Raw genomic sequence first — 114,830 nt, forward strand, 5'->3', positions numbered from 1 at the left:
CTTCAGCATCAGGAAGAGCGGACTTGGATTTGGTGATGGATGTCCAAGATGGGGCTAGTTCAGCATTGAGCTTGATGAAACTCTGTTGATCACCTGGCACATCATCTTCAGCGTAAATAGCATTGACAGGGCACTCTGGTACGCATACCGCGCAGTCGATACACTCATCGGGATCAATCACCAAAAAGTTAGGACCCTCACGGAAGCAGTCGACTGGGCAAACGTCAACGCAATCGGTATATTTGCAGCGGATGCAAGATTCGGTAACAACGTAAGTCATGATATTTGATCTAAAGAGCCTCTGATTTGAGGCTGCCGGGTTGTAAAAACTCAATTTTAGCCGAAATAGCTCGATTTATATGAGGTAAAGTTCCCCCTATGAATACACAGACAAATACCCCAACTAGCTCTCAAAAGCCCAAAATATTGGTCGCTAGGGCGATTTTCCCTGAAGCCCTGGCTAAGCTGGAAGAATCCTTTGAGGTTCAATCCAATCAGGCAGACCAGATTTTGACTCCTGCCCAGTTGCAAGATGCGCTGTCCAAGGTATCGGCGGCCCTGGTGACTGGCAGTGAGCGTATTGATGCTAATGCTTTAGCGCATGCCAAAAATTTAAAAATTGTTGCCAATATTTCAGTGGGCTATAACAACTTTGATGTTCCAGCAATTACTGCTGCTGGTGCAATGGCCACCAATACTCCAGATGTTCTGACGGATACAACGGCTGATTTTGGTTTTGCACTATTGATGGCTACGGCTAGGCGCATCACCGAATCTGAACACTGGATCCGCGCAGGCAAATGGGATAAGTGGTCGATCGTCAACAACCCATTAGGAATGGATTTGCATCACAGTACTGTTGGCATCATTGGTATGGGGCGCATTGGTCAAGGAATTGCAAAGCGTGCCCTTGGTTTTGGTATGAAAGTGATTTATCACAATCGTAGTCGTCTATCCGAGGCTGATGAAAAGGCATGTGGCGCAAGTTACGTCTCCAAAGAAGAATTACTGAAAACGGCAGACCATGTCGTATTGGTATTGCCATATAGCGCACAAAGCCATCACACCATTGGTGCGGCAGAGTTGGCTCTCATGAAGCCCTCTGCAACCCTCATCAACATTGCCCGCGGAGGTATTGTGGATGACGCAGCCTTGGCTCAGGCTTTAAAGAATGGGCAGATTTTTGCAGCTGGACTAGACGTCTTTGAGGGTGAGCCACAAGTGCACCCTGAGTTATTGAAATTGAGTAATGTAGTGCTTGCTCCGCATATCGCTAGCGCAACCGAGAAGACACGTCGCGCCATGGTTGATTTAGCAATCGAAAATGTATATGCTGCTTTAGCTGGAAAGAAACCGCCTAGTTTAATTAACGCGAAAGCGTTTAAGGCTTAAATCAGTGCTGTAAAAATCTGTGATGAAAAAAATAAAGCCGAGAATTTCTCGGCTTTATGTTGATTGCTAGATCGAATTACTCCGCTTCAATTTCCTCTGGTAATTCGCGCAAAGCCAATTCAATCCCACCAAATTTTCCAGCTACCCAGTTGTACACCTTGCAAGCAACCCACAGCAATCCAAAGCCTAAGAGGGCGTTGAGAATTAAGGCTGAAAGCACGGTAAATCCAGGAATAGCACCATCGCGAATAAACGCTACAAATAAGGCCAGCAGTACGATCGGTACTGAGAAACAGAGATAAACCAACACGAGTGTTTTAGCGGTGTGTGTTGGGTCTAGAAAGGCGAGTTCTTTTTTAGTTAATTTCATGATGGAGCAATCTTAAAGCAGTCCATCAAAAAGCGCTATATCCACCCATTGCCCAGCGGCAATATTTCCTTGGTCATGTCCTAGGATGACAAAGCAGTTTGCTTCGCTCATGGAGCGTAAGATGCCGGCGCCTTGGCTACCTGTAAGTCTGACACTTGGACGACCGTCAGCATCATGCCCCAAGATGGCGCGCTGAAATTCAGTACGCCCTGGCTTTTTGCGAATATCTGTTGCGCAGATCGCTTGAACTAGAGGCGGTGTTGTTTGGGTGGCGCCATTGAGTTGCAAAAGGGCGCTACGGACAAATTGGTAGAAGGTCACCATCACAGCAACCGGATTTCCTGGTAAGCCAAAGAAGAGGGTTTTTTTAGCGGGTGCTTTGCCTGGAACAGCACGTAAGGTTCCAAAAGCCATGGGGCGACCGGGGCGCATAGCGATCTTCCAAAAGCCTATATCGCCTAACTCTTGCATGATTTGTTTGGTGAAGTCTGCTTCCCCAACCGAAACGCCGCCAGAAGAAATCAGGACGTCCGCCTGAGATGCGGCCTCAATAAAGGCGCTCTTGAGTGCGGCGGGATCATCTCGCACAATGCCGCAATCAATGACATCGAGATTCAGGCGATTGAGTAGACCTATAAGGCTATACCGATTACTGTCATAAATACTTCCAGCACTCAGCCTATCACCTACAGCACAGAGCTCATCGCCGGAAGAGAGTATGGCAACCTTTAACTTGCGACGCACGCGCAGGGCGGCAATTCCCAATGAAGCTGCAAGACCCAAATCCGATGGCCTTAGTAGGCGTCCAGCAGCGATCGCTGGCTTTCCTTGTTGTAGGTCTTCACCACGTAGACGACGATTCTCACCAGGCTTAAGTTGGTCTCGTTTGAAGCAAATAGTTTGCTCAGTAATGCTGGTAGTGAATTCCTGTGGGATAACAGTGTCACAGCCATGGGGCATTAAGGCGCCTGTCATGATTTTGAGGCAAGCACCCTTAGCAATCTGGCCTTCATATGGTTTGCCAGCGAGAGCGGTTCCGGTGATCTGCAAAGTGATTTCACTATTAATCGTATCCAAGCACTGAGCATCAAAGGCGTAGCCGTCCATTGCTGAGTTATCAGCAGCAGGCACGTCAATTGGGGACAGTAAATCTTCTGCGAGGATACGATTGATCGCTTGATCTAATGAGACGGTTTCAATATCACTGGAATGATTAAGCGCCTCTGACTCTTGCAGTAATTGGGCGACTAGATTAGCAATCGCCTTGCGCGCTTCATCCACATGCAATGAGGATATCAAGAGAATGGGATTATTGGGTGAGTGACTCATACCGATGCCGCTTCTAAAGACTGTAATTCTTCCGGAGTATTAACGTTAGCAAATGCTTGGGAATGATCAAAGACCACGGTACTGCTCTTGAGCTCTTTAAACCAACGATCAATTTTGAGATCCCCTTTTTTTAAGAAGGCCTCTAGAGAATTCGATAAGTTTGCGCGCATGAGGCAAAAGACCGGTTGAGGCCAGATCTTGTCATCCTGCTCTTTGCTAGAGGCGTAGACGAGTTCAAAATCGCCTCGCTCTAATTCGGCGGCTAACTTTGATCCAAGATCGCTCGGCAGTAATGGGGAGTCGCATGGAGTAGTTAGTAGGTAAGGGGTCTTACAGGCTTTGAGGCCGACTGAAAATCCCGCCAGTGGACCTGAGAAGTCGGGCGTTTCATCCATGATGACTGGGTAGCCATAGCCTGCATATTTGGTGATATTGCGATTGGCATTAATGATGATGGAATCTACTTGGTCTCGTAGTCGAGTGATAGTCGATTCAATTAAAGGCTTGTGGTGAAAAAGAATGAAGCCTTTATCAATGCCACCCATGCGTTGGGCGCGACCGCCAGCCAAGATAAGACCGGTAATGTGTTTAGGAGAAATCATTAGCCACCGATATAAGACATTTCGACCTTGCGATTACCGGTAGCCAACTTGGCAGTATTCGAACCACGAATTTCTGAATAGTGATCATCCCGCTGTGACCAAGTATTCATAACGGCATTTGCAATTTCTAAATCACTCTTACCTGAGCGCAGCAGCGTTTTGAAATCAAAGCCCTCATTGGCAAAAAGACAGAGGTACATTTGGCCATCAGTGGAGATGCGTGCACGAGTGCATTCATGACAAAACGTCTGAGTCACGCTCGAGATCACGCCAATTTCTCCAGAGCCATCTTGATAACGCCAACGTTGTGCCACTTCACCTGCGTAGTTCGCCTCAATCGCCTCTAGTGGAAAGGCTTCATGAATCCGTGCAATGACTTCTTTGGAGGGCAGGACTTCAGCCATGTTCCAGCCATTAGAGCTGCCGACATCCATGAACTCAATAAAGCGCAGAATAATTCCACTGCCTTTAAAGTGCTTTGCCATCGAGACGATCTCATGGTCGTTTGTCCCTTTTTTGACCACCATATTGACTTTAATATTGGTAAAGCCAACCTCTTGAGCTGCGACGATGCCATCTAGTACGTCAGCCACCGGAAAGTCAACGTCATTCATCTTTTTAAAGATGGCGTCATCCAAGCCATCTAGACTTACAGTAAGTCTTTGAAGGCCTGCAGCTTTGAGAGCCGAGGCCTTCTTGCGCAAGATGCTGCCATTCGTGGTGAGGGTGAGGTCCAATGGTTTGCCAGTAGAAGTGCGAATGGCTGCGAGCATTTCAATCAGTACTTCTAAATTTTTACGCAACAAGGGCTCGCCCCCCGTCAAGCGAATTTTTTCAACACCCAAGGTAGTGAAGATGGAAGTTAAGCGTGCGATTTCTTCAAAGCTCAATAATTCTTTGTGAGCGAGGTATGGATAGTGCTGATCAAATACTTCCTTTGGCATGCAATAGGTGCAGCGGAAGTTACAGCGATCGGTTACAGAGATGCGCAGATCACGCAGAGTACGTCCTCGGCGATCTTGAGTTTGTGCGTGTGGAGCTAGCAAAGTCCCGCCAATCGATGGAGTAAGGCCTTTGCCTTCATCAATGCGAATGGGGATTACTTTGGAATTTGCTTTTTCAACCATATCTTCAATTATGGCTGTGAAACGGGGTTTCTGCCAAACCGCCCAATATCCTTTTGGGATAAAAGGCGGTCTGGAGAAAAGCTGTAAGGCTTAAACCGTTTTTTCTTGGCCGCCGGTTTCAACCAAAACCATCGGACCTTCCGGCAGGGTGGCTGCTGGCTTAGGTGTTCTGCCTAAATTGTGTGAGGTAGGTTCAGCCTGAATCTGACTCTGGGCTTCTGCGTGCTTAGACGCATCAGTAGCAACCCAAATCATGCCAGCTGATTGAACCACGCTATGCAACGGGGTTTCCTCGAGAGCCTGGAAGGCAACTTTTGGAAGTTCTGGAGCAGGCTTGGAAATCACTTCAACTGAAGCCGCCGCCACTACGACTGTTGGCGCTACGGCTGATGCTGGAGTAGTAGTTTGTGCAGGACGGTTTTGGCGAGGCGCACGTTGTGGTCTTTCGCCACGCTCTTGTTTTTCAGCCGCAGGTTTTGCATTACCAAAACTATTCACAATATTCTGAATCGGCATGGAAGCGGAGGCGCCGGCCATCCCTACTGGAGGTCCGGCAAATGGGCTGGCGGATGGAGCTGCTGCTGTTGCAGTAGGAGCATCGCCATTCTCAGTACGTTCACCACGATCATTGCGGTTGCGACCACGACCACGACGGTTGCGACCACGACCACGACGCTCTTCACCATCAGCACTTGGGGCAGCATCGGTACCAGGAGCTGCTTCAGTCGCTGGGCTTACAGCAACTGGAGTAGCTTGGTTGCGATTGCCTTCTGAGCGCTCAGGCTTTGGACCATTTTGGTTGCGATTGCCGTTACGGTTATTGCGATTACCGTTGCGATTGTTATTGCCTTCAGTAGCTGTGCCTTCAGCGGCATTGGCTGCTGGACGCTCTGCACGATCACCATTGCGATCGTTACGCTCGCCACGACGATTGCGACCGCGATTGCGATCACCATTGCGTCCTTGGTTGCGACCACGATTATTACTTTGTGCGGGCTTCTCTTCCACCGCTGGTGAGGAGGAGAACAGTTTCTTAATGAAGCCAAAGAAGCCACCAGAACTCTCGGTGGTTACTTTTTCAGTGCGTGCTGGACGCGGCTGGCTGATTGGTGCTGGCTGGGTAGGTGTGATCCCTTTTACAGCAGCTTCAGGGCGTGCTTTTACATCCGCATCTTTTTTGCTAACAGTTGTATCAGTCTCCAATTCGCGAGCAGCTTCTTCAGCCATCACGTAACTGGCTTTTTGATCGTCAAGACGTGGATCGTCATGACGTAAACGCTCTAACTTGTAATGTGGAGTTTCCAAATGTTTATTTGGCACCATCAAGACATTAACTTTGAAGCGAGTTTCAATCTTGATGACTTCAGCACGTTTTTCATTTAGGAGGAATGCAGCCACTTCGACTGGTACCTGTGTATGAATCGCTGCCGTATTCTCTTTCATTGCTTCTTCTTGGATGATGCGCAGAACTTGCAATGCAGAAGATTCGGTATCGCGAATATGGCCAGTGCCGTTACAACGTGGGCAGGTTACGTGGCTACCTTCGGAAAGTGCTGGGCGCAAACGCTGGCGTGACATTTCCATCAAGCCGAATTTGGAGATCTTGCCCATTTGAACGCGCGCACGGTCATGACGCAAAGCATCGCGTAGGCGATTCTCAACATCTTTCTGAGCTTTGCTTGATTCCATATCAATGAAGTCGATCACGATCAATCCGCCCAAGTCACGTAAACGTGCTTGACGCGCAATTTCATCGGCGGCTTCTAAGTTGGTACGGGTTGCGGTCTCTTCGATATCAGAGCCGCGGGTTGCACGGGCTGAGTTGACGTCCACAGAAACCAAGGCTTCAGTGTGGTCAATCACAATTGCGCCACCAGAAGGCAGTGGTACGGTGCGTGAATATGCGGTTTCAATTTGATGCTCAATTTGGAAGCGGGAGAAGAGCGGTACATCGTCTTGATAGCGCTTCACACGTGGCAAATTGTCCGGCATCACTACCGACATAAAGGCAGCAGCTTGTTCGTAGATGTCATCGGTATCGATGAGAATCTCGCCAATATCAGGTTGGAAGTAGTCGCGAATTGCGCGAATGACTAAACTAGATTCGAGGTAGATTAATAGCGGTGCAGAGTTGCCTTTGGCAGCCTCATCAATCGCTTTCCACAGCTGCAAGAGATAACTTAAGTCCCACTGCAATTCAGTAGCATCGCGACCAATACCAGCGGTACGAGCAATGATGCTCATGCCATCCGGCACTTCCAACTGGGACATGGCTTCGCGCAGTTCTTGACGGTCTTCACCCTCAATACGGCGAGATACACCACCTCCGCGTGGGTTATTAGGCATTAATACCAAGTAACGACCAGCCAGGGAGATAAAGGAGGTGAGGGCGGCGCCTTTTTGGCCACGCTCTTCTTTTTCTACCTGAACAATGATTTCTTGACCTTCGCGCAAGGCATCCTTAATGGAAGCATTGCGGACATCAATACCTTCTTTGAAGTAGGTTCTAGCAACTTCTTTGAATGGCAAAAAGCCGTGACGCTCTTCACCGTAGTTAACAAAGCAAGCTTCCAGGGAAGGCTCGATGCGGGTAATGACACCTTTGTAGATATTGCCTTTGCGTTGTTCACGACCGGCAGCTTCGATATCGATATCAATGAGTTTTTGACCATCGACGATGGCAACTCGCAACTCTTCTTGTTGAGTTGCATTAAACAACATGCGTTTCATAACACTCTCCTATGGGGGAGGTCGTCGTTGCGCGCTGCGTTAGGGTTCAGTTTGTGCCGCCAAGAGCAAGGCCTTGAGCGGTATGTGAGTGTGGATCATGCAAATCTAGGCACTTTTTGCCTAGTTCACCCAGTTAACGGTTGGTTAAATCGGTGCCACACTTGACGATCGCCGCAGAGACCTCCTTTAGGTCATCAATGCAGGCGCGCGCCTGAAAACTGTCTTCTAATCGCGGGTCGCGGCATACGGCACACCAACCCTGCGCCTCATTACAACGGGGGAGGGGCAACCCCGGGAGTCTATTAAAGGGCGACTCCAAGCTCCACGATTCAAACCTGACTTTCAGGTTGGGATCAAGCTAATAAATTAGCTAGAGCGTTGATTATACGGCACAAGTTGCATGACAATGGGGTATTGTTGAGTCCCTTGTCATCTCCCAAAGGGGTGATAAGAGAGATAAATCATGAAATCTGACCCAGTATCCAAGCCAAAAGCAGCCAAAACCCAAACTCCGCCCGCAGTCCATTTGCAGACTATTGGCCCGGAAGAGGCTGGTCAGCGTTTGGATAACTATCTATTACGTTGGGCAAAAGGCGTCCCCAAAAGCCACGTTTACCGAATTATTCGCTCTGGCGAGGTACGGGTTAATAAAAAGCGGGCCGAGCCTACTACCCGACTGATTGAGGGGGATGTGGTGCGCGTTCCCCCAGTACGCATTGCTGAACCGGCCCAAATGGCGGCCGTCAACACAGCCCAGACCAAATCCCGTGCGCATGGATATTCCGACAAAATGCCTGTTTTGTATGAGGATGAGGCACTCTTGATCGTGGATAAGCCTGCTGGCTTGGCTGTTCACGGTGGATCCGGCATTGCCTTAGGGGTCATTGAGACCCTCCGTATTACCCGTCCTGAACTCAAATTTCTGGAATTAGTCCATCGTTTGGACCGAGATACCTCCGGAGTGTTATTGCTGGCTAAGAAACGCAGTGCTTTGGTGGAACTGCATCGGCAGATTCGGGAAGGGCAAACAGATAAACGCTATTACTTACTTGCTCATGGTGAAATTGAGCAGGGCGCGCAAGTCATGCAGCTTAAATATCCACTGCATAAATATTTACTTGCCAACGGTGAGCGGCGTGTGCGGGTTGATCCAGAGGGTTTGCCAAGCCATACGGCCTTACGCGTGACTAAAGTGATGAAGCGTGGAGATGCCGCTATTACTCAGGCTGAAGCCCAGCTTAAGACGGGACGTACCCACCAGATCCGTGTTCATCTGCAAAAGCTAGGCCATGCCATTTTGGGAGACGATAAATATGGCTTTGAAGATCTGGATAAATTAATTAAATCTAAGAGGCTCTATTTGCATGCTCACCTGGCTGGGTTTACCCATCCCCGTACTGGCGAAAAGATGCGTATTGAATCACCGCTACCATCCGAGTTTGCTGCGATGATGAATCTTTTTGAGCAGGCCAATCCAGATGCATGAAGAGAAAAAATCTGAGCGTCGTTATGACCTCATCGTTTGGGACTGGGATGGGACCATTATGGATTCCACACCCACGATCGTGCATTGCATTCAGCAGGCCTGTCGTGATTTAGGTTTCAAAGAGCCTGACGATACTTTGGCAAGTTCGGTGATTGGTTTGGGTATTCAGGATTCGCTGCGCCGAGCGGTTCCGTGGATTGAACCTATTCATTTTCAAAAGCTGACAGAACGCTTTCGTTATCACTACTTGGCAAAAGACCATGAACTCGATTTGTTCGTGGGTATTCGAGAGCTATTGGAGGAGTTACGGGCGGATAACTATCTCTTGGGTGTTGCTACTGGCAAATCTAGAGTGGGATTAGATCGCTCGCTCAAGCACCATCAAGTTGGCCATCTCTTTCATGAGACACGCACTGCCGATGAATCCTTTTCTAAGCCGCATCCTGGGATGCTGCTAGAGTTGTCAGATGTCACGCAAGTACCGACTAGACGCATGCTGATGATTGGTGATACGACGCATGATTTAGATATGGCAGCCAATGCTGGCGTAGATGCAGTAGCCGTTACTTACGGAGCCCATCCACCAGATACATTAAAGACTTCGCCATCACTAGCGCACCTCGATGATGTGCCACAGTTGGCCAAGTGGTTAACAGAAAATTTAAAGGCGTAAGCCGGTTTGTAGCAAGACAAAGGAATCAGTATGGAAAATAATCCAAACCCCAATTGGGAGCGACAAGCACTCGAGCATTTGCTCTTGGAGAATTTAAAAGAGACTCGTAAGGCGCGCCGCTGGAAAGCCGTTTTGCGCGTGTTGACCTTATTGGTGATTGTTGCCGTAGTACTTTCAGTATTTGACTTTCATCTTCCGGGGCGCGGTATGGGGGTTGAGAAACACACCGCGTTGGTCACGCTCGAGGGCGAGATCTCTTCGAGTTCCATGGCCAATGCTATGGATATCAATGCTTCACTCGTTTCGGCATTTGAGAATGAACATAGCGCAGGCGTCATCCTGCGGATTAATAGTCCTGGGGGTTCCCCAGTTCAAGCTGGGATGATGAATGATGAGATTCATCGTTTACGTAAGCTGTATCCCAATAAGCCCTTTTATGTAGTGGTGGAGGATATTTGCGCTTCCGGTGGCTACTACGTTGCTGTTGCTGCTGATCAAATTTTGGTCGATAAAGCGAGTTTGGTTGGCTCTATCGGTGTAATCATGGAAGGCTTTGGTTTTACGGGTTTGATGGATAAGCTGGGCGTGACTCGTCGCATGATTACCGCGGGCTCAAACAAAGGCATGCTCGATCCATTTAGCAAAGAAGAGCCTAAGCAGGTAGAGATGGTCAAGACCATGATTGATGAAATTCATCAGCAATTTATTGCCGTTGTGAAAGAAGGTCGTGGCTCTCGCTTAAAAGATACGCCAGATCTTTTCTCGGGGCGCATTTGGAATGGTGAGCAGGCTGTTAAGTTGGGCTTGGTGGATGGTTATGGCACTGTGGATTCTGTTGCGCGCGACATCTTTAAAGCACCAGACGTGCTCGACTACACAATGAAAGAAAATTTTGCTGAACGCGTTGCTAAACGTTTTGGTGCAGAAGCTGGCGCTGCTGCTGGTAAAGCCTTGGTGAAGGCTCCAGATCTTAAGTAAGTAAAGCTATCAAAGCGCAGTTCTTTAGGCCAACAATAGAAATATCGTTGGCCTATTTTGTAAGGAAGCGCAAGCTGCTTCATTGGGATAGCGTTTACGCCAATCGGCAATCGACAAGGTTGTGATCATTTCCGAAGGTAAGCTCAGATCAATGCCTAAGCACAGCAATGTTTGTGGTGCTAGCGCATTCATACATGCCATCAACATTGCTGTATTGCGGTAAGGCGTCTCAATCCAAATTTGGGTTTGTTGTAATTTGCGAGACTCTACTTCTAGTTGTTTGAGTTTTGCAATACGTTCTTGGTTGTCATGGGGTACATAGCCTTGGAAAGCAAAGCGTTGACCATTTAGGCCGCTTGCCATTAAGCCCAACAAAATCGAGCTAGGACCTACGAGTGGCTTGACCTGTGCGCCAAGCCGATGGGCAGCAAGCACTAATTCAGCGCCGGGATCTGCCACACCTGGCACGCCCGCTTCTGACATGAGACCCACATCCTTGCCAGCCATTAAGGGCTTTAATAGATCAGCCGGTTTTACGGCATCACCATACTTAGCATTGCGTGCGGCACCACGCCATTCACTCATTTGCATTTCTTGAATCGTGCATGCCAAAGGAGACAGACTATCTACGGACTTTAAAAATGCTCGCGCTGTCTTTGCATCTTCGACGATCCAATGCGTCAGCTTGGCGGTACAGGCAATGGTTTCACTAGGTAGCACCCATGGTAATTGCTCATGGCGTGCATCATTACCCAATGTATTAGGAACTAAGTAAAGCGTGCCAAGTTTTGCCATTGGGAAGTTCGTCCGTATCTCTTTTTTATTACAGATTTTTTGAGGGAATCGTAAACCCTGCATCACGCAGTAAGCCAGTCAAGGCAATGAGGGGTAAGCCAATCAGGGCAGTAGGATCAGCGCTCTTGATGGACTCTAGTAAGCTGATGCCCAAGCCCTCTGACTTAGCGCTACCAGCGCAATCATATGGCTCTTCCGCCAGTAAGTAGTTTTCTAAAACCTCATCTGAGAGTTTGCGAAATGTGACTTCAGTTGGCACGCTCAACGTTGTGAAGGCGTCGCCTTTCATGAGGCAGAGTGCCGTATGAAAGGTCACCGTTTGACCGCGCATGAGTTGGAGTTGTGCCAAAGCTCTTTCAAAATTCCCTGGTTTGCCAATAGCAGCTCCGCATAAATCAGCGACTTGATCAGAGCCAATCACCCAAGCATTGGGATGTTGTTTTGCTACGGCAGCCGCTTTTGCTTGTGCAAGTCGGAGCGCTAAATCCAAAGAGCTCTCGCCGGTTTGTGGTGTCTCATCCACCTTGGGAGAAACTACCTCAAACGCAATGCGCAAGCGCTCCAGTAGTTCGCGTCGATACACAGAGGTCGACCCCAAAATCAGCGGGGGATTTGAGGATGTATTGGAGAATGATTTTGTTGAAATACTCATTGCTGCTAACTTTCGTAGATGTCTTGATTTAGACTGATGTCATGAATCGTAATCAAGTTTTACCTCAAGTCCAGTTATCGGCAGACCCTAGCGCCTTGAGGCGGGTTGATTTTTGTGCCCCGCAATCCTATCGCGGCGCCGGTTTTCTCAATATCTCTGACCTTCCTCGGGTTGCCGAGGAGGCATCTACAGTGGTTGGGGGCGACGGGTTTCATTGGGAGGTTCAGACCCATTTCGAGGATTCGCCTGGCAGCGAGCCCCATCAAATCCTCAATTTAGGGCTAAAAGGCCGCATTCACCTCATTTGCCAGCGGTGTCTGCAGGATTGTGCAGTTGATTTGGCTGAAAACCGCCGTTTTGTCTTGCTTGCTACCGAAGAGGAGGCTGATGCCTATCCTCTGGAGGATGAGGAGCAGGAGCCCCTAGTAGCTAGCCAGCACTTCAACCTCCTAGAAACCATCGAGGATGAGGTTTTGCTGTCCCTACCTTTGATTCCAAAACATCCAGAGGGCTTTTGTGAGCCGCATGCCTCAGTATTTGGGGAAGAAGTGGGCGAAGAGGTCTTGGATGAGCGGGAAAATCCCTTTAACATATTGAAAAATATGAAGAAAAACTAAAAACTCAGGTCTTTTCAAGTCTGTTGTTTTGAATGTGCTTTCTCGGTAAATCAAGCATTTAGACACATTTCCATGCTAGAATGTCGCCTTGCTTAGGAGTTCAATATGGCCGTTCAACAAAACAAAAAATCACCTTCCAAACGTGGCATGCACCGTGCGCACGACTTTTTGACCGCACCTGCTACGGCTGTTGAAGCCACAACTGGTGAGGCTCATTTGCGCCACCACATTTCACCTAACGGCTACTATCGTGGTCGTAAAGTTGTTAAAACTAAAAACGACTAATTTTTTAGTCTAAACAGATAGAAGCGGCTCCAGTTCAAGCCGCTTTTTTCTTGGATAAATCACTTGCAGCAATCAATGAGTTTATGAGCGTTACTCTTGCTATTGATGCCATGGGCGGAGATCATGGGGTCGTCGTGACGGTTCCCGCTGCCTGTGATTTTTTAGAAAAACATGCTGATGTCAAGATTGCCCTCGTAGGCGATCCCGATTTGATCAAGCAAGTCTTGAGCAAATCTCCCAAGGCGCCTCTTGAGCGCATTCAAATTATTTCTGCAAGCGAAGTCGTGTTGATGGATGACCCGATTGAGGTTGCTTTGCGTCGCAAAAAAGATTCTTCGATGCGAGTTGCAATCGAGCAAGTCAAAGAGGGTGCCGCTGATGCCGTGATTTCCTCTGGTAACACGGGCGCGCTCATGGCGATTTCTCGCTACATCCTCAAAACCTTAGATGGCGTTGATCGCCCTGCCATTGCTACTGCAATCCCCAATGAATTAGGGCGCGGTACGACGATGTTGGATTTGGGTGCCAATGCAGATTGTGAGCCGATGCACTTGGTTCAATTTGCCCAAATGGCCAATGTCATGGTGCAGGTGGTTGATGGCAAACAAAACCCGTCGATTGGTCTTCTCAATATTGGTGAAGAGGTGATTAAGGGCAATGAAGTGGTGAAGCAAACCAGCGAATTGTTGCGTCAAACCCAATTAAACTTTTATGGCAACGTAGAAGGCAATGATATTTTTAAAGGCACTACTGATATTGTTGTGTGCGATGGATTTGTGGGTAACGTGGTGCTGAAGGCTAGCGAAGGTTTAGCCAAGATGATGAGTGGCATGATTCGTGAAGAATTTAATCGTTCATTGCTGACCAAGCTTATGGCAATTTGCGCTATGGTGCCATTGTTGCGTGTACGCAAACGCGTGGACCATCGTCGCTACAACGGTGCTGTATTGTTGGGTTTACGTGGTTGTGTGATTAAGAGCCATGGCTCTGCAGATCGTTTTGCATTTGGTTTTGCTTTGGATCGCGCATATGAGGCGGCCAAAAATCGCATGGTCGAACGTATTGCTGCAGCCTTTGTAGCGGAGACAAAAGAATGAGTATTTTTGCAAGAGTAGCGGGCACTGGAAGTTATCTTCCTGAGCAGCGTTTAACAAACCAAGATTTAGTTGAGCGTCTAGCCAAGACTGGTTTAGAGACCAGTGATGAGTGGATTACAACCCGAAGCGGTATTTCTGCGCGTCACTTTGCAGCTGAAAACGAATTAACCAGTGATTTGGCGGTGAAGGCTGCACAAGCTGCATTAGATAGTGCCGGCATAACGTCAGAAGATTTAGACCTCATTATTTTGGCGACTTCTACACCTGATCATTTGGGCGGCTTCCCCAGTACAGCTTGCGTTGTGCAAGATAAATTGGGCGCACACACTGCCTGTGCAGCGTTTGATGTGCAGGCGGTTTGTGCTGGCTTTACCTATGCGCTAGCAACTGCAGATGCATTTATTCGTGCAGGCTCTTATAAAAAAGTATTGGTGATTGGCGCAGAAACCTTCTCTCGCATTTTGGATTTTCAAGATCGCGGCACTTGCGTATTGTTTGGTGATGGTGCTGGCGCAGTCGTTTTAGAAGCTTCTGCCAAGCCCGGTATTTTGTCCACTGCGCTGCATGCAGATGGTAGTCAGCGCGATATTTTATGTGTGCCAGGACGCTCTGGTAATGGCGCAGTTCATGGTTCACCCTTTATGACGATGGATGGCCAAGCAGTGTTTAAGTTGGCTGTGAAGGTTTTAGAGCAGGTTGCCCATGAGGTTCTGGAAAAAGCAAATCTCAAGCCTGAGCAAATCGATTGGTTGGTGCCCCACCAAGCCAATATCCGCATCATGGAAGGCACTGCGAAAAAGATGGGCATGTCCATGGATAAAGTCATCGTGACGGTTCATGAGCATGGCAATACCTCAGCAGCATCAATTCCATTAGCCCTTGATGTCGGTGTACGCTCTGGTCAAATTCAGCGCGGTCAACATCTCTTATTAGAGGGTGTCGGTGGTGGCTTTGCGTGGGGAGCGGTTGCCCTGAAGTATTAATGCGCGTTTATCTGTATACATTCAATTTTCATTATTTAGTAAATTAATCTCATGACATTTGCATTTGTATTCCCCGGACAAGGCTCTCAATCTGTTGGCATGCTCAATTCCATTGCGCAGCGCCCTGAAGTTCGTGCAACCTTGCAAGAAGCTTCCGATGCTCTAGGTGAGGATGTTGCAAAGCTGATAGCAGAAGGACCTGCTGAAGCACTGTCCTTAACTACTAATACCCAGCCCGTAATGCTCACTGCTGCGGTTGCGTTCTATCGCGCCTGGTTGGCTGCAGGTGGTGCAACACCTAAAGTGATGGCAGGACATAGCTTGGGCGAATACTCCGCTTTGGTTGCTGCTGGTGTGATTGCATTTAAAGATGCTGTGCCATTAGTGCGGTTTCGTGCAGAAGCAATGCAGACTGCTGTGCCTGTTGGTACTGGTGGTATGGCAGCCATCCTGGGTTTAGATGACGCAATGGTGATTCAGGTCTGCGCTGAAGCGAGTGCAGTTTCTGGCGGTGTGGTTGAGGCGGTGAATTTCAATGCTCCAGGTCAAGTCGTGATTGCTGGTGCGAGTGATGCCGTTAGCAAGGCCTGTGAATTATTAAAAGCTGCTGGTGCAAAACGGGCTTTGCCTTTGCCGGTTTCTGCGCCATTCCATTCTTCTTTATTGCAGCCTGCCTCTGAAAAGCTCAAAGGCTACTTAGCCAATATTGAATTTAACGCGCCTACGATTGCAGTGATTAATAACGTGGATGTTGAAATCCTCAACGATCCTGTCGCCATTAAAGATGCTTTAGTACGCCAGGCTGCAAAACCAGTGCGTTGGCAAGAGACTATCCAGGCGATGGCTGCACAAGGCATTACACAAGTGGTGGAGTGTGGTCCAGGCAAGGTATTGGCAGGGCTTACCAAGCGCATTAACGATCAGGTAACTGGTGTGCCTGTATTTGATGAAGCTAGTCTGAATGAAATTCTAGCTAGCTTGAAGTAATCATTACATCAATTAGACAGTCAATTAATAATTAAAAGAAATACTGGAAGACATATGAACCTTGATTTAAGCGGACAAATTGCCTTAGTAACAGGCGCCTCACGCGGTATTGGCCAAGCGATTGCAGATGAGTTGGTAAAGTGCGGCGCAAAAGTCATTGGTACAGCAACTTCTGAGGATGGAGCTAAAGCCATTGATGCGCGTTTGAAGCCTTCTGGCGGTGCTGGTTTGGTATTGAATGTCACTGTGCCAAACGCTTGTGAAGACATCATTGATCAAATCGTGAAAGACTTTGGTGGCATTAATATTCTGGTAAATAACGCCGGCATTACGCGCGACAACCTAGCGATGCGGATGAAGTCCGAAGAGTGGACAGATGTGATTGATACCAATCTAAGCTCTGTTTTCCGTTTATCGCAAGCAGTGCTGCGCCCAATGATGAAAGCGCGTGGCGGCCGCATTATTAATATCACGTCGATTGTGGGGCACATGGGTAATGCTGGTCAGGCGAACTATGCCGCTGCCAAAGCTGGCGTCTCTGGCATGACACGGGCCCTAGCCCGTGAAATTGGCAGCCGCAATATCACCGTAAATTGCGTGGCACCTGGCTTTATTGATACCGATATGACGCGCGCCCTGAGCGAAGAGCAGCAAAATGCCCTAAAAGTGAACATTCCGCTGGCAAGGCTAGGTAGTCCTGAGGATGTGGCCCAGGCAGTAGCCTTTTTGGCCTCTCCAGCAGCTGGATACGTTACGGGAAACACCCTCCACGTTAATGGCGGCCTCTATTTAGCCTAACGGCAAGCAAGGATTTGGTCATTTTTTAGCGGATTTGCTAAATGCGTCCGCCAAGCTGATAAAATCCTTCCATCGTTTTTTACAACCCCTGGGGAAATTAATGGACAACATCGAACAACGCGTTAAGAAAATCGTCGCTGAGCAATTGGGCGTCGCAGAAGGAGATATCAAGAATGAATCTTCTTTCGTGAACGACCTGGGCGCTGACTCTCTTGACACTGTTGAGCTGGTTATGGCTTTGGAAGATGAATTCGGTATCGAAATTCCTGATGAGGAAGCTGAAAAGATCACCACAGTTCAGCTCGCGATCGACTTCGCTAAATCAAAAGCTCAGGGTTAATTCCCTAGCTTAGGTATTACTGTGTCAGTATCAAATGGCCGACGCCGGGTAGTAGTCACCGGCCTTGGCCTCATCTCACCTGTTGGTAATTCGGTTGATGCGGCTTGGTCTAATTTGCTCGCGGGCAAATCAGGCATTGCTACCATCACCAAGTTTGACCACACCCCGCTTAGCGTTCATTTCGCTGGAGAGGTGAAGGATTTCAATGTTGAAGAATATGTTTCTGCCAAAGAAGCGCGCCACATGGATACCTTTATCCATTACGGTATCGCTGCTGGTACGCAAGCAATTCGCGACAGTGGTTTAGAGGTTAACGAACAGAACGCTGAGCGTATTGGCGTGATGGTCGGCTCTGGCATTGGCGGCCTGCCAATGATTGAGGAGACAGGCGCTGAGCTTCTAGCTCGTGGCCCTCGTCGCATTTCTCCATTCTTCGTGCCCGGCTCAATCATTAATATGATTTCTGGTCACCTCAGCATTTTGTTTGGCCTTAAGGGTCCAAACGTAGCTGCGGTTACTGCCTGTACAACTGGTTTACACAGCATTGGTTTAGCAGCACGTTTAATTCAGTACGGTGATGCTGATGTCATGGTTGCCGGTGGTGCTGAGTCAACGATCTCTGCTTTAGGTGTTGGTGGTTTTGCTTCTGCAAGAGCGCTCTCAACACGCAATGATGATCCAGCGACTGCATCACGTCCTTGGGATAAAGACCGTGATGGTTTTGTTCTTGGCGAAGGTGCTGGTGTGGTTGTACTGGAAGAGTATGAGCACGCTAAAGCACGTGGCGCAAAAATTTATTGCGAACTGCTAGGATTTGGCATGAGCGGTGATGCGTATCACATGACTGCACCTAATATGGATGGTCCACGCCGTTGCATGGTTAATGCCATGCGCGATGCAAAGCTCAATCCAGATCAAATTCAGTATTTGAATGCTCACGGTACATCTACCCCATTGGGTGATAAGAATGAAACCGAAGCAATCAAAGCGGCTTTAGGCGATCACGCTAAGAAGGCCCTCATTAACTCGACTAAGTCGATGACTGGCCACCTCTTGGGCGGCGCAGGTGGCTTAGAGTCTGTTTTCACTATTCTGGCGCTTCATCACCAGAAATCACCTCCTACCATCAACATCTTCAATCAAGACCCTGAGTGCGACCTGGACTACTGCGCCAATACTGCACGGGATGTGAAGATCGACCATGCCGTCAAAAACAACTTTGGCTTTGGTGGTACTAACGGCACCTTGATTTTTGGTAAGCTGACCTAATATTCTCTTTATCTCCATTGTTGGTTTTCACCAAGTAGGTCATTAGCATGATGAAAAAGCAATTTATTGCGCTCCTGGCTGTTTTGAGTCTCGGGCAGACTTTCTTTGTATCTCCAGTGCTGGCGCAAAATCCTCGCGTCACGATTCCTGACTTTGCCGATTTGGTAGAGCGCGCCAGTCCAGCAGTTGTCAATATTCGCACCACTGAAAAAGTCGTTGTTCAGCAGACTCAAGGTGGGATTCCGGGTATGCCTGAAGATCAGGCCGAATTCTTCCGACGCTTTTTTGGTGTGCCCATTCCTGGCATTCCCAATGGACCAAAACCAGCGCAACCCAATTCCGGGAAACCGCAAGAGGCAGATCGTGGAGTAGGCTCTGGCTTCATCATTGAATCGAATGGTTTGATTCTGACAAACGCACACGTAGTAGAAGGTGCGACGACGATTTATGTAACCTTGACTGATAAGCGTGAGTTCAAGGCAAAGTTATTAGGTATGGATAAACGTACCGACGTGGCAGTGGTGAAAATTGAAGCACGTGATTTACCAAAGCTGCCTTTAGGTGATTCTTCTAAGGTACGTGTGGGCGAATGGGTGCTAGCGATTGGTTCACCATTTGGTTTAGAAAACACCGTAACAGCCGGTATTGTTTCTGCGAAGAGTCGTGATACAGGTGATTACTTGCCATTTATTCAAACGGACGTAGCGGTCAATCCTGGTAACTCTGGCGGCCCCTTGTTGAATACTGCTGGCCAAGCGATTGGTATCAACTCTCAAATCTTTAGTCGCTCTGGCGGCTATATGGGAATCTCATTCGCTATTCCGATTGATGAGGCGATGCGCGTGGCTGACCAGCTACGCGCTAATGGAAAAATGACCCGTGGTCGCATTGGTGTTGCCTTAGGTGAAATGACCAAAGAGGTTGCGGAGAGCTTAGGTTTAGGCAAGCCCCGTGGCGCTTATGTACGTAATGTTGAGCAAAATGGTCCGGCTGCCGCTGGCGGCATTGAGGCTGGGGATGTCATTCTCAGTTTTAATGGGCGTGAGATTAGTAAGTCGACCGACCTACCTCGTATTGTTGGTGACACTAAACCAGGTACATCCGTTCCAGTCCAAGTTTGGCGTAAGGGCGCAACTCGGGAATTAACGGTAACCGTGACGGATACTGACTCCACTCAAGCCGCAAATAAGAAGCCAGATACACCGGCTGCCAATGGCAATAGTGCCAATGTATTCGGGGTGGCAGTAGGCGATGTATCGGACGCTAAGAAAAAAGACCTCAGTATTAAGGGCGGGGTCGAAGTGACTGGTCTGGGCGATGGTCCTTTGGCACGCGCCGGGATTCGTCCGGGAGATGTGATTATTCGGGTGGGTGATACCGATATTACGGGTGTGAAGCAGTTTGAGGGCCTCATTAAAGGCCTGGATGCCAATAAGGCTGTTCCGGTCTTTGTGCGCCGTGCTGACAGCACCTTGGTAGTCCCTGTCAGGCCAAAATAAGCCCTTTTTAGGTCAAAAAATGGGGATCGGCGCCTTTTGGGCGCCACCCATTACAATCCCTTTAAGACGACTTTTTGCAGCGCATCATTGTGGTGCGTTCTGACAAGGCGTTTTTTGAGTTAACAAATAAGACGCTATGGATTTAATCCGCAATTTTTCTATCATCGCCCATATTGATCACGGCAAATCAACGCTTGCGGATCGCATTATTCAACTTTGTGGCGGTCTTTCCGATCGCGAAATGGAAGCTCAGGTTCTCGATTCAATGGACATTGAGCGTGAGCGCGGTATCACCATTAAAGCCCAAACAGCAGCGCTCAATTACAAAGCCAAAGACGGCAAGATTTACAACATCAATTTGATTGATACCCCGGGGCACGTCGACTTTTCTTATGAAGTGAGTCGCTCCTTATCTGCCTGTGAAGGTGCCTTATTGGTAGTCGATGCCAGTCAAGGGGTTGAGGCGCAAACAGTGGCGAACTGTTACATGGCTCTTGAGCTGGGCGTCGAAGCAGTCCCAGTGCTCAATAAGATCGATTTGCCACAAGCAGATCCTGAGCGCGCTAAAAAAGAAATTGAAGATGTCATTGGTATTGATGCGTCTGAAGCGGTAACTTGCTCAGCGAAAACGGGCATGGGTGTTGCGGATGTGATCGAGGAAATGATTGCTAAGGTGCCACCACCCAAAGGCAATGCAGCCGAGCCATTACAGGCTTTGATCATTGACTCCTGGTTTGATAACTACGTTGGTGTTGTCATGCTGATTCGCGTAGTCAATGGCACCTTAAAGCCAAAAGAAAAAATCACCTTAATGGCTAATGGTTCAAGCCATTTGGTTGAGCACGTTGGTGTGTTTAGTCCGAAGTCAGTAGACCGTCCGGAGTTATCCGCCGGTCAAGTAGGCTTTGTGATTGCTGGTATTAAGGAGTTGAAAGCCGCTAAGGTAGGCGACACAGTGACGCATTCTCCTGGACAGCAAGGGCGCGTTCCTGCTTCCGAGCCTTTGCCGGGTTTCAAAGAAGTAAAGCCACAAGTGTTTGCCGGTTTATATCCAGTAGAAGCGAGTGAGTACGATCAGTTACGTGAATCGCTGGAGAAACTCAAGTTAAATGACGCTTCGCTTTTGTATGAACCGGAAGTATCGCAAGCGCTCGGTTTTGGATTCCGCTGTGGATTCTTAGGTTTGCTGCATATGGAGATCGTACAAGAGCGTTTAGAGCGCCAGTACGGCATGAACTTAATTACTACTGCACCTACGGTGGTTTATCAAGTTCAACAATCCGATGGCACGATCTTGATGGTGGATAACCCGTCAAAGATGCCTGAAACCAGCAAGGTTGATACGATTCTTGAGCCAATCGTGACAGTCAATCTGTATATGCCGCAAGAGTATGTGGGTTCAGTCATTACCTTGTGTGTGGGTAAGCGTGGTATTCAGACGGGTATGAACTATCTGGGTCGCCAAGTACAGCTCACCTATGAATTGCCGATGGCAGAAATCGTGCTCGATTTCTTTGACCGCTTAAAGTCGATCTCTCGTGGCTATGCCTCCATGGATTACGAGTTCAAAGAGTATCGACCTGCTGATGTGGTCAAGGTGGATATTTTGATTAACGGTGATCGTGTGGATGCGCTTTCCGTGATTGTTCACCGGAGTAATAGTCAGCATCGTGGGCGCGAAGTGGTTGCCAAGATGCGCGGAATCATTCCGCGTCAAATGTTTGATGTAGCGATTCAGGCGGCGATTGGTAGCAATATCGTTGCTCGTGAAAACGTGAAGGCCTTGCGTAAGAACGTGTTGGCCAAGTGTTATGGCGGCGATATCTCGCGTAAACGTAAATTATTAGAGAAGCAAAAAGAAGGTAAAAAGCGCATGAAGCAAGTGGGTAACGTGGAAATTCCACAAGAAGCCTTCTTGGCTATATTGCAGGTGGAGGATTAATGAACTTCGCACTCATCCTCTTCATCCTGGTGATTGTCTCTGGCATCGCTTGGGTTGCTGACAAAATGCTTTTTGCCCCGCAGCGTCGCCTAGCAGGCATTGACCGCATGCCGCTGTGGCTGGAATACACAGCGGGATTCTTCCCAGTAATCTGTGCGGTGTTTGTATTGCGCTCATTTATTGTGGAGCCATTCAAGATTCCATCAGGATCGATGATCCCTACATTGCAAATTGGCGATTTCATTTTGGTGAACAAGTTCACTTACGGTATTCGCTTGCCAGTGATTAATCAAAAAGTTATTGATCTGGGCACGCCAAAGCGTGGTGATGTCGTGGTATTTCGTTATCCACGTGATGAGTCTGTGGATTACATCAAGCGTGTTGTAGCTCTTCCAGGTGATGTCATTACTTATGAAGATAAGCGCCTAACAATTAATGGGCAGCCTTTGCAATACAGTGGGGGCGAGCCTTATCTTGATCCAGAGAATATGCGCTATGCCAAGCGTTTTACAGAAATATTCCCGGCAGATCTTGGTGGTAATCGCCATGAGATCTTGAATGACCCTGATCGTCCTGCAACCGTATTCCCAACAGAGCGTTTTCCAGGATCTGAATTTTGCCAATATCAGCAATCGGGTTTGACTTGCAAGGTACCAGCAGGGCATTATTTTGCAATGGGCGATAACCGCGATAACAGCGCAGATTCTCGCTACTGGGGTTTTGTTCCGGACCGTAATATTGTCGGTAAAGCATTTTTTGTGTGGTTGAACCTAGGCAATCTAGGGCGCATCGGTAGCTTTGAGTAAGCGATCATGAACGCCCGCGCCGTGATTGAAACCGCACCGCTGCAAGAGCGGCTTGGCTACACATTCAAGAAGTCTGAGCTATTAAATCAAGCTCTCACTCATCGTAGTCATAGCAAGAAAAACAATGAGCGTTTAGAGTTTTTAGGTGATTCGATTCTCAATTGCGTGGTGGCTGATTTGCTCTACGAGCGTTACTCCGATTTGGATGAAGGCGACCTCTCTCGTGTACGCGCGAACTTAGTGAAACAACAGGCCCTGTATGAGATTGCTCAAACATTGTCTTTATCGGATTACCTCCGTTTAGGCGAAGGTGAGCTCAAGAGTGGGGGCTTTCGTCGCCCATCCATTTTGGCTGACACCTTAGAGGCTGTCACGGGCGCAATCTTTTTGGATGGTGGCTTTGATGCCGCAAAAGAATGTTTGCGCAAGCTCTACTCTGTCATTCTGGCGCAAGTCGATCCGAAGACGCTAGGCAAGGATGACAAGACCTTGCTACAGGAGTGTTTGCAAAGCTACCAATTGCCACTGCCAACTTATAACGTCACAGGTACAACAGGGGCCGCACATAATCAGCAATTTGAAGTGGAGTGCTTGATTCCGAGTCTGAAGGTATCCGTGAAAGGCGAGGGGGCCTCACGCCGGGCTGCTGAACAATCGGCTGCCAAGGCTGCGTTAGCAGCAGTCTTAAAGGCATTGCCTCAAGAATCTCGCAAACCCAAGAAAACTCGGTCCGCTAAGAAAAAAGCAGCAAAGAAAGAAGCAACCGAAGAGCAGTTAAATCTTAAGCTGAAGGGCTAATCGTGTTTAGATGCGGCACCATCGCCATTGTTGGGCGTCCCAATATGGGCAAATCCACACTTCTTAATGCCTTGGTTGGCCAAAAGATCAGCATTACCTCCCGTAAGGCGCAAACGACGCGCCATCGCATTCTGGGAATTCAGAATCGCGAAGAAGCACAATTTATTTTCATTGATACCCCTGGTTTCCAAACGCGTTTGATGAATACGCTTAATAAAGCGCTCAACCGCACTGTCACTACTGCCTTGCAAGATGTCAATGTTGCCTGCTTCGTAGTAGAGGCTGGCTATTTTGGTGAAGATGACAAGAAGGTATTAAAGCTACTGCCAGACAATCTTCCGGTAGTGCTGGTTCTTAATAAGTTGGATTTATTTAACAGTCGTTTTCAGACCCCGTCCGAGCGTGATCAAGCATTGCTCAATTTCATGAAGGAGATGTCAAAGCCTTGGTGTGAATTGGGTGGACATGAAGATCAAAAGAGCGAATTTGCTGAAATCGTCCCAATGAGCGCAAAAAGTCCTGGCGATATCGAGAGACTGCTAGACGTGCTCGAGGGCTACTTACCTGAGGGTGAGGCCGTCTACGATGGCGACACGATTACTGATCGCAGTGAACGCTTTTTGGCAGCTGAGATTCTGCGTGAGAAGGTATTTCGTTTTACTGGTGAAGAATTGCCCTATACCAGCACCGTAGTGATCGACCAGTTCAAGATGGATGGCAAGATGCGCCGCATTGCTGCCACGATTTTGGTTGATCGTGATAGTCATAAGGCTATGATTATTGGTCAAAAGGGTGAGCGTCTCAAAAAGATCTCTACGGATGCCCGTATTGATATGGAAAAGTTGTTTGACGGAAAAGTCTTTTTAGAGACCTGGGTCAAAGTGAAGCGTGGCTGGGCTGATGATCGCGCTGAATTGCGGGCGCAGGGACTGGAATAACTCCTCATGGCCTCGATTCGTGTTGCTGACGAACCCGCTTTTGTATTGCATAGCATTCCCTACAAAGAGACTAGCCTGATTCTGGATGTCTTTACACGGCAATACGGAAGAATGGCGCTGATTGCGAAGGGGGCTAAACGGCCACACTCTACATTGCGCCCAGTATTGCAGCGCTTCCAACCACTCTTAGTTTCTTGGAGTGGTAAATCTGAACTCCGTACATTAACTAAATCTGAATGGGTAGGCGGAATGCCCTCCTTAGTGGGTGATGCTCTGCTTTGCGGTTTTTATCTCAATGAATTGCTTGTCAAGTTTTTAGCACGGGAGGATGAGTATGAAAAACTCTACGACCGCTATGCACAAACAATCAATGCTCTTTCCAATCTGGAATTTGAATCCAAGGGACTGGAGGAGATCTTGCGTCCCTTTGAATTGTCTTTATTGCAAGAGACTGGCTATGCAGCTGCTTTGGATCGCTGCGTAGAAACCAATCAATCGCCTGATTCTGAGACTGAGTATGTGTATCAGCCAGAGCGTGGGGTTCGCCCTGCCCAAGGTGATGATCCAGGCCATTGGCCTGTGCTCACTGGTAAGTCCCTCTTGGCGATTGCGGCAGGGGATTTTTCGGATGCGCAGACTCTGTCCGAGAGCAAGCAATTAATGCGTTTTCTATTGGGATTGCATTTACAGGATCAGGTGCTAACAACCCGTCAAATTTTGATTGATTTGAAGAAAATCTAGTAATCTACTGCAATGAGCACCCATTCCGATCTCGAGCTAGGTATCAATATTGACCACGTCGCCACTTTGCGCAATGCCCGAGGTACGATTTATCCGGACCCAATAAAAGCAGCCAGATTAGCGGAAGAGGCTGGTGCCAATTTAATTACTTTGCATTTACGTGAGGATCGCCGTCATATTAAAGATGCCGATCTTCTAGCTCTGCGACCGCTCATTAAGACCCGCATGAATCTTGAATGTGCGGTTACACCAGAAATGATTGAGATTGCCTGCCAAGTAAAACCGCAGGATGTGTGTTTGGTGCCTGAGAAGCGTGAAGAGGTGACGACTGAGGGTGGCCTCGATGTTCTGGGCCATGACGAGGTGGTAAAGAGTGCTACTCAGAAGCTGCAAGCGGCTGGCATTCGGGTTTCCTTGTTTATTGATCCAGAAGAAAAACAGATTCAGGCGGCAAAGGATGTTGGCGCAACCGTAGTGGAGCTACATACCGGGCGTTATGCAGATTTATCGGGTCATGATCAACAGTCTGAGCTCGAGCGTATACGTAAAGCTGCGCAGTTTGCTAAGAGTCTTGGATTGCGGGTTAATGCTGGACATGGCTTGCATGAGGGCAATGTGATGCCGATTGCAGCTATTACTGAATTATCTGAACTCAATATTGGACACGCTATTGTGGCCGAGGCTTTGTTCAAAGGTTGGCAAAATGCCATTGAGAATATGAAGGCCTTGATGGCTCGAGGTCGTCATCAAGATCGTATTCGCCCACTTTAATTGCGAAAAAATTGATGATCATTGGCATTGGCACCGACATTCTGCAGATTGAGCGCTTACAGGCTGCTTATGATCGTACGAACGGTCGCCTCGCGGAAAAGATCCTGGGGCCAGATGAGATGTTGATTTTTAAGCACCGCCTTGCCAGAAATCACAAGCGCGGCATTGCCTTTTTAGCAACCCGCTTTGCTGCAAAAGAGGCTTTCTCAAAAGCAATTGGCCTGGGAATGAGAATGCCAATGACTTGGCGCTCACTGCAGACCTTAAATGAACCAAGCGGTAAACCCGTGACTACTTATCTAGGCGCATTAGCGCAATTTATGCAAGATCAGAACTGGGAAGCACAGGTGACAGTGAGTGATGAGCAAGATATGGCCATTGCCCATGTCATCGTTACTCAGAAATAAAAAAACCAAACTACAAAAAATAAACGCAATCGAGATAGAGGAAGAGATGAGTAAAGCCGCCATGAATCCAGGCCCAATAACTTTAGATGTAGTGGGTCAGGTGTTAAACGCAGAGGATCGCCGTCGGATCCTGCATCCTCTGACTGGCGGCGTCATTTTGTTTGGTAGAAACTTTGCCAACCGCAAACAGCTTAGCAAGCTAACCGCGGATATTAAGAAGTTACGCCCCGATGTTTTGATCTCTATTGATCATGAGGGCGGACGTGTACAGCGCGCCAAGGTTGACGGTTTTACCCATTTGCCTACCATGCGCAAACTTGGTGAGCTTTGGACTGCAAAGAATGATTCAACGCACGCGGCGGAATCCGCTGCTCTGGCAATGGCTGCGGCTACTGCCTGTGGGTATGTACTCGCTACTGAGTTGCGCGCTTGTGGTGTTGACTTCAGTTTTACACCTGTATTGGACTTGGATTTTGGTCGTAGTGGCGTCATTGGCGACCGTTCCTTTCATCGCGACCCTCAAATTGTTTTTGCTTTAGCAAAGAGCCTGAATGAAGGTTTGCGTTTAGGCGGCATGGCGAACTGTGGAAAGCACTTCCCTGGACATGGCTGGGCAGAAGCAGATTCTCATGTGGCAATACCAGTAGATGAGCGCTCCTTGGCAGAGATCCTAAATGATGATGCAAAACCTTATGAATGGTTGGATCTCAGTTTGGCATCGGTCATGCCGGCGCATGTGATTTATCCAAAAGTCGATAGCAATCCCGCTGGCTTTTCAAAGATCTGGTTGCACTCTATCTTGCGTCAAGAGCTCGGCTTTGAGGGTGTTATTTTTAGTGACGACCTCTCAATGGAGGGTGCAAGTGTTGCTGGCTCAGTGGTGAAGGGCGCTGAAATGGCGCTGGATGCAGGCTGCGATGCGGTTCTCATTTGTAATCGTCCGGATTTAGCAGATCAATTACTCGGTAAATTAAAAGTCTCTAAGGCTAAGCAGGTCGAATCCGCTACACGCCTAAACCGTCTCATGCCCCAGACACCGGGACTAACATGGGATGCCTTGCAAAAAGAGGCAGAGTATCAACATGCCAAAGGTTTATTAAAGCAGTTCCGTTTAATTGCTTGAGAATGAATAGATCTCAGTGATCTGAGGCGTAAAAAAAGCCCGGCGTACCGGGCTTTTTATTTTTGTAGCGGGCTAATTAGTTAGCGCGGCTACGGTATTCACCGGTGCGAGTATCGATTTCGATCTTATCGCCAGTGTTGCAGAATAAAGGTACTTGCAATTCATAGCCAGTGGCCAATTTTGCAGTTTTCAATACTTTTCCTGAGCTGGTGTCGCCTTTTACTGCTGGTTCTGTGTAGATGATTTCACGAACCAATGAATTTGGCATTGCTACGGAGAGTGCTTTACCTTCATAGAACACCACTTCGCATGGCATACTTTCTTCGAGGTAGTTCAATGCATCACCCATGAATTCTGCTTCAACTTCATATTGGTTGTAATCACCATCCATGAATACATACATCGGATCTGCGAAGTAAGAGTAGGTGCACTCTTTCTTATCGAGAATGACCACATCAAACTTGTCATCCGCTTTGTAAACGCCTTCGTTTGGCGCGCCGGTTAACAGGTTCTTAAATTTCATTTTCACAACGGAGGAGTTGCGGCCTGAGCGGCTATATTCGGCTTTCAAAACGACCTGGGCATCGGTGCCGATCATCACTACGTTACCAACGCGGAGTTCTTGTGCTGTTTTCATCTTGCTATTCCTGGGTGCAGAGAGATTTCTGCGGTTTTTATCAAAAACAAGATTGTAACCGCCCGCAGGCCTTTGCTGCTTGGGTTTAAGCGACGAACCGCACTAGACGGGCCGCCAAGCCCCCATCCCCTTGTTTTTCGAGCAAATGAGCGCGCCACTGCTTGGCATGTGGATTCCAGATATCAAGCTGTTTTGCCCATTCGCTTGGCATGGCCCAGGTCATTGCCGCAATCGTAGCCAGCCTCAGTTCTTGATTGGCATTTTCCAAGTACAGATCTAAAAAGGCCGCCAATTTCACTTCGTGTGCGCGATCTTCTTGAGGGTAAATATGCCAAATAAATGGTTTACCAGCCAATTGTGCACGAATAAAAGAGTCTTCTCCTCGCACGATATTGAAATCACACTGCGATAAAACCCAGTCATATTCATCTTGCGAAACAAAGGGCATCGAGAGTAGTTGAATATTTTTCGGTAATTGGATTTCTTTCTCGCCATACAGATTGAGTTGTTCTACGTGACCATGCGCAAGCAAAACATCCACATCTTCACCTAGGGCGCCTAAATCAGTCAGCCATTTACGAAGCGGTGCTCCTGGGTAACAGAAGATGCTGATACGTTTTGCACCAGGGCGCAGGTTTGCCCAAATCTCTTGAAGGTTTTGGGGAATCTGCTCTTGAACTTGATGGCCCTCCGGTGGAATAGGGTCCAGCAGCAAGCCGCCAACCTCATCTTGAAAACCCGGAAAAAAGAAATACTTTGGAATGCCGTGCGACTGAGGGGAAGCTTTTGCATGAAACTCTGTAATCCAGGGCTCCGCGCTCAGATACTCTAAATTGATGATGATGGGCTTTATCGGTGCAATGAATAAATTGGTGAGATAGCGCTCTGGTAATTCGCAGCCAAAGGCTTCAATCACCACATCGGGGGCTTGTGCTGGATGACGGGCATTGTTATAGCTTGCCTCCCAGGGTTGGATATCAATCTTGCCCTTAATACGGGGGTCAACTCCAGAAGCGAGTAAATTGAGGGTTGGCAGATCATCGCAATAAATGCGCACCTCTTGTCCGTGAAGACTTGATAAGCTTCGGGCTAGGCGCCAGCAAACACCGGCATCACCATAGTTATCGACGATTTGGCAGAAAATATCCCAACGCATGAGCAATTCGCTTTTTGAAACCCTTCAGCAGGATGTTAAACGGCTACCCGGATTGCCGGGGGTATATCGCTTCTTTGATGAAGCGGGGAACATCTTGTATGTTGGCAAAGCGCGTAACCTTAAAAAGCGTGTATCCAGTTATTTCCAAAGCAAGCAACTATCACCAAGAATAGCGCTGATGGTGGGCAAAATTGCCCGCTATGAAACAACAGTAACACGGACTGAAACTGAGGCTCTCATTCTAGAGAACAACCTCATTAAAGAGTTGGCTCCGCCATTCAATATCTTATTTAGGGACGATAAATCCTATCCCTATGTCATGTTAACGGGGCATCAATTTCCCCGTTTAGCCTCTTATCGCGGCAAAGTTGATAAACGCAATCATTACTTTGGCCCATTCCCGAATAGCTGGGCCGTACGTAATAGTGTGCAAATCTTGCAAAAAGTATTTCGTCTGAGAACTTGCGAAGACTCTGTTTTTAAGAACCGCAGCCGTCCCTGTCTCTTGCATCAAATTCACCGCTGTAGTGCCCCTTGTGTTGGGCGTTTGAGCGTTGAGCAATACGGCCAAGATGTAGCACAAGCAACACGATTCTTAGAGGGTGACCACAGTCGCGTCTTATCAGAGCTTGAAAAAGAAATGCATGTGCATAGTGATGCGATGGAATTTGAAATGGCAGCAGTATTGCGCGACCGTATCGCAGACCTTTCCAGCGTATTGCAACAACAATCCATGGACACTGTTGCCGAAGGTGAGGGTGATGTAGACATCATTGCAGTAGCACTCATGGAAGGTATGGTTTGCGTCAATCTCGCAATGGTGCGAGGAGGCCGTCACTTGGGCGACAGAGCCTATTTCCCTAAAGGATTGCGGACAAGCTCTGGCGAGCTTCCGCCCCCAGCAGAAATATTAGAAGCCTTTATTACGCAGCATTATTTAGAGGATGTGGAAGGCGGTGCTGGTGCGACAAGCAACTTGATTCCACCGGTACTGGTGCTCAATCATCCTTTGCATTCTGTCGCGGATGATCTTGCTCAAACTAGTGAAACTCCGCCAGAGGATCTACATGATTTATTGAATGCTCAAGCTGGTCGAAAAGTAAGCTTCTTGCATCAACCCCAAGGACAGCGTCGCCATTGGTTGGCGATGGCGGAGGGTAATGCCAAGATTGCTTTGACTAAGCGTTTGGTTGAAACCGGCGGTCAATTGGCGAGAGCTCGAGCCTTGGTCGATATTCTGGGGCTTGATCTTGAAGGACTGGAGCATTTGCGGATTGAGTGCTTTGATATTAGTCACACTTCAGGTGAGGCAACACAGGCTTCCTGTGTGGTTTATGCAAAAAATGCAATGCAGTCGAGTGAGTACCGTCGCTTCAATATTAACGACATTACTCCTGGTGATGACTATGCAGCGATGCGTCAAGTTTTACAAAGACGCTATGCCAATTTCCAAGAGCTGCCCCCAGAAAAAATGCCTCAAGTTATTTTGATAGATGGTGGTAAAGGTCAGGTAGAGATGGCCCGCCAAGTACTCTCTGAGTTTGGGATGGATATCAGTTTGATTGTCGGCGTTGCAAAAGGCGAGGGTCGTAAAGTGGGTTTAGAGACCTTGATTTTTGCGGATGGCCGTGAGCCTCTGGAATTGGGTATCGACAGCGCTGCCCTGTTATTGGTAGCCCAGATCCGAGATGAAGCACATCGCTTTGCCATTACTGGGATGCGCGCAAAGCGCGCCAAGGCGCGGACGGTTTCACGTTTGGAAGAGATTGAGGGTATTGGCGCCAAGCGGCGACAGAAGCTCTTGGCCCGCTTTGGGGGTCTTAAAGGCGTTGCCAATGCCAGCATCGAAGAGATTGCCAGTGTTGAGGGAGTGTCACTGACTTTGGCAGAGCAGATTTATCGTCAATTACATTAGGGCTTAAGGGGCTAATTTAGTTTATGCTTAGCGCATGCCATTCAATCTGCCCATCGCCTTAACTTGGTTGCGTGTTGCAGCAATTCCATTGCTGGTGGCAGTCTTTTATCTCCCCGGAGATTGGCTTACTCCTTTTGAGAAAAATTTCATTGCGGCACTCATCTTTACGCTTGCTGCTGTAACAGACTGGTTGGATGGATTTTTAGCGCGTCGCTTAAAACAAGAATCTGCCTTTGGCCAATTCCTTGATCCTGTAGCCGATAAATTAATTGTTGCTGCTGCCTTGCTAGTCTTACTCAATATGGATCGTGTGCAAGTGTGGGTTGCCTTAGTGATCATTGGTCGCGAAATTACGATTTCTGCATTACGCGAGTGGATGGCTTTATTGGGTGCAGGTAAAAGCGTTGCAGTACATATGGTTGGTAAGTTAAAAACCACAGCGCAGCTGGTAGCCATTCCTTTTCTGTTGCTCAATGACACACTCTTTGGATGGCTTGATTGCGCCAAAATTGGTACCTGGCTAATTTGGGTGGCTGCGTTTTTAACCCTTTGGTCGATGTTTTATTACCTCAAAAAAGCACTGCCGCAGTTGGCAGGAAAAATCGACTAAACCTTCTCAAGCTGATTCTATAAGGCTTTGGAGCCTGATTAAGGGTTCTGATTTTGGGGTTTGAAAAGGAAAAATGCTTTCTGCGCGATTGTTTGTTAAACTATCGCCCTGTTATGCGGGAATAGCTCAGCTGGTAGAGCGATACCTTGCCAAGGTATAGGTCGGGAGTTCGAACCTCCTTTCCCGCTCCAAGTTCGATGGGAAGCCCTGAAAAGCTTCCCATTTTTGATTCAGGATCTGGCGCGTTGGCCGAGTGGTTAGGCAGGAGCCTGCAAAGCTTCGTACGGGGGTTCGATTCCCTCACGCGCCTCCAGTGATTTCGCTTGACGAAATAGCTTCATCACCTAAAATACTTTCAGTATCTATACGGAAGTTTCGTCAATTCACTAAAGCGAAAAATGATCAAAATTCACTCCCTTAAAGTTAGCGCTCTTGCATTGTTTTTGTCAGCATTATTGGGCGCATGCGCTAGTTCTGGCGATTCACCAACAGGAACGCCGCAAGAAGTTCAAGAAGTGCAGACACAGCTCTTGGGCGATATGCCATTGCCTGCAGCTTCCAAGATTATTGGCTCTGATTCTTTAATCATTGGGCGCGGCGATAACTGGGTGGGTCGGGTAGTGCTATCGGGTGTACAAACCCCAACCGATATTTATGCTTTCTTTCAGTCCGAGTATCCACGTGCAGGCTGGACCACAGTTAGTGCTGTGAAATCCAAGACCAGTATTTTGGTATTCACAAAAGGTGATCGCACAGCTACAGTGGAATTAAATGAAGGTTCTCTTGCTGGGCCTAAAACAGTCATCACCATTACTTCTTCTCCAAAGAACGCCAACGTAGTGGCGCCAAGCAAACGCTGATCGTATTAGCAGCATGGCTTTTCGAAGCTGAAATAAAAAAGGCCTCCACTGGAGGCCTTTTGTTTTGCAGTGAGCGGCTTACAGACCCTCGGCCCGGATTAAGCCTACTGCCTGTCCTTCAATCGCAAAGTTTGGTTGACGACCATCCACCACAATATTTTTGAAGTCTGGATTTTCAGCTTGCAACTCAATCACCATGCCGTTTGCAGTTTTCTTTTGCTGCCAGCGCTTCACAGTGACTTCATCATCTAATCGAGCGACCACGATATCGCCGTTGCGAACTTCAGTCGTTTTTCTGACGGCCAAATAATCTCCGTCTAAGATGCCTGCATCACGCATGCTCATACCTTTTACTTTTAACAAGTAATCAGCACCCTTGCTAAATAAACTTGGATCAATCGGTACTTGTTTTTCAATATGCTCTACTGCCATGATGGGTGAGCCAGCAGCAACACGACCAATGAGTGGGAGTGTGAGTTGTTGTAGTGCGCCCGATGGCAATGACATCTGGCGATATTGATTAGTGTGATGGGTTTGATTGCGTTGCGCAATCCGAATGCCGCGTGATGTGCCTGGCGTTAATTCGATGTAACCTTTTTTTGCCAAGGCACGCAGATGTTCCTCAGCAGCATTTGCTGAAGCGAAACCAAGTTGAGTGGCGATTTCTGCGCGCGTTGGCGGCAAACCACTTTCATCGATCGCTTTAGTAATGAGTTCCAAAATCTCGCTCTGGCGAGGAGTGAGTTTAGGGAGGGCAGTCAGCTCCTCTGGGTAATCGACTGTATTTATGTCCATACTGGGATTGTATACAGCGGTATTTGATATTTCAAGCTATTTAGGGGCGATAATAGGGAATGAGCACGATTCCAAGTCTTTCTGAAAATTCTCCCCATATTTTGGTCTTGGGTATGGGCGGCACGATTGCGGGCTTGGCAGCCAGCCCCAATGAAAACCCCCTTCAATACGAGGCAGGCCAGGTAGAGGTCGATGCTTTGCTTGCCCATGTCCGCTCCGCTATTCCAACGGGAATTGCCCTAGCTACTCGGCAGCTTGCCAATATCAACAGTCGTAATCTTTCAGAGTCCTTGTTGACCCGATTGGGCGAGGAGATCAGAAAAGAGCTCGCTAATCCCTTGGTTAGGGGGGTAGTGGTCACTCACGGAACAGACGCGATTGAGGAAACCGGTATCTTTTTGCAATTGGTTTGCGGCAGATATGCACAAGATTTAGGCAAAAGAGTCATCCTTACTGGGGCGATGTTGCCAGCGAATGCCCCGCAGGCAGATGGCCCATCCAACCTGCTTGATGCCATTCGTTGGGCTTCAACCCCTGTAGACAATTGCCCTGGGGGTATTTATGCTGTGATGGATGGCAGGGGATGTATGGCAATGGACCTGTCCAAGCGCCATACCACCGCTTTAAATGCGCCGATTGCAGCCTCACCCAGTAGTTCGGTAGGCTTAATCAACCCCTCTTGGCTTTCTGGGGTGAAGGCCTTAGAGGCTGCCTGGCAAGAGGATCTACCTATTCCTAAGGGGGATGAGTGGCCTTGGGTCGAGATTCTGACTAGCCATTCCGGCGCCCGCTCAGAAACCATCAGCCATTGGCTCGACACCCGAGTTCAGGGCTTGGTGCTGGCTGGCTCTGGGATGGGTGGCTTTCATGATGAATGGCTCAAGCCGCTGGCAGGAGCTGCAAAGCGGGGCATTGCTTTGGTGAGAACCAGTCGAACTGGTGCAGGCCTGACGCTACCCAATATTCCGGAAAAAGATCTTGATGGTTGCCTAGCTTCTGGCAAGCTTTCTGCTCCCCGGGCCAGAATTGCTCTTCAGCTAGCCTTAAATGCGGAAAAACAGGCCAAATTAGCTGGTAAATCCCTGACTTGGCAGGATTTTTTTGCTAGAATAGCGGTCTTGCCTGAAGTTGGGTGAGCGCTGCAAAGCGGCAGTAAAAGTGTCTGTTAGTTGTACATACAATTTGTTACTACCTTGTCACACTGGCGCTAATTTCACAACCATCAGAAATTAGCAAGACGCCCAGGTGACTTTATCCTGAAGGAGTGTTTGATGCGTCATTATGAAATCGTCTTTATCGTCCATCCGGACCAAAGCGAGCAAGTGCCAGCGATGATCGATCGTTACAAAGCTACATTAGCAGCTGCGGGCGGCAAAATTCATCGTATTGAAGATTGGGGTCGTCGTCAGATGGCTTACATGATCGACAAGCTTGCTAAAGCCCACTACGTTTGCATGAACATTGAGTGCGACCAGAAAACTCTGGAAGAGCTCGAGCATGCGTTCAAATTTAACGATGCTGTTTTGCGTCACCTCATCATCAAGACTAAGAAAGCTGAAACAGAGCCTTCCATCATGATGAAAGAAGTGCAACGTGAAGAAGCACGCAAATCAGCTCAAGCCGACGCTCCAGTAGCGGCAGCCTAAGTTAAAAATTTGAAGAGGAATACACAGACTAGAAAACGTATCAGAGAAGCGGAGCGGCGTTGAATCATTTCACCCTCACTGCAATCTTGGTATCCAAAGACGCAATTCGATTTACACCAGCAGGAATACCGGTGATGCATGGTTTGCTAGAACATAGCGGACAAGCAAACGAGGTAGGAGTGGCAAGGAAAATCCAGATGAGCGTTGAAGCTATCGCAATTGGTCCGATACAAAAGGATTTAGAGCGAATGGATTTAGGAGCTGAGGCAGTGTTCGAGGGATTCTTAGCACCCAAGACTCTACGTAATCAAAGACTGGTTTTCCACATTACCCATATTCAATTGAAAAATTAAAGAGGAAATCATCATGGCGTTTGGAAAGAAACCCGATTTCAAAAAGAAACCAGCTCAGAACCCATTGTTCAAGCGTAAGCGTTATTGCCGTTTCACTGTTGCCGGTGTGGAACAGATCGACTACAAAGATGTAGATACATTGAAGGACTTCATTGGCGAAAACGCCAAGATCACTCCTGCTCGTTTGACTGGCACAAAAGCAAAATATCAGCGTCAATTAGACACTGCTATCAAGCGTGCTCGTTTCTTGGCTTTGTTGCCATTCTCCGATCAACATAAGAAATAATTAGGAGCCCTCAATGCAAATCATTCTTTTAGAAAAAGTAATCAACTTGGGTAACCTAGGCGACATCGTTCGCGTTAAAGACGGTTATGCTCGCAATTTCTTAATCCCACAACGCAAAGCCCGTCGTGCAACTGAAGCGGCAATCGCTGACTTTGCAACACGTCGTGCTGAGTTAGAAAAATTGGCTGCTGAGAAATTGGCTGCTGCTGAAGCAGTTGGCATCAAGCTTAAAGATTTGGTTCTCGAAATCGGTCAAAAAGCGGGTGTTGACGGTCGTTTGTTTGGCTCTGTAACTAACCACGATATTGCTGATGCGTTGAAAGCTAAAGGCTTTACGATTGAGAAGGCTTCAATCCGTATGCCTACTGGCCCATTGAAAATGGTTGGTGATCATCCTGTTGCGGTTGCTGTTCATACCGACGTAGTAGTGGATATCACTATTCGTGTAGTTGGCGAGCAAGCGTAAGTTTTAAGTCTTAGGTTCTAGGACTTCGCTAGCCTCATGGCTGAATCCCGTTCACGTTCCATTACGCTGAATCCCGGCATGTCGGGACCTGGGGATGCAGTCGTGCAGGCTTTAAAAGTACCTCCCCATTCTGTAGAAGCCGAGCAATCTTTGCTCGGCGGTCTACTGATCGATAACTCTTCTTGGGACAACCTGGGTGGAGTCTTAAACGACAAAGATTTCTATCGCCCTGAGCATGCCTTGATCTACAAGGTTATTGCACGTTTGGTTGGCGACAATCATCCTGCTGACGTCATTACTGTTCACGATGCTATTAAATCTGAGCAGGGTGGCGATCTGGTCAGTATTGATTACCTCAATTCTCTAGCGCAAAACACGCCAAGTGCAGCGAATATTAAGGGTTATGCCGATATCGTTCGCGATCGCAGTATTTTGCGTCGCTTGATTGAAGTCTCTGACAGCATTGTTAATTCTGCATTTGTGCCAGAAGGCCGAACAGTCAGAACGCTGTTGGATGAAGCAGAATCGCGCATCCTTCAGATTGGTGAAGAAGGCAGTCGTAAGGCTGACTATCTTGAGATTGAGCCACTTTTAAGAACAGTAGTAGCTCGCATTGATGAACTTTATAACCGTCAAGGCGGAAGCGATATCACTGGTATTGCAACAGGCTTTATTGATTTAGACAAACAAACCAGCGGCCTACAAAAAGGTGACTTAGTGATTGTGGCTGGTCGCCCCTCAATGGGAAAAACCGCGTTCGCATTGAATATTGCAGAGAACGTCGCGCTCGCTGAAGGTTTACCGGTTGTAGTCTTTTCGATGGAGATGTCCGGTGAGCAATTAGCAGCCCGTCTATTGGGTTCTGTTGGTCGTGTTGATCAAGGTCGTATGCGTACTGGTAAGTTGCAAGATGATGAATGGCCACGCGTTACCGACGCGATTGCGCGTTTAAGCAATACTCAAATTTTGATTGATGAGACGGGTTCTCTATCTAGTCTTGAATTACGGGCCCGTGCACGTCGTATTGCCAGAAACTTTGGCGGTACTTTAGGTTTAGTAGTGATTGACTACTTGCAGTTGATGAGTGGCTCTGGTTCTGAAAATCGTGCAACCGAGATTTCAGAAATCTCGCGCTCACTCAAGTCACTCGCAAAAGAATTGCAATGCCCAGTAGTTGCGCTCTCCCAGTTAAATCGTGGCCTTGAGCAGCGCCCAAATAAACGCCCAATCATGTCCGACTTGCGTGAATCTGGTGCTATCGAACAAGATGCTGACTTAATCATGTTCATCTATCGTGATGAGGTGTATCACCCAGACACCACTACTGATAAAGGTGTTGCGGAGATCATTATTGGTAAGCAGCGTAACGGTCCAATTGGTACTGTGCGACTTAGCTGGCAGGGCCCATACACCAAATTTGATAACTTGGCGATGGGATCAATTGGATACTCTTCTGGCGGATATGAGCCGTTCTAAACAAAGAAAAGTAAATCAAAACCAAATAAACAGAGAAATAAAAAAGCCTCGCATTGCGAGGCTTTTTTATTGAAGCGGCTAAATAAACTCTAGAAGATCAATATTATTTTCCACCTTCACATTTCTTGATAGACGCAGTTTTAGCAGCGCCATACAAAGGTTTTCCATCTTTACTGACTGCTTTAGCTTCGCAATCGTTAGGTTTTGCATCACCCATACATTTTTTAATGGAGGCATCTTTAGCGGCGCCGTACAGTGGCTTACCTTCTTTACTGACTGCTTTAGCTTCACAGGCTGCTTGATCGGCAAATGCATAAGTAGGGAGTGCAAAACTAAGTGCAATACTTAAAGTGATAACAACTTTCTTCATAGTGACTCCTTTGGGGCTTACTTCGGTTGATAGATTCACTCTAGACAAATTTGAGTCAAAAGGGAATATAGGGAAAATGCTATTAGCTGTGTGGACTTTTAATTTTGAGGTGCGATACGACGCGCTTCAGTAAATTTAGCAGCCCAATACGGGGTGGTAATGTAATCCAAGCGCACTGTACCCCCCGCGCTTGGAGCATGCACAAATCTGCCTTGGCCGACATAGATTCCTGCATGTGAATATTTTTCGCCCGTTGTATTAAAAAATACGAGATCGCCTGGCGCGGGCGGTTGGTTTTCAACACTGCGTCCCTGTGTGCTCATTTGGGCAATCGTACGGGGTAATTTAATGCCAGCCGCTTTGTTGTAAACATAAACAATCAAGCCGCTGCAATCAAAACCGCCTTTAGGGGTATTGCCGCCGAAGCGATAGGGAACATCCACTAAGCCAACGGCTGCGATAGAGATATCCTCCGTGCCAACACTGGTGTCTTGTTTAAATTGCGCTACCTTAGAAGCATTCGATTTTGTGCCCAAGGTGCTGCATCCCGAGAGCGTCAGGATTGTGCAAATAAAAATGCCGCACCCTAGGAGAGTGCGGCATGAGAGGGTTTGCTTAAAGCGCGTCAGCAGCATGATCCGCAAGACGTGAGCGCTCGCCACGCGCCAGTGTGACATGGCCACCATGACGCCAACCCTTGAAGCGGTCAACCACATAGGTGAGGCCAGAGGAGCCTTCTGTAAGGTATGGAGTATCAATCTGCGCAATATTGCCAAGACAAACAATCTTTGTTCCAGGGCCTGCACGAGTAACCAAGGTTTTCATTTGCTTTGGCGTTAAGTTTTGCGCCTCGTCGATGATCACAAACTTGCTAACAAAAGTTCTTCCGCGCATAAAGTTCATGCTCTTGACTTTGATGCGTGAGCGAATCAGTTCTTGAGTGGCAGCGCGACCCCATTCTCCGGCATCGTCATTACGCTGAAGTACTTCCAAGTTATCGTCAAAGGCGCCCATCCAAGGCTGCATTTTTTCTTCCTCTGTGCCCGGTAAAAAGCCAATGTCTTCACCTACCGGTACAGTAGCGCGGGTGATAATGATTTCGTTGTAGCGCTTGCTATCTAGGACTTGCTCCAAGCCTGCGGCGAGAGCCAGCAGGGTTTTGCCAGTACCTGCTTGGCCTAGAAGAGTCACAAAATCGACGTCCGGGTTCATCAATAGGTTCATGGCAAAATTCTGCTCACGATTGCGTGCTGTCACGCCCCAGACATTGTTTTTCTGGTGAGAAAAATCTCTGAGCGTTTGCAAAAGGGCCGTTTTGCCGTTGATTTCTCTTACGTGGGCGTAAAAGGGTGTTGAGCCATCTGGATTTTCTTGGTAGACGAATTGATTGACCAGCATACTAGGTACAGCAGGTCCAGTAACTCTGTAGAACATGGTGCCGGATTTAGAGTCTGCCCAACTTTCCATATCCTTGCCATGCTTTGGCCAAAAGTCAGCAGATAAAGCCATGACTCCGGAGTACATCAAGTCACGATCTTCTAATACTTGGTCGTTGAAATAATCTTCTGCTGGCAAGCCAAGGGCACGCGCTTTAATACGCATATTGATATCTTTGGATACCAATACTACTTCTTGACCTTTGCGAGTTTTTTGTAATTCGCTTACAACTGCCAAGATCATATTGTCACCTTTGCCTTCAGGTAGACCCTCTGGCAATGCTTGGGTAGACAACTTGGTTTGGAAGTAGAGGCGGCCTGAAACATCTTGATTGCCAAGCTTGTTTAGCGGAATGCCATCGTCTAAGGTGCCACTAGTACCGGCGATCAACTGATCCAGGGAGCGGCTGACGGTACGGGCATTGCGGGCTACTTCAGTCATCCCCTTTTTGTGATTGTCCAACTCCTCAAGAGTTGTCATCGGTAAGAAAAGGTCGTGCTCTGAAAAGCGGAATAAAGAACTTGGATCGTGCATAAGCACGTTTGTGTCCAAGACAAAAAGACTGGGAGGGCCAGTGCGAATCACGCGCTTAGGTTTTGCAGGCGCCTTGCTTTCGCTACGAACTGGACTGCGATCGGCTTTAATTTTCTCGAGGGCAACTTCGGCTGCAGATAAATCCTCCTGCGCATCGTTGGCCCAATCGGATGCTTCAACCACCACAGGTTTTGCTGGAGCGGGACGCTTCTTTAAATCAGGAGTGTCTTTGCGACTCAGTTTTACTTGATCAGCAATTTGAGTTGGGATGGGTGGCAATGGCATGCAGACTCTCCTAAAAGAAAAAACCGCCAAGCGGAGTGCGTTGACGGTTTATGACGAAACTGGTTGCAAGGTTACTGAAAAAACGACGGGGGTTGTTCCCCATACCTGCTTTGAGTTGCTCAGGTTTCTGATTCAAACGGATTGTCAGACTTTCCCGTCGTTTACGGTGCATATGAATCACTTTACCCCAAATTTTGGGGTTTGCAAGCACCTAGGTACAAATTATTAATAAAATTATTTAGCGGCTTGGGCAGCTTGTAATACTTCTGTCACATGGCCTGGAACCTTGAGGCCGCGCCATTCTTGTACGAGCTTTCCGGTTGAGTCAAAAAGGAAGGTGCTGCGCTCAATCCCGCGGACCTGTTTGCCGTACATATTTTTCATTTTGATCACGCCAAAGAGTTGGCATAACTTTTCTTCGGTATCGGCAACTAGCTCAAATGGCAGCTCTAATTTGCTACGGAAATTGTCATGTGACTTGAGGCTATCACGCGATACGCCGACTACCAAGGCATTCGCTTTTGTGAAGGCATCAATATTGTCGCGGAATTCACCAGACTCAGCAGTGCAACCTGGAGTCATATCTTTAGGATAAAAGTACAGGACTAGTTTTTTACCTTTGGCAGATGCTGGGGTAAATGTCAGACCTGATGTCGCAGGAATCGCGCATGCTGGAATGGGTTGGCCAATGGCTATTGTCATGATGATCCCTTGCTAGTTAGTTTGTCTCAGATTTTAGTTATTCTGAATAATCAAATCACCACTGCGATTGGGTATCTCACCCCATGTCAGTGGTAATACGGCTATTTTATCTAGTTGTTTTGTGGTTTTCCAGGATTCGTGTAGCTCACCCATTGTCACGAGGTCATGACCTTGGTCTAGCCATCCTGCTAATAACCGCTCAAAGGCTGGGAGAAGCTTTTGCCCCTCTAGCTCAGCATGTAAGGTAAAGACCTGGTCATTTGGATTGCTTTGAGTGATCTCGAGGAGTCTTTTGGCTGCAGCAAATTCATCTGCATTATTAATCCCAATCAACTCATCAAAAGTAGGTAATGTCGTTGGGTATTGCACGCATTTGGTCTTGCCTGAAGGAAGGGCTAGGCGATAGGGCATGAGATTGGGTTCGGCTCTGCCGTCAGATGAATATTCAATATTCCAATGATCTAATTGTTCAAAAGCGGCTTCATTCATTTGCCAGCCAGCAGCGCCATGAGTAACGGGCTCGTGACCGAAAATTTCTACGAAGCGATCCCAGGACTTTTGCATCATTGCTTTGGTCCAGGCGGGATCTTGGTGACGCACGGCATCTTGCCATGCCACATGATCCCAAGTATGGATACCAGTTTCGTGACCTGCTTGATCAATCGCACGCATTTCTGCCGCTGCTTTTTTACCGATATCTGGACCAGGAAGTAGTACGCCGTATAAAAGTGTCTTGATGCCATAGTGCTCAACGACAGAGGTGCGACTCACTTTTTTTAGAAAGCCCGGACGAAAAACCCTCTTTAATGCCCAACCAGTATGGTCGGGGCCAAGGCTAAACAGAAAGGTGGCTTTAAGACCAAAGCGTTCAAGGGTGCGCGCTAAATTGGGAACGCCTTCTTGAGTACCGCGTAAGGTATCAACATCAACCTTGAGTGCAATCTTAGCCATGAAGCCTTAGATATCGTTCGCTTATTCTTTGTCGACTAGCGAACGTGCTTTTTCAACGTCCTGACGATAGGCTTCAAAAATATTCTTGAGAGCATCTGCCATCGTAGTCGTAGGCTTCCAGCCGAGCTCGCTCATCGTGTTATCGATTGCCGGTACGCGATTTTGAACGTCTTGGTAGCCTTCGCCGTAATATGCCCCAGAAGTGGTTTCTACAATCTTCACATCGTTGGCTGTCTTGGCGTACTCCGGAATGCTACGTGCAATCTCGAGCATCTGGTTCGCCAGTTCGCGCACTGAGTGATTATTTTTTGGATTGCCAATGTTGTAGATCTTGCCATTTGCAACACCATCTTTGTTATCGATGATGCGCATCAATGCATCAATGCCGTCATCCACATAAGTGAAGGCGCGCTTCTGTGCACCACCATCCACCAGGTTGATGGGCTCACCGCGAACAATATGACCCAAGAATTGAGTCACTACGCGGGATGAACCTTCTTTTGGTGTGTAGATACTGTCTAAGCCAGGGCCGATCCAGTTAAATGGGCGGAAGAGGGTAAAGCGCAAGCCTTCCATGCCGTAACCCCAAATGACGCGATCCATCAATTGCTTTGAGCAAGCATAGATCCAGCGCGGTTTATTAATCGGGCCATAGACCATATTGGATTTGGATGGATCAAACTCACCGTCCTCGCACATGCCATAAACCTCAGAGGTTGATGGGAATACCAAGTGCTTTTTGTATTTCACGGCAGAGCGCACGATGGGAAGATTGGCTTCGAAATCGAGCTCAAATACTTTGAGTGGTTGTTGTACATAAGTTGCTGGTGTTGCAATGGCAACTAATGGCAAGATGACATCGCATTTGCGGATGTGATATTCAACCCATTCTTTATTGATGGTGATGTCACCTTCAAAGAAGTGCATACGTGGGTGATTGATGAGATCACCCAAGCGATCATTCTGCATATCCATGCCATAGACATCCCAGTCGGTTGTCTCCAAAATGCGCTTGGAAAGGTGGTGGCCGATAAAGCCGTTAACACCAAGAATGAGTACTTTTTTCATCTTTACTGCCTCGTTTTAATCTAATTTGTTATTGCTGATTAGCTAGCCGGAAACCATTCCAGTATTTCTACTGCCTGATGGTCACCGCAAATACCGAATACCCGATTATCAACCACTTGGATGCCTGGAGCCCTAAGATCAAGATTGCCTGGAAAAGGCCCTTTTAGGCTGGTCCGGGCAACAATCATCGCCTTATCTTGATGCACTGTGAAAGCGCCAGGATAGGGTGGTGCTACCGCTCTCACTAGGTTATGAACCTGCAGGGCGCTTTGATCCCAGTGAATTTGGCCATCTGAGGGCTTTCTGCCGCCAAAATAGCTGCCTTTTTGCAGCTCATTTGGCCTTCTGGGTACTTTGCCCTCCAAAAGACTTGGCAATACTTGATCTATCACTTTTACAGCGGCCTGGCTTACTTTGCCAAAAACATCGGTGGCAGTTTCATCGGGGCCAATGGAGACGGCGACTTGTCCAACAATATCGCCGGCATCCGGTTTTGCTTCCATGATGTGTAATGTGGCACCCGTTTCGGTTTCGCCATGCAATATCGCCCAATTCACGGGCGCACGCCCACGAAACTTGGGTAGAAGTGAGCCATGCATATTTAAAGCAGCAATCTTCGCGCAAGCCAAGATTTGCGCAGGAATCATGTGGCGGTAGTAAAAAGAAAATAGGTAATCTGGTGCGAGTGCTTGCAGTTTAGGAATCAAGTCCGACAGGGCATTTGCATCTGGTGTGACGTAAGGAATATTTTTTTCCACGCACAGTTTGGCGACACTACCAAACCAAACATTCTCATGCGGATCATCTTGATGCGTAACTACGAGATCAATCTGAATGCCAGCCTTGAGTAATGCTGTGAGGCAATTAACCCCTACATCGTGATATGCGAATACGACTGCGTGCAATTATTTTTTCTCTAAAACAGTTTGCACAACGTAACGCGGGCGATTGCGAATCTGCTGATAGATGCGGCCGATATATTCACCCAATAAGCCAAGCCCAAAGAGCATTACGCCTATGAGGAAGAAGGTTAGTGCGAAGAGGGTAAAGACGCCCTCTACCTCGGCACCCAGAAGGAAGCGGCGCACCAAGAGATAAACGAATAAGCTGCCAGCAGCTAGCGATAAGAGCATGCCCAGTATGGAGAATATCTGCAAAGGCATGATAGAAAATCCGGTTACCAAATCAAAGTTCAGACGAATGAGTTGATAGAGACTGTATTTAGATTCGCCTGCAAAACGCTCTTCGTGCTTCACATTAATTTCTACTGGGTTAGCAGAGAATGTGTAAGCCAGCGCAGGAATGAAAGTGTTGTTTTCATCACATTGACGAACCAAGTCCACAATGCGACGACTATAGCCACGCAACATACAACCTTGATCAGTCATTGTGATGCGAGTAATGTTTTCGCGCAAACGATTCATTGCGCGTGAGGCAAACTTTCTGAAAAAGCTATCTTGGCGATTGGCGCGAATCGTGCCAACGTAATCATGACCTTTTAATAGTTGCTCGGTTAATGCGTCAATTTCTTCTGGCGGATTTTGTAAGTCCGCATCCAAAGTGATGATGTATTCACCCTTCGCATATTCGAAACCAGCCATGATTGCCATGTGTTGGCCAAAGTTGCTATGGAATAGTACTGCGCGAGTGACATCTGGACGCAAGTCCACTTGTTTTGCAAGGATGCCAGCGGAACGGTCTTTGCTGCCATCGTTTACAAAAACGATTTCATAAGAAATATTGCGTTTGCTAGCAAGTGCATCCAAGGCTGGATAGAGGCGATCAAATAAAGCCTGGAGGCCATCTTCCTCGTTATAAACGGGAATAACTATGCTGAGCTTTGGGTTGGCAACTAAATTGGCAGTCATTCTCCAATTTTGCCTGATTCTGGGGACCTAACCCAATAAGACTAGTTTTTGCGGTGTTTTTTGAGGATTCCGACGAATCCGCTAGCTATACGGCCAATATCTTCATCGGCCATCCCTGGAAATAAGGGGAGTGTGAGGATGGATCGACCAATACGTTCTGCGATCGGAGTGTCGCTAGTTTTATAACCTTGCTCTTTGTACAAGGTAAAGCCTGTGATTGCTGGATAGTGCACGCCAGTACCAATGCCAAGATCTTTTAACTCGGTCATCACGGTTGCGCGATCACAATTGAGTTGATGTAGCGGCAGCACCACTTGGAACATATGCCAATTGCTGTCAGTAAAGTTTTCCACTGGTAGCTCGAGCTTGAGATCCATGAGTCCCGCAGCATTGAGTTCTGCGCGTATCACATCAAAGTATTGACGAGCGAGTGCAGTGCGACGGGTTTGGTATGCAGGCAGCTGCTTGAGTTGTTCTAGCCCAATCACTGCATTGACATCAGTGAGATTGTCCTTGCCACCTAATACATCGACATCCATCCCATCCATTCCCTGGCGCGTTAAACCTTGTAGGCGCAATTTTTCTGCCAGCTTGGCCTCATCTGGGTTATTCAGTACCAGACAGCCACCTTCAATCGTCGTAAGGTTTTTATTGGCCTGAAAGCTAAAGCTCACCAGGTCGCCAATACTCCCAATCTTCTGACCTTTCCAGTGCGAGCCAAATGCTTGAGCGGCATCTTCAATAACGCGTAGATTGTGTTGTTTGGCTAAAGCGTAGAGCTGATCCATATCGACCGGCAAACCAGCCAAATAGACTGGCATGATGGCGCGTGTTTTTGGCGTGATTGCAGCCACTACTTTATTGAGATCAATATTGCGCGTAATAGGATCAATATCCACAAAGATGGGTTTGGCGCCCACGCTCAAAATGACGTTAGATGTTGCCACCCAAGAAATTGGGGTGGTAATCACTTCATCACCTTCACCAATACCGGCAACTTGTAGTGCAATCTTCATGGTGGCCGTGCCATTGGCAAAGCAACGCACAGGACGCCCTCCAAAGTACTCGCTTAGGGTAGCTTCAAATTCAGCGAGCTTTGGGCCAGAGGTTACCCATCCGGAGCGCAATACTTCAGAGACGGCATCAATCGTTTCTTGATTAAAGCTAGGGCGCGTAAAAGGGATAAAGGCTGGTGTGGAGTTCGACATGATTTCCTATATTACTGTGTCACGTTTGTGATCTCTGGATGCTTCACAATGACTCTTCTAGAGTCCCGATCTACCTCTTGCATCGGTAGGTTTAGACCCTGCAAAGCCATGTATTGCTCCGGAACCATGATGGCATAGGCGCTTGGGTCTTCTTTCCAGCGAATAATGAAGGCCTCCAGGCTTGGTAGCCACAATTCTGGTTGTTGAGTCACGCCAAACTGCAATTCATCTGGGTCTTCCACCATGATCATGGTTCTACCTAGATAAAACGGCATGGTGTGATCTAGTAATCGAACAGAATAAAAGTTCACATTGCTAGGAATGCTTGCTTTAACTCGCTGTGCAAGGTCAACACCAGATACTGCGCGACCCAAGGTTTCATGGCCGGTACCAGCGATGAGTGCGCATAAGAAAAAGCCAGATGCAAAGCTCACGATACTTTGCAAACCATTGCGATGACTTTGCCATGCTGCATACGCGCTGAATGCAACGAGTGCAATAAGCGCTGCAATTACCCAATAGGTGTATTGCGCATACGCTGCAATTTCATCTGGTCTTGCTTGTTTACCAATAGCATCCAAGAAGAAAAATCCTAGACATCCCAACAATGTGAATCCAAAGGTCTGCAGTTTCCAGCTTAGGCTCAATGTATTGGTATGACCAAGTAAACGATCTAAGTGATTTCCAATTAATAAAGCGAGCGCTGGAAAAATCGGAATGATGTATCCCGGTAATTTAGATTGAGAAATGCTAAAGAAAACAAAAATGATGATGGCCCAACATGCAAGTAACCAGCCGCTTGAAAATGTAGGCCTGCGTTCGCGCCAAGCTTGTGCCATGGCGCCTGGCAGCTGAATTACCCAGGGTAGTAGACCAATCAAGAGCAGGGGTACAAAGTAGTAGATGGGACCAGTTCTGCTATGAGCAGTTTGAGTGAAGCGCTGTAAATGTTCGTGAATAAAGAAAAACTCTAAGAACTCTGGATTACGCTGCGCTACCAGCACAAACCAAGGTGCAGTAATGATGAGAAAAAGAATGCTGCCACTGAACAGACGCAGACGCGTCCAAATTTTCCAGTCCCATGCAGTCACTGAATAAGCAATAAAAACCATTGCAGGAATTGCGGCCCCAATGAGGCCTTTTGAAAGCGTTGCGAGTGCCATAAAAATCCAGCACGCCCACATCCAATTTTTACAACTGCGTTGATGCGAAGAAGTTTGTGCGAGCAATAGACTACACAAAGCGGCGACTAAAAATGCAGACAGTCCCATGTCTAGAGAATTGACGTGCGCGCTGATCACCCACATCGGACTGGAAGCTAGGACCAGTGCTGCTAACCAACCTGCGCGTGCGTTGTAAATGCGGGCGCCTGTAAAGCCAATAAAAAGGATGGTGAGAAATCCAGTGAGCGCAGTCCACAGCCTGGCTTGCCATTCACCAAGTCCAAAAACCTGAAAGGCGGCTGCGGTAGCCCAAACCTGCAAAGGCGGCTTTTCAAAATATTGATAGCCGTTGTACCGTGGGGTGACCCAATCACCGGTGACCAGCATTTCTCTGGCCATTTCAGCGTAGCGACCCTCATCGGAAGGAATTAGGTGGCGGTAATTGAGTGTGCCAAACCAAAGTAGCGCATAAATCAGCAGGAGAAGCAGAATCTTGCCTGGATGCAGGGCGGAAGACTGGCGTATTTGCCCAAATTGCATTAAATGGGCTCCACAATGAGAGCGAGTAAGACGCGCCGGCCTTCACCTACCAGGATGTTATAAGTTCGGCAGGCGGCTTGTGAGTCCATGATTTCAAAGCCAATTTTGGCTGAAATCAGGGTTTTTAGGAGTTCTGGCTTGGGAAAGCGTTGGCGACTCCCAGTGCCAATCAGGATGAGCTCTGGCTGGAGATTGACCATTTGATCAAAATGGGTGGCCGCAAGCTCTTCGAATGACTTGAGGGGCCACTCCGAGATAGCACCATCTGAACTCAATAGGACGGCATGGGTATATGGGGTCTGGTTGATTTCCACATAGCCAGGGCCATAGCCCGTGATCGTATTGGCTCCAGAATGGGGGTCAGATTGAAGCTTCAAGTGGACTCTCTGTCATAATTATGTGGATTATAGCTAGCTGTTTTTTCCTAGATTTCAAGAACTTACCTTTAATTTATTGTGAAACCCATCCTAAAGTCCCAAAAACTCAATCACGTCTGCTATGACATTCGTGGGCCAGTGCTCGAGCTTGCTCAGCGCATGGAGGAAGAGGGTCACAAAATCATTAAATTAAACATCGGAAACGTCGGGGTTTTCGGTTTTGATCCACCTGAAGAGATTCAGTTGGACATGATCCGTAACTTAAGTAACGCTTCTGCTTATTCTGACTCTAAAGGTATTTTTTCAGCTCGCAAAGCCATCATGCAATATTGCCAAGAAAAAGGCATTCAGGGTGTTGCTTTGGATGATGTGTATACCGGTAACGGTGTATCTGAACTCATCGTGCTTTCCATGAATGCACTCTTAAATGATGGTGATGAAGTCTTGGTGCCGACACCAGACTATCCGCTGTGGACTGCTGCGGTGAGTTTATCGAGCGGTACTCCAGTACATTACCTGTGTGATGAGTCAAAAGATTGGGCGCCAGATCTAAATGACTTGCGCAAAAAAATTACACCACGCACCAAAGCGATTGTGGTGATTAATCCAAACAATCCAACTGGTGCCATCTACTCTAAGGAAGTATTGTTAGAGTTGACGAAAATAGCACGCGAACATGGTTTGATTTTGTTTGCTGATGAAATCTACGACAAGATGTTGTACGACGGTGAGAAGCATATTTCTCTTGCTTCTTTGTCCAATGACGTAGTCATCATTACTTTTAACGGTCTTTCTAAGAACTACCGCTCGTGCGGCTACCGCGCAGGCTGGATGGTGGTATCTGGTGATAAAGAGATGGTCCGTGACTATATCGAAGGCCTCAATATGCTGGCCTCAATGCGTTTGTGTGCAAACGTTCCTGGACAGTACGCAATTCAAACTGCACTGGGCGGCTACCAAAGTATTAATGACTTAGTAGGCGAGGGTGGCCGCTTAGCAAAACAGCGTGACCTTGCATGGAAGCTCATTACCGATATTCCTGGTGTTACTTGTGTAAAACCAAAGTCCGCTTTGTATTTATTTCCAAAGTTAGATCCTGAGATTTATCCCATTGAAGATGATCAGCAATTTGTAGCTGATCTTTTGAAAGAGGAAAAAGTATTGTTAGTGCAAGGCTCTGGTTTTAACTGGGGCAAGCCTGACCATTTCCGCGTAGTGTTCTTACCTCATGAAGATGTGCTCAAGGAGGCGATTGGCCGCCTGGCACGTTTCCTCGAGCGTTATCGTAATAAGCATGGCCGCAAGGCTTCTTCAACCGCAGCAAAGGCATCATGAAACCGATTCAAGTAGGTCTATTAGGCATTGGCACCGTTGGTGGTGGCGTATTCACAGTTCTCGAGCGTAACCAGGATGAGATTACTCGTCGTGCTGGACGTGGCATTCGTATCAATACAGTTGCTGATCTCAATGTAGAGCGCGCTAAGGAGTTGGTTAAAGATCGTGCGCAGGTTGTGAGTGATGCCCGTGCAGTAATCAATAATCCTGAGATTGATATTGTTGTTGAGCTGATTGGTGGCTACGGTATTGCGAAAGACTTGGTTTTAGAAGCGATCGCCGCTGGTAAGCACGTAGTAACAGCCAATAAGGCATTAATTGCCGTACATGGCAACGAAATTTTCAAGGCGGCGCACGCCAAGGGCGTCATGGTTGCTTTCGAAGCTGCAGTTGCTGGTGGCATTCCGATTATTAAAGCCCTGCGTGAGGGTTTGACAGCCAATCGTATTGAATGGATTGCCGGCATCATTAACGGCACAACCAATTTTATTCTTTCAGAGATGCGCGACAAAGGTTTGGACTTTGAAACCGTCCTCAAAGAGGCGCAACGTTTAGGTTACGCAGAAGCAGATCCTACTTTTGATATTGAGGGTGTTGATGCTGCTCATAAAGCAACCATCATGAGTGCAATCGCATTTGGTATTCCAATGCAGTTTGAAAAAGCACACGTTGAAGGTATTACCAAGCTGGCTGCCATGGACATCCGTTATGCAGAACAATTGGGTTATCGCATCAAGTTACTAGGTATTGCTAAGAAAACGCCAACTGGCGTTGAGTTGCGTGTACACCCAACCTTGATTCCTTCTAAGCGTTTGATTGCCAACGTTGAAGGTGCGATGAATGCCGTGCAAGTATTTGGTGATGCAGTAGGAACTACTTTGTATTACGGTAAGGGCGCCGGCTCAGAGCCAACTGCTTCCGCAGTGATTGCAGACTTGGTTGACATCACCCGTTTGCTCAGTGCTGATGCTGAGCATCGCGTTCCGTATTTAGCCTTCCAGCCAGATGCTGTGCAAGATACCCCTGTTTTGCCAATCGGTGAGATCACTACGAGTTACTACTTGCGTATGCGCGTAGCAGATCAAGCGGGCGTATTGGCTGACATTACTAAGATTCTTGCAGCTCATGGCGTATCGATTGATGCGCTCTTGCAAAAAGAGGCTGATGAAGGTGAAAGTCAAACTGACTTAGTGGCTTTGACTCATGAAACAAAAGAGAAAAACATGCTTGCCGCAATCCAAGAGATCCAGAATCTCAAAACAGTTGCCGGTGAAGTGGTGAAGATTCGTTTAGAAAATCTGTCTTAATTTAAATCCATGCGTTACCAATCCACTCGTGGCAATAGCCCACAACAATCCTTCCTCGAAATTTTATTAGGTGGATTGGCGCCGGATGGCGGCTTATATTTGCCCGTTCAATATCCACAAGTTACCCCCGGGCAATTAGATGCTTGGCGAGGCCTTTCCTATGCTGATTTAGCTTATGAAGTGCTGAGTTTGTATTGCGACGATATTCCTGAAGCGGATTTGCGTGCGCTGTTACGCAAAACCTATACTGAACAGGTCTACTGCAATGGCCGCTCACAAGATAACGCTAAGGACATCACACCAATACATTGGTTAGGCGAAGAGCATGGCACCCGCATTGGCTTACTCAGTCTTTCAAATGGCCCAACATTGGCCTTCAAAGATATGGCGATGCAGTTACTCGGCAATCTCTTTGAATATGCACTCAAGAAGAAAGGCCAGCACCTCAATATTTTAGGAGCTACTTCTGGTGATACAGGTAGTGCCGCTGAATATGCCATGCGTGGTAAAGAGGGTGTAAAGGTGTTCATGCTCTCGCCTCGCGGCAAGATGAGTGCTTTCCAATCGGCACAGATGTATTCCTTGCAAGACCCCAATATTTTTAACTTGGCAGTAGCTGGTGTTTTTGATGATTGCCAGGATATTGTCAAGGCGGTTAGCAACGATCATGCCTTTAAAGCCCAAAACCAAATTGGTACAGTGAACTCGATTAACTGGGGTCGTGTAGTTGCTCAAGTGGTGTATTACTTCCAGGGTTACTTATTAGCGACAAAATCAAGTAAAGAGAAAGTCTCGTTCACTGTCCCCTCGGGTAACTTCGGTAATGTTTGTGCTGGCCATATTGCTCGTATGATGGGTTTACCAATTGAGCATCTCGTAGTTGCAACAAACGAAAACGATGTGTTGGATGAGTTTTTCCGTACTGGGGTATATCGCGCGCGTAAGTCTGCCGAGACATTACATACCTCGAGCCCTTCCATGGATATCTCTAAAGCGAGTAACTTTGAGCGTTTTGTATTTGACTTCATGGGTCAAGATGGCAATGCTACTGCGGCGATGTTTAAGCAAGTTGATACCACAGGCGGCTTTGACATCTCCCAGGATGCTGTCTTTAAGGATTTAGGTAAGTACGGCTTCCAATCTGGGCGAAGTACACACAATAATCGCTTGGAAACCATCCGTGATATTGATCAAAAATATGGTGTGATGATTGATACACACACAGCAGATGGGGTGAAAGTTGCCCGTGAGCATTTGCAGGCCGGTGTTCCGATGTTGGTATTAGAGACTGCACTACCTATCAAGTTTGAAGAGACGATTCAATTAGCTTTGGGCCGTCCTGCTGAATGCCCTCCAGCATTTAAAGACATCAAATCCAAGCCACAGCGTGTGGAAAATATGGATGCAGATGTCAATCAGGTCAAAGCCTTCATCACTACGCATTTAAATTAAATACAGATCGCCATGACAAAGCCACCGATGTTGACTGCGCAGCAGGCTTTAGATCATTTGCTTTCTCATGCCAAGTCGGTATCTCAAGCAGAGAGCGTGCCAGTTCAAGCGGCTTTAGGTCGTGTATTGGCGGAGGATGTTCAAAGTCTCGTTGATGTCCCGCCATTGGATAACACTGCTATGGATGGATATGCAGTACGTGTAGCTGACACAAGCATATCGAGCAGCATTCTCAAAATCGCACAGCGAATTCCTGCAGGTTCTGTTGGTGCTCAATTGGAACCAGGCACAGCTGCCAGAATTTTTACTGGCGCCCCCATTCCTGCTGGTGCTGATGCAGTTGTGATGCAAGAAGATTGCACTATTCCCGAGGGAAGTACTGATCAAGTGCAGGTAAATGTAGCGCCGGTTACTGGACAATGGATTCGTCGACGTGGCGAAGATCTTGCGGCAGGTAAGGTTGCGCTAACTTCTGGAACTTTTTTACGTCCACAAGAGCTTGGTGTTGCTGCATCTGCAGGCTTGACGCATTTATCAGTGAAGCGCCGCATCAAGGTCGCCGCATTTTTCACTGGTGATGAATTGGCTTTACCAGGAGAGCCTTTAAAACCAGGCGGAATTTACAATTCAAATCGCGATACTTTATTGGCCTGTTTGAAATCCCTGGGCTGTGATGCCACCGATTTAGGAATAGTGCCCGATCGCCTCGAGGCAACTAAGCAAGCATTGCGTCAAGCTAGCAAAGATCACGATTTGATCATCACCTCTGGCGGCGTATCGGTTGGAGAGGAGGACCACATTAAACCAGCGGTGAGCGCGGAGGGAAGGTTAGATTTGTGGCAAATTGCTATCAAGCCCGGTAAACCTTTGGCGTTTGGCGCCGTCCGTAAATCAGACAATCCTGCCGATGGCGAAGCTTGGTTTATTGGCTTGCCTGGCAATCCAGTCTCTAGCTTTGTGACATTCTTATTATTCGTTCGCCCTTTTATTTTGAAACTACAGGGTCGTGAAGAAAAATTACCACAGTCTTATTTGATGCGCGCTGATTTTGATTGGTCAAAGGCTGATCGTCGTAATGAGTTCTTGCGTGTGAAGGTGAATGCACAAGGCGGCTTAGATTTATTCCCCAATCAAAGTTCTGGCGTCTTAACCAGCGCATCTTGGGGTGATGGTTTAGTGGATTGCCCACCAAGCCAACCTATCAAGGTAGGTGACTTGGTGAAGTACATCCCTTTTGATGCATTGCTTAAATAATCGGTTTACGATTTACCTATGAAACTTGAATTACGATTCTTCGCTTCTTTGCGTGAGGCTGTAGGTAGCTCGCAAGAGACCATTGAGATACCGGCTGCGGTCAAAACGATTGCTGACTTAAGGATTCTTCTCGCGCATCGCGGCGGTTCTTGGGCTCAAGCCTTAGCCGAAGGAAAGTCCTTGCGTTGCGCGTTAAATCAAGTCATGGTCGACGCCAATACTCCATTGCAGGAGGGCGCTGAGATTGCCTTCTTTCCACCGGTGACGGGTGGCTAATATGCCGATCCGCGTACAAGAGGGCGATTTTGATGTTAGCGCTGAAATTGCAGCGCTGCGCAAAGGCGATCCACGTGTAGGTGCCGTAGTGAGCTTTTTGGGTGCTGTGCGCGACCTCAATGATGGTAGCCAAGTGAAGGGTATGACCCTGGAGCATTACCCCGGCATGACTGAAAAGGCCTTAGAAGAAATTCTGTCTCAAGCCAAGGCACGCTGGGATATCTATCAGACATTAGTCATTCATCGAATTGGCCCATTGCTGCCGGAAGATCAAATCGTATTGGTAGTAGTGACTAGCGCGCATCGCGGCGAAGCATTTTCTGCTTGTGAATTCATCATGGACTACCTGAAGACGGCAGCGCCATTCTGGAAAAAAGAAGACACCTCTGAAGGTTCTCGGTGGGTTGATGCCCGCGTTACCGATGATGCTGCAATGGCACGTTGGGAAAAGAAATAATTACCCCTGCTTTTCTTGGAAGAAGATTGGATATGAAAAAACTATTTGTCCTGCTTATGGGCGCTATCGCATTGACTGCTTTTGCTGCTACCGATAGGCCATTGGTTCAAATTGAATCTGGCAAATTGCAGGGTGTTGCTGAATACAATATGCACGCGTTTAAAAATATTCCTTATGCTGCCCCGCCTGTTGGTGCCTTGAGATGGCGTCCACCACAACCGGCCATTTCTTGGGGCGGCACGCGCGACGCTGGTCAGTTCGGCGACTCTTGTCCACAACCCTTTGTGAAGAATTTAAGTACTGGCTTGGCATTGCCAGGTAATGAGGATTGCTTAAAGCTCAATGTCTTTACGCCGCAAAAACCAGGTAAGGATCTCCCGGTGATGGTTTGGATTCATGGAGGAGGTTTGCTGGTCGATGGGGCAAGAGATGCACAGTTCACACCAATCAATTTAGTGAAAAATGGCGTGATTGTGGTGACCTTTGATTACCGCTTAGGTACATTTGGTTTCTTTGCTCCAAAAGAGTTAATCGAAGAGGCGAAAGCCAAAGGCGAGCCCGTAGGCAATTACGGCACCATGGATCAAATCGCAGTTCTCAAGTGGGTCAAAAATAATATTGCTGCCTTTGGTGGGGATCCTAATAATGTCACCATCTTTGGAGAGTCGGCAGGTGGCAGAAGTGTGACGTGGTTAATGGTATCTGATGCCGCAAGAGGTTTATTCCATAGGGCTATTGCTGAAAGCGCCCAACAAAGCCCCTTAAGAGGAATGACAGATAAGCGTCTGGGCATGGATTCTGAAACCAATATCGATGCTAAATATATGGCCGCTGTTGGCGCCAACAGTCTTGCGGAAATGCGCAGCTTGCCAACCAAAAAACTGGTATTGACTGCAGCCAATTTTGAGCAAGGTGAGTTTGGTGGGCCATTTATAGATGGCCAAATATTGAAGGGCGATCCAGTGCCTTTATTTGCTGCGGGTAAGCAAGCGAAGGTGCCGTTCATGATTGGTACCAACTCCTGGGATTCGAGCTTTTTAGTTCCTGGACAGCCTGTTGTTTTGAGTGATTTTCTAAAAAAATTACATGAAGATCCCAAAATTATTCAAATGCTGTATTCGAATGTCAAAGATCAATGCATTATGTCTTCTGACCTTATGGGTGACATGCTCTATCGTGGTAGCACAAAGCTCTTAGCCGATAGCATGAATGGTATGGCGCCTGGCTATGCCTATTACTTTGATTACCTAACGCATAATATTAGGCCCGCCTACCCAGGTGTGCCACATACGTTTGAGATTAGCTATGTTTTTGGTAGCTACGGATTGATGCCGCAGGCTCCTAAAAAAGTGGAGTCTGGTGTGGATCAATGCGCTCTGATTGAAAAAGCTACAGCTGATCTAAAGAAAAAAGGTGTTTGGTCTAAATACTGGTATCCCATCACGGATAAAAATAATCCTCAAGATCAGGCCCTATCTGAAAAAATGTCAGCTAGCTGGGCAGCCTTTGCAAAAACGGGTAACCCCAATGTTGCAGGTCAGGCAGAGTGGCCTATTTATAGTCTGAAGTCCGATGTGATGCGATATTTTTCAGATGACAAAGAAACCATCAAAGATCTACTCAAAGAGCGGGTTGATTACCAAATGCTTCATTTGCGGGAGATCTTTGCGATTGAGCGCCTGAAAGATGCTTTCTAAGGTCAAGCTATACAATTCACTAACGAATGAACAACTTCACAGACTTCCAAATGATCAAGCTAACCAAACTTTTTTCTCTTGCCTGTTTTGGGTTAATCGCTCAGTGTGCTTACGCTCAGTCGACCGTCAATCCAATGCCGAAGATTAGCGATGAGTGGCGCTTTTCTGCTTCTATTAATGCATGGGCACCAGCTACTTGGGTGACTGTGACTGACAATAAGCGTGAACTGTCCAAGTCTACGGTCAGCACTATTAATGACAACATTAGCGGCGCTGGCCCTATGGCAATGTTTGCCTTAGAGGCTCATAAGGGTAATTGGGGTCTACTGGGTGATTTGGTGTATTGGCAATCAACTGGCAGTTTTAGTGAGACACGATATTTGCGCGGCAAGGATAACGTCTTATACGGATCCCAAAATTCAACGATGAAGCAGACCATGTTTACTGCGGCCGCAACATATACCGCTTGGAACTCACCATCCCTGTATTTGGATGGCCTATTGGGAGCTCGATATATTTCATCAACCATGTCATTTACCAATAGCGCTCAACTGGATCACAACGGCAATGTAGTGACGCTGCCGGATGGTAAAAAATTGGCTGTGGGTGGTAATCCCTCATCGGTATCTCAAACGACAGACCCTGTAATTGGTTTTAAGGGCCGTGCACGCATTGCAGACAGCTCTTGGTTTATTCCTTTTTATGCGGATGCCGGCAAAGGTCCTGGCTCTAATAATGGCACTTGGCAGGCGCTCATTGGTGTGGGTGATGCATTTTCTTGGGGTGATGTGACACTGGCTTATCGCGCTATGGGTTTCCATTTAAATAGCAATACCGGCACAACGAATTACACCAATGCCGGCCCTCAGCTATCAGCGACCATTAATTTCTAGGCGTGGTTGGTGTTTAAAAAAACCACCCTGCGGGGTGGTTTTTTATTGGGGTAAAACTTTAGATTTGAAAAAATGCGAGTTTCTTCGATCTGGGAAGTTGCTTTAATTTCATCTCTGCCTTAGAGGCCTCAGATCGATCAGGGTGCTCTTGAGTGGCTAAAAGGATGACTGGTCTGCGCGATCTCGTATAGCGCGCGCCTTGCCCGGAGTTATGGGCTTCTAGGCGGTGCTCTAGGCGGTTGGTGATGCCGGCATAGTAGCTGCCATCGGAGCACTCTAGAAGATAAACAAGCCAGGTCAAAATGGGTCAAATTCCGCTTAAAAAGGGCTTCAAAAGCCTTGAAATTGGCAATATTGCCCTTATATTCTATAGATATAAATACCTGGAATACATGAGGCATAAAAAATGAGAATAGATAAATTAACTACGAAGTTTCAAGAAGCCCTGAGCGAAGCGCAAAGCATCGCCCTGGCTAAAGACAATCAATATATCGAGCCAGCGCATGTGCTGTTGGCCATGTTGCGCGATTCAGATGGCGCAGCGAAGAGCCTGCTTACCCGTGCTGGTGTGAATGTACTGGGCCTTGAAAAAGGCGTGGAGAAAGTCATTAACAACTTACCTGAAGTGCAGGGCACTAGTGGTGAGGTGCAAGTTGGCCGCGATTTAAGTAACTGGCTTAACTTATGCGAAAAGGAAGCCAATAAACGCAATGATCAATTTATTGCCGGCGAGTTGTTCTTGCTGGTGGTGGCGGATGATAAAGGCGAGCTTGGCAAGGTTGCGCGTGAGAATGGTTTAAATCGGAAATCGTTAGAGGCGGCTATTGATTTAGTGCGCGGAGGAGAGTCAGTGAATAGTGCAGATGCTGAAGGTCAACGTGAGGCCTTAAAGAAATACACCGTCGATTTAACTGAGCGTGCTCGTATGGGCAAGCTTGATCCGGTCATTGGGCGCGATGATGAGATTCGTCGCACCATTCAGATCCTGCAACGTCGCGGCAAGAACAACCCTGTGCTCATTGGTGAGCCTGGTGTGGGTAAGACTGCCATCGTAGAAGGATTGGCGCAACGTATTGTGAACGGCGAAGTGCCAGAGACTCTGAAAGACAAGCGTGTCTTGGTATTGGATATGGCCTTGTTGTTGGCGGGCGCTAAATATCGTGGTGAGTTTGAGGAGCGCCTCAAGGCTGTGCTCAGCGATGTAGCTAAAGACGAAGGCCAGACCATCATCTTCATTGACGAAATCCATACGATGGTGGGGGCTGGCAAGGGCGATGGTGCAATGGATGCCGGCAATATGCTTAAGCCTGCCCTAGCTCGTGGTGAGTTGCATTGTATTGGCGCAACGACTTTGGATGAATATCGCAAGTACATAGAAAAAGATCCTGCGCTTGAGCGTCGTTTCCAAAAAGTGATGGTAGAGGAGCCTAGTGTTGAGGCGACGATTGCTATTCTGCGTGGTTTGCAGGAGCGCTATGAGCTTCATCATGGTATTGAAATTACCGATCCAGCAATTGTTGCTGCTGCTGAGTTATCGCATCGCTATATCACCGACCGCTTTCTACCAGATAAGGCTATCGACTTAATTGACGAGGCTGGTTCACGTATTCGGATGGAGATTGACTCTAAGCCTGAAGTAATGGATAAGCTCGATCGCCGTTTAATTCAACTCAAGATTGAGCGTGAAGCGGTTAAGAAGGAAAAAGATGAGTCTTCTCAAAAACGTCTCGCGTTGATTGAGGAAGAAATTCAGCGTCTAGGCGCTGAGTACGCCGACTTAGAGGAGATTTGGAAGGCAGAGAAGGGCGCTGTATTGGGTGCCGCCAATCTCAAGGAAGAGATTGAGAAGGTAAAGGCAGAGATTTCTAAATTACAGCGCGAAGGCAAACTCGAAAAAGTAGCCGAGCTGCAATATGGAAAATTACCAGAGCTTGAGGCCAAGCTTAAATCTGCTGCTGCGGCTGAAGCGAAGGGCGGTAAAGATGGCGTTGTAAAGAACAAACTCTTACGCACTCAAGTCGGCGCTGAAGAAATTGCCGAAGTTGTTTCTCGTGCGACTGGTATTCCAGTGTCAAAAATGATGCAGGGTGAGCGCGATAAGTTGCTCAAGATGGAAGAGTTGTTGCACAAGCGCGTGGTTGGTCAAGAAGAGGCTATTCGTGCGGTATCTGATGCAATCCGTCGCTCACGCGCAGGCTTGGCTGAAGAGAATCGTCCATATGGCTCCTTTTTGTTCCTGGGGCCTACTGGTGTTGGTAAAACCGAACTTTGCAAGGCTTTGGCCGGCTTCCTCTTTGATAGCGAAGATCACCTCATTCGTATTGATATGAGTGAGTTCATGGAGAAGCATAGCGTCGCTCGTTTAATTGGCGCGCCTCCAGGCTATGTGGGGTACGAAGAGGGTGGTTATTTGACCGAGCAGGTTCGCCGTCATCCCTACAGTGTGATTTTGTTTGATGAGATTGAGAAGGCTCACCCAGATGTCTTTAACGTCCTGCTCCAAGTGCTCGATGATGGCCGCTTAACGGATGGTCAAGGTCGTACTGTCGATTTCAAAAACACAGTAATTGTCATGACCAGCAATATTGGATCGCAATTAATTCAGTCGATGGCAGATAAGAAGCAGTCTGAAATTAAGGATGCTGTCTTTGAGGAATTAAAGAATCATTTCCGTCCTGAGTTCTTGAATCGTATCGATGAGATTGTGGTCTTCCATGGTCTAGATAAAGACAATATCGCCAATATTGCGAAGATCTTGCTGAAAAACTTGTCTGATCGTCTGGCAAGGGTCGACATGCAGCTGGAGGTTAGTGATGCTGCATTGAGCAAAATTGCCGAGGTAGGTTTTGACCCCGTCTTTGGAGCAAGGCCTCTCAAGCGCGCTATTCAGCAGCATATTGAAAATCCAGTTTCCAAGATGATTCTGGAGGGCAAGTTTGGTCCTAAGGATGTCGTTCCAGTGGATGTGGACAAAAAAGGCGACTTTAGCTTTACTCGTCAAGTTCACTAATCGCAGTAGTGCAGGAATCTTCCTGCACCAGTAAACTCGGCACATGACTGTTGCGCTTAGTAGGCGTGCCAGTGATGTCCGGGTTATTGGTCTCATTAGCCTAGCTCACGGCAGCTCCCATTTTTTTCATTTGGTGCTTCCTTCCATGTTCCCATGGTTGAAGGATGCTTTTGCTTTGAGCTATGCAGAGCTTGGCCTGCTGATGTCGATTTTCTTTGTGGTCTCTTGTGTTGTGCAGGCAGCCTCTGGATTTTTGGTAGATCACATTGGAGCTCGACCTGTACTGTTTGCGGGAGTAGGGCTACTTGCGCTTGCTGCCCTGACCTATTCACAAAGTAATGGCTATGCCATGTTAATTCTGGGTGCAGTCATTGCCGGTTGTGGCAACGGTGTATTTCACCCAGTCGATTACACCCTAATTAATCACAAAGTATCCCCGCCCAATCTTCCTTATGCCTATTCAATGCATGGTGTGACAGGGTATTTAGGGTGGGCGGCCGCCCCAGCCTTCATGGTGGGTATTACACAGATCTCCGATTGGAGAATGGCTTTTCTATCGGCAACCATACTTGAGGGGCTGATTTTGCTAATCCTTTGGTTCAATAGAGGTCAATTAATTGATGACGTGAAAGAGCGTCATGCCCAAAGTCATGCTGATACTCGGTCTTCAAATACAAACCCATTTGCTTTCTTGAAGTTGGCTGCGGTTTGGTTGTGTTGGATATTCTTTTTCTTTAGCATGGCTTCCACTTCAAGCTTGCAATCATTTGCGCCCAGTGCTCTTTTTAGTATCTATGGGGTGCCAATGATTTCAGGTAGTTATTTCATTACCTTGCTAGCCTTAGGAAGTGCAGGGGGTGTATTGCTTGGTGGTTACTTGGCGGCAAAATTGCAGGCCCCCGAACGCATTGTGTCCTCTTGTCTATCAGTCACTATTTTGATGTGCCTCTTGTTGGCAACAGGAGTCATTCCAGTGGCGCTCATTCCCGTTTTGTTCTGCCTGCTGGGCTTTGGTTACGGTCTCGTAGCCCCTTCACGGGATTTGATGGTGAAGAATGCAACCCCTAAGGGTGTTGCTGGCCGCGTGTATGGGGTTGTCTACTCTGGTATTGATTTGGGTGCAGCAGTGGGCCCATTTATCTTTGGATTCTTTATGGATGCTGGTCTTCCAAAGGCATTATTTATTGGGATTGCTTTATTCCAGTTGATGATTATTCCCACCGTTTTTAAGGTCTCATCGAGTGGACAGAGCAGAGTCTAAGAGAGTGCTGCTTTAATCTTTTTGGCAAATTCAATTGCGTGCGGGTTATCGCCATGGATGCATAGAGTATCTGCCTCAATGGAAATTTCACTGCCGTCAATGGCTACTACTTTCCCAGATTGCGACATTCCCAATACTTGCTTCAGTGCATCAGCATCATCTTCAATCATTGCGCCTGCTTGACCGCGTGGTACCAAAAAACCTTCTTTGGAATATCTACGATCGGCAAATACTTCTTGCCACACCGGAATATCCAGTTCCTTGGCGGCATCCACTAAGCAGCTCCCTGCCAAGCCATACAAAATGACATCGCCACCGAGATCTTTTACTGCCTTTGCTATTCCTCTAGCGAGTTTGATGTCTTTTGCTGCCTGGTTATACAAAGCGCCATGGGGCTTAACATGATGTAGCGTGCTTCCTGCAGCCTTTACAAATGCTTGCAGAGCTCCTGCTTGATAGAGCACATAGTTATAAGCATCTTGTTCGGAGATAGCCATCTCCCTTCTACCAAATCCTACCAAATCTGGCAGGCCAGGATGCGCTCCGATATGTACTTTCTTGTGGGTTGCTAACTCCACTAATTTTTTCATACGCGCTGGATCACCAGCATGCCATCCGCAGGCAATATTGGTTGAGCTAATGTAATCTAGTAGCAGGGCATCATTCCCCATATCCCAGACTCCAAATCCTTCGCCCATATCGCTATTAATATCCATCACGCTTTTCCAGTAATGTGAATCATGGTTTGAATTGAGTTCATTGTTGATGCTTGTAACTTTAATGCCTCTGCATTGATGCGATCTGCTTCCTCTAGATCAATAAGCACGAGTTGTATTTTATTGCCAGGTTTGATTTGCGCTAGCTTAACAAGGTCTGCATGGATCACTTCTGCCAGTCTTGGGTATCCCCCGGTGGTTTGATGTTCTGCCAACATCACAATCGGCTCCTGGGATGGCGGAAATTGCACAGTACCAAAGGTAATGCCTTGAGAGGGAATGTGGGGCAAATCGTTTTTCAGTTTAAAGTCGCTTTGCAAACGCACGCCCATACGATTACTTTGGTTGCTGACAGTCCAAGTGGAGGACCAAAAGCGTTCACGATCTTTCGCTGGCAAGAAAGATAAATGGGGTCCAGCCAAACATTGAATCTGCGTTACCGAGCTGTTGGGGACAAAGGGAGATCTAATATGCCATTTTGGGAAACGCGGCAGTAGATCTGCTTGATAGAGCGATTGTAGAAACGGCGACTTCAGTGGTGCTTTTGCATCACGGAGATAAAGTGCAGCCCCTTTTTCTAAGCGCTTTGGACCAATATCAGCGCTCATGTGTGATCCGGTGCGCCCTAAAACATTCGGGAGATCGAGTCCACCTCCAATAGCGAGTACTGCTCTAAAACCAGGATTGAATGAGGAAAATTTTAGGGTGCTCCCTTTTGCTAGCCATACTGGTCGGTTACCTGGGATGCGTTTGCCATCCACAATACCTTCGCAAGTAGCACCAACCCAGGCGACACAGCTTGCTTCATGGAAAAGCAATGCAGGCCCTGTGGATGTCATTTCGATCGCTGCGGTTTCGGGTGAATTGCCAACGAGTGCATTGGCTAGATGGAGTGAGTCTAGGTCACATGCACCACCAGGGCCTACTGCCCAGTGAGATAAGTTTTCGCGAGGATCATCTTGAATGCTGCTGAGGGTGCCGGCTGCCAAAACTTCAATTCTTGCTGCACTGCTCTTAGTCTTTATGATGTGAGTAATGTCTTGTGCTGCCTGATTTTGCTCTAGCTGATGAAACTTGTCCAATGAGATCTCTTCAATCTCCATTTGATCGCCCGCCATAAACAATCCAGGTGGATTTTTTTGAATATCAAACAATGCATTTGGTGATCGCCCAATGATGTTCCAACCACCGGGAGTGGTGCGAGGATAAATGGCGGTTTGCAGTTCCGCTATCGCCACGCTCCCTTTAGGTACCGAGGGTCTAGGGGAGTTCAGTCGAGGTAAGCGCAGTTTTGGATTGAGCCCGCTAAAGTACGCAAAGCCTGGCATAAACCCAAGAATTTCTGTGGTGTAGAGACTTTCTTTATGCAGACGAATAACTTCATCAGTAGAGAGCTTGCAGATTTTTGCAATAGCCATTAAGTCTAGAGCTACCTCTGGGTGATAACACACCTGAATACGATGTTTATTATTGGCCTGTGATTTGCGATTTCTTTGTTTGAGGAACTGCTGTTCTAATTTTTCTAACTCTTCGATTGCATGCTTGCGCACAAGGCTAGGATTCTCCGAAGAGAATTTGAGTTGCACAATTAAAGAGTCGAGGCCGGGAATGATTTCACCAGCCCATGCGGGCTTATTTGCAAACAGGAGTTTGCTAATTCCATGAATTTCTCTCAAAGGGTCGGGTGATTTCGAAAAATCAGCCAAGATACTGTGATCGCCAATTGGTGTGCAATGCATCATGAAAAGATATTAAGGGTTTTCTCTAGTTTGCCCTGCGGGCGGATTTTTTGAGTTATAAAGATGCTACTCATTCAATAATTTAAAGCCTATAAATAAAGGAGACATAGTGAGCCAACAAACAGATACTAGTTTGACGGGTTTTTATAAGGTCATGAACCCCAAAGAGAAGAAAACCTTTTGGGGTTGCTTCTTAGGTTGGGCATTAGATGGCATGGATTTCATGATTTACCCTCTAGTCATTGGCACCATTATTGCAGTATGGCAGGTCGATCGGGGAATGGCTGGCCTGGCTGTGACCGGTACTCTGCTAGCTTCTGCTTTCGGCGGATGGTTTGCAGGCTACTTGGCCGATCGCATTGGTCGAGTACGTACTTTGCAGTTCACAATCCTTTGGTTTTCCTCATTCAGTTTAATTTGCGCGTTTACCCAGGACTTCAATCAACTGATGATTGCGCGCGCATTGCTTGGCTTCGGCTTTGGTGGTGAGTGGGCTGCTGGTGCGGTGTTGATGGGTGAAACCATACGCGCTGAATATCGTGGCCGTGCGGTGGGTAGTGTTCAGTCTGCCTGGGCTATCGGCTGGGGTGCTGCCGTGCTCCTGCAGGCGATTATGTTTAGCCTACTGCCTCCTGATATGGCGTGGCGCGCGATGTTCGTAGTGGGCTTCTTCCCTGCCGTGCTTTTGCTATATATTCGTCGTCACGTAGAAGAGCCAGAGATTGCTAAAGTTGCGCGTGAAAAAGTGGCAGCAGCAGGTGAGTCTCCTTCCATTTTGGAAATTTTCAAGCCAGGCTTGTTAAAGACTACTATCTGGGCTTCTCTGCTCACCATGGGTGCGCAAGGCGGCTACTATGCAATCACCACCTGGGTTCCGACCTTCCTCAAGACTGAGCGCAAATTAACCGTTGTTGGTTCTACTGGTTATTTAGCGTTTCTGATTGTTGGTAGCTTCGTGGGCTATTTAGTAGGCGCTTGGATGGCCGATCGATTTGGCCGTCGAAAGCTCTTTATCATTTTTTCAATCGGTGCAATTGCTTTGGTTCTGGCGTATACCCAGTTAGAAATCACCAATGAGATGATGATGTGGCTTGGCTTTCCTTTGGGATTCTTTGCTAGTGGTTACTTCTCTGGCATGGGCGCTTTCTTGACCGAATTATTCCCAACCCGCCTACGCGGATCTGGCCAAGGCTTTTGCTATAACTTCGGCCGTGGTATTGGCGCTTTATTCCCAGCCTTAGTTGGATACTTCTCGGCGCAGTATGGTTTGGCTATGGCGATTGCTATCTTTGCAGTCATCGCCTACGGCGTCTTCTTGATAGCCGCAATTGTTCTTCCGGAAACGCGTGGACGAGAGCTACAAGCAAACTAAGGTAAGGCTTCAATGTTAGACAAGGCAATTCCGTTTTGCCCAGGACCACCCGAACATCAGGGTGGTCCATTTCCTTTTGTGATGCCTAAGGGCGCTGTAGATACGCACGCTCATGTGATTAGTTCTGCCAGCTTAGTACCCAGCCGCTCCTACACTGCTCCTGAAGCAACGGGTGAGCAATATATCGAAATGCTCGATGAAGTAGGGATGACTTATGGTGTATTAATTCAGGTCAGTGTGAATGGTCAAGATAATGAGCCCATGCTACGCGTGTTGGATCAACATCCCAAGCGACTGCGGGGAGTAGCTGTACCCTTGCTTGGACAGCCTGATGCTTACTACCAGAACATGAAGGATCGGGGTGTCGTGGGCATTCGCGTGAACGTCATGTTCGCTGGCGGCGGCTTGGATTTATCAAACTTAGAGGAGTGTGATGCACTCGCTCGTGATTGGGGTTGGCATATCCAGTTCTTATTAGATGCTAACGATCTCCCTACCTTGATGCCGCGTATGCAAAAGATGCATTCCATATTGGTGATTGATCACATGGGGTTCTTAAAGACTGCTGTGGGTGTTCACTCTCCTGGATTTCAGGCATTAGTAGATTTAGTGCGTGAGCGCGCCTGGGTAAAAGTCTCTGGCGCTTATCGCTTGAGTGAAAAACACCCAAGCTACGATGATGTCGTTCCGTATGCAGAGGCATTGATTGAGGCAGCGCCTAATCGTTGCGTCTGGGGATCGGATTGGCCTCATGTAGCTACTTATGGGCCAATGCCTAGCATTGCACAACTGCTAGATTGTTTTGCGCTCTATGCCCCAACAGAGTCCATTCGCAAGAAAATCCTGTGCGACAACCCTCAGCGGCTATACGGTTTTTAAAATCCGGCTGAAAAACGCTGTTGTATTTCATCATATGAAATCTCATTACGCTGCGTAAAATGCAGCGCAACATCCTTGGATGGTTTTGATTTCGAAAGGTGGATAATCATTCCACATTGTAAAAATAAATACATAAGTTATTGAATTTAAATAACTAAATATTTTTATTAAATTCTTAAATTTCACTTGCTTGCTTTTTTGAACTGTCTAAACTCTTATATAAGACATAAGACTTAAATTGGTCTTAAAGGTCCTCAAATAGGAAGTACTTGTTTAACTTAGGGAGAAAAACATGGCAGATCGCAAAGCAGAAATCGCAGCACTACAAAAAGACTGGGATACCAATCCACGTTGGAAAGGTATTACTCGTGGTTACACCGCAGAGGACGTAGTACGTCTCCGTGGGTCATTGAAGATCGAGCACACTTTGGCTAAGCATGGTGCCGAGCGTCTTTGGGAATTGGTAAATAACGAAGCTTACGTAAACTGTTTAGGTGCTTTAACTGGTGGTCAAGCAATGCAGCAAGTTAAAGCTGGTATCCAAGCGATTTACCTCTCTGGTTGGCAAGTTGCTGCGGATGGCAACTCTTATGCAGCAATGTATCCAGACCAATCTTTATACCCAGTAGATTCAGTTCCAAAGATGGTTGAGCGTATTAACAACTCATTCCAACGTGCTGATGAAATTCAAACCGCTAAAGGTATTAACAAAGGTGATCCAGGCTACATCGAGTACTTTGCTCCAATCGTTGCTGATGCTGAGGCTGGTTTCGGTGGCGTGTTGAATGCATTTGAATTAAGTAAAGCATTGATCAAACAGGGCGCTGCCGGCGTTCACTTCGAAGACCAATTGTCTTCTGTTAAGAAGTGCGGTCACTTGGGTGGCAAGGTATTGTTGCCAACAACTGAGTCTGTACAAAAATTGATCTCTGCTCGTTTGGCTGCTGACGTTATGGGTGTTCCAACCATTATCTTGGCGCGTACTGATGCTGAAGCTGCCGACTTGTTGACATCTGACTACGATGAAAACGATAAGCCATTCTTGACAGGTGAGCGTACTCCAGAAGGCTTCTACAAAACACGTAAAGGCTTGGATCAAGCGATTTCACGCGGCTTGGCATATGCTGCCTACGCTGATATGGTGTGGTGTGAAACTGGTACACCTGATCTTGAGTTTGCTCGTCAATTTGCTGAAGCAATTCGTGCGAAGTTCCCAGGCAAGATGTTGGCTTACAACTGCTCACCATCTTTCAACTGGAAGAAGAACTTGGATGATGCAACAATTGCTAAGTTCCAGCGTGAGTTGGGCGCGATGGGTTACAAATATCAATTTATTACTCTCGCTGGTATTCACTCAATGTGGTACAACATGTACGACTTGGCGCAAGACTACTCTAAGCGTGGCATGACTGCTTACGTTGAGAAAGTTCAAGAGCCAGAATTTGCTGCACGTGATCGTGGTTACACCTTCGTTTCACACCAGCAAGAAGTTGGTACAGGCTACTTCGATGATGTAACAACCGTAATTCAAGGTGGTAAGTCTTCTGTTACTGCATTGACTGGTTCTACTGAAGAAGAGCAGTTCCATTAAGAATCCCTAAGTAGTCTTGTAGTAGCAGTAGCACCCTTACTGCCGCGGCATCTAAATTACCCCACAAGGGTGACTTAGATGCCGTTTTCGTATACATTCTTCCCATGGCAAATTGCGTACTATGTAAAGAAGCACTCAAACCCGAAGAGGGTGAACTCATTTGGCGTGGCGATGACTGTCGCGTTGTCTTAGTGAATGATCCTGATCTGCCGGGTTTTTGTCGCGTCATCTGGAATCGACATGTTGCTGAAATGACTGATCTGTCTTACGGCGAGCGCGATCATTTAATGGCTTTGGTGTTTGCTGTTGAGGAAGCTATTCGTCATGTCATGCATCCTGACAAAGTCAATTTAGCCGCCTTGGGTAATATGGTTCCCCACATTCACTGGCACATCATTCCAAGATTTAAGGATGATGCTTTCTTTCCGGGCTCAGCATGGTCGGCGAGGACGCAAGAGGCATCTTTGGAGTCGTTGACGATGCGCAAAAAACAAGCTGAGCAATTACCTCAAGCGATTCGCTCTGCTATTGCCAAGCTGCATTAAGTAAATATCACTTATCTCGCAATTTCGCCTTACTCAATCGGTAAATTAAGCAGATGAAATGATAGGGCTTTGCCATGCATATCCAGATTGAGTGAGTCATTGACTCCGCCATCAAGTACATCATGGATAACAAAGTTCATAGCATGTAATTTTGGCAGTAGATAGCGAATTACTTTGCTAGGTTTCCGATCGGAAAAATGTTGCGCAACACGCTCTTCGGTAGCCTGCTGTACAAGCAAGTCGTAATCTTTTGGCTCATAAGCAATCAGGCTGATGTTGGAAATATTTCCCTTGTCTCCTGTCCTGGCATGGGCAATGTCATATAGTGTTCGCTGCACCGGCTTCATTTTGAGGGCCCTTTAAAAAAATAGAAATGCGCAGGCACTTGCTCGCGTTTGATTAAGCAAGATTTGGTTGAGAGGCGGCGGCGTTTGTTAGTTCGTACGCCTCCACCACCTGCTGGTCCACCTGTCCATAGGGCTGTTAGCTCACGGAGTAGGCGATCTATTTCAGAAAGCGTTTCATGTTGGCCGGCAACTCGTAGGCGTACATCCTGATTAGATCCTGGTGCGATGCCCTTGAGAAGGAGATTGCCATCATCCCCGAGGATGCTGGTAATGCCAATGAGATCAAAACGAAGCGGCATGAGATTACCCAGTCTTTTTTCTAGAATATCCATAGCAAGTCGCGCACGACCTTCTGCATTTTGACCTGCATATGAAATCTCAGCCTCACCAAACCAGCCCCCATCAAAAAATACATTAGCCTTGAGAGTATTGGTGCGTGGATGACCAATCACACCAGATAGTCGAACCTGATTATTGCCGAGATCCTCTACTGTGGCTTGTGTAATGTCAGCAATGACATCTGGCGTAATGTAGGCTGCAGGGTCATGTACCTCATAGAGTAATTGCTCTTTAACCGTCTGGGCATTAACTATTCCGCCGCAGTCGTTTGCCTTGCTAATGATGCAAGAACCATCTGGAAAGACTTCAGCTATGGGAAAGCCAATGTTGTGTGAGTTAGGCACTTCCTTTTTCCCGGGGTCTGCAAAATAACCTCCGCTCACTTGCGCTCCGCACTCTAGGAGATGGCCGGCCATAGTAGCCCCGGCAATCTCTTGCCATTGATCGACTCGTAAATCATAGTGTGCTATCACCGGCCCCACAGTAAGGGAGGGATCCGCTACTCGACCTGCCACCACAATTTGCGCACCTGCTTGAATGGCTTGTGCGATTTCCCAGGCGCCCTGATAAGCGTTGGCACAAACAAATCGCCGGTCATCAAAATCCTGCGCCAGGTGTTCTTGAATAATGGCTCGACCATGACTACCAGATAGGTCATCTCCCGCAACAATCGCAATACGCGGAATAGGAAGGTCTAGCTCCTTGGCAATTTTCCAAATTAGCTGTGCTGCACCCTCCGGATTGGCTGCCCCAAAATTACCAATGATGGTGATATTGTGTTTTAGGCAGTCGGCGAGAATGGGTCGAATTTCTAGATCTAGGAGTGGCTCATAGCCTAATTCTGGGTGAGATAGCTTGGTCAGTTGATGAGTGGCCAGGGTGCGCTCGGCAAGGTTCTCAAAAATGATGGCGCGGGCACCGGGCCGCTCGATCAGGGTTTTGACGACCGGTAGGGCAGCATCTGTTCTGTCCCCAGAAAATCCCGCTCCACAGCCAATAGAAATAGTCTCTTTATCTGTCTTCATTTAGGGCCTACTATGCTTCATTTCCCTTATCCATGTAAACTGTTTTTAATGGAATTCGCCAGATTTTGGCGATCTAGATGTTGCAAGCAGTGCCCATAATAAAAAATAGATGGAGACAGGTAGTGATAAACAAAATCATTCCTAGCGTAGCTCAGGCTGTGCGGGATATTGCGGATGGTTCTACCATCCTGGTTTCAGGATTTGGTGGCGCAGGCCTGCCAATTTACTTATTGGATGCCTTGGCAGAGCAGGGTGCTAAGAATCTGACCATCATCAGCAATAATGCTGGAAATTCTGGAATCGGTATTGCGAAACTCATTGGTAATGGCCAAGTTAAAAAGGTAGTTTGCTCTTTCCCTCGTCAGCCAGAATCAGGCGCCTTTGATGATCTCTATCGTGCTGGCAAGATTGAGTTGGAGTTGGTTCCTCAAGGCACTCTTGCAGAACGCATTCGTGCGGGTGGTGCGGGTATCGGCGGCTTCTACACGCCAACCGGTTTTGGTACCGAACTGGCCAAGGATAAAGATACTCGTGTGATTGATGGCATTAATCATATTTTTGAGACTGCGATCAAAGCAGACTACGCCTTGATTAAGGCTGATAAAGGCGATCGTTGGGGTAATCTCACCTACCACCGCACAGGCCGCAATTTTGGCCCCATTATGGCTACTGCTGCTCGTTGCACTATTGCGCAGGTAAATCGAGTAGTTGAATTGGGTACATTAGATCCAGAAACGATTGTGACTCCTGGCATCTTTGTAAAGCGCGTTGTCTTGGTAGAAAGTAAATCATGATCGATCTCTCTAAAGTCCAAAAGCGCAGCACTGCTGATATTGCTAAGCGCATTGTTCAAGACATTCCGGATGGCGCTCATGTGAATTTGGGTATTGGCCAACCTATGACGATCTGTAACTATTTGCCCGCAGATAAAGAAATTCTGATGCACTCCGAAAATGGTTTGTTGGGAATGGGCCCTTTAGCAAAAGAGCATGAGGTTGATGAGGAGTTGGTCAATGCAGGCAAGCAGCCGGTGACGATGTTGCCAGGTGCTTCACTTTGCCACCATGCAGATTCATTTGTGATGATTCGGGGTGGGCATATTGATATCTGTGTATTGGGTGCTTTCCAGGTCTCAGTAAAGGGCGATATTGCTAACTGGCGAACTGGTGATCCTAAGGCAATTCCAGCAGTAGGCGGAGCAATGGACTTAGCCTTGGGTGCCAAGAAATTATTTGTCATGATGGAGCATCTCACAAAGTCAGGTGAGTCCAAGTTGGTTAATGAATGTACTTATCCACTGACTGCGCTTGCCGCAGTTGATTGCATCTATACCGATCTAGCCACGATTGCAATCACACCAGAAGGCTTGGTTGCACTAGATTGGGTGGATGGCATGAGCTTCGAAGAACTTCAAGAGCTCAGCGGTGTACCAATGCGTCAGCTTAGCCAATAAGCGCATCATCAGATGTCATCTAAAAAGCTGCTGTCAATCCTTGTGATTTGGATAGGGGCCAGCTGGGTGTCTGTGCATGCGGCTGAAAGTACCTCTACATATCCAAACAAACCAATCCACTTGATTGTTGGCTTCTCTCCAGGAGGCTCTGCAGATGCGGTAGGGCGTGCTCTTGCTGAAGGGTTGTCAAACCGCCTTGGTCAGCCTGTAGTGGTAGAGAACAAGGCGGGGGCGAATGGCAACATTGCAGCTGAGTATGTTTCGCGCGCACTGCCAGATGGATATGTGCTGTACTTTCCATCGATCGGCCACGCGGTCAATGCTTCGCTTTATAAAAATTTGCCTTACGATTCAATCAAGGATTTCACGGCCATTGGTGGTGTGTTTTCAGCCCCCAATATTTTGATTGTGCCAGCGAGCTCCCCTTATAAATCTGTTAAAGAGCTTATTGCTGCTGGAAAAGCAAATCCTGGAAAGTTAACCTTTGCTTCTAGTGGTAGCGGTACTTCGGTTCATCTATCGGCCGTGCTATTTGAAAAGATGGCCAAAATAGAAATGATTCATATACCCTATAAAGGTACAGGTAGTGCACTACCGGATGTGATTTCAGGACAGGTAGATATGAGTTTTCCTAATCTTCCTAGCGCATTGCCGCATGTCAAGGCGGGAAGCTTGCGCGCCCTTGGCGTCACTACTGCAAAACGTTCTGCTGCTGCCCCCAATGTTCCAACCATTGCGGAGTCTGGCTTGCCTGGATATGACATGGCCACTTGGTATGGCTTAGTGGCTCCAGCCAATTTGCCGATAGAGATTCGGAATCGACTCAATAAAGAATTGCAAAGTATTTTGTCTGATCCTAAATTTAAAGATAAGTTGATTGCTCAGGGTGCTGATCCAATGCCAGGAACTCCAGAGCAATTTACCGCCTTGATTAAAAGCGAAATTGAAAAGTGGCGTAAGCTCATTGCACAATCGCAAATTACGGTTGATTAAGATTCATTTTTTGTCGTACAGCATTTCATAAAGGAATATTCATGTCATTTGCTTCTAATGCTTGTATTGCCGGAATATACGAGCACCCTTTAAGAGTGGCGCCAAACCATACGGTTGCACAACTTCATGCTGAGGTGGCGCGAGGCGCTCTATTGGACGCCGGTCTGACATTGGATGATGTGGATGGATACTTCTGCGCAGGCGATGCTCCTGGTATGGGGCCGGTATCGATGGCCGACTACTTGGGTCTTAAGAAATTAACGTATTTGGACTCCACAGACACAGGAGGCTCTTCTTACTTAACTCATGTGAACCATGCGGCACGTGCCATTGCTGCTGGGCAATGTAAGGTTGCACTCATTACCTTGGCGGGACGCCCCAAATCGGAGGGATCTAGCGGCACACAGGTACGCAGTCAATATGCCAGCGCTCCAGATTTTGCATTTGAAAAGCCATACTCGCCAGCGCCCTTAAATACTTATGCCATGTGCGCAATGCGCCATATGTATGAGTTTGGAACGACTAGTGAGCAATTAGCTTGGATTAAGGTGGCCGCATCGCATCATGCGCAACACAATCCGAACGCAGCATTAAAAGATGTCTTAACGGTTGAGGATGTTTTAAATTCCCCAATGATTGCTGATCCTTTGCATCGCGCTGACTGTTGTGTCGTGACTGACAGTGGTGGTGCCTTGGTGGTGGTGCATCCGGATATTGCTAAAACTTTAAAAAAGCCTGTGGTCACGATGATGGGTGCTGGTGAAACCACCAAGGGTCAAATGGGTGGCAAAGTTGACCTCACTTACTCCGGTTTAGCTTGGGCTGCTCCTTTAGCATTCAAAGAGGCCAAGCTCACGCCAGAACAAATTCGTTACGCATCGATTTACGACAGCTTTACCATCACCGTTCTCATTCAGCTGGAGGATTTAGGCTTTTGTAAAAAAGGTGAAGGCGGCAAGTTTGTCGAGGGGGGTCAATTGATTTCTGGAAAGGGCAAGCTAGCCTTCAATACCGATGGTGGCGGTTTATGTAACAACCATCCCGCTAATCGTGGTGGCATGACTAAAGTGATTGAAGCGGTCAGACAATTGCGTGGCGAGGCCCATCCGGCCGTGCAGATCCCCAATCTAGAATTTGCGCTGGCTTCTGGTATTGGCGGTGCGCTTGGCACACGTCATGGCGCTGCAGTATTAATTTTAGGGAGACTGTAATGAGTCAAGTGAATGAAAAAAATATGGCTAACAAAGATCACCGCTTGCCAAGCCCGATTAGCAATCCTGAAAATAAAGCATTTTTAGATGCTGCACAAAATAATCAGCTGCTCTTAAAACATTGCAATGCTTGCAAAGAAGCTCACTATTACCCACGTACTATCTGCCCGCATTGTGGCAGTGATGACACTACTTGGGTTCATTCTGCGGGAGTGGGGGAGATTTATTCTTACACTGTGATGCGACGTGGTGTAGAAGTTCCTTTTGCGATGGCTTATGTACGATTACAAGAGGGCATTTCTTTATTAACGCACCTGACCAATTGTGATTTTGATGCGATTCGCATAGGGCAAAAAGTAAGAGTCATCTTTCAGGAGACGCAGGACGGGCAAAAAACCCACTTGTTCGAACCCGCTTAACCTAGCTTGGGCAATTTAGCCCTTAGATCAACCTCTTTAAAGCCTCGAGATAACTCTCGGGGTTAAGGGGCTTGCCTTCCCTTTGGGATTCCCACATGACCTGGCCCAAACATTCCATCATGAGGTGTTGTGCCTCGTGCTCTGATCCTAATTTTTTACTCAGCTTTTCTGCAATCTCTTTGATGTCAGGGGGTTGGTTAATAGAGATCTGTTCGCTGATCGATAGATGCATAGATAAATGCAGGAAGGGATTGGTTTCACCGCGCTCTGGGGTGTAGTCTTGATCTAGCGCGCCTTCTGGATCAGATAAAAGTACATGGTATTCAGGGTGTTGCTCCATCCAATCGCCAGCAATCGTCTCCATTGAGTCCAGAATATGCCCATCGGTTTTTTTCTTCCAGGTATCGCAAAAAAAGCGCCGTACTTCTTCTCGAGTTGGGTTAAATATCGCCACGGACTTTTCCTTTGCTAGTTTTTTGCTTGAAGCTGCATAAAGGCTCTACGATGCAATGGGCACAATCTGGGTTGCGCGCTTTGCAAGTATATCGACCATGAAGAATGAGCCAATGATGCGCATCCAATAGATACTCTTTTGGTACGCGTTTGAGTAATTGCTCCTCAACTTTAACAACGTCTTTGCCTGGAGCAAGACCAGTGCGATTGGAGACACGAAAAATATGCGTATCTACAGCAATGGTAGGTTGGCCAAAAGCGGTATTCAGAATGACGTTCGCGGTTTTTCTACCTACACCGGGAAGCGCTTCTAGTTCTTCTCGAGTTTGAGGTACTTGGCCATGATGTTTATCTATGAGTAGGCGACAAGTCTCCTGAATGTGCCTACCCTTCGAATTGAAAAGTCCGATATGTTGAATATAAGGTCTTACACCCTCTTCACCTAGCTCCAATAGGGCTTGGGGCGTATTGGCTATCTTGAATAATTTCTGCGTTCCTTTGTTGACAGAAATATCAGTAGCTTGTGCCGATAATAAAACGGCAATCAGTAATTCAAACGGAGTGCTATATTCCAGCTCAGTCGTTGGCTTGGGATTGTTGGCTTTAAGAAGCTCAAAAAATGCACGACGTTTTTCTGGGTTCATCATGTCTTTTGTTGTGCCCTCGCAATAGCAGCCGCAATGATTGCGCGTTTGCGTTCTTTTTCTTGCGCCTCCTCTACTGAAGAGGGGTTTTCGGCATTCACAGCAAGCAATTTTGCGGCGGCTTTTTTAGCCAAACGCTCATCATTGTCTTTTTGTTCGCGTAACAGCCGTTGCTCGCGATCGTGATAGCGCTGACGGGATGCGTCAGCCTGCGCAGGGGTCCAGGCATTCCATCCAACTTGCTCGCCTGTGACATCAATCATGTTGATACAGTCCACTGGGCAAGGTGGAATGCAGAGATCACAGCCCGTACACCACTCTGTAAGCACCGCATGCATTTGTTTAGAGGCTCCCACAATCGCATCAACGGGGCATGCCTGAATGCATAGCGTGCATCCAATGCATTTTTTTGGGTCGATGAATGCTACTGGTCTTGGACGCTCAATGCCGCAAGTCGGGTCGATGCCAGGATTGAGCTCGAAGGCATCTTGGGGGTAAATAGGTGTCAGCACTTTACTGAGCCTTTGAATACCCTCTATGCCACCAGGCGGGCAGCGATTGGGAAGCGCTTGGCCGCTAGCTAATGCCTCTGCATACCCTCGGCAATCGGGGTAGCCACATTTAGTGCATTGGGTTTGAGGAAGTAGATCTTCCAGGCGATCAGTCAGCTCGTTCACCTGGTTAATGTTCATTGAATGACTAGTTCCTAAGTAAATGAGAGACGCTAGGGTCTCTCATTTTGTTGGCTTATTTAGCGTCTAGTTTGGGTAAACGCGCTTTGGTTTTTCGTTGCGCTGGTTGATGTTCGCGAATGAAAGATTTAATTTTTGGATAAACCTTGTCGCGCCAACGACGTCCGGCAAAAATACCGTAGTGACCAGCGCCAGCAACTTCGTAGTGGTCTTTATGTTCTTTTGGAATGCCTGCACATAAAGCATGTGCTGAGCGGGTTTGACCACTGCCGGAAATATCATCCAATTCACCCTCAACAGTTAGCAAGGCAGTTTTCTGAATATCTTGCGGCTTAACTAACTTTCCAGAAACTTCCCAAGTTCCATTTGGTAATGAATAGTCTTGGAACACAGTTTTGATCGTATCTAGGTAGAACTTGGCATCCAAGTCTAGTACGGCGTTGTATTCATCATAGAAGCGGATATGCGATTCCGCATCCTGTTCATCACCCTTAACGAGATTTTGGAAGTAATCCCAGTGTGACTGCAAATGATTCTGTGGGTTCATGGCGATAAAGCCAGTGTGCTGCAGGAAGCCTGGGTAAACACGGCGACCAGCGCCAGGATAGGTTGGCGGTACTTTGTAGATCACATGGCTTTCAAACCAGTCGTGTGATTTTTGTTCTGCTAGGTTGTTTACCGCTGTAGGTGATTTACGTGCATCAATTGGGCCACCCATCATGATCATGGAGGCAGGAGTGGCTTCACCAGCAGAAGCCATCAGGGAGATGGCACCTAAAGTAGGAACAGTTGGCTGGCAAACAGAAATCACATGCAAATCTTCTGCGCCAATAGTACGGATAAATTCTTGAACGTAATGAACGTAGTCATCGAGGCCAAATTCGCCTTCGCCCACGGGAACGTTACGGGCATCAATCCAGTCAGTGATGTATACCTTGTGATCTTGTAGCAATGTGCGAACAGTGTCGCGCAACAAAGTAGAGTGATGACCAGAGAGTGGCGCTACTACTAATACTGAAGGATCTTCTTTAAGACTTTTGATCGTTTCAACATCATCGGAGAAGCGCTTAAAGCGAATCAGATTACAGAAAGGCTTAGAAACTTTAGTAATTTCATGGATGGCCACTTCGTGACCGTGCGCCATGACGGAGCGGATGCCAAATTCTGGTTTCTTATAGTTTTTGCCCAGGCGGTATAGAAGTTCGTAGCTAGCAGCTAAACGCTCAGATCCTGGAACCTTGGATGCCGGGTTAGAGGCATTAATCAAAGCCTCAGAGGCAGCACGCGCCCATGAGCTCATTGGTTGAAGTAAGGCTTTTTGGAATTCGTGTAACTGATAAAGCATGGTGCCTCCTGTAAATCTATAAAGCCGCTTATTGCGCTCTTTTAAGCCAATACGCGGGCGATTGCTTTGGCGACCTTATCAATATTTTTAGTATTGAGAGCGGCCACACAAATACGACCAGTAGAGAGGGCATAAATGCCATCTTCTTTCTGTAGGCGTTCAACTTGCTCGGCGGTTAAACCAGAGTAAGAAAACATTCCACGCTGCTTTTCAATAAAAGCAAAATCTTGCTTGACGCCAGCAGCGGCTAATTTTTCAACTAAACCATGACGCATCGCCTTAATGCGATCACGCATTTGTGCTAGTTCATCTTCCCAAAGTTTACGTAACTCTGGGGAATTTAAAACAGCAGCAGCAATTGCCGCACCATGGGTTGGTGGGTTGGAATAGTTAGTTCGAATGACGCGCTTTAATTGAGAAAGCACACGAGTAGATTCGTCTTTACTCTGGGTCACGATGGATAGTGCACCAACACGCTCACCATAGAGTGAGAATGACTTGGAGAAAGAGCTTGATACAAAGAAGGACATGCCAGACTCAGCAAAGAGGCGTACTGCAATGCCGTCTTGCTCAATCCCGGCTGCAAAGCCTTGATAGGCCATATCCAAGAAGGGAATTAAGCCCTTGGTTTTGCAGATGTCGATGACTTGACGCCATTGCGCTTCAGTTATATCTGCACCAGTTGGGTTATGACAGCACGCATGCAATAAAACAGTAGTGTTCTTTGGGAAAGACTCTAAAGATTTCACCATGCCATCAAAATCAACACCACGAGTTTTGCCATCGAAGTAGGTGTACTCAACTACTTCAAAACCGGCAGATTCAAAAATGCCGCGATGGTTTTCCCAGGTTGGATTGCTGATGGCGCAGGGTGCATTTAAATTGAGGCGCTTGATAAAGTCTGCACCAACACGCAAGGCGCCAGTGCCGCCTAAGCATTCGGCAGTGACTACGCGACCATCTTTGATGAGGGAGGATTCAGCGCCAAACAATAAATTTTGTACCGCGCTGTTGTAAGGGTTTGGGCCTTCAATCGGAATGTAGCTGCGTGGTGAATGCTTCGCAACAATCGCCTCTTCTGCTTTGATCACCGCTTTTAAGAGAGGCACTTTGCCTTCGTCTGTGTAATACACGCCAACACCAAGGTTCACCTTATCTGGACGTTGATCGGCAACGTAGGCTTCGGTGAGGCCAAAAATAGGGTCTTTAGGGGCTAATTGGACTGAGGCAAACAGGGTCATTTGAGGTCAAAAATGGTGGTTTAAGGGTGGTTTTGCTATTAATTGACGTTAAATTGAGCTTAATTGTCGGTTTTTGAGGCCAGATTCAACTATTTCCAAATAAAAACGGCAAAATCAATGTTTGTACAAAATTCTCTGTGAAGAATTCTCACAGATGAAATGATAGCCGAGATGCCCCCTAAGTTACCTAAAAACGCTCCAAAAATTGAAGTAAAAGAGGCTGAGAAAAAACCCGCTGCCGATCCTTTGGGTGAGGCTGGTCACGACTTGGATCCGGCCAAGTTTGTGAGCTTTCCAGACTCCCCCTACCAGCTTTATCAGCCTTTTCCGCCTGCTGGCGACCAGCCGGCTGCGATTGATGCCCTAGCGGAGGGGGTGGAGGACGGCTTGACCTTCCAGACTCTGTTGGGGGTAACGGGCTCTGGTAAGACCTTTACGATGGCTAATGTGATCGCCAGAACCGGGCGTCCAGCCATCATATTTGCCCCAAATAAGACCCTGGCTGCCCAGCTTTATAGTGAATTTAGGGAATTTTTCCCAAAAAATGCCGTCGAGTACTTCGTGAGTTACTACGACTACTACCAGCCAGAGGCTTATGTTCCTCAGCGGGATCTCTTTATTGAAAAAGACTCCTCCATTAATGAGCACATCGAGCAGATGCGTTTGTCGGCAACCAAGAGTTTGTTAGAGCGTCGCGACGTCATTATTGTGGCAACTGTTTCTGCAATTTACGGCATTGGTAATCCAGGTGATTATCACAGCATGGTCATGACATTGCGTCCTGGTGACAAGATGAGTCAGCGCGATATCTTGATGCGTTTAATTGCGATGCAATATGACCGTAACGAAACTGATTTTAAGCGCGGTGTATTTCGCGTGCGTGGCGACACGATTGATATATTCCCAGCCGAACATAATGAATTAGCAGTACGTGTTGAATTGTTTGATGACGTGGTGGAGAGTTTGCAATTCTTTGATCCGCTTACTGGCAAGATTCGTCAAAAGATTCCGCGCTTTACGGTTTATCCAAGTTCGCACTATGTTACGCCGCGTGAAACAGTTCTGAAAGCGATTGAAACCATTAAAGAAGAATTGCGGACCCGTTTGGATGAGTTCGTAAAAGATGGTAAGTTAGTTGAGGCACAACGCTTAGAGCAGCGCACCCGTTTCGATTTGGAAATGCTCAATGAGCTGGGTTTTTGCAAGGGCATTGAAAATTACTCCCGCCATCTCTCAGGCGCTGCTCCAGGCGAGGCACCGCCTACGCTAGTGGACTATTTACCCAATGATGCATTGATGTTCTTAGATGAGAGTCATGTACTGATTGGCCAGCTCAATGCAATGTACAACGGTGATAAATCTCGTAAACATACTTTGGTGGAATTTGGTTTCCGTTTGCCTTCGGCGATGGATAACCGCCCGCTCAAGTTTACCGAGTTTGAAACCAAAATGCGTCAAACCATTTTTGTTTCAGCAACACCGGCTGATTATGAGAAAGAGCATCAAGGTCAAGTGGTCGAGCAAGTAGCTAGACCAACGGGATTGGTTGACCCGCAAATTGAAGTATTACCTGCAAGCACTCAAGTGGATGATTTGCTCAGTCAAATTTATGAGCGTGTCAAAGTAGGGGAGCGGGTTTTAGTAACGGTGCTCACTAAGCGTATGGCCGAGCAGTTAACTGACTATCTTTCTGACAACGGTGTGAAGGTACGTTACGTTCACTCGGATATTGATACGGTAGAGCGCGTCGAAATTTTGCGTGACTTGCGTTTGGGTGTGTTTGATGTATTGGTGGGTATCAACTTATTGCGTGAGGGCTTAGATATTCCGGAAGTCTCTTTGGTTGCTATTTTGGATGCTGACAAAGAGGGCTTCTTGCGTTCTGAGCGCTCATTGATTCAGACAATTGGCCGGGCAGCGCGTAACGTGCGCGGTAAAGCGATTTTGTACGCGGATAAGATCACTGACTCCATGCGAAGGGCAATGGGAGAGACGGAAAGACGCCGTACCAAGCAAATTGCCTTTAATAAAGAACATGGGATTGAGCCAAAAGGGGTTCAAAAGCGGATCAAGGACATTATTGATGGCGTTTATGACGTCAAAGAGAAGCGTCAGGAAATGCAAGTCGAGCAGGAGCGGGCTCGCTATGAGGATATGGGTGAGAAGGATCTGGCTGCTGAAATCAAGCGTTTAGAGAAGCAAATGAATGCTGAGGCCAAAAATCTCGAGTTTGAGAAGGCTGCTAGCACCCGAGATCGACTGACTAAGGTCAAAGAAATGGCCTTTGGAGCCAGGTCCAGGGACTCTGTCTAGGCTTGTCCCGCTAATTCCTCGCTTCAAGAGGGGATTTTTGGGATAATTCCCGAGCAGTTTGCTGGGTCTTATGGTAAAGTTGAGTGGAATGGTCGGGTATTACCCTTCCGATCATTAGCTGTCCATAACAATCCATTACCAAGGTGACATATGAGACTTACAACCAAAGGTCGTTTTGCAGTAACCGCAATGATTGATTTAGCCCTGCGTGAAGCGCATGGCCCTGTAACTTTGGCCGGAATTAGCCAAAGACAGAAGATTTCCCTCTCCTACCTCGAGCAGTTGTTCGGCAAGTTACGCCGTTTCAATATCGTGGAGAGTACTCGCGGTCCTGGAGGTGGTTACACACTAGCCCGTCCATCCACTGAAGTGAGTGTTGCTGACATTATTGTGGCCGTTGACGAGCCATTAGATGCTACTCAGTGTGGCGGTAAAGGCAACTGTCACACCGAGGAAGAAGGTCATGGCCGTTGCATGACTCACGATCTCTGGAGCAATCTCAATTCCAAAATGGTTGAGTACCTGAGCTCGGTAAGTCTGAAGGATTTAGTTCAGCAGCAAGAAGGGCGCGGTATTGTGATTCAAGATATGCGCCAGAAAAAAATCAAGGTTGAAAGTGTGAAGGCGGATAAACCAGCTCCAGCACTGTCAGCAAAAAAAGAAGTTGCCCCCAAAGCACCATTAGTCAATTCCGTATTTAATTTGGCGCGACAAAGTTAATAACGTATTACTTACCTGTAAATAAACCATGAACGCACCACAAGACCTTCCACAACAACCGGTTCCGATGTTTAGCCCTAAACACTTCCCGGTGTATATGGATTATTCGGCTACAACACCGATCGATCCTCGTGTGGTCGACAAAATGCTCCCTTACCTACGTGAGCAGTTTGGTAATGCCGCTTCCCGTAGCCATGCCTATGGCTGGGCCGCAGAAGAGGCTGTGGAGTGGGCGCGTTCAGAAGTTGCGCAGTTGGTGCATGCCGACCCAAGAGAAATCGTATTTACTAGTGGCGCCACCGAGAGTATTAACTTGGCGCTTAAAGGTGCTGCGCATTTTTATAAAGAGCGTGGCAATCACATCATTACCGTAAAGACTGAACACAAAGCCACCTTAGATACTTGCCGCGAATTAGAACGCGAAGGTTTTGAAGTTACCTACTTAGATGTATTGCCAAACGGCTTGATTGATTTTGCGCAATTAGAAACAGCAATGAAGCCTGGCACGATCTTGGCATCAGTTATGTATGTCAATAACGAGATCGGTGTCGTGCAAGATATTCCTGCGATTGGTGAGTTGTGCCGTTCACGTGGTGTGATTTTCCATGTGGATGCAGCGCAGGCTACCGGTAAAGTAGAAATTGATCTCGAGAAAATTAAAGTGGACCTGATGAGTTTTTCTGCTCATAAGACTTATGGTCCCAAAGGCATTGGCGCATTGTTTGTGCGTCGCAAGCCTCGCATTCGCATTGAAGCCCAGATTCATGGTGGCGGTCATGAGCGCGGTATGCGTTCTGGCACTCTGGCGGTTCATCAAATTGTTGGTATGGGTGAGGCTTTCCGTATTGCCCGTATCGAGATGGTTGAAGAAAACAAGCGTATTCGTGCATTGCGCGATCGTTTACTGGCCGGCCTGAAAGATGTGGAAGAGGTTTATGTGAATGGTGACATGGAGAACCGTGTGCCACATAACCTAAACATCAGCTTTAACTATGTTGAAGGTGAATCTATGATGATGGCCTTGAAAGATTTGGCGATCTCTTCTGGTTCAGCGTGTACTTCTGCATCTTTAGAGCCATCTTATGTCTTGCGTGCCTTAGGTCGTAATGATGAATTGGCTCATAGTTCTATTCGTTTTACCTTGGGTCGCTTTACAACCGAAGAAGAAGTGGATTTCACGATCAAGTTAGTAAAAGAGAAGATTGCGAAGTTGCGTGAGCTCTCCCCATTATGGGAAATGTACAAGGACGGAATCGACTTGAGCACGATTCAGTGGGCTGCACACTAATCGAAATATAGAAAAGAAATTAAAGAGGAAATACCATGGCATATAGCGAAAAGGTCATTGACCACTATGAAAATCCCCGCAACGTTGGCTCCTTTGAAAAGGGTGACAACAGCGTAGGTACTGGAATGGTTGGCGCACCAGCTTGTGGCGACGTGATGAAGTTGCAAATTCGTGTGAACGATCAAGGCGTAATTGAGGATGCTAAGTTCAAGACCTATGGCTGCGGTTCTGCCATTGCCTCTTCTTCATTGGTCACTGAGTGGGTTAAAGGTAAAACCTTGGATCAAGCGCTCGAGATCAAGAACTCCTTGATTGCTGAAGAGTTGGCATTGCCGCCAGTAAAAATTCACTGCTCTATCTTGGCAGAAGATGCGATTAAAGCAGCGGTTGCTGACTACAAAGAAAAGCACCCAGCGAAATAAGTGAACTGAGAAAATCATGGCAATCACCTTAACTGATAAAGCTGCAAAGCACGTTAACCGCAATCTCGAGAAGCGCGGCAAAGGTTGCGGCTTGCGCTTGGGCGTTCGGACCACCGGTTGTTCTGGATTGGCGTATCAGTTGGAATATGTAGATGAGCCAGCGCCTGAAGATCAAGTATTTGAGTCGAATGGTGTGAAGGTGTTTATTGATCCAAAGAGCTTGGCTTATTTGGATGGAACGGAATTGGATTTCGTGCGTGAGGGTTTGAACGAGGGATTTAAGTTTCAAAATCCAAACGTAAAAGATGAGTGTGGTTGTGGCGAATCTTTCCGCGTCTGACGATTACTTTCGCTTCTTTGGTTTAAATCAGCAATTCAAAATCGATTTGCCTGCGCTAGATCAGGCCTACCTGGCGATTCAGAAGGAAGTGCACCCAGATCGCCATGCTCGCGGCAGTGAAACAGAGCAGCGCCTTGCAATGCAAATGGCAACCTTAGCTAATACAGCCTTTCAAACGCTCAAAAACCCCATTCAACGCGGCCTATATCTCTGCAAGCTCCATGGCGTTGACGCTAAATTAGAAACCAATACTGCAATGCCTACTGCTTTTTTGATGAAGCAGATGGAGTGGCGTGAAAACCTGGATGAGCAAGCAGAAGATTTACCAGCGCTTGAAGCCATGATGGAAGAAGTTGAGCAATCAAAGGCTGATACGCTTGCTGAAATTACCCAAGCGATTGATGGCGCGAAAAATTATCAACGCGCTGCAGAATTGTTACGAGGCCTTCTCTTTATTGACAAGTTCGCGCTTGAGTTAGATGACACGATCGCAGCTTTAATTTAGTCCTACTCAATTACACTCTACATATATGGCCTTATTACAAATCTCTGAACCTGGCAAATCGCTTGCGCCTCACCAGCGCCGCATTGCTGTAGGCATTGATTTGGGCACAACAAATTCTTTGGTGGCGATCGTGAAAGATGCGCTGCCCAAAGTTCTCCCTGATGAGCAGGGTCGCGAGCTATTGCCCTCAGTAGTGCGTTACTTGCCAAATGGCCGCACCCAAGCTGGATTTGAGGCCCTTGAGAGCGTAGTACTTGATCCAAAGAATACGATCGTTTCAGTAAAGCGCTTCATGGGTCGGGGTCTGAACGACGTGGAGCATATTGAAAGCGCTCCTTACGATTTCGTAGATCAGCCCGGTATGTTAAAGCTCCGCACCGTGGCTGGTGATAAGAGTCCGATTGAAGTGTCTGCAGAAATCCTGGCGCGCTTGCGTCAATTGGCTGAAGACTCCGTCAATGATGACATTGTCGGTGCAGTGATTACTGTTCCTGCCTATTTTGACGATGCGCAGCGTCAAGCAACTAAAGATGCGGCTAAGTTAGCCGGCATTGAAGTGCTACGTTTACTTAACGAACCAACCGCTGCCGCGATTGCTTACGGCTTAGACAATGCATCTGAAGGTACCTATGCAGTCTATGATCTAGGTGGCGGTACATTTGATATCTCGATATTGCGCATGAGTAGGGGTGTATTTGAAGTACTCTCTACAGGCGGTGACTCTGCACTGGGTGGTGATGACTTTGATCATCGCTTGTATTGTTGGGTGATTGAGCAAGCGAAGCTGCCCCCCTTATCAATTCATGATCACCGCACATTACTTCAGGCTTGTAAGCACGCAAAAGAACAGCTCAGCCATAATCCCTTGGCACGCGTCCATGAAACGCTCTCAGATGGCACAGTAGTGAATGTGGGTGTAAGTCAGGCCCAGTTCTTTGAGATTACTCAAAACCTAGTGGCCAAGACCTTAACATCTTGTAAAAAAGCGCTGCGCGATGCAGGCTTAAAGGCAGAAGATATCAAGGGTGTTGTGATGGTGGGCGGTTCAACCCGCGTGCCTAATGTTCAACGCGCAGTGGGCGAGCTATTTGGCACTCAACCTTTAAACAATCTTAATCCTGACCAAGTGGTTGCACTTGGTGCAGCAATGCAGGCTGACTTATTAGCCGGTAATCAGAGTAAAGATGATGAGTGGCTCCTCTTGGATGTCATTCCACTTTCCCTGGGCATTGAAACCATGGGCGGTTTGGTGGAGAAAATTATTCCACGCAATACCCCAATTCCGGTTGCTAGAGCACAAGACTTCACTACTTTTAAAGATGGTCAAACTGCGTTGGCAGTCCAAGTGGTGCAGGGCGAGCGTGAGTTGGCGCAAGACTGTCGATCCTTAGGCCGTTTTGAATTGCGTGGCATTCCTGCAATGGCTGCTGGTGCTGCGCGCATTCGGGTGACTTTCCAGGTCGATGCTGACGGCTTATTGTCTGTAAGTGCCACAGAGCAAGGGTCCGGCGTTCAGGCGTCAATTGATATCAAGCCTTCTTACGGCTTAACGGATGCGGAAATTACGCGGATGTTGCAAGATGGTTTCTCTTCAGCCAAGGAAGACTTGCTTTCAAGATCTCTGCGTGAAGAGCAAGTCAATGCCCAGCGTTTGTTAGACGCCGTCCAAACTGCGCTTAACAGTGACCGTAACCTTCTAAATACAGAAGAGCAGGCTGCGATTGATCACGAGATGGCGGTGCTACAAAAGATTTTGAATGAAGAAATCGATAGCGCAGTTGTCCGTAAAGCCGTAGATCACGCCGCAAAAGCAACTGACGAGTTTGCCCAGAAGCGTATGAACGCAAGTATTCAGAAGGCCTTATCTGGTAAGAATGTAGCCGAGATCTAAAAGTATCAAAACATTAAAAATAGAAAAGTACTATGACCCAAATTGTTGTTCTTCCCCATAGCGAATATTGCCCTGAAGGTGCAGTGGTTGAAGCTGCACCTGGTACTTCAATTTGTGAGGCCTTGCTTGAGCATGACATTCCCATTGAGCATGCTTGCGATATGGTTTGTGCCTGTACTACCTGTCACGTGATCGTGAAAGAGGGTTATCAGAGTCTCAATCCTCCAGATGAAAATGAGGAAGATATGCTCGATCGTGCCTGGGGTCTCAATCCACAATCCCGTTTATCTTGCCAAGCGATTGTGGCTAAGCAAGATTTGGTCATTGAAATACCCAAGTACTCTATTAATCACGCCAAAGAAGGCCATTAATTGCACTAGATTGGTGCACTAAGCTCAAATCAATGCACTGAGTCAAAAAGCTAGAGCTACAGAGCGCTAATATGAAGTTGTTCATTCTGTAGTTTGTTTTATGTAGTCCCTCCATAGATTTCCTTTTAAGCCACCCTGCGGGGTGGCTTTTACTTTCCAGGAGGGTTTTTACTCATATAGAGTTTGCTAAATAAGGCTATTCTCAAGGTTGTTGAAAAATTTATTCTGGAGGAGACATCCATGAATTCGGAGAACTTTACCAATAGACGTAAGGTCATTACAGCAGCCCTAGCAGGCGGAGCGAGCTCAATACTCCCCGCATGGGCAATGGGTGCAGGCAATACGAATTTACCAATTGCCTATGGTGAGCGAGAGCTAATAGCATTTCCTGAGAAGAAGCCAATGATCGTATTGACTTCTCGACCACCACAATTAGAAACCCCATTCCAGTATTACGACAACCACGTCATTACCCCTAATGATGAATTCTTTGTGCGCTATCACATGGCGGGAATCCCGACTTCTATCGATCCTGCTACCTATAAGCTAAAAGTGGGTGGGAATGTTGAAAAGCCATTAGAAATTTCTTTGGAGTCCCTGCGGAAAAATTTTCCATCCCAACGCATTGTTGCAGTCAATCAATGCTCAGGAAATAGTCGTGGATTATTTGAGCCTCGCGTCAACGGGGGTCAACTAGGTAATGGGGCTATGGGTAATGCAGCGTGGGTTGGTGTGTCGCTTAAAGATATCTTGAAAGCTGCAAATCCTGGTCGTGGTGCAAAGCAAGTCACCTTTAACGGCCTAGATCAACCAGTTCTGCCAAGTGATTCTGATTTTGTGAAGGGGCTTGATATCGACCATGCCATGGATGGCAATGTGATGGTTGCTTATCAGATGAATGGAGCAGATATTCCATTTTTGAATGGTTACCCAATTAAATTAATTGTTCCTGGTTATTATGGTACCTACTGGGTAAAACATTTAAGTGAAATCAATGTTGTCGACCAAACGTACAACGGCTATTGGATGAATCCTGCCTATCGTATTCCGGACAATGATTGCAATTGCGTGGATCCGGGAACGGCGCCATCTAAAACTATTCCAATTAATCAGTTCACTATTCGTTCATTCATTACGAATTTCACTGACGCTAGCGTTGTCAATGTAGGTAAATCAATACAAGCGCGTGGCATTGCTTTTGATGCAGGTTATGGCATCAAGAAAGTGCTGTTCTCGCAAGATGATGGGCAAAATTGGGTTGAGGCAAGGCTAGGGCAAGATCTTGGTCGCTTCTCATTTAGAGAGTGGCGCGTAGAATTTACGCCAAAACAAAAAGGCACTTTAGATCTTAGAGTGAGGGCCTTCAATCATGCCGGTCAAGTGCAGCCTATGACAGCAAAATGGATGCCCGCCGGTTATATGCGTAATGTCGTTGAGACTGTCAAAGTGACTGCGGTTTAAGAGGAATCATATGAAAAAATTACTATTCCCTTTGGCAATTCTTGCAATGAGTTCTTTTGCGCAGGCTAAAACAATTGAGCTACCAGCCGATACTATTCAATGGCGTCCATCACCTTTGCCAGGATATCAACTAGCACTACAGAAGTGCACAACTTGTCATTCTGCTCACTATGCCGAATACCAGCCACCTAATACTGGAGTGGGGTATTGGAATACTCAAGTCTTAAGAATGAAAAATGTATTTAAGGCGCCCATTACTGATGAAGAAGTGCCTGTGATTGTTGAGTATCTCAATCAAACTTATGGTGCCAATAGAAAGTAATGTCTTTCAAGAGAGCAAAAAAAAGCCACCGCTATGGTGGCTTTTTAATTATTGCGTAATGGCTTCGCGAATCATGCCTGCGGCAACCGTATGATTAGTGGCTTCATCAATCAAGATGAATGCCCCGGTACGCTGGGATTGATCAAACAAGTCCGCAACAATCGGCTTTTGCAAGATAAAATCCACGCGTCCAATTTCATTGGTTGAAAGTGCATGAACATCACTCGCTTGTGAAAGGGTTTGTACATCTAATACTTGCTGAATGCCTTTGACTTTTGCGCCAACGGTATTGGTGGTATGACGCAGAGCATACTTGCGGCTCAATGAGAGTGGCTCACTATCTAGCCAGCACAAATCCGCAGAGAGTTGTTTACTCAGAACGGGCGGATTGCTATCTTCAGCGCTGACAAATAAAGATCCACGCGAGACATCGATATCTTCAGCCAGTTGAATGGCTACCGCTTGACCAGTTTCTGCAGAATCTACTGCATTGCTACCATTACTTTGCTTCTCGCTAGAGCGGTTGCCGAGGTAAATCTCTGCAACGGTTGCTTCAGAGCCGCCTGGTAATACCTTAATCTTCTGCCCCTTACGAATGCTGCCGGATTCAATTTCGCCGAGGTAGCCGCGGAAGTCGTCAGAAGCGCTGCCATCTTGACGTGCCACATATTGGACCGGAAAGCGTAAGGCGAGTTTTTCAGACTCGGGGCTGGTATCGAGACTTTCCAACCATTCAAGCAGGGTGAGGCCTTTATACCAAGGAGTATTTTTACTGGCAGTAACCACGTTTGCGCCAAGTAAAGCCGAGATTGGAATTAATGTTGGCTTAGGTAAGCCAATCTTTTGAGCGAGATCCTCAATAGAGGCTTTAATCGTGTTGTAGACCTTCTCGTCAAATTCAAATAAGTCCATTTTGTTGATGGCAAAAACAACATGACGCAAGCCCAACAAATGCACAATGGCTGCATGACGCTTAGTTTGTGCTAACAAGGTAGCTGGAGTGGTGTTCAGGTCCACGCGTGTAGCATCCACGAGAATGACTGCCACGTCAGATTGTGAAGCACCAGTAACCAAGTTGCGAGTGTATTGCTCGTGACCAGGTGCATCAGCAACAATGAACTTGCGCTTAGGTGTAGAGAAGTAGCGATATGCGACATCAATCGTAATGCCTTGCTCGCGCTCAGCCTCTAGGCCATCGGTCAGTAGGGCTAAGTCAACGCCAGCATCAGATGAAGTGACACGCGCATGCTTGGTTTTAGAAAGGGATTCTAATTGGTCTACCAGAATAGATTTGGTGTCATACAGTAAGCGGCCAATGAGTGTGCTTTTACCATCATCCACGCTACCAGCGGTAATAAAGCGCACAACGTTTTGGTGATTTTGATTGGAAGTCATCAGAAGTAACCTTCTTTCTTACGGCGCTCCATAGAGGCCTCATTAGTTTGATCGTCCATACGAGTTGCGCCACGTTCAGTGATTTCAGTGATGGCGGTCTCGGCAATAATGTCGAGCGGATTGGCTGCAATGCTTAATACAGGGCAGGTGCAGCTGATATCACCAACTGTGCGAAAACGCACATCCAGAACTTCGCTAACATCACCAGGCGCTTTCGGTGTGACATCAGTCACTGGCACCAGAAGATTGTTCTTTTTCACTACTTCGCGTTTATGGGTGTAGTAAATACTTGGCAGAGCCAGTTTTTCACGGGCAATGTATTGCCAGATATCCAATTCGGTCCAGTTTGAAATTGGGAATACACGCATATTCTCGCCTTTGGCGATACGGGCGTTATAGAGATTCCAGAGTTCTGGGCGCTGCGCTTTTGGATCCCATTGGCCGAACTCATCCCGGAAGGAGAAAATGCGCTCTTTAGCACGTGCTTTTTCTTCATCGCGGCGAGCGCCACCCATCAGGGCATCAAATTCATATTCAGCAATGGTTTCTAGCAAAGTAACCGCTTGTGCGGCATTGCGAGAGTCAGTTTCTTTACGTAAGCGAACAGTCCCTTTTTTGATGGAGTCCTCAACATGACCAACAATCAATTTCACGCCGGTATTTTTAACGACATCATCGCGATACTGAATGACTTCAGGGTAATTGTGACCGGTATCGATATGCAAAATCGGAAATGGCAGTTTCACTGGGCGATCACCAAACTGAAAAGCCTTGCGAGCCAAGTGGAACATCACAATAGAGTCCTTGCCACCGGAGAAGAGCATTGCTGGGTTGGAGCACTGCGCTACCACTTCACGAGTGATGTAGATAGATTCGGCTTCAAGCCAATCTAAGTGATCATCGAGTAATTTTTGTTCAGACATTCTTAAGTTATTTCTACTAGGGTTTAATGATTGATTATTTATTCACGTGTAAGCCACATTCTTTACTATCGCTTTGGAGCCACCACCAGCGACCAGCGCGAATATCCTCGCCCTTCTTCACCTGACGGGTACAGGGTTCGCAGCCAATGCTAGGGTAGCCCTTAAGGTGAAGCGGATGAATTGGGACATTCTCTTGTTTGATGTACGCCCAGATATCGGCTTCTGACCAATCAAACAATGGATTGAACTTAGCGATACCTCTAGCATCATCGCGCTCTTCTAAATTGAGCTCAGTACGTGTGGTGGATTGTTCGCGACGTTGCCCAGTAATCCAAGCATCAGCGCCTAGTAGTGCAGCATTGAGCGGCTTAATTTTTCGGGCGCCACAGCAGGCTTTCTTGGGTTCTTCACCATCATAAAAGCCATTCATGCCGTATTGGTCAATAAAGGCTTGAACATCGCTTTCTTGCGGGTAGACTTTTTCAATCGCTACTCCATAGTGATCTTCGGTCGTTTTCACCATCTCTACAGTTTCTTGATGCAAGCGACCAGTAGCAAGGGTGAATAATTTGATCTTGGCTTTTGCTTTGCTAATCGCATCGGTTACCACCATATCTTCTGCCGCCAAGCTTGTTGCAAAACGAACGTCAGAAAAACGCTGAGAAATATCGGACAGGCGCTGTTTCAGAACAGCAGATTTTTCAGCAAGTTCTGCTGCGGTAAGGGTGCTTGGTGGAATAGACCAAAATTCTGGAGCGATCATGAAGTAACTAATTTAATCCCGACTAAAAACAACGTTGCAGCAAGAGTGGTTCTTGTCGCGCGCTCAGATAGGGTGCTAGATAACTTGGCGCCTAACCAAATCGCAGGTACCGAACCTAGCAAGAGCCCAAACAGTAAATCAAAGTGCACATTACCGAGCCACCAGTGACCAATACCAGCTAAGGCTGTTAGGGGTACCGCATACGCAATGTCAGTCCCAGCAACTTCTGCAGGCTTAAGGTATGGGTAAAGAACCAAAATAAGGGTTGCGCCAATAGCGCCAGCTCCAATTGAGGATACAGTTACCAGTACGCCAATGACGGCGCCAACTGTAATTGTGGCAATTTTTAAATTGGTGCCACTAGGCAAAAAGTTGGGATTATCTTGAACCCACTTCAAAATCTTTGCTCTAAATAAAAGTGATGCCGCAGTGAGTAACACCGAGATTCCAATAGAAAAGCTAATCCAGTGATTGAAATTCTTAGAGACAGGGCCAACATACTTTAGCGTCAATATGGAAATCACGGCTGTTGTCAGGCTTCCAAGGCAGAGTAGGCGAACAATATCCCAGCGTACATTTCCGTGAAGTCTATGGGCTGCAGTGCCAAAACCCTTAGTGATCGCGGCAAAAGCCAGGTCTGTGCCAACGGCTGTTGTCGGTGCTACACCAAAAATAATGGTTAGCAGGGGGGTCATGAGTGATCCACCCCCAACACCAGTCATGCCTACTAAGAGACCTACAAGTGCGCCGGAAATAATGAATTGAGAGGAGTCGATAAAAAATTGGATCATGTAGCGTATTTCCTGTGCCTAAGCGAATGACTGTTCAAATTCTTCTAACTTGATGGTATTCATGAGAAATAGAATTTGACGCTGAAAGCGTTTGCGCTCTTCAACTTTGTCTTGGGGTAAGCGATCGTGCTGACGCAATAAGCTGGTAATAACCGGATTAAAGTGCTCTCGAACGGGTGACATCGCAATTCCTTGGTAAAAATCTCGTTAAAGACAATGTACCAAGGGGTCTATATATCTACAAGAAATAAATAGCGATATCTAAATTACTTTTAGATATATAGATAATTGGATTACTTTTCTACGAACGCACGTTCAAAGACATAGTCGCCCATTTGACCAAGGCTTGGGGATACTTTGAAGCCTTTAGCATCGAGCATTTCCGAGGTTTCTTTCAGCATTGATGGGCTACCGCAAATCATGGCGCGATCAACTGCTGGATCGAGTGGTGGCAAGCCAATATCTTTGAAGAGCTGACCGGATTCGATGGCGGTAGTGAGGCGACCAGTGTGCTTAAATGCCTCACGAGTCACTGTTGGGTAGTAGATCAATTTTTCACGAATGAGTTCACCAAGATACTCATCTTGAGTCAACTCATCTCTGATGTAGTCAGCATAAGCCAGTTCGCTTACTAGGCGCACACCATGAATGAGGACAACTTTTTCAAATTTCTCATAAGTTTCTGGATCGCGAATGATGCTCATGAATGGAGCCAGGCCAGTGCCAGTGCTAAACAGATACAGATGCTTTCCTGGATTTAAGTCATCAAGTACCAAGGTGCCAACAGACTTTTCGCTCACCAAAATGGGATCGCCAACTTGAATCTTTTGCAGGCGTGATGTGAGTGGACCATCTTGTACTTTAATGCTCAAGAACTCTAAATGTTCTTCGTAGTTTGGGCTGGCAACGCTATAGGCGCGCACTAGAGGCTTGCCTTCAACCTCGAGGCCAATCATCAAAAAATGGCCGCTACGAAAACGTAGGCCTTTATTGCGGGTAGTGGTAAAGCTAAATAGAGTGTCGTTCCAGTGGTGAACGGATAAAACGGTTTCGGTGTTGTATGCGGCCATAAATACGTATTTATTTGAAGAAGCAAAAATAGGATTATCCCATTCTTGAGGTGTAAATTTGGGGCTAATACAGTAAAAATAGGACTCAGTAGTGATATAGATCAGACTTTTAGTAATAAAGCGCTCCTTTATGAAGGGTTTCGAGTCCTTTAGCTATCATCTACCTATGACTAGATCCCAGTACCTTTACTTTTCCTTATTGAGCCTTGGTTTGGTGGTTTTTGCCGTCGTGCTGCAGCAAGTTGGCTATCAAGGTGTCAGTTTTCTACCCTGTCCTTTGTGTATTTTGCAAAGAGTGGCTTATTTGGGCATCGCTATTTTCTGCTTCTTGGCGGCGAGCGCTTCTCCGATCCGTAAGCTCTTTCATGGATTGGCTGCATTGTCAGCAGCTTATGGACTTTCGGTAGCGGTACACCAGGTATGGCTGTTGTCTCATCCAGAAAGCTCTTGCGGCATTGACCCGCTGGAAGTTTGGATTAATCAGTTTCAGCTAGCTCAAGGCTTGCCATGGTTATTGAAGGCAGATGGCCTGTGCTCAGCAAAGCTCCCTGCCATTCTCGGATTGCAGGTACCCGAGTGGTCCTTGCTATGGTTTGCGGTATTGCTACTGGTTTTACTCATTACCTTTTTTAGAAAGCCTAAGACCTGATCTATAGAAGATTTGGTGCTTAGCTAATAACAATCCTTTCTTTTCAAGATATGCTTTAACCCATAAGATTTCTACCAAACCCATTTTTTGCTTTAAGGAATATTCATGACTTACTTTACCGATAACTCTCAAACCATTGGCAAGACCCCTTTGGTGCGCTTAAACCGCGTAACGGATGGCGCTAAAGCGACTGTGCTCGCCAAGATTGAGGGGCGCAATCCAGCCTATTCAGTCAAGTGCCGTATTGGTGTGGCCATGATTAATGATGCGCAAGAAAAAGGCCTGCTTGGTCCTGGTAAAGAGCTTGTTGAGCCAACCTCTGGCAATACTGGCATCGCTTTGGCATTCGTGGCAGCAGCTCGCGGTATTCCGCTAACACTCACGATGCCAGAAACCATGAGTATTGAGCGACGTAAATTGCTTACTGCCTTAGGCGCCAAGATTGTTTTAACCGAGGGTCCTAAAGGTATGAATGGCGCAGTGGCTAAAGCAAAGGAAATTGCCGAGTCTGACTCTAAATATGTACTACTTCAGCAATTTAGCAATCCATCAAACCCAGCGATTCATGAAAAGACTACTGGCCCTGAAATATGGGAAGACACTGATGGCAAGATTGACGTATTTGTAGCGGGTGTTGGTACTGGTGGCACGATCTCGGGTGTTGCACGTTACATCAAGAACGTCCAGAAAAAGAATATTGAAGTTGTTGCTGTTGAACCGACCACTAGCCCAGTGATCACCCAAAAACTCAATGGTGAAGAAATTAAACCAGCGCCACATAAGATTCAAGGCATTGGTGCTGGATTTATTCCAGATAACTTAGATTTATCTGTCGTGGATAAGGTTGAGCAAGTGAGCAATGAAGAGGCTATTGAATTTGCCCGCCGTATTGCCAAGGAGGAAGGTATTTTGGTTGGCATTTCCTGTGGTGCGGCCGCGGCAGTAGCAGTGCGTCTTGCCAAAAAGCCTGAATATGCTGGTAAAACGATCGTGGTTGTGTTGCCGGATACTGCTGAGCGTTACTTGAGCTCCGCCTTGTTTGAGGGTGTATTTGATGAAAAAGGTTTGCCAGCGTAATACAAACGTATTTCATTTACTTGGCAATAAAAAAGGCACCCTAGGGTGCCTTTTGTTTTATCTTCGATTCTTTGGATGGTTATTCTTCTTCGCGACGCAAATGCGGGAAGAGGATCACATCACGAATATTGGGTGCATCAGTGAGAAGCATCACCAAGCGGTCGATACCAATACCACAGCCGCCTGTTGGGGGCATGCCGTACTCGAGGGCGCGGATAAAGTCATGATCAAAGTACATGGCCTCTTCATCCCCTGCTTCTTTTTGCTCTACTTGCTTGCGGAAGCGATTGGCCTGATCTTCGGCATCATTGAGCTCAGAGAAACCATTCGCAATTTCGCGACCAGTGATGAATAACTCAAAGCGCTCAGTAATACCTGGGCGAGTATCTGACTCTCTGGCGAGTGGGCTGACTTCGATTGGGTAATCGATGATGTAAGTTGGCTCCCAGAGATGTTCTTCTGCAACCAATTCAAATAACGCTAATTGCAATGCGCCAATGCCAGCATTCTTCAAGGTGGGGGAATCAGGATTCTCACCGCCTTTTTTCAATTCAGCGCGGATGAAGCCTGCATCTTCCAATTGGGCAGCTTCATAACTCTTACCTGACTGACCGCAATACTTGAGGATGGCTTCATTGATGGTGAGGCGTTGGAATGGTTTGCTTAAATCGAGTTCACGACCTTGATGGGTCAGTACTGCTGTACCTTGCGCATCAATGGCTGCTGCACGGATTAAACCTTCTGTGAAGTCCATCAACCAACGGTAATCAGTATAGGCCGCATAGAACTCCATCATGGTGAATTCTGGATTGTGGCGCGGGCTAACCCCTTCGTTGCGGAAGTTGCGGTTGATTTCAAATACACGCTCAAACCCGCCAACCACTAAACGCTTGAGGTAGAGCTCAGGTGCGATACGCAAAAACATTTGCATATCCAAAGCATTGTGGTGAGTGATAAAGGGTTTAGCTGCTGCGCCACCAGGAATAGGATGGAGCATCGGTGTCTCAACTTCCATGAAGTCGGCATCAAGCATGTGACGACGCAAAGAGGCGATGGCATTGCTGCGCGCCTTAAAGGTATTGCGGCTTTCGGGATTCACAATCAAATCCACATAGCGTTGACGGTATTTGGTTTCTAGGTCTGAGAGACCGTGGAACTTATCAGGCAAGGGACGCAGTGACTTACTCAATAAGCGTAAGTTGCTGCACTCCACTGAAAGCTCGCCCTTATTGGTCTTAAATAGATTTCCTTCTGCGGAGATAAAGTCACCCATATCCCAGTGCTTAAAAGCACCATGGGTGTCTGCACCGGTCAACTCATCATTAATATAAAACTGAATTTGTCCGCTGCGATCCTGGATGGTGGCAAAGCTGGCTTTACCCATCACGCGCTTGAGGATCATCCGGCCAGCGACTTTGACATGAACTTTCTTCTCAGCCAATTCTTCTTTAGTGAGGCTGTCATAGTGCGTATGTAAGTCGGCAGCCAAATGGGTTGGTACAAAATCATTTGGAAAGGCAACGCCATTTTGACGTAGCTTGGCAAGCTTCTCGCGACGCTCGGCAATGATGTGATTCTCATCCACTACTTCGGTAGCTGGAGCTGGGGTGTTAGCTGAATTGGTTTTATCGTTCATATCAGTCGGTAATTAAACGCCTTGTTTCAGGCTAGCTTCAATAAAGGCATCGAGATCGCCGTCTAATACTTTTTGCGTGTTGGAAATCTCAACGTTAGTTCTTAAATCTTTAATACGGCTTTGGTCTAAAACATAGGAGCGAATTTGGTGACCCCAACCTACATCAGTCTTGCTTGCCTCTAACTTATCTTGCTCGGCACGACGCTTTTGCATCTCATGTTCATAGAGACGTGACTTGAGCATGCTCATCGCCTCAGCGCGGTTACGATGCTGGCTGCGGTCGTTCTGGCACTGCACCACAATGCCGGTGGGAATGTGGGTTAAGCGCACAGCAGAATCCGTTTTATTAATATGTTGACCGCCGGCGCCCGATGCGCGATAGGTATCAGTGCGAATATCGGCAGGATTGACTTCAATCTCAATGGAGTCATCAATCTCTGGGTAAACATAGATCGATGCAAATGAGGTGTGACGTCCATTTGAAGAATCAAATGGAGATTTACGTACTAAGCGATGGACACCGGTTTCAGAGCGTAGATGTCCATAGGCGTATTCACCATCAACCTTGATAGTGGCGCTCTTAATGCCAGCAACATCACCATCAGACTCTTCCAGAATTTCAGTTTTGTAACCTTTGCGCTCACAATATTTGAGATATTGGCGAAACAGCATGCTGGCCCAGTCACAAGCCTCAGTACCTCCAGCGCCTGCCTGAATGTCAATAAAGCAATTGCAAGAATCCATCTCGTTATGGAACATGCGGCGGAACTCAAGATCATGAATGACCTTGCTGTAACTCTCAACATCTTGCTCAATCGCAGCGATCGTTTCAAAGTCACTTTCCTCTTTAGCCATATCGAATAATTCAATGGCACCAGTGATATTGGTATTTAAATCTGTCAGAGTGGCAACTACGCCATCGAGCAATTTCTTCTCTTTGCCTAGCGCTTGTGCTTTCTTTTGATCATCCCAAATGGTGGGATCTTCGAGGATCGAGTTAACTTCAGTAAGGCGTCGTGACTTTACTTCGAAGTCAAAGATACCCCCGAAGTGCTTGCTCACGGGTGAGCAGATCGGATAGGGTATTTGAAATAGTATTGAGTTGTTCGGCTTCCATCCCCTAATTATAAGGGGGTTATTGCAGGAGGCTCTCAGGTTCCAGCGGCTTCATCATGCGCTTCAATCATCAGCTGCACGCGGGCTTGGCCCTGATAGCGGTCAGTGACGAGGCGATAGGCAAGTTTGGCTTTGGCTGGCAAGGTTTGTGTGCGATTAAACCAAACCGCGGTGAGCGGCTTAGCGGGGAGCGTATTTTTCGAGGAATCATCGCCTAGAGGGCGGACCATCAACCTTAAATGCTTCTCTTTCATCAGGCTTTGCTGGGTGATTTCAAAGTCGCCATAAAAAACCGGTTGAGGAAAGCCTTGTCCCCAGATTTCTTCGGCGAGCAGGTCCCCAATTTCAGGGGTGAACTCTGATGGCTGGAGAATGCCATCATGAATATGTCGGCGCTCTAACAGCTCATCATTAAGAAGGCTGTTCGCCACTGCCTGAAAGCAAGTATCAAACTTTTCGAAATCACTTTTACGAATAGTGAGTCCAGCGGCCATGGCATGGCCGCCAAATTTGAGAATCAGACCAGGCTCGCGCTTGGACACAATATCCAATGCATCGCGTAAGTGAAATCCTGTTAATGACCGGCCGGAGCCTCGCAATTCTTCACCAGTATTGCCATCGGCTGGCGCAAATACGATCGCTGGTCGATTAAAGCGCTCTTTTAAGCGTGAGGCCACAATCCCGACAACCCCTTGATGCCATTCTGGATTCCACAAACAAATACTATTGCGTTGAGACATTGTGCCAGCCAATTGATCTTCTGAGAGATGAGCCAGTGCAGTTTCTTGCATACCGGTTTCAATTACGCGCCGTTCGCGGTTGATGCGATCGAGTTCCTGTGCCAGCGTCATGGCTTCATCGGCATTGTCAGTTATTAGCAAACGAATGCCCAAGGTCATATCTGCTAGACGCCCAGCGGCATTGAGTCGTGGGCCAATGGCAAAGCCCAGATCAAAGGTATTGGCTTTGCGAGGATCGCGCGTAGCGGCTTGGAATAAGGCTTGTATGCCGGGCTGAGAGATGCCGGCACGAATGCGCTTTAAACCATTTGAAACGAGCACGCGATTATTGCGATCAAGTTGTGCAACGTCTGCAACGGTACCAAGAGCTACGAGGTCTAATAGATTTTCAACCTTGGGTTGTGTCTCATTGGTAAATTTACCGCGCTTACGAAGTTCTGCGCGCAACGCCACCAATAAATAAAACATCACACCAACGCCAGCCAGTGCTTTACTCGGAAATGGACAGCCTGGTTGATTGGGATTCACAATGGCGGTGGCTTTTGGTAAGCGGTCACCGGGAAGATGGTGATCCGTCACAATGACTTCCATGCCTAATTCGCGCGCACGATCTACCCCGGCTTCACTGGCAATGCCATTGTCGACAGTAATGAGATATTTGGGTTTAGGGTTTTGTTGTGCAGCCAACTCAACCACCTCGGGCGTTAAGCCATACCCCATCGTAAAACGATTGGGTACTAGAAACTGAATCGGGGTATCAGGCCCGCCAAGCATCCGCAGACCTCGTAAACCCACAGCGCAGGCGGTGGCACCATCGCAGTCATAGTCTGCCACGATGAGCATCGACTCTTTTTTCTCCAGAATATCTGCAAGTAGAGCGGCTGTGCTTAAGCAATGCTTGAGTTCAGTTGGAGGGATGAGATTTTTTAATTCTAGAGATAGCTCTTCGGGCGATTCAAGTCCGCGTGCTGCATATAACCTAGCAAGTAATGGATGAAGGCCACTTTGCTCTAGCCAGGTAGCGGTACGCTCAGAGAAAGGGCGTTGGGAAAAAAGACTCATGAAGAAATAATTTCTTTCCAGGTGAGCGTTTCTGTTTTTTTCCAAAAGGCCCAAGATTTTTTATTCAGGCTCTTTGCTGTGAATATGCGCTCCCGAGTTTTTCCATCGGGAAAGTCAATAATCAGAACTTCATCTAATTGTTTCTGCTCCAAGGCTTGCTGGAGGTGGGGCCAGAGAGTATCTGGGCGCTCTGACCATACAAACGCATTCACTAATCCTTTGAGATCTACGTCCCGAGCAAAGGGAATATGAGCATGCTTGGCAAGCCCAGCCATCAAGGGGTGGTGGCTATAGATCTGCTGGGACTTAGTTAGATGAACAGGCATTTTCACATTTGCCAGCTTACCGATGCCGCTAATCCAGAGGGAGTTGATGCTAGGTAAGCCTCGTGCCTCGCGTGCCTCATTGACAGGGTCAATATGCCAGAGCATTTGAATTTCGTTTTGAAGTTTGCGCCAAATTTTGGCGACCCCTTCTTGATGGGTGTCGCGTGGCATCCACCAATCAATATTGCGTCCATGGGCTTGGTCCACGCTATAACTTGCCAAACTCTCAAAAGGACCGGCAGCAATAAACCAATAGTGTTGATCATGAAATAAAATTGGATGCCCAAAGTCTTCTTCAATGAAGGGTCGGGCTGCATTTAGCAGTTCATCAGTTTCATTCTTAGTCAGATCAATCTGATTTTGACCCATCAAAATTAAATGATCGCGTGTCGCATGCAGATGAACAGGCTGTAAGCAGGCAATGTTTTGCTCTGGATCAACTGCTTGCTGAGATTGGCCAAGCAGCAGTACTGGCGCAAGCGGGACCTGCTCTCCCAATAGGTAGCGCTCATGAGGCAGCCCCTTCCGAGGCTGATCACCAGCATCCTGGTCGTCTAAGGAATCTTCCCCAGACACCATGAGGGTTAGGCGCCGTAAAGCGGCGGGTAAAGAGCTTGAATTCGCAGTCATTCCCCTGATTTTAGGTGGCATTTGAGTATTCCATCAGTTTGCCCCTGCAATTGTCTAAACTGTGGATATGTTGAGACTTCCTATTGAGCTAGAAATTGGCTTACGCTATACCCGCTCCAAGCGTCGTAAGACCGTTGGCAAGCGTGATGGCTTCCTTTCCTTCATTTCCGGAATTTCCACCGCAGGGATCGCCTTGGGCGTTGCCTCTCTGATCGTGGTTCTGTCAGTCATGAATGGTTTCCAAAAGGAAGTCCGGGACCGCATGCTATCTGTGCTGTCCCATGTAGAAATTACTGCCCCAGATGGTTTGGCGAATTGGGAGCCCTTGGCATTAAAAGTAGCAAGTCAGCCGCACGTAGTGGGTGTAGCACCCATGGTGAGTTCGCAAGGTTTGCTAGCGCGTGACAACGTCATGCGTGGTGTTGCTATTCGCGGCATCTCCCCCAGTGAGGAGGGCAACGTTTCCGATCTTCCAAAGCAATTCGTTGCTGGCAGCATTGATGACCTTAAGCCAGGCGGTTTTGGTGTTGCCTTAGGCGCACAGCTTGCTTCGATAGTGGGTGCTCATGTGGGCGATCGTATTAATTTAATCGTTCCCGAAAGTGATTTAACGCCTGCTGGTGCAATGCCGCGTATGCGTACTTTGCAAGTAGTAGGAATTGTGGATAGCGGTCATTATGAATATGACAGTTCCTTGGCCATTCTTCATTGGAAGGATGCAGCAGCCTTATTGCGCTTGCATGACCCTTCGGGCTTACGCATCAAGGTAGACGATATGCAGCGTGCCCCAGAAGTCGCTAATGAACTGGCTGCCGTAGTTCCGCAAGCATTATGGGTAAGCGATTGGTCGCGCTCCAATCGCAATTGGTTTGCAGCCGTTCAAACCGAGAAGAAGATGATGTTCATCATCTTGACCTTGATTATTGCAGTAGCTGCATTTAATTTGGTTTCTACTTTGGTAATGACGGTAAATGAGAAGCAAGCAGACATCGCTATTTTGCGAACCATGGGCGCGAGTCCGGGTTTAATTCAGAGAATATTTTTGGTACAAGGCTTAGCAATTGGTCTGCTTGGATCTTTAGCAGGCGTTGGCTTGGGTTTGTTGATTGCTTTAAACATTGATGTCATTGTTCCGGCGATTGAAGCTATTTTTAGAGTGCGTTTCTTGCCACGTGAGGTTTACTTCATCAGCGAATTGCCATCGGATGTCAGATTGGGCGATGTGGTGACCGTTGGATTAATGGCGTTTAGCCTTTCCGTGCTTGCGACTTTATATCCAAGTCGTCGTGCAGCCAAGGTACAGCCGGCAGAGGCACTTCGTTATGAGTAATCAACATGTTCTTTTGGCAAATGGCCTGGCTAAAACCTATGGCCAAGGCCCCACCGCGGTTGAAGTCTTGAAGGCAGTAGATTTGGCGGTATTACCATCCGAGAAGGTGGCCATTGTGGGATCCTCTGGTTCAGGTAAGAGCACCTTATTGCATCTTTTGGGCGGCTTGGATACACCAAGCGCTGGTTCTGTTTTCTTAAATGGTGCCAATATCAATCAGTTGTCGGTTTCAAAATTAGACCAATTACGTAATCAGAGCTTAGGATTTATCTATCAATTCCATCATCTCTTGGATGAATTTAGTGCTGTTGAGAATGTTGCCTTGCTCTTGCGCATTCGGGGCCTCAGTAATGATGAGTCCATGGAGCGGGCGAGCAAGATGCTCAAAGCAGTTGGCTTATCTAATCGTGAATTGCATACTCCGGCCGAGTTATCGGGCGGTGAGCGTCAGCGTGTTGCTGTAGCGAGGGCTTTAGTAGGGAACCCAGCTTGCGTTTTGGCAGATGAACCAACTGGTAATTTGGATACTGAAACGGCAGACGGTGTTTTTGATCTGATGTTAGATATTGCTCGTGAGCAAGGGACAGCGTTTGTGATCGTGACGCATGATCCTGTTCGGGCTAAACGCTGTGATCGTATTTTGCATTTAAAGCGTGGAGCACTAAAAACCTTTTCGCAATGAGCCAACATCCTATGTGGATCGACACCCATTGCCATTTAGATGCGCCAGAGTTTTCAAGTTCGCTGCCATCCATCATCTCTGCTGCAAAAGAGAAAAATGTGCAGGCTATATTGTTGCCCGCAGTGAAGGCCGCAGACTTTCGGAGCGTAAAACGCTTGGCCTCTCAATATGGCCAGGAAATTCCAGGGTTAGTCTATGCGCTCGGCATCCATCCGCTATATACCAATCAAGCTCATGAGGATGATCTTGCAATACTTGAAGCGGCATTGATTGAAGCACTTCAGGATCCTCGTTTTGTGGGGGTCGGAGAAATTGGCTTGGATTATTTTGTTGAAGGCTTAGATCCCCACAAGCAAGAATTCTTTTTCAATGCCCAATTGGATTTGGCTCAGAAATATCAGTTACCAGTGATTTTGCATGTACGACGTTCGCAAGACGCTATCCTCAAAGCACTTCGCCGTCGCAATATCCCTAGTGGAATTGCCCATGCCTTTAATGGAAGCTTTCAGCAGGCGGAGCAATTTATTGAGCTCGGGTTTAAGTTGGGTTTTGGGGGCGCCTCTACTTATGAGCGTGCATTGCAAATTCGTAGGTTACTCAAAGATTTACCCCTCGATTCCATTGTTACCGAAACCGATGCGCCTGATATTCCGCCAGCCTGGTTACGAGAAGAGGGCATTGCATTTAATGAGCCTGCTTTTCTCCCTAGAATTGCTCAAGAGTTGGCGGATATTCGTAGTATGGCCCCGTCTGCATTTGCTTCTGCCGTATGGACCAATGCAATGACCGCGTTACCGCGTTGGTCAGCGCTGCTGGCTGGTAGTTCCTCTCACTCTTTAGTCTCTTAAATTGTTGCGTTTAGCAATTACGGCGTTTATCGCCGGGGGATCGCTCCTTTTGTTTTTGAAGCAAGTACCGCCATTCTGGCTCTACATCACCGTGGCGATAGTCCTCTTATGTCTTTTGGCCGTCTGGCTTTTGCCGAGCATTGCATGGATTCGCCGCTTAGCAATTGGTTTTTTGCTTTTCACTTTGGGCTTTGCTTGGAATGCACATTATGCGGAAATGCGCCTAAACAATATTCTTCCAGAAACATTGGAGGGCGTAGAGGTTTCCTTGGTCGGGAGGATCGTCGCCTTACCCCAGGGTGATTCGTCTGGAGCAAAGTTTGCCTTTGAGATTCAGCAGGCATTTTCTGGAGCGAAAACTGCAGAACAGTTTCCGAAGCGGGTTTATCTGAGTTGGCAGCCAGCCTGGAGGAGCGCCGATGAAATCCCTGAAGTGATTCCTGGCCAGCGTTGGCGCTTCAAGGCTAAGCTTAAGCGACCCTATGGCTCTCTAAATCCTCATGCCTTTGATTTTGAACGTTGGTCATTTCATCAAAACTATGGCGCGAGTGGTTCAGTAAGAGCGGGGGAGTTATTAGCATCTAGGGATATTGGTATTACTGAATTGGCTTTGAAAATGGAGCTGGCTCGTTGGAAGTTACGCCAAAAAATTCAATCCCTTTTGCCAAAGGATGCTCGCTATGCCGGTGTCATGATTGCTTTAGTCATGGGTGATCAGAATGCGATTGATCAAGAAGATTGGCGCGTGTTTAACGCTACCGGTATTGGTCACCTTATTTCCATCTCGGGTCTTCATGTCACGATGTTGTCGGGAGTTGGTGCTGCTGTTGCCGCATGGGTTTGGCGGCGTTGTACTTGGCCTCTGATAATTCCAGTCAGTAAAGTTGCTGCCGCATCAGGATTCTTAACGGCGTTTGTTTATGCATGGCTGGCAGGATTTCAGATTCCAGCGCAAAGAACGATGTATATGGTTGGTGTTGTGGCGTTTGCTCTGTGGACTGGCAGAAATCCTCGTGCATTTGATATTTGGTGGTGGGCTTTAGCATTTGTTTTGATCATTGATCCAATGGCGCCTTACACACCAGGTTTTTGGTTGTCATTTGGCGCGGTTGCTGCAATTTTGTATGCAATGGGCGATTCAGCAGGCTTACTGGGTATTCCCACTGGGAAAGAGCATGAGGTGCATTGGAAAAATCGACTATCGCACGCTTTATATGAAGCATGTCGGGTACAGGCAGTTGTCACCATTGCTTTGTTGCCCTTTACCTTATTTTGGTTTTATCAAGTCTCGGCTGTCTCTCCTTTTGCAAATGCATTTGCTATTCCGATCATTAGTTATATTGTTACCCCCTTGGCTATTGCAGGAGCCTTGCTGCCAGACTTTGTAGGGAGATATTTGCTGTTGCCTGCCCATGCCACGATGGAGTATCTGGCAATGCTGTTGGAATGGATGGCCAACTGGAATTGGTCTGTAATATGGGCCAAGCAACCAGATTGGCTCTGGTTAATCTTCTCAGGTATTGGGCTTGTATACGCAATACGACCTGGAGCTCTTAAGCAATCTTGGGCGCCTCGACTCATTGCATTGATGCCTTGTTTTCTATTGCTTACACCGCTTGCAAATTTAGGGGCGGCATCTCTTAAATCCGGTGAGTTCCGGGCGACGATTTTAGATATTGGGCAAGGAACTGCAGTACTGATTGAAACAACCCATAAAACACTGCTGTATGACACCGGTCCGATTCAAGGCAAAAAAGATGACGCAGGTCAGCGCACGATATTGCCTTTCTTGCGCGGCAAGGGGATTAATCGAGTGGATCGAATGGTCATCAGTCATAGTGATAGTGATCATATTGGTGGTGCTGCTTCTCTATTAAGACACGTTCCATTTGGCTTTATGTTGGGAACCTTGCCCGCAAGAAATCCCTTGCTCCTAAATTTGCACAACAGAAAGATTCCGAGTCTACCTTGTCGTTACGGCCAAAGCTGGAATTGGGATGGCGTAGACTTTCTTATTTGGCATCCACATGAGAGCACGCTCTTTCAGGAGCAATATTCTATGAGGCCCAATGAGATGAGCTGTGTTCTTGAAGTGAGAAATCAGCAACATTCTTTATGGCTTACAGGGGATGTTGAGAGTCAGGGCGAAGCAGAGATTGTGGCGCGCTTAAATCAGACAGCATTAAATGCTATAGGTGATCGTCAGGTGGTATTGATGGCCCCTCATCATGGAAGTAAGACTTCATCTTCTCTGGATTTCTTAAAGAAACTCAAGCCTGATATTGCCTTTGCGCAAAATGGGTATCGCAATCGCTACGGACATCCGCATCCAACGGTATCTGCACGTTATGAAGACTTGGGGATTCCTTTTTATCAATCCCCAAAAACCGGCGCGCAAATCTGGATGTTTGGATTGAGGAGAAACTCTTCGACACAATTTTTACGGCATGATATAAAACGTTTATGGCATAGGAATGCTCATTAAGTGATGAGGAGTGAGTAATGAAAAAATTAGTAACAGTATGTTCTTTAGTAGCAATTACCGTGGTCGGTTGTGCTGGTGCTGATGTGCGTCCAATTGTGGATATGAAGGGTGTGAATGAAGCATCCTACGAAAAGGATCTCCAAGAGTGCCAGGCTTATGCAAAAGATCAGTCCGGTATGGGATCAACAGCGGCTAAAGGTGCTGGAGCAGGCGCGGTAGTGGGTGGCTTATTGGGCCTCGTTACCGGAGGCAATAAAACTGGAATTGCTCAGGCTGCTGGTGCTGGCGCTGTTATTGGAGGTGCGGGCGGCGCCTATAGCGGTAATCAAGCTCAAGAAGCAGTGGTCAAGCGCTGCTTGAGTGGCAGGGGTTACAGAGTTCTCAATTGACATAACCCCTTGAAGCGGCTTGTAAAATGCCCGAGAAATCGGGCATTTTTATGTCCAAAAAAGCAAAAAGCCCTTATAAATTAAGGGCTTAGTACGTAATTCTTGGTTGCGGGGGCAGGATTTGAACCTACGACCTTCGGGTTATGAGCCCGACGAGCTGCCAGACTGCTCCACCCCGCGTCTGAAGCTGAGATTCTACCATTTTTTAGGGGTCTCTGTCGAGGTATTCCTGCAAAAGACGCATAAATAAGCGGTTTTTTGCTAAAAATTCCAGATTTAAGGAGTGCTTTTAAGGAGTAACATATTGCCACGCAACATCACGCTAGGAATGGTTTATGTCAGTTAGTAATCCAGAGTTTTCAGAATCGTCCTTACTGAGGCCGGTTGAGATTTCACGCGAGACTCACCCACATAAAAAGGGTGCTTCGATTGCTCTTATGTTTGCCGCCATCGGTGTTGTGTTTGGGGACATTGGTACTAGCCCACTCTACGCTCTAAAAGAATGTTTTAGTCCTGATCATGGCATCCCATTTTCTGCGGATGCGGTTTATGGCGTGATCTCCATGGTGTTCTGGGCATTCGCAATCGTGGTATCCCTGAAGTATGTCTTGTTCGTGATGCGCGCAAATAACCATGGCGAAGGTGGAATTTTGGCGCTGATGGCACTTGCTCTACGCACAGCCCCAAACGGCTCCAAGCGATCCTTACTCATTATTATGGCCGGCGTTTTTGGGGCCTGTATGTTTTATGGCGATGCCATTATTACCCCAGCAATTTCAGTACTCTCAGCAGTAGAGGGCTTAGAGGTGATCTCTAGTGATCTTACCCGTTTTGTATTGCCAATTACTGTGCTGATATTGGTGATTCTGTTTTTCATTCAGAAGACTGGCACCGACGTGGTGGGTAAGCTCTTTGGTCCAATCATGGTGATCTGGTTCGTGGTGATTGGCTTGATGGGCTTATTTCAGGTAGTGCAGCACCCGAGTATTTTTGCTGCCATTAATCCCTTGTATGCCATTCGGTTTATGGATGAGCACGCGCTGCAGGGCTTTATTGTTTTGGGCGCAGTTTTCTTGGTGCTCACGGGTGCTGAGGCCTTGTATGCCGACATGGGGCACTTTGGTATCAAGCCAATTCGAATGGGCTGGTTCTTTATTGTGATGCCATGCTTACTGCTAAATTATTTTGGCCAAGGCGCGATGTTTTTGGATAACCCTGAAACGATTAGCAACCCCTTTTTCTTGATGGTTCCTGAGCCATTTGTATTTCCATTAGTTATCCTCGCTACTGCTGCAACGGTCATTGCCTCTCAGGCTGTGATCTCTGGCGCATTTTCTATGACTAGCCAGGCCATTTTGTTGGGCTTTGTTCCGCGTATGAAAGTGCGTCACACATCGGATCGTGAGATTGGGCAGATTTATATGCCCTTTGTGAACTGGACTTTATTGGTCCTGGTGATCGCGGTGGTCCTGGCGTTTAAGAAGTCAGAAAATTTAGCCGCTGCCTACGGTATTGCGGTAACAACCACTATGATTGTGACAACCTTCCTGGCCGCTATCGTGATGCGCGTAGTCTGGCGTTGGAATACCTTATTGGTCACTCTCGTTATTGGCTCCTTCTTGGCGGTGGACTTGGCTTTCTTGACTGCAAACTTATTAAAGATCATGGAAGGTGGTTGGTTCCCACTTTTGTTAGGCGCAGTCTGCTTCTTGTTCCTGATGACTTGGTACCAAGGGCGTAAGTTGCTACGTCAAAATGCCGTAAACAACGGTATTGAGCTCAAGGGTTTTATCGAGGCGTTAATGCAGCATCCTCCGCATCGCGTAGAGGGAACTGCCGTGTTCTTAACAGCCCACGTAGATTATGTTCCCGTCTCGTTTTTCCATAACCTCAAACATAACCATGTACTCCACGAACGCGTCTTTTTCTTAAAAGTCAGTATTTGGGATGTGCCTTATGTAAAGGATGAGGAGCGCATCACCTTGCGCGATATGGGTAACGGGGTTTATGTGGTTCGCGCTGTCTATGGATTTAATGAGACCCCAGATATGGGTCAGATTATTGAGTTGATCGAGAAATCCTCCGATCTTAAATTTGATTTGATGAATACCTCATTCTTCCTCTCGCGTGACACGATTGTGTCCACTGAGATTCCGGGTATGGCTTTATGGCGTGAACGTTTGTTCTGCTGGATGTATCAAAATGCTGGTCGTCAGTCAGACTTCTTTAAGATCCCCGCAAACCGTTTGGTGGAATTAGGCGCCAAGGTGGAAATTTGAGGGGAGGTCTTTCGCTTCACTCAAAGATATTCCTTGGAATATTTTTACTAGTCTCTTCTTTTAGTGGGATAGCTTTAGCTACGCCTGCCGAAGAGGCTGAGCTCGATAAGCTCGACAAGATCGAGCAAGAGCTTGAGCTCCAACGGGATTGGGCCAAGTATCGCTGGGGTAAAGCATCCTCAGAGTGCTATCAAAATTACTGGGTAAATTACTGCTTGCGCAGTGCTCGTGCGGATTACCGCAAAGAAATTGATCCAATCAGCGACCAAGAGCGTGCGCTGCATGAAGTGCAGCGAAATTTGCGCAAGAGCATCAAAGATCAAGAAGATAAAAAGCGTGCAGCTGAACGTGCTTCCCCTGAAAAAGCAGCAGAGCGTGCCGATAATCAACGCGAGTTTGATGAAAAGCAAAAGGCTGCAGCAGCAAGAGCCGCTGATTTAGAGCAGCGTCGCAAAGACGCACCAAAGCGTGCGCAAGAAAATAAAGCTGGCACACAGCTCGATTAATTCCTTAAATACACATTCATTTATTGGGTATCTCTTGGCCAAAGTCAAAACGGTTTACATCTGCCAATCTTGTGGCGGCACATCTGCAAAATGGCAAGGACAGTGCCCCTCTTGCCAAGCCTGGAACACGATGGAAGAGGGCTTACCCGAGACAACATCCAATTCTCGCTTTCAGGGTTTAGCTCAATCTTTACCAAGACAAAAGCTCTCTGCCATTACCGCTGAAGATTTACCAAGATTTAGTACTGGTGTAGAAGAGTTTGATCGCGTACTAGGCGGTGGATTGGTGCCTGGTGGTGTGGTGCTGCTTGGAGGCGATCCTGGCATTGGTAAATCTACTCTATTGCTTCAGGCGCTCGCAGAAATGAGTGCTGCCGGAATGAATGTTCTCTATAGTAGTGGTGAAGAATCAGCAGCCCAAATTGCATTGCGTGCCAAAAGAATTGCACTAGATGCGCCGCAATTAGAAGTGCTAGCGGAAATTCAATTGGAAAAACTCATTTCTATTATGGATACAGTGAAGCCACAAGTATTGGTGGTCGATTCCATTCAAACTTTATATTCTGAAGTGCTCAGTTCAGCGCCTGGTTCTGTGGCACAAGTAAGAGAATGCGCTGCGCAACTCACCAGAGCAGCAAAGTCGAGCGGTATCTGCGTGTTGATGGTGGGGCATGTCACTAAAGATGGTCATTTAGCAGGTCCGCGCGTTTTAGAGCACATTGTCGATACCGTGTTGTACTTTGAGGGCGATACCCATTCCTCATTCCGTTTGGTGCGTTCAATTAAAAATCGTTTTGGTGCAGTCAATGAGTTGGGTGTTTTTGCGATGACTGAAAAAGGTCTTCGCGGCGTCACCAATCCTTCGGCCATTTTCTTGTCGCAGCATGAGCAGATGGTTCCAGGTGCATGTGTACTGGTGACTCAAGAGGGCAGTAGGCCGCTCTTAGTGGAAATTCAGGCTTTAGTTGATACCGCCCATGTGCCTAATCCCCGTCGTCTAGCAGTGGGATTAGAGCAGGCACGTTTAGCAATGCTGTTGGCAGTACTGCATCGCCATGCAGGGGTCGCTTGTTTTGATCAAGATGTTTTCTTAAACGCAGTAGGTGGCGTTAAGATTTCAGAGCCGGCCGCTGACTTGGCGGTACTCTTGGCGATTCAGTCTTCGATTCGCAATCGTGCATTACCGAAAGAGCTGATTGTCTTTGGTGAGGTCGGCTTGGCTGGAGAGATTCGTCCTTGCCCCCGTGGTCAGGAACGTCTCAAAGAGGCTGCTAAGTTGGGCTTTACTGTGGCGATCATTCCGAAAGCCAATATGCCTAAAACTAAGATTCCTGGCCTGAAGGTAATTCCTGTAGAGCGGATCGATCAAGCAATTGCTGCTGCAGCAGAGCTTAGCTAATTACTAATTAACGCAGGTCTTCTGCTTGAATCAGTAGCACCTGTTCTTCACCCGCAGATACTTCCATCCAAATCACTGGAATTTGTGGGAAAGCTTTTTTGAAGTTCTCATACTCATTACCTATCTCAATCAAGATGGCGCTGCGCTCTGAGAGATAGTCGGGGGCTTGTGCAATAATTTTTCGGATTAAGTCCATACCATCCTCGCCGCCAGCAAGTGCAAGCGATGGCTCTGCATGGTATTCCGCAGGCAGTGCATTCATCGATTGGGCATTGACGTAAGGGGGGTTGCAAATGATGAGGTCAAATAGATTGTCTTCGTTTGGCTCTGGTAGCGCATCCCATAAATCACCCTCTAGTAGTTCAACTTGAGAGTTCAAGCTATGGCGATCTACGTTACGCGCTGCTACTGACAAAGCGGGCAGACTAATGTCGCATGCACTCACGTGAATGTCTGGACAAGAGAGCGCTAGCAAAATTGCTAGTGAGCCATTCCCGGTACAAAGATCTAAGGCTTTACCGTCTGCTGGCAGCCAAGGCTCTAATGAACCATCCACAATCAGTTCTGCAATCCAGGAGCGCGGAACAATACTTTGTTCGCTACAGAAAAACGGCACACCCATGAGCCAGGCCTCACCCAAGATATAGGCAAGCGGTTTGCGGGAAGCAATTCTTTCCTCTGCAATAGCAAGTGATATGCGTTGCTGCTCCGCGGAGATATCTTGATCTAACAGATCCAGAGCCTCGGTTGGGCTGACATCCAGTTGTTTACTCACAATCCAAAGCGCTTCGCTTTGGGCATCAATCGCACCATGCCCGTAGTGCAAATTGGCTGCTGCTAGTTTTTGTGCAACCAGCTCAATACACTGATTTACTGAAAGGGCTTGTGAAGGCTCAGGGTCCATGATGGATGAAGTGGAAGTTAGGGGGATGGGGTGAGCGAGGGCTTAAGCGATGAGTTGCTCAAGCGTTTTGCGATAAATATTCTTAAGAGGCTCGACATCATCAACGATGACGCATTCATCGATTTTGTGGCTTGTTGCGTTCAATGGACCGAACTCGACAACCTCTTTGCAGATCTTGGCAATAAAGCGGCCATCGCTGGTGCCGCCGGTGGTGGAGAGTTCTGTGTCTACCGAGGTTTCGTCTTTAATTGCTTTACGTAATGCACCTGCTAAAGCGCCATCACCAGTAATAAAGGGGCTACCACCCAATACCCAGTGAATCTCAAACTCTAATCCTGCATTTTTGAGAATAGTTTCGAGGCGCTCACGCAGTTGTTCTGGTTTGCTCTCAGTGGAGAAGCGGAAATTAAAGTCGATGACCAACTCACCGGGGATGACATTATTTGCGCCAGTACCTGCATGCACATTCGAGATTTGAAAGCTCGTGGGTTGGAAATACTGATTGCCCTTATCCCATTCGGTTTCTACCAATGCAGTGATTGCGGGAGCAGAAAGATGAATCGGATTTTTGCCTAAATGGGGATAGGCAATGTGGGCTTGTATACCTTTGATCTTCAGCTTTCCAGATAAAGAGCCGCGACGTCCGTTCTTAATCATGTCGCCGAGGCGATCAACTGAAGTAGGCTCTCCAATGACGCAGTAATCAAGGCGTTGCCCATGCTTTTGGAGGCGCTCACACATGATGACAGTGCCATCATTGGCTGGACCTTCCTCGTCACTCGTAATTAAGAAGGCAATTGCGCCTTGATGATCAGGATGAGTAGCAACAAATTCTTCGGTAGCAACAACAAAGCCTGCTAAAGAGGTTTTCATATCGGCCGCGCCACGTCCATAGAGCATGCCATCACGAATGGTGGGGGTAAAGGGATTGTTGGTCCACTTTTCAAGGGGGCCGGTAGGGACAACATCGGTATGACCGGCAAACACTAACACCTTACCTGCATCCCCCAACTTCCCCTTTTTAATTGCCCAAAGATTGGTAACTTGAAAATCCTCTGGCCCACTAACAACACTCTCCGTATGAAAGCCAATTGCTTGAAGTCTTTTGGCAATCAAATCTTGGCACCCGCCATCAGCTGGGGTGACGGAGTGGCAAGAGATGAGAGCTTCGGTAAGCTCGAGAGTGGCGCTCATGTTCGGTTTAGTCGCGCAGTAATTCGTTAATAGCGGTCTTTGCTCGCGTTTGAGCATCTACCTTCTTCACAATGATTGCGGCATATAAGCTGTATTTGCCGCAAGCAGAAGGCAGGGAACCCGGAACAACGACTGAGCCGGCAGGAACGCGACCGTAATGTACTTCGCCGGTTTCGCGATCATAGATCTTGGTGCTTTGACCAATGTAGACGCCCATGGATAAAACAGCGTTTTCCTCGATCACTACGCCCTCAACAACCTCAGAGCGGGCGCCAATAAAGCAGTTATCTTCAATAATGACTGGCCCGGCTTGGATTGGCTCTAATACACCGCCAATGCCGACGCCGCCAGAGAGGTGAACGTTTTTACCGATTTGGGCACAAGAACCTACAGTTGCCCAGGTATCCACCATAGTGCCTTCACCAACATAGGCGCCAATATTGACGTAAGAGGGCATTAAAACGGCATTTTTGCCGATAAATGAGCCCCGACGGGCTACGGCAGGCGGAACTACGCGGAATCCACCAGCGGCAAAGTCTGCAGCGGTGTAGTTCTCAAACTTGCTAGGAACCTTATCGTAGAACTGGGTATAACCCCCAGCGCTCATGGGTTGGTTGTCTTCTAGGCGGAAAGACAGCAATACGGCCTTCTTAACCCATTGATTAACTTCCCACTTGCCAACGCTTTGGCGCTCGGCAACGCGAATAGTGCCAGCATTTAAGCCTTCTAAAACGGCATTTACAGCGTTTCGGATGTCAGCTGGGGCGCTTGTAGGTGAGAGGTTTGCACGGTCTTCCCAGGCTTGTTCGATGATGTTTTGTGGTGATTGGCTCATGCTTTTCGGTTAACTATCAGATTGTTAAGGGATTTTGTCCCTGAAGGTAGATTTATCATTATATCGATGGGGCAAAAACACGTCTAAGTAGCCCCAAGCTTGCTATCATCTTCCCACTTTAGCTGTATATTTTTACCTCTTTATTTGAACCCCTTTTTCCCTGCAAAGTACGCCGTGCAACTGAAATCCATCAAACTTTCCGGCTTTAAGTCTTTCGTTGACCCAACCCATTTTGAAATGCCTGGCCAATTAATTGGTGTTGTAGGGCCTAACGGTTGCGGAAAGTCGAACATTATTGACGCCGTTCGCTGGGTTTTGGGCGAATCTCGGGCTAGTGAATTGCGTGGCGAATCCATGCAAGACGTCATCTTTAATGGTTCTGGATTACGTAAACCCTCTGGTCGTGCCAGCGTAGAACTCATTTTTGATAATACCGAAGGTCGTGCACAAGGTCAGTGGAGTGCTTTTACTGAATTGGGTATTAAGCGCGTTTTAACGCGTGATGGCAATTCAAGCTATTACGTCAATAATCAAGTCGTTCGCCGTAAAGATATCCAAGATATTTTCTTGGGTACGGGTATGGGTCCAAGAGGTTACGCCATTATTGGGCAGGGTACGATCAACCGCATCTTGGAAGCAAAGCCAGAAGAGTTGCGTGTATTTTTGGAAGAAGCTGCTGGTGTTTCTAAATATAAAGAGCGCCGTAAAGAAACTGCTGCGCGTTTAGAAGACACGGTTGAGAACTTAACACGCGTTGAAGATATTTTGCGTGAGCTCGACCAACAACTCACTCGCTTAGAAAAACAAGCTACTGTTGCCGAGCGCCATGCAGAGCTTTCTACGCAGATGAAATCACAACAACAGTTGTTGTGGTTTGTGCGTCAAACCGAGGCCGGCAAAGAGCAAGAGCGCCATGCCAACGGTATCCGTGACACCCAAGTAGGACTTGAAGAGCAGACCGCTAAGCTGCGTCATGCCGAGGCTGAATTAGAAACTATGCGCACTCAACAGTACGCATTGCAAGACAAAGTATCTGAAGCGCAAGGTGAGCTTTATCAAACCAATGCGGATGTTAGTCAGGTTGAGTCACAAATTCATTATGTGCAAGAAGCGCGTCAACGCTTGCAACAACAAACACAGGATTTACAGGCCCAACTCCAACGTTGGACTGTTCAAGAGACCGATGCTGCGCAAGCACAACGTACTGCTGAGCATGAGCTCAATGAAGCATCTGAGAAAGAGCAAACTTTATTAGCAGACCTCAATGGCTTGCAAGAGCAAATGCCTAGCCGTGAAGAGGGTTATCAAACAGCATCACGCGAACTGAATCATGCTCGCGAGAGTTTGGCTTCGATTGAGCAGCGTCTCGCTAGTTTGGGTGAGCGTATTCGTGCAATCTCTGCGCAGGCAGATGAATTAAAGGGTCGTGAATCACGTCTCACCAGTGAGCTTGATGGGATGCGTAGACCGGATGCTGAAGCATTGCAGATGGCGGTTGATCGTCATGCTATGGCGCAGCGCAAAGTGGAAGAGGCAAGACAGCGTGCAGGTGAAACACAACAGCGCGTTCCTGCTGCTGATGAGGCTCGCAATGCAGCTCAGCAAAAGATTCAGACTGCCAATCAGGATCTCGCTCAAACCGAGGCCAAGTTAACGGCCTTAACCGCATTACAGGCAAGCGTTCAAGCCCAGGGCAAGATTGGCCCATGGTTAGAGAGTAAGGGCCTCAAAGAGAGCAAGCGTCTCTGGCAAGAACTCAAAGTAGAGAGTGGTTGGGAAGCTGCGCTAGAGTCTGTATTACGTGAGCGTTTGGCTGCAGTGACAGCGAAGAGCGTGCAAGAGACATTAGCCTTAGCAAATGATGCGCCTCCAAGTCGTTTGGCAATTTTGCTGACCGAAGAAATTACCCCAGCGCATACGTCTGCACCAGCAGATTTCACACCTTTGCTTAGTCGCGTACAAAGCGCTGGTGCACCAAGGCTGA

At 47.4% G+C, this 114,830-nt stretch carries 115 protein-coding genes and 3 tRNA genes (2 of these 118 cut by a window edge); 72 read left to right on the plus strand and 46 right to left on the minus strand.

Annotated features, from left to right (window positions below):
* Positions 1-280: the 5' portion of a ferredoxin FdxA gene (gene fdxA / locus ICN24_RS03275; RefSeq protein ID WP_216221301.1), read on the minus strand. Its footprint begins 44 nt before the window's first position; 280 of the gene's 324 nt are visible here — the first part of the coding sequence; it begins with the start codon at positions 278-280; the stop codon falls past the left edge of the window.
* A 98-nt stretch (positions 281-378) separates the two neighbouring features.
* Here fdxA and ICN24_RS03280 point away from each other — a divergent pair, with 98 nt between their 5' ends.
* Entirely contained in the window at positions 379-1,392 is a 1,014-nt protein-coding gene (locus ICN24_RS03280) for a D-glycerate dehydrogenase (RefSeq protein ID WP_216221302.1), read from the plus strand.
* A 76-nt stretch (positions 1,393-1,468) separates the two neighbouring features.
* On the opposite strand, the gene ICN24_RS03285 is transcribed toward ICN24_RS03280, so the two are convergent.
* The 5 genes from ICN24_RS03285 to ICN24_RS03305 all read right to left on the minus strand — a co-directional run bounded on the left by ICN24_RS03285 (position 1,469) and on the right by ICN24_RS03305 (position 7,550).
* Complete coding sequence (locus ICN24_RS03285; protein ID WP_114639669.1) at positions 1,469-1,762, minus strand: hypothetical protein; 294 nt, start codon at positions 1,760-1,762, stop codon at positions 1,469-1,471.
* Between the two features lie 12 nt (positions 1,763-1,774).
* Complete coding sequence (gene glp / locus ICN24_RS03290) at positions 1,775-3,091, minus strand: gephyrin-like molybdotransferase Glp (RefSeq protein WP_216221304.1); 1,317 nt, start codon at positions 3,089-3,091, stop codon at positions 1,775-1,777.
* Complete coding sequence (mobA, locus tag ICN24_RS03295) at positions 3,088-3,693, minus strand: molybdenum cofactor guanylyltransferase MobA (RefSeq protein ID WP_216221306.1); 606 nt, start codon at positions 3,691-3,693, stop codon at positions 3,088-3,090. The genes glp (ICN24_RS03290) and mobA overlap by 4 nt, the downstream gene beginning before the upstream one ends.
* The gene (moaA, locus tag ICN24_RS03300; protein ID WP_216221308.1) at positions 3,693-4,820 is read right to left on the minus strand and encodes a GTP 3',8-cyclase MoaA; all 1,128 of its coding nucleotides are present in this window, start codon (positions 4,818-4,820) and stop codon (positions 3,693-3,695) included. The genes mobA and moaA overlap by 1 nt, the downstream gene beginning before the upstream one ends.
* A 90-nt stretch (positions 4,821-4,910) precedes the next feature.
* Complete coding sequence (locus tag ICN24_RS03305) at positions 4,911-7,550, minus strand: Rne/Rng family ribonuclease (RefSeq protein ID WP_216221310.1); 2,640 nt, start codon at positions 7,548-7,550, stop codon at positions 4,911-4,913.
* A gap of 463 nt (positions 7,551-8,013) precedes the next feature.
* On the opposite strand from ICN24_RS03305, the gene ICN24_RS03310 reads away from it, so the two are divergent.
* The 3 genes from ICN24_RS03310 to sppA are packed head-to-tail and all read left to right on the plus strand — an operon-like array spanning position 8,014 to position 10,687.
* A complete protein-coding gene (locus ICN24_RS03310) occupies positions 8,014-9,036 on the plus strand; it encodes an RluA family pseudouridine synthase (protein WP_216221312.1) in 1,023 nt (340 codons plus the stop codon).
* Positions 9,029-9,709, plus strand: a complete 681-nt coding sequence (locus ICN24_RS03315) for an HAD-IA family hydrolase (protein ID WP_216221313.1) — start codon at positions 9,029-9,031, stop codon at positions 9,707-9,709. Before ICN24_RS03310 ends, ICN24_RS03315 begins: the two co-directional genes overlap by 8 nt.
* Positions 9,710-9,739: 30 nt before the next feature.
* Positions 9,740-10,687, plus strand: coding sequence for a signal peptide peptidase SppA (sppA, locus tag ICN24_RS03320; protein ID WP_216221314.1), 948 nt, complete (start codon positions 9,740-9,742; stop codon positions 10,685-10,687).
* A gap of 24 nt (positions 10,688-10,711) precedes the next feature.
* Here sppA and ICN24_RS03325 read toward each other — a convergent pair whose 3' ends face one another.
* A complete protein-coding gene (locus ICN24_RS03325; RefSeq protein ID WP_216221315.1) occupies positions 10,712-11,482 on the minus strand; it encodes an SAM-dependent methyltransferase in 771 nt (256 codons plus the stop codon).
* 28 nt (positions 11,483-11,510) lie between these two features.
* Positions 11,511-12,134, minus strand: coding sequence for a Maf family nucleotide pyrophosphatase (locus tag ICN24_RS03330; protein ID WP_216221316.1), 624 nt, complete (start codon positions 12,132-12,134; stop codon positions 11,511-11,513).
* Between the two features lie 41 nt (positions 12,135-12,175).
* Here ICN24_RS03330 and ICN24_RS03335 point away from each other — a divergent pair, with 41 nt between their 5' ends.
* The 17 genes from ICN24_RS03335 (at position 12,176) to nagZ (ending at position 27,535) form a co-directional block, all read left to right on the plus strand.
* A complete protein-coding gene (locus ICN24_RS03335) occupies positions 12,176-12,751 on the plus strand; it encodes a YceD family protein (RefSeq protein WP_216221317.1) in 576 nt (191 codons plus the stop codon).
* Between the two features lie 105 nt (positions 12,752-12,856).
* The gene (rpmF, locus tag ICN24_RS03340) at positions 12,857-13,036 is read left to right on the plus strand and encodes a 50S ribosomal protein L32 (protein ID WP_011902241.1); all 180 of its coding nucleotides are present in this window, start codon (positions 12,857-12,859) and stop codon (positions 13,034-13,036) included.
* A gap of 83 nt (positions 13,037-13,119) precedes the next feature.
* A complete protein-coding gene (gene plsX / locus ICN24_RS03345; protein WP_216221318.1) occupies positions 13,120-14,133 on the plus strand; it encodes a phosphate acyltransferase PlsX in 1,014 nt (337 codons plus the stop codon).
* On the plus strand, positions 14,130-15,116 hold the full coding sequence (locus ICN24_RS03350) for a beta-ketoacyl-ACP synthase III (RefSeq protein WP_216859881.1): 987 nt from the start codon (positions 14,130-14,132) through the stop codon (positions 15,114-15,116). The genes plsX and ICN24_RS03350 overlap by 4 nt, the downstream gene beginning before the upstream one ends.
* Positions 15,117-15,167: 51 nt before the next feature.
* Positions 15,168-16,103, plus strand: a complete 936-nt coding sequence (fabD, locus tag ICN24_RS03355; RefSeq protein WP_216221319.1) for an ACP S-malonyltransferase — start codon at positions 15,168-15,170, stop codon at positions 16,101-16,103.
* 54 nt (positions 16,104-16,157) lie between these two features.
* Positions 16,158-16,901, plus strand: a complete 744-nt coding sequence (gene fabG / locus ICN24_RS03360) for a 3-oxoacyl-ACP reductase FabG (RefSeq protein WP_216221321.1) — start codon at positions 16,158-16,160, stop codon at positions 16,899-16,901.
* Positions 16,902-17,001: 100 nt separating this feature from the next.
* A complete protein-coding gene (gene acpP, locus ICN24_RS03365; protein WP_028819177.1) occupies positions 17,002-17,241 on the plus strand; it encodes an acyl carrier protein in 240 nt (79 codons plus the stop codon).
* A gap of 21 nt (positions 17,242-17,262) precedes the next feature.
* Complete coding sequence (fabF, locus tag ICN24_RS03370; protein ID WP_216221323.1) at positions 17,263-18,510, plus strand: beta-ketoacyl-ACP synthase II; 1,248 nt, start codon at positions 17,263-17,265, stop codon at positions 18,508-18,510.
* Positions 18,511-18,557: 47 nt separating this feature from the next.
* Complete coding sequence (locus tag ICN24_RS03375) at positions 18,558-20,009, plus strand: DegQ family serine endoprotease (protein WP_216221325.1); 1,452 nt, start codon at positions 18,558-18,560, stop codon at positions 20,007-20,009.
* A 136-nt stretch (positions 20,010-20,145) separates the two neighbouring features.
* On the plus strand, positions 20,146-21,951 hold the full coding sequence (gene lepA, locus ICN24_RS03380; protein ID WP_216221326.1) for a translation elongation factor 4: 1,806 nt from the start codon (positions 20,146-20,148) through the stop codon (positions 21,949-21,951).
* A complete protein-coding gene (gene lepB / locus ICN24_RS03385) occupies positions 21,951-22,757 on the plus strand; it encodes a signal peptidase I (RefSeq protein WP_216221329.1) in 807 nt (268 codons plus the stop codon). The genes lepA and lepB overlap by 1 nt, the downstream gene beginning before the upstream one ends.
* A gap of 6 nt (positions 22,758-22,763) precedes the next feature.
* A complete protein-coding gene (gene rnc / locus ICN24_RS03390; protein WP_216221330.1) occupies positions 22,764-23,555 on the plus strand; it encodes a ribonuclease III in 792 nt (263 codons plus the stop codon).
* Between the two features lie 44 nt (positions 23,556-23,599).
* A complete protein-coding gene (era, locus tag ICN24_RS03395) occupies positions 23,600-24,493 on the plus strand; it encodes a GTPase Era (RefSeq protein WP_216859906.1) in 894 nt (297 codons plus the stop codon).
* A gap of 6 nt (positions 24,494-24,499) precedes the next feature.
* A complete protein-coding gene (gene recO, locus ICN24_RS03400; RefSeq protein WP_216221334.1) occupies positions 24,500-25,234 on the plus strand; it encodes a DNA repair protein RecO in 735 nt (244 codons plus the stop codon).
* 12 nt (positions 25,235-25,246) lie between these two features.
* Positions 25,247-26,005, plus strand: a complete 759-nt coding sequence (pdxJ, locus tag ICN24_RS03405; RefSeq protein WP_216221336.1) for a pyridoxine 5'-phosphate synthase — start codon at positions 25,247-25,249, stop codon at positions 26,003-26,005.
* A gap of 14 nt (positions 26,006-26,019) precedes the next feature.
* On the plus strand, positions 26,020-26,412 hold the full coding sequence (gene acpS, locus ICN24_RS03410) for a holo-ACP synthase (protein WP_216221338.1): 393 nt from the start codon (positions 26,020-26,022) through the stop codon (positions 26,410-26,412).
* 46 nt (positions 26,413-26,458) lie between these two features.
* On the plus strand, positions 26,459-27,535 hold the full coding sequence (gene nagZ / locus ICN24_RS03415) for a beta-N-acetylhexosaminidase (protein WP_216221339.1): 1,077 nt from the start codon (positions 26,459-26,461) through the stop codon (positions 27,533-27,535).
* Between the two features lie 76 nt (positions 27,536-27,611).
* Here nagZ and efp read toward each other — a convergent pair whose 3' ends face one another.
* Positions 27,612-28,172, minus strand: coding sequence for an elongation factor P (gene efp / locus ICN24_RS03420; RefSeq protein ID WP_068322160.1), 561 nt, complete (start codon positions 28,170-28,172; stop codon positions 27,612-27,614).
* An 85-nt stretch (positions 28,173-28,257) separates the two neighbouring features.
* Positions 28,258-29,328 (minus strand): elongation factor P maturation arginine rhamnosyltransferase EarP, encoded by a 1,071-nt coding sequence (gene earP / locus ICN24_RS03425; protein ID WP_216221341.1) that lies wholly within the window; start codon positions 29,326-29,328, stop codon positions 28,258-28,260.
* Here earP and uvrC point away from each other — a divergent pair.
* The 5 genes from uvrC to ICN24_RS03450 all read left to right on the plus strand — a co-directional run bounded on the left by uvrC (position 29,327) and on the right by ICN24_RS03450 (position 32,713).
* Complete coding sequence (uvrC, locus tag ICN24_RS03430) at positions 29,327-31,243, plus strand: excinuclease ABC subunit UvrC (RefSeq protein WP_216221343.1); 1,917 nt, start codon at positions 29,327-29,329, stop codon at positions 31,241-31,243. The two genes, earP and uvrC, sit on opposite strands and share 2 nt — an antisense overlap.
* A gap of 34 nt (positions 31,244-31,277) precedes the next feature.
* A complete protein-coding gene (gene pgsA / locus ICN24_RS03435; RefSeq protein ID WP_216221345.1) occupies positions 31,278-31,853 on the plus strand; it encodes a CDP-diacylglycerol--glycerol-3-phosphate 3-phosphatidyltransferase in 576 nt (191 codons plus the stop codon).
* Positions 31,854-31,968: 115 nt separating this feature from the next.
* Positions 31,969-32,044: transfer RNA gene (locus ICN24_RS03440), tRNA-Gly, on the plus strand.
* A gap of 48 nt (positions 32,045-32,092) precedes the next feature.
* A tRNA-Cys gene (locus tag ICN24_RS03445) sits at positions 32,093-32,166 on the plus strand.
* A gap of 85 nt (positions 32,167-32,251) precedes the next feature.
* Positions 32,252-32,713, plus strand: a complete 462-nt coding sequence (locus tag ICN24_RS03450) for a hypothetical protein (RefSeq protein ID WP_216221347.1) — start codon at positions 32,252-32,254, stop codon at positions 32,711-32,713.
* A gap of 78 nt (positions 32,714-32,791) precedes the next feature.
* Here the strand turns inward: ICN24_RS03450 and lexA are convergent, their stop codons facing one another.
* The gene (gene lexA, locus ICN24_RS03455) at positions 32,792-33,508 is read right to left on the minus strand and encodes a transcriptional repressor LexA (protein WP_216221348.1); all 717 of its coding nucleotides are present in this window, start codon (positions 33,506-33,508) and stop codon (positions 32,792-32,794) included.
* 59 nt (positions 33,509-33,567) lie between these two features.
* Here lexA and ICN24_RS03460 point away from each other — a divergent pair, with 59 nt between their 5' ends.
* The 6 genes from ICN24_RS03460 to dnaB all read left to right on the plus strand — a co-directional run bounded on the left by ICN24_RS03460 (position 33,568) and on the right by dnaB (position 37,735).
* A complete protein-coding gene (locus ICN24_RS03460; RefSeq protein ID WP_216221349.1) occupies positions 33,568-34,644 on the plus strand; it encodes an asparaginase in 1,077 nt (358 codons plus the stop codon).
* 135 nt (positions 34,645-34,779) lie between these two features.
* A complete protein-coding gene (gene rpsF, locus ICN24_RS03465; protein WP_216221350.1) occupies positions 34,780-35,154 on the plus strand; it encodes a 30S ribosomal protein S6 in 375 nt (124 codons plus the stop codon).
* 59 nt (positions 35,155-35,213) lie between these two features.
* Positions 35,214-35,507 (plus strand): primosomal replication protein N, encoded by a 294-nt coding sequence (gene priB / locus ICN24_RS03470; protein ID WP_216221351.1) that lies wholly within the window; start codon positions 35,214-35,216, stop codon positions 35,505-35,507.
* Between the two features lie 13 nt (positions 35,508-35,520).
* Positions 35,521-35,793, plus strand: coding sequence for a 30S ribosomal protein S18 (gene rpsR, locus ICN24_RS03475; protein ID WP_076022861.1), 273 nt, complete (start codon positions 35,521-35,523; stop codon positions 35,791-35,793).
* Between the two features lie 13 nt (positions 35,794-35,806).
* On the plus strand, positions 35,807-36,259 hold the full coding sequence (rplI, locus tag ICN24_RS03480) for a 50S ribosomal protein L9 (protein ID WP_216221352.1): 453 nt from the start codon (positions 35,807-35,809) through the stop codon (positions 36,257-36,259).
* Positions 36,260-36,337: 78 nt separating this feature from the next.
* A complete protein-coding gene (dnaB, locus tag ICN24_RS03485; protein WP_216222207.1) occupies positions 36,338-37,735 on the plus strand; it encodes a replicative DNA helicase in 1,398 nt (465 codons plus the stop codon).
* A gap of 103 nt (positions 37,736-37,838) precedes the next feature.
* Here the strand turns inward: dnaB and ICN24_RS03490 are convergent, their stop codons facing one another.
* From ICN24_RS03490 to ICN24_RS03540, 11 genes are all read right to left on the minus strand, one after another.
* Positions 37,839-38,105, minus strand: a complete 267-nt coding sequence (locus ICN24_RS03490; RefSeq protein WP_216221353.1) for a hypothetical protein — start codon at positions 38,103-38,105, stop codon at positions 37,839-37,841.
* A 98-nt stretch (positions 38,106-38,203) separates the two neighbouring features.
* Positions 38,204-38,782, minus strand: a complete 579-nt coding sequence (locus tag ICN24_RS03495) for a C40 family peptidase (RefSeq protein WP_370623094.1) — start codon at positions 38,780-38,782, stop codon at positions 38,204-38,206.
* Positions 38,721-40,361: a PhoH family protein gene (locus tag ICN24_RS03500; RefSeq protein WP_216221354.1), complete on the minus strand. Its 1,641-nt coding sequence runs from the start codon at positions 40,359-40,361 to the stop codon at positions 38,721-38,723. Before ICN24_RS03500 ends, ICN24_RS03495 begins: the two co-directional genes overlap by 62 nt.
* 234 nt (positions 40,362-40,595) lie before the next feature.
* The gene (locus tag ICN24_RS03505; RefSeq protein ID WP_216221356.1) at positions 40,596-41,063 is read right to left on the minus strand and encodes a peroxiredoxin; all 468 of its coding nucleotides are present in this window, start codon (positions 41,061-41,063) and stop codon (positions 40,596-40,598) included.
* Positions 41,064-41,096: 33 nt separating this feature from the next.
* Positions 41,097-42,014, minus strand: a complete 918-nt coding sequence (locus tag ICN24_RS03510) for a polysaccharide deacetylase family protein (RefSeq protein ID WP_216221357.1) — start codon at positions 42,012-42,014, stop codon at positions 41,097-41,099.
* Positions 42,015-42,035: 21 nt separating this feature from the next.
* The gene (locus ICN24_RS03515) at positions 42,036-43,082 is read right to left on the minus strand and encodes a bifunctional UDP-4-keto-pentose/UDP-xylose synthase (protein WP_216221359.1); all 1,047 of its coding nucleotides are present in this window, start codon (positions 43,080-43,082) and stop codon (positions 42,036-42,038) included.
* A gap of 38 nt (positions 43,083-43,120) precedes the next feature.
* The gene (locus ICN24_RS03520; protein WP_216221361.1) at positions 43,121-43,987 is read right to left on the minus strand and encodes a formyltransferase; all 867 of its coding nucleotides are present in this window, start codon (positions 43,985-43,987) and stop codon (positions 43,121-43,123) included.
* Positions 43,988-44,950, minus strand: coding sequence for a glycosyltransferase (locus ICN24_RS03525; RefSeq protein WP_216221363.1), 963 nt, complete (start codon positions 44,948-44,950; stop codon positions 43,988-43,990). It abuts the gene before it with no gap.
* 41 nt (positions 44,951-44,991) lie between these two features.
* The gene (locus ICN24_RS03530; protein ID WP_216221365.1) at positions 44,992-46,158 is read right to left on the minus strand and encodes a DegT/DnrJ/EryC1/StrS aminotransferase family protein; all 1,167 of its coding nucleotides are present in this window, start codon (positions 46,156-46,158) and stop codon (positions 44,992-44,994) included.
* Positions 46,159-46,169: 11 nt separating this feature from the next.
* Positions 46,170-47,861 carry a glycosyltransferase family 39 protein gene (locus ICN24_RS03535; protein ID WP_216221366.1) on the minus strand — a complete coding sequence of 564 codons (1,692 nt, stop codon included), beginning with the start codon at positions 47,859-47,861 and terminating at the stop codon, positions 46,170-46,172.
* Positions 47,861-48,238, minus strand: a complete 378-nt coding sequence (locus ICN24_RS03540; protein ID WP_216221367.1) for an Mth938-like domain-containing protein — start codon at positions 48,236-48,238, stop codon at positions 47,861-47,863. Before ICN24_RS03540 ends, ICN24_RS03535 begins: the two co-directional genes overlap by 1 nt.
* 78 nt (positions 48,239-48,316) lie before the next feature.
* Between ICN24_RS03540 and ICN24_RS03545 the strand changes: the two genes are divergently transcribed.
* The 8 genes from ICN24_RS03545 to ICN24_RS03580 are packed head-to-tail and all read left to right on the plus strand — an operon-like array spanning position 48,317 to position 56,909.
* On the plus strand, positions 48,317-49,573 hold the full coding sequence (locus ICN24_RS03545) for an aminotransferase class I/II-fold pyridoxal phosphate-dependent enzyme (protein ID WP_216221368.1): 1,257 nt from the start codon (positions 48,317-48,319) through the stop codon (positions 49,571-49,573).
* Complete coding sequence (locus ICN24_RS03550) at positions 49,570-50,880, plus strand: homoserine dehydrogenase (protein WP_216221369.1); 1,311 nt, start codon at positions 49,570-49,572, stop codon at positions 50,878-50,880. Before ICN24_RS03545 ends, ICN24_RS03550 begins: the two co-directional genes overlap by 4 nt.
* Before the next feature lie 9 nt (positions 50,881-50,889).
* A complete protein-coding gene (thrC, locus tag ICN24_RS03555; RefSeq protein WP_216221370.1) occupies positions 50,890-52,332 on the plus strand; it encodes a threonine synthase in 1,443 nt (480 codons plus the stop codon).
* A gap of 12 nt (positions 52,333-52,344) precedes the next feature.
* On the plus strand, positions 52,345-53,586 hold the full coding sequence (glp, locus tag ICN24_RS03560) for a gephyrin-like molybdotransferase Glp (protein WP_370623095.1): 1,242 nt from the start codon (positions 52,345-52,347) through the stop codon (positions 53,584-53,586).
* Between the two features lie 18 nt (positions 53,587-53,604).
* A complete protein-coding gene (moaD, locus tag ICN24_RS03565; RefSeq protein WP_216221371.1) occupies positions 53,605-53,862 on the plus strand; it encodes a molybdopterin converting factor subunit 1 in 258 nt (85 codons plus the stop codon).
* 1 nt (position 53,863) lies between these two features.
* Entirely contained in the window at positions 53,864-54,319 is a 456-nt protein-coding gene (gene moaE / locus ICN24_RS03570; protein ID WP_216221372.1) for a molybdopterin synthase catalytic subunit MoaE, read from the plus strand.
* Positions 54,320-54,351: 32 nt separating this feature from the next.
* On the plus strand, positions 54,352-56,016 hold the full coding sequence (locus ICN24_RS03575) for a carboxylesterase/lipase family protein (protein WP_216221373.1): 1,665 nt from the start codon (positions 54,352-54,354) through the stop codon (positions 56,014-56,016).
* Between the two features lie 26 nt (positions 56,017-56,042).
* The gene (locus ICN24_RS03580; RefSeq protein ID WP_216221374.1) at positions 56,043-56,909 is read left to right on the plus strand and encodes a hypothetical protein; all 867 of its coding nucleotides are present in this window, start codon (positions 56,043-56,045) and stop codon (positions 56,907-56,909) included.
* Positions 56,910-56,967: 58 nt separating this feature from the next.
* On the opposite strand, the gene ICN24_RS03585 is transcribed toward ICN24_RS03580, so the two are convergent.
* Positions 56,968-57,210 (minus strand): GIY-YIG nuclease family protein, encoded by a 243-nt coding sequence (locus tag ICN24_RS03585; protein ID WP_216221376.1) that lies wholly within the window; start codon positions 57,208-57,210, stop codon positions 56,968-56,970.
* Between the two features lie 105 nt (positions 57,211-57,315).
* Here ICN24_RS03585 and clpB point away from each other — a divergent pair, with 105 nt between their 5' ends.
* On the plus strand, positions 57,316-59,919 hold the full coding sequence (clpB, locus tag ICN24_RS03590) for an ATP-dependent chaperone ClpB (RefSeq protein ID WP_216221378.1): 2,604 nt from the start codon (positions 57,316-57,318) through the stop codon (positions 59,917-59,919).
* A gap of 43 nt (positions 59,920-59,962) precedes the next feature.
* The gene (locus ICN24_RS03595; protein ID WP_216221380.1) at positions 59,963-61,180 is read left to right on the plus strand and encodes an MFS transporter; all 1,218 of its coding nucleotides are present in this window, start codon (positions 59,963-59,965) and stop codon (positions 61,178-61,180) included.
* Here the strand turns inward: ICN24_RS03595 and ICN24_RS03600 are convergent.
* Together ICN24_RS03600 and ICN24_RS03605 are read right to left on the minus strand one after the other, a co-directional pair.
* The gene (locus ICN24_RS03600) at positions 61,177-61,896 is read right to left on the minus strand and encodes a 5-oxoprolinase subunit PxpA (protein ID WP_216221382.1); all 720 of its coding nucleotides are present in this window, start codon (positions 61,894-61,896) and stop codon (positions 61,177-61,179) included. The genes ICN24_RS03595 and ICN24_RS03600 overlap by 4 nt on opposite strands.
* Positions 61,896-63,638, minus strand: a complete 1,743-nt coding sequence (locus ICN24_RS03605) for an urea amidolyase family protein (protein WP_216221384.1) — start codon at positions 63,636-63,638, stop codon at positions 61,896-61,898. Before ICN24_RS03605 ends, ICN24_RS03600 begins: the two co-directional genes overlap by 1 nt.
* Before the next feature lie 151 nt (positions 63,639-63,789).
* Here ICN24_RS03605 and ICN24_RS03610 point away from each other — a divergent pair, with 151 nt between their 5' ends.
* The 4 genes from ICN24_RS03610 (at position 63,790) to ICN24_RS03625 (ending at position 68,022) form a co-directional block, all read left to right on the plus strand.
* Positions 63,790-65,007 carry an MFS transporter gene (locus ICN24_RS03610; RefSeq protein WP_216222211.1) on the plus strand — a complete coding sequence of 406 codons (1,218 nt, stop codon included), beginning with the start codon at positions 63,790-63,792 and terminating at the stop codon, positions 65,005-65,007.
* Positions 65,008-65,019: 12 nt separating this feature from the next.
* Positions 65,020-65,886 (plus strand): amidohydrolase, encoded by an 867-nt coding sequence (locus ICN24_RS03615; protein WP_216221385.1) that lies wholly within the window; start codon positions 65,020-65,022, stop codon positions 65,884-65,886.
* A gap of 292 nt (positions 65,887-66,178) precedes the next feature.
* Positions 66,179-67,477 (plus strand): isocitrate lyase, encoded by a 1,299-nt coding sequence (aceA, locus tag ICN24_RS03620; RefSeq protein ID WP_068948029.1) that lies wholly within the window; start codon positions 66,179-66,181, stop codon positions 67,475-67,477.
* A 104-nt stretch (positions 67,478-67,581) separates the two neighbouring features.
* Complete coding sequence (locus tag ICN24_RS03625; protein WP_216221387.1) at positions 67,582-68,022, plus strand: HIT family protein; 441 nt, start codon at positions 67,582-67,584, stop codon at positions 68,020-68,022.
* 29 nt (positions 68,023-68,051) lie between these two features.
* Here ICN24_RS03625 and ICN24_RS03630 read toward each other — a convergent pair whose 3' ends face one another.
* Complete coding sequence (locus ICN24_RS03630; protein ID WP_216221388.1) at positions 68,052-68,369, minus strand: hypothetical protein; 318 nt, start codon at positions 68,367-68,369, stop codon at positions 68,052-68,054.
* Positions 68,366-69,733: an acyclic terpene utilization AtuA family protein gene (locus tag ICN24_RS03635; RefSeq protein ID WP_216221389.1), complete on the minus strand. Its 1,368-nt coding sequence runs from the start codon at positions 69,731-69,733 to the stop codon at positions 68,366-68,368. Before ICN24_RS03635 ends, ICN24_RS03630 begins: the two co-directional genes overlap by 4 nt.
* 122 nt (positions 69,734-69,855) lie before the next feature.
* Between ICN24_RS03635 and ICN24_RS03640 the strand changes: the two genes are divergently transcribed.
* Genes ICN24_RS03640 through ICN24_RS03660 form a run of 5 tightly spaced genes read left to right on the plus strand, consistent with a single transcriptional unit; the run spans position 69,856 to position 73,809 of the window.
* Positions 69,856-70,527, plus strand: coding sequence for a 3-oxoacid CoA-transferase subunit A (locus ICN24_RS03640; RefSeq protein WP_216221390.1), 672 nt, complete (start codon positions 69,856-69,858; stop codon positions 70,525-70,527).
* Positions 70,524-71,186 carry a 3-oxoacid CoA-transferase subunit B gene (locus ICN24_RS03645; protein ID WP_216221391.1) on the plus strand — a complete coding sequence of 221 codons (663 nt, stop codon included), beginning with the start codon at positions 70,524-70,526 and terminating at the stop codon, positions 71,184-71,186. The genes ICN24_RS03640 and ICN24_RS03645 overlap by 4 nt, the downstream gene beginning before the upstream one ends.
* Before the next feature lie 12 nt (positions 71,187-71,198).
* Entirely contained in the window at positions 71,199-72,179 is a 981-nt protein-coding gene (locus tag ICN24_RS03650; RefSeq protein ID WP_216221392.1) for a tripartite tricarboxylate transporter substrate binding protein, read from the plus strand.
* 41 nt (positions 72,180-72,220) lie between these two features.
* Positions 72,221-73,390 (plus strand): thiolase domain-containing protein, encoded by a 1,170-nt coding sequence (locus tag ICN24_RS03655; protein ID WP_216221393.1) that lies wholly within the window; start codon positions 72,221-72,223, stop codon positions 73,388-73,390.
* Entirely contained in the window at positions 73,390-73,809 is a 420-nt protein-coding gene (locus ICN24_RS03660) for a Zn-ribbon domain-containing OB-fold protein (protein ID WP_255532548.1), read from the plus strand. The genes ICN24_RS03655 and ICN24_RS03660 overlap by 1 nt, the downstream gene beginning before the upstream one ends.
* A gap of 22 nt (positions 73,810-73,831) precedes the next feature.
* Here ICN24_RS03660 and ICN24_RS03665 read toward each other — a convergent pair whose 3' ends face one another.
* The 5 genes from ICN24_RS03665 to ICN24_RS03685 are packed head-to-tail and all read right to left on the minus strand — an operon-like array spanning position 73,832 to position 78,184.
* Entirely contained in the window at positions 73,832-74,257 is a 426-nt protein-coding gene (locus ICN24_RS03665) for a DUF1841 family protein (RefSeq protein ID WP_216222213.1), read from the minus strand.
* Positions 74,250-74,906 (minus strand): endonuclease III, encoded by a 657-nt coding sequence (gene nth / locus ICN24_RS03670; protein ID WP_216221394.1) that lies wholly within the window; start codon positions 74,904-74,906, stop codon positions 74,250-74,252. The genes ICN24_RS03665 and nth overlap by 8 nt, the downstream gene beginning before the upstream one ends.
* Entirely contained in the window at positions 74,906-75,622 is a 717-nt protein-coding gene (gene rsxB / locus ICN24_RS03675; RefSeq protein ID WP_370623110.1) for an electron transport complex subunit RsxB, read from the minus strand. Before rsxB ends, nth begins: the two co-directional genes overlap by 1 nt.
* A gap of 31 nt (positions 75,623-75,653) precedes the next feature.
* Positions 75,654-76,943 carry a polyhydroxyalkanoate depolymerase gene (locus ICN24_RS03680; RefSeq protein ID WP_216221397.1) on the minus strand — a complete coding sequence of 430 codons (1,290 nt, stop codon included), beginning with the start codon at positions 76,941-76,943 and terminating at the stop codon, positions 75,654-75,656.
* A 41-nt stretch (positions 76,944-76,984) separates the two neighbouring features.
* Positions 76,985-78,184: an amino acid aminotransferase gene (locus ICN24_RS03685; protein ID WP_216221399.1), complete on the minus strand. Its 1,200-nt coding sequence runs from the start codon at positions 78,182-78,184 to the stop codon at positions 76,985-76,987.
* 159 nt (positions 78,185-78,343) lie between these two features.
* Here ICN24_RS03685 and uvrB point away from each other — a divergent pair, with 159 nt between their 5' ends.
* The 10 genes from uvrB (at position 78,344) to ICN24_RS03735 (ending at position 87,817) form a co-directional block, all read left to right on the plus strand.
* Positions 78,344-80,497, plus strand: coding sequence for an excinuclease ABC subunit UvrB (gene uvrB / locus ICN24_RS03690; RefSeq protein ID WP_255532549.1), 2,154 nt, complete (start codon positions 78,344-78,346; stop codon positions 80,495-80,497).
* A 150-nt stretch (positions 80,498-80,647) separates the two neighbouring features.
* Positions 80,648-81,217, plus strand: a complete 570-nt coding sequence (locus ICN24_RS03695) for a Fe-S cluster assembly transcription factor (RefSeq protein ID WP_216221401.1) — start codon at positions 80,648-80,650, stop codon at positions 81,215-81,217.
* A gap of 28 nt (positions 81,218-81,245) precedes the next feature.
* The gene (locus tag ICN24_RS03700; protein ID WP_370623096.1) at positions 81,246-82,505 is read left to right on the plus strand and encodes an IscS subfamily cysteine desulfurase; all 1,260 of its coding nucleotides are present in this window, start codon (positions 81,246-81,248) and stop codon (positions 82,503-82,505) included.
* 35 nt (positions 82,506-82,540) lie between these two features.
* Entirely contained in the window at positions 82,541-82,927 is a 387-nt protein-coding gene (gene iscU / locus ICN24_RS03705; protein WP_068948040.1) for a Fe-S cluster assembly scaffold IscU, read from the plus strand.
* Positions 82,928-82,943: 16 nt separating this feature from the next.
* On the plus strand, positions 82,944-83,267 hold the full coding sequence (iscA, locus tag ICN24_RS03710) for an iron-sulfur cluster assembly protein IscA (RefSeq protein WP_011903328.1): 324 nt from the start codon (positions 82,944-82,946) through the stop codon (positions 83,265-83,267).
* Positions 83,245-83,772 (plus strand): Fe-S protein assembly co-chaperone HscB, encoded by a 528-nt coding sequence (hscB, locus tag ICN24_RS03715; protein ID WP_370623097.1) that lies wholly within the window; start codon positions 83,245-83,247, stop codon positions 83,770-83,772. Before iscA ends, hscB begins: the two co-directional genes overlap by 23 nt.
* Positions 83,773-83,797: 25 nt before the next feature.
* Complete coding sequence (hscA, locus tag ICN24_RS03720; RefSeq protein WP_216221404.1) at positions 83,798-85,663, plus strand: Fe-S protein assembly chaperone HscA; 1,866 nt, start codon at positions 83,798-83,800, stop codon at positions 85,661-85,663.
* 32 nt (positions 85,664-85,695) lie between these two features.
* On the plus strand, positions 85,696-86,034 hold the full coding sequence (gene fdx / locus ICN24_RS03725; RefSeq protein WP_216221406.1) for an ISC system 2Fe-2S type ferredoxin: 339 nt from the start codon (positions 85,696-85,698) through the stop codon (positions 86,032-86,034).
* A 240-nt stretch (positions 86,035-86,274) separates the two neighbouring features.
* Complete coding sequence (locus ICN24_RS03730; protein WP_216221408.1) at positions 86,275-87,495, plus strand: molybdopterin-dependent oxidoreductase; 1,221 nt, start codon at positions 86,275-86,277, stop codon at positions 87,493-87,495.
* A 10-nt stretch (positions 87,496-87,505) separates the two neighbouring features.
* Complete coding sequence (locus ICN24_RS03735) at positions 87,506-87,817, plus strand: cytochrome c, class I (RefSeq protein ID WP_216221410.1); 312 nt, start codon at positions 87,506-87,508, stop codon at positions 87,815-87,817.
* Between the two features lie 48 nt (positions 87,818-87,865).
* Here the strand turns inward: ICN24_RS03735 and ICN24_RS03740 are convergent, their stop codons facing one another.
* The 6 genes from ICN24_RS03740 to ICN24_RS03765 form a co-directional block, all read right to left on the minus strand.
* Complete coding sequence (locus tag ICN24_RS03740) at positions 87,866-89,212, minus strand: sulfate adenylyltransferase subunit 1 (RefSeq protein ID WP_216221412.1); 1,347 nt, start codon at positions 89,210-89,212, stop codon at positions 87,866-87,868.
* Positions 89,212-90,135, minus strand: a complete 924-nt coding sequence (gene cysD / locus ICN24_RS03745) for a sulfate adenylyltransferase subunit CysD (protein WP_216221414.1) — start codon at positions 90,133-90,135, stop codon at positions 89,212-89,214. Before cysD ends, ICN24_RS03740 begins: the two co-directional genes overlap by 1 nt.
* Positions 90,136-90,169: 34 nt before the next feature.
* Complete coding sequence (locus tag ICN24_RS03750) at positions 90,170-90,898, minus strand: phosphoadenylyl-sulfate reductase (protein WP_216221417.1); 729 nt, start codon at positions 90,896-90,898, stop codon at positions 90,170-90,172.
* A complete protein-coding gene (locus ICN24_RS03755) occupies positions 90,895-91,689 on the minus strand; it encodes a sulfite exporter TauE/SafE family protein (RefSeq protein ID WP_216221419.1) in 795 nt (264 codons plus the stop codon). Before ICN24_RS03755 ends, ICN24_RS03750 begins: the two co-directional genes overlap by 4 nt.
* Positions 91,690-91,707: 18 nt before the next feature.
* Positions 91,708-91,872 (minus strand): hypothetical protein, encoded by a 165-nt coding sequence (locus tag ICN24_RS03760; protein WP_216222263.1) that lies wholly within the window; start codon positions 91,870-91,872, stop codon positions 91,708-91,710.
* A gap of 110 nt (positions 91,873-91,982) precedes the next feature.
* Positions 91,983-92,759, minus strand: coding sequence for a ferredoxin--NADP reductase (locus tag ICN24_RS03765; protein ID WP_216221421.1), 777 nt, complete (start codon positions 92,757-92,759; stop codon positions 91,983-91,985).
* Between the two features lie 166 nt (positions 92,760-92,925).
* On the opposite strand from ICN24_RS03765, the gene ICN24_RS03770 reads away from it, so the two are divergent.
* Complete coding sequence (locus ICN24_RS03770; protein ID WP_216221423.1) at positions 92,926-93,408, plus strand: disulfide bond formation protein B; 483 nt, start codon at positions 92,926-92,928, stop codon at positions 93,406-93,408.
* A gap of 105 nt (positions 93,409-93,513) precedes the next feature.
* Positions 93,514-94,485 (plus strand): cysteine synthase A, encoded by a 972-nt coding sequence (gene cysK, locus ICN24_RS03775; protein ID WP_216221425.1) that lies wholly within the window; start codon positions 93,514-93,516, stop codon positions 94,483-94,485.
* A 79-nt stretch (positions 94,486-94,564) separates the two neighbouring features.
* Here cysK and lysS read toward each other — a convergent pair whose 3' ends face one another.
* The 4 genes from lysS to ICN24_RS03795 all read right to left on the minus strand — a co-directional run bounded on the left by lysS (position 94,565) and on the right by ICN24_RS03795 (position 99,995).
* Complete coding sequence (lysS, locus tag ICN24_RS03780) at positions 94,565-96,121, minus strand: lysine--tRNA ligase (RefSeq protein ID WP_216221428.1); 1,557 nt, start codon at positions 96,119-96,121, stop codon at positions 94,565-94,567.
* A gap of 12 nt (positions 96,122-96,133) precedes the next feature.
* Positions 96,134-97,238 (minus strand): peptide chain release factor 2 gene (gene prfB / locus ICN24_RS03785; protein ID WP_216221430.1). Its coding sequence is split into 2 segments (ribosomal slippage): positions 96,134-97,165 and positions 97,167-97,238, totalling 1,104 coding nucleotides; the frame shifts between segments, so codons are not numbered across the junction.
* A 34-nt stretch (positions 97,239-97,272) separates the two neighbouring features.
* Positions 97,273-99,039 (minus strand): single-stranded-DNA-specific exonuclease RecJ, encoded by a 1,767-nt coding sequence (gene recJ, locus ICN24_RS03790; RefSeq protein ID WP_216221432.1) that lies wholly within the window; start codon positions 99,037-99,039, stop codon positions 97,273-97,275.
* Complete coding sequence (locus ICN24_RS03795) at positions 99,036-99,995, minus strand: hypothetical protein (RefSeq protein WP_255532550.1); 960 nt, start codon at positions 99,993-99,995, stop codon at positions 99,036-99,038. The genes recJ and ICN24_RS03795 overlap by 4 nt, the downstream gene beginning before the upstream one ends.
* 67 nt (positions 99,996-100,062) lie before the next feature.
* On the opposite strand from ICN24_RS03795, the gene ICN24_RS03800 reads away from it, so the two are divergent.
* From ICN24_RS03800 to ICN24_RS03820, 5 genes are read left to right on the plus strand one after another with little or no spacing between them, the layout of a single operon-like run.
* Positions 100,063-101,325, plus strand: a complete 1,263-nt coding sequence (locus ICN24_RS03800) for a lipoprotein-releasing ABC transporter permease subunit (RefSeq protein ID WP_216221436.1) — start codon at positions 100,063-100,065, stop codon at positions 101,323-101,325.
* Positions 101,318-102,007: an ABC transporter ATP-binding protein gene (locus ICN24_RS03805; RefSeq protein ID WP_216221438.1), complete on the plus strand. Its 690-nt coding sequence runs from the start codon at positions 101,318-101,320 to the stop codon at positions 102,005-102,007. Before ICN24_RS03800 ends, ICN24_RS03805 begins: the two co-directional genes overlap by 8 nt.
* 11 nt (positions 102,008-102,018) lie before the next feature.
* Positions 102,019-102,855, plus strand: a complete 837-nt coding sequence (locus ICN24_RS03810) for a TatD family hydrolase (protein ID WP_216222216.1) — start codon at positions 102,019-102,021, stop codon at positions 102,853-102,855.
* Between the two features lies 1 nt (position 102,856).
* Positions 102,857-105,340, plus strand: a complete 2,484-nt coding sequence (locus ICN24_RS03815) for a DNA internalization-related competence protein ComEC/Rec2 (protein WP_255532551.1) — start codon at positions 102,857-102,859, stop codon at positions 105,338-105,340.
* A gap of 17 nt (positions 105,341-105,357) precedes the next feature.
* A complete protein-coding gene (locus ICN24_RS03820) occupies positions 105,358-105,729 on the plus strand; it encodes a glycine zipper family protein (RefSeq protein ID WP_216221440.1) in 372 nt (123 codons plus the stop codon).
* 103 nt (positions 105,730-105,832) lie between these two features.
* Here the strand turns inward: ICN24_RS03820 and ICN24_RS03825 are convergent.
* Positions 105,833-105,909 (minus strand) — tRNA-Met (locus ICN24_RS03825).
* Positions 105,910-106,166: 257 nt separating this feature from the next.
* Between ICN24_RS03825 and ICN24_RS03830 the strand changes: the two genes are divergently transcribed.
* From ICN24_RS03830 to radA, 3 genes are read left to right on the plus strand one after another with little or no spacing between them, the layout of a single operon-like run.
* Entirely contained in the window at positions 106,167-108,008 is a 1,842-nt protein-coding gene (locus tag ICN24_RS03830) for a potassium transporter Kup (protein WP_216222220.1), read from the plus strand.
* Positions 108,005-108,514 (plus strand): hypothetical protein, encoded by a 510-nt coding sequence (locus tag ICN24_RS03835; RefSeq protein ID WP_216221442.1) that lies wholly within the window; start codon positions 108,005-108,007, stop codon positions 108,512-108,514. The genes ICN24_RS03830 and ICN24_RS03835 overlap by 4 nt, the downstream gene beginning before the upstream one ends.
* A 34-nt stretch (positions 108,515-108,548) precedes the next feature.
* Complete coding sequence (gene radA / locus ICN24_RS03840) at positions 108,549-109,913, plus strand: DNA repair protein RadA (protein ID WP_215348679.1); 1,365 nt, start codon at positions 108,549-108,551, stop codon at positions 109,911-109,913.
* A 7-nt stretch (positions 109,914-109,920) separates the two neighbouring features.
* Here the strand turns inward: radA and prmB are convergent, their stop codons facing one another.
* The 3 genes from prmB to dapD are packed head-to-tail and all read right to left on the minus strand — an operon-like array spanning position 109,921 to position 112,846.
* Entirely contained in the window at positions 109,921-110,817 is an 897-nt protein-coding gene (gene prmB, locus ICN24_RS03845; RefSeq protein WP_216221443.1) for a 50S ribosomal protein L3 N(5)-glutamine methyltransferase, read from the minus strand.
* Between the two features lie 42 nt (positions 110,818-110,859).
* Positions 110,860-112,011, minus strand: a complete 1,152-nt coding sequence (gene dapE, locus ICN24_RS03850; protein ID WP_216221444.1) for a succinyl-diaminopimelate desuccinylase — start codon at positions 112,009-112,011, stop codon at positions 110,860-110,862.
* Between the two features lie 7 nt (positions 112,012-112,018).
* Positions 112,019-112,846, minus strand: a complete 828-nt coding sequence (dapD, locus tag ICN24_RS03855; RefSeq protein WP_216221446.1) for a 2,3,4,5-tetrahydropyridine-2,6-dicarboxylate N-succinyltransferase — start codon at positions 112,844-112,846, stop codon at positions 112,019-112,021.
* A 174-nt stretch (positions 112,847-113,020) separates the two neighbouring features.
* Between dapD and smc the strand changes: the two genes are divergently transcribed.
* Positions 113,021-114,830, plus strand: partial view of a chromosome segregation protein SMC gene (smc, locus tag ICN24_RS03860; RefSeq protein WP_216221448.1) — the 5' portion only. The gene runs 1,712 nt beyond the window's last position; the window shows 1,810 of its 3,522 coding nt (coding positions 1-1,810); its start codon is at positions 113,021-113,023; the stop codon falls past the right edge of the window.

The sequence above is a fragment of the Polynucleobacter sp. UK-Kesae-W10 genome (genome assembly GCF_018881575.1).
GTDB lineage: Bacteria > Pseudomonadota > Gammaproteobacteria > Burkholderiales > Burkholderiaceae > Polynucleobacter.

Coding starts and splice junctions, on each gene's coding strand:
- ICN24_RS03280 (WP_216221302.1), top strand. CDS start 379: ATGAATACACAGACAAATACCCCAACTAGCTCTCAAAAGCCCAAAATA.
- ICN24_RS03285 (WP_114639669.1), bottom strand. CDS start 1,762: ATGAAATTAACTAAAAAAGAACTCGCCTTTCTAGACCCAACACACACC.
- glp (WP_216221304.1), bottom strand. CDS start 3,091: ATGAGTCACTCACCCAATAATCCCATTCTCTTGATATCCTCATTGCAT.
- mobA (WP_216221306.1), bottom strand. CDS start 3,693: ATGATTTCTCCTAAACACATTACCGGTCTTATCTTGGCTGGCGGTCGC.
- moaA (WP_216221308.1), bottom strand. CDS start 4,820: ATGGTTGAAAAAGCAAATTCCAAAGTAATCCCCATTCGCATTGATGAA.
- ICN24_RS03305 (WP_216221310.1), bottom strand. CDS start 7,550: ATGAAACGCATGTTGTTTAATGCAACTCAACAAGAAGAGTTGCGAGTT.
- ICN24_RS03310 (WP_216221312.1), top strand. CDS start 8,014: ATGAAATCTGACCCAGTATCCAAGCCAAAAGCAGCCAAAACCCAAACT.
- ICN24_RS03315 (WP_216221313.1), top strand. CDS start 9,029: ATGCATGAAGAGAAAAAATCTGAGCGTCGTTATGACCTCATCGTTTGG.
- sppA (WP_216221314.1), top strand. CDS start 9,740: ATGGAAAATAATCCAAACCCCAATTGGGAGCGACAAGCACTCGAGCAT.
- ICN24_RS03325 (WP_216221315.1), bottom strand. CDS start 11,482: ATGGCAAAACTTGGCACGCTTTACTTAGTTCCTAATACATTGGGTAAT.
- ICN24_RS03330 (WP_216221316.1), bottom strand. CDS start 12,134: ATGAGTATTTCAACAAAATCATTCTCCAATACATCCTCAAATCCCCCG.
- ICN24_RS03335 (WP_216221317.1), top strand. CDS start 12,176: ATGAATCGTAATCAAGTTTTACCTCAAGTCCAGTTATCGGCAGACCCT.
- rpmF (WP_011902241.1), top strand. CDS start 12,857: ATGGCCGTTCAACAAAACAAAAAATCACCTTCCAAACGTGGCATGCAC.
- plsX (WP_216221318.1), top strand. CDS start 13,120: ATGAGCGTTACTCTTGCTATTGATGCCATGGGCGGAGATCATGGGGTC.
- ICN24_RS03350 (WP_216859881.1), top strand. CDS start 14,130: ATGAGTATTTTTGCAAGAGTAGCGGGCACTGGAAGTTATCTTCCTGAG.
- fabD (WP_216221319.1), top strand. CDS start 15,168: ATGACATTTGCATTTGTATTCCCCGGACAAGGCTCTCAATCTGTTGGC.
- fabG (WP_216221321.1), top strand. CDS start 16,158: ATGAACCTTGATTTAAGCGGACAAATTGCCTTAGTAACAGGCGCCTCA.
- acpP (WP_028819177.1), top strand. CDS start 17,002: ATGGACAACATCGAACAACGCGTTAAGAAAATCGTCGCTGAGCAATTG.
- ICN24_RS03375 (WP_216221325.1), top strand. CDS start 18,558: ATGATGAAAAAGCAATTTATTGCGCTCCTGGCTGTTTTGAGTCTCGGG.
- lepA (WP_216221326.1), top strand. CDS start 20,146: ATGGATTTAATCCGCAATTTTTCTATCATCGCCCATATTGATCACGGC.
- lepB (WP_216221329.1), top strand. CDS start 21,951: ATGAACTTCGCACTCATCCTCTTCATCCTGGTGATTGTCTCTGGCATC.
- rnc (WP_216221330.1), top strand. CDS start 22,764: ATGAACGCCCGCGCCGTGATTGAAACCGCACCGCTGCAAGAGCGGCTT.
- era (WP_216859906.1), top strand. CDS start 23,600: ATGGGCAAATCCACACTTCTTAATGCCTTGGTTGGCCAAAAGATCAGC.
- recO (WP_216221334.1), top strand. CDS start 24,500: ATGGCCTCGATTCGTGTTGCTGACGAACCCGCTTTTGTATTGCATAGC.
- pdxJ (WP_216221336.1), top strand. CDS start 25,247: ATGAGCACCCATTCCGATCTCGAGCTAGGTATCAATATTGACCACGTC.
- acpS (WP_216221338.1), top strand. CDS start 26,020: ATGATCATTGGCATTGGCACCGACATTCTGCAGATTGAGCGCTTACAG.
- nagZ (WP_216221339.1), top strand. CDS start 26,459: ATGAGTAAAGCCGCCATGAATCCAGGCCCAATAACTTTAGATGTAGTG.
- efp (WP_068322160.1), bottom strand. CDS start 28,172: ATGAAAACAGCACAAGAACTCCGCGTTGGTAACGTAGTGATGATCGGC.
- uvrC (WP_216221343.1), top strand. CDS start 29,327: ATGAGCAATTCGCTTTTTGAAACCCTTCAGCAGGATGTTAAACGGCTA.
- earP (WP_216221341.1), bottom strand. CDS start 29,328: ATGCGTTGGGATATTTTCTGCCAAATCGTCGATAACTATGGTGATGCC.
- pgsA (WP_216221345.1), top strand. CDS start 31,278: ATGCCATTCAATCTGCCCATCGCCTTAACTTGGTTGCGTGTTGCAGCA.
- ICN24_RS03450 (WP_216221347.1), top strand. CDS start 32,252: ATGATCAAAATTCACTCCCTTAAAGTTAGCGCTCTTGCATTGTTTTTG.
- lexA (WP_216221348.1), bottom strand. CDS start 33,508: ATGGACATAAATACAGTCGATTACCCAGAGGAGCTGACTGCCCTCCCT.
- ICN24_RS03460 (WP_216221349.1), top strand. CDS start 33,568: ATGAGCACGATTCCAAGTCTTTCTGAAAATTCTCCCCATATTTTGGTC.
- rpsF (WP_216221350.1), top strand. CDS start 34,780: ATGCGTCATTATGAAATCGTCTTTATCGTCCATCCGGACCAAAGCGAG.
- rpsR (WP_076022861.1), top strand. CDS start 35,521: ATGGCGTTTGGAAAGAAACCCGATTTCAAAAAGAAACCAGCTCAGAAC.
- rplI (WP_216221352.1), top strand. CDS start 35,807: ATGCAAATCATTCTTTTAGAAAAAGTAATCAACTTGGGTAACCTAGGC.
- dnaB (WP_216222207.1), top strand. CDS start 36,338: ATGTCGGGACCTGGGGATGCAGTCGTGCAGGCTTTAAAAGTACCTCCC.
- ICN24_RS03490 (WP_216221353.1), bottom strand. CDS start 38,105: ATGAAGAAAGTTGTTATCACTTTAAGTATTGCACTTAGTTTTGCACTC.
- ICN24_RS03495 (WP_370623094.1), bottom strand. CDS start 38,782: ATGTCACACTGGCGCGTGGCGAGCGCTCACGTCTTGCGGATCATGCTG.
- ICN24_RS03500 (WP_216221354.1), bottom strand. CDS start 40,361: ATGCCATTGCCACCCATCCCAACTCAAATTGCTGATCAAGTAAAACTG.
- ICN24_RS03505 (WP_216221356.1), bottom strand. CDS start 41,063: ATGACAATAGCCATTGGCCAACCCATTCCAGCATGCGCGATTCCTGCG.
- ICN24_RS03510 (WP_216221357.1), bottom strand. CDS start 42,014: ATGGCTAAGATTGCACTCAAGGTTGATGTTGATACCTTACGCGGTACT.
- ICN24_RS03515 (WP_216221359.1), bottom strand. CDS start 43,082: ATGAAAAAAGTACTCATTCTTGGTGTTAACGGCTTTATCGGCCACCAC.
- ICN24_RS03525 (WP_216221363.1), bottom strand. CDS start 44,950: ATGACTGCCAATTTAGTTGCCAACCCAAAGCTCAGCATAGTTATTCCC.
- ICN24_RS03530 (WP_216221365.1), bottom strand. CDS start 46,158: ATGTCGAACTCCACACCAGCCTTTATCCCTTTTACGCGCCCTAGCTTT.
- ICN24_RS03535 (WP_216221366.1), bottom strand. CDS start 47,861: ATGCAATTTGGGCAAATACGCCAGTCTTCCGCCCTGCATCCAGGCAAG.
- ICN24_RS03550 (WP_216221369.1), top strand. CDS start 49,570: ATGAAACCGATTCAAGTAGGTCTATTAGGCATTGGCACCGTTGGTGGT.
- thrC (WP_216221370.1), top strand. CDS start 50,890: ATGCGTTACCAATCCACTCGTGGCAATAGCCCACAACAATCCTTCCTC.
- glp (WP_370623095.1), top strand. CDS start 52,345: ATGACAAAGCCACCGATGTTGACTGCGCAGCAGGCTTTAGATCATTTG.
- moaD (WP_216221371.1), top strand. CDS start 53,605: ATGAAACTTGAATTACGATTCTTCGCTTCTTTGCGTGAGGCTGTAGGT.
- moaE (WP_216221372.1), top strand. CDS start 53,864: ATGCCGATCCGCGTACAAGAGGGCGATTTTGATGTTAGCGCTGAAATT.
- ICN24_RS03575 (WP_216221373.1), top strand. CDS start 54,352: ATGAAAAAACTATTTGTCCTGCTTATGGGCGCTATCGCATTGACTGCT.
- ICN24_RS03580 (WP_216221374.1), top strand. CDS start 56,043: ATGAACAACTTCACAGACTTCCAAATGATCAAGCTAACCAAACTTTTT.
- clpB (WP_216221378.1), top strand. CDS start 57,316: ATGAGAATAGATAAATTAACTACGAAGTTTCAAGAAGCCCTGAGCGAA.
- ICN24_RS03595 (WP_216221380.1), top strand. CDS start 59,963: ATGACTGTTGCGCTTAGTAGGCGTGCCAGTGATGTCCGGGTTATTGGT.
- ICN24_RS03600 (WP_216221382.1), bottom strand. CDS start 61,896: ATGGATATTAATAGCGATATGGGCGAAGGATTTGGAGTCTGGGATATG.
- ICN24_RS03605 (WP_216221384.1), bottom strand. CDS start 63,638: ATGATGCATTGCACACCAATTGGCGATCACAGTATCTTGGCTGATTTT.
- ICN24_RS03610 (WP_216222211.1), top strand. CDS start 63,790: ATGAACCCCAAAGAGAAGAAAACCTTTTGGGGTTGCTTCTTAGGTTGG.
- ICN24_RS03615 (WP_216221385.1), top strand. CDS start 65,020: ATGTTAGACAAGGCAATTCCGTTTTGCCCAGGACCACCCGAACATCAG.
- aceA (WP_068948029.1), top strand. CDS start 66,179: ATGGCAGATCGCAAAGCAGAAATCGCAGCACTACAAAAAGACTGGGAT.
- ICN24_RS03625 (WP_216221387.1), top strand. CDS start 67,582: ATGGCAAATTGCGTACTATGTAAAGAAGCACTCAAACCCGAAGAGGGT.
- ICN24_RS03630 (WP_216221388.1), bottom strand. CDS start 68,369: ATGAAGCCGGTGCAGCGAACACTATATGACATTGCCCATGCCAGGACA.
- ICN24_RS03635 (WP_216221389.1), bottom strand. CDS start 69,733: ATGAAGACAGATAAAGAGACTATTTCTATTGGCTGTGGAGCGGGATTT.
- ICN24_RS03645 (WP_216221391.1), top strand. CDS start 70,524: ATGATCGATCTCTCTAAAGTCCAAAAGCGCAGCACTGCTGATATTGCT.
- ICN24_RS03650 (WP_216221392.1), top strand. CDS start 71,199: ATGTCATCTAAAAAGCTGCTGTCAATCCTTGTGATTTGGATAGGGGCC.
- ICN24_RS03655 (WP_216221393.1), top strand. CDS start 72,221: ATGTCATTTGCTTCTAATGCTTGTATTGCCGGAATATACGAGCACCCT.
- ICN24_RS03660 (WP_255532548.1), top strand. CDS start 73,390: ATGAGTCAAGTGAATGAAAAAAATATGGCTAACAAAGATCACCGCTTG.
- nth (WP_216221394.1), bottom strand. CDS start 74,906: ATGAACCCAGAAAAACGTCGTGCATTTTTTGAGCTTCTTAAAGCCAAC.
- ICN24_RS03680 (WP_216221397.1), bottom strand. CDS start 76,943: ATGCTTTATCAGTTACACGAATTCCAAAAAGCCTTACTTCAACCAATG.
- ICN24_RS03685 (WP_216221399.1), bottom strand. CDS start 78,184: ATGACCCTGTTTGCCTCAGTCCAATTAGCCCCTAAAGACCCTATTTTT.
- uvrB (WP_255532549.1), top strand. CDS start 78,344: ATGATAGCCGAGATGCCCCCTAAGTTACCTAAAAACGCTCCAAAAATT.
- ICN24_RS03695 (WP_216221401.1), top strand. CDS start 80,648: ATGAGACTTACAACCAAAGGTCGTTTTGCAGTAACCGCAATGATTGAT.
- ICN24_RS03700 (WP_370623096.1), top strand. CDS start 81,246: ATGAACGCACCACAAGACCTTCCACAACAACCGGTTCCGATGTTTAGC.
- iscU (WP_068948040.1), top strand. CDS start 82,541: ATGGCATATAGCGAAAAGGTCATTGACCACTATGAAAATCCCCGCAAC.
- iscA (WP_011903328.1), top strand. CDS start 82,944: ATGGCAATCACCTTAACTGATAAAGCTGCAAAGCACGTTAACCGCAAT.
- hscA (WP_216221404.1), top strand. CDS start 83,798: ATGGCCTTATTACAAATCTCTGAACCTGGCAAATCGCTTGCGCCTCAC.
- fdx (WP_216221406.1), top strand. CDS start 85,696: ATGACCCAAATTGTTGTTCTTCCCCATAGCGAATATTGCCCTGAAGGT.
- ICN24_RS03730 (WP_216221408.1), top strand. CDS start 86,275: ATGAATTCGGAGAACTTTACCAATAGACGTAAGGTCATTACAGCAGCC.
- ICN24_RS03735 (WP_216221410.1), top strand. CDS start 87,506: ATGAAAAAATTACTATTCCCTTTGGCAATTCTTGCAATGAGTTCTTTT.
- ICN24_RS03740 (WP_216221412.1), bottom strand. CDS start 89,212: ATGACTTCCAATCAAAATCACCAAAACGTTGTGCGCTTTATTACCGCT.
- cysD (WP_216221414.1), bottom strand. CDS start 90,135: ATGTCTGAACAAAAATTACTCGATGATCACTTAGATTGGCTTGAAGCC.
- ICN24_RS03750 (WP_216221417.1), bottom strand. CDS start 90,898: ATGATCGCTCCAGAATTTTGGTCTATTCCACCAAGCACCCTTACCGCA.
- ICN24_RS03755 (WP_216221419.1), bottom strand. CDS start 91,689: ATGATCCAATTTTTTATCGACTCCTCTCAATTCATTATTTCCGGCGCA.
- ICN24_RS03760 (WP_216222263.1), bottom strand. CDS start 91,872: ATGTCACCCGTTCGAGAGCACTTTAATCCGGTTATTACCAGCTTATTG.
- ICN24_RS03765 (WP_216221421.1), bottom strand. CDS start 92,759: ATGGCCGCATACAACACCGAAACCGTTTTATCCGTTCACCACTGGAAC.
- ICN24_RS03770 (WP_216221423.1), top strand. CDS start 92,926: ATGACTAGATCCCAGTACCTTTACTTTTCCTTATTGAGCCTTGGTTTG.
- cysK (WP_216221425.1), top strand. CDS start 93,514: ATGACTTACTTTACCGATAACTCTCAAACCATTGGCAAGACCCCTTTG.
- lysS (WP_216221428.1), bottom strand. CDS start 96,121: ATGAACGATAAAACCAATTCAGCTAACACCCCAGCTCCAGCTACCGAA.
- recJ (WP_216221432.1), bottom strand. CDS start 99,039: ATGAGTCTTTTTTCCCAACGCCCTTTCTCTGAGCGTACCGCTACCTGG.
- ICN24_RS03795 (WP_255532550.1), bottom strand. CDS start 99,995: ATGACTGCGAATTCAAGCTCTTTACCCGCCGCTTTACGGCGCCTAACC.
- ICN24_RS03800 (WP_216221436.1), top strand. CDS start 100,063: ATGTTGAGACTTCCTATTGAGCTAGAAATTGGCTTACGCTATACCCGC.
- ICN24_RS03805 (WP_216221438.1), top strand. CDS start 101,318: ATGAGTAATCAACATGTTCTTTTGGCAAATGGCCTGGCTAAAACCTAT.
- ICN24_RS03810 (WP_216222216.1), top strand. CDS start 102,019: ATGTGGATCGACACCCATTGCCATTTAGATGCGCCAGAGTTTTCAAGT.
- ICN24_RS03820 (WP_216221440.1), top strand. CDS start 105,358: ATGAAAAAATTAGTAACAGTATGTTCTTTAGTAGCAATTACCGTGGTC.
- ICN24_RS03830 (WP_216222220.1), top strand. CDS start 106,167: ATGTTTGCCGCCATCGGTGTTGTGTTTGGGGACATTGGTACTAGCCCA.
- prmB (WP_216221443.1), bottom strand. CDS start 110,817: ATGGACCCTGAGCCTTCACAAGCCCTTTCAGTAAATCAGTGTATTGAG.
- dapE (WP_216221444.1), bottom strand. CDS start 112,011: ATGAGCGCCACTCTCGAGCTTACCGAAGCTCTCATCTCTTGCCACTCC.
- dapD (WP_216221446.1), bottom strand. CDS start 112,846: ATGAGCCAATCACCACAAAACATCATCGAACAAGCCTGGGAAGACCGT.